The following is a 115,343-nucleotide window of genomic DNA, read 5'->3' on the forward strand; positions in this document are numbered from 1 at the left end:
GGATATTGCACCCGTATCCCAACGAGCGATTCTACGCCAAGCACCCGAAGTAGGAGCCGTATGCGGTAATTCCGCCTGTACGGATCTGTGCGGGGGCCCCGGGGCAACCCGGGGTCCTACCGCGACCGGTTTGTCAAGGGCGGCGGGGCGGACGTATCAGCTTACTGATTGGTATCGAGCGATGAAAGTATCCTTGCTGCAAATGTTGCTTTGTCGATAATACCTGCATGCCTGAGACTGCCCAACTGGCCGAAGCGATCCTCGCGATGAGCAAGAAGTCGTGGATCGAGGCGTCGAGCGAAACCGCCGAGATCACGGAATCCGAGTTCCTCGCGCTGGACTATCTGGCCGAAGTGGGGACGGCCACCGTGGGTGAGGCGCAGAAGCACATGAGGGTCGTCCCGGCGCAGATGTCCCGTTTGTTGCGACGGCTCCAGGCCGCCAAGCTCGTCACATCCGGCATCAACCGCGAGGATCGCCGTCGGGTGGACATGACCATCAGCGAATCCGGGCGGGCCGTACACGCGAAGTACCGCACGGCTAAGCTCGCCCCCATCGTCGCCGCGTTGGATCGCCTGAGCCGCGATGAGCGCGAAGCGTTCATGAAGCTCGTCAACAAGATGACGGAGCGCTGAGCCCGTTGGGGCCAGTCAGTTGTCCAGCGCCCCTTGGTCGATCCAGTCTCGGATCAGGCCAAGGTCGGTTGCGGAGAGCGGCGTCCCGAACAACGGCATCGTGCCGCCGCAAGGGGGTGTTCACGGACCAACAATCACCTTCGCCCGCCGCATCGCCTGCATGGTCTGGTGGGGAATGCAGAAATACTCGAACTCGCCCACCTCACCGAACTGGCGGACGAATGATTCACCCGGCGACAGGTTCCCCGAGTCCCAAAGATCACCCGCGTTGCCGTCGCTCGGATCACCGCTGGTCGAGGTATGAACGATGGGGAGCGATTCTCGGTTAGTCCAGCGGACCCTTTCGCCGACTTTGATCGTCACTTCCTTGGGGACAAAGGCGATTCCCTGCATGGAGACATCGGTCGTTCCTTCCACTGGTTCCGGCGCTGCCGGGGGAGCGCAGCCAAGATACAGGCCGATCGTCGCCGCCAGCATCAGGCGGGCGGGTTTGAATCGCACGTAGGCATAACCACAGCAATCCGTCGTTAGGTTCTTCATTGAGTTCTGTCCTTTTCAAAATCGGGGCACTCGCGGTGCCCAGTTCCATTAGGGAGCCAAAACGATCTTGTGGACCTCACCCGTGTCGCCGGTCGGTCCTACGTTGGCGGTTGTCAATACGTAGACCTCACCCGTTTCGTCCTGACCGAAGCCAAGAATGAACCTGCCGATCCGGCCTCCCGTCCTTCCCGCCACAACCAGTTCGTTCAGCGTCCAAGTCCCGTCGGAGTTCTCTTGTGCTGCGAACAGCGTTCCATCACTCGAAATGAAATCCGTGCTGAAATCACCGAAGACATACCAGCCAGACAGTTCGGGGATCGCAGCGCCGCGATACACGAAGCCACCGATGGCCGCGATCCCCGCGACATGGCCCGCTTCTGCGACGTGCGGGTATTCGATGATCGGGCCGATCAACGGGTTGCCGTTGCGATCGACCGTCGCGCAATCGTTTGGCGGCATGCCGGGGTTCAACGGATCAAAGCAGTGCATGCCTTCTCGAATGTGCCAACCGTAGTTGCCGCCCGGAACAATGATATCGACTTCCTCAAACAAGTTTTGCCCCGCATCGGCCACGAACAGCCGACGGTCACCGCCGATGTCAAATGAGAATCGCCACGGGTTTCGCAAGCCGAAGGCCCAGATTTCGGGCTGTGCTCCCGGCTCGTTAACAAACGGATTGTCCGCCGGAATGGCGTACGGATCGCCGCTATCGACGTCGATGCGCAGAATCTTGCCTAGCAGCGTCGTGAGGTCCTGCCCGTTTCCAAGGTCCGACGTGTGGCCTTCCTCATTGTCGTTGGCCCCGCCTCCGTCTCCAAAGCCCACGTAGAGGTAACCGTCCGGACCAAAGGCGATTTGTCCGCCGTTGTGGTTGAATTGCGGCTTGTCGACGGCCAGCAGAATGCGCTCCGACTCGGGATCGGCCATGTCCGGGTCTCCCGTGGAAACCCGATATTCCGCAAGCACTTCCGAGTGGCAGCCAACGACGAACCCCGCGGGGTCGTTACACCCCTCCTCTGGCTGCCCGTCGCGGGACGCGCTGTAGCGCACAAAAAACCGTCCGTTGCTCGCGTACTCCGGGTGAAACGCCAAACCGAGCAGGCCGCGTTCATCATACGCTCCGTTGAGCGCCACGAGATTCGTGCCAAAGTCAAGAAACGGCCGGGCGTTGCGATTACCACCGGCATCGATGATCCAGATTTTCCCGACCTGATCCACTACGAAAAGTCGGCCCGTGCCGTCCGAAGGAGAGGCCAAGGCGAGCGGTGACGTGAGCCCTTGTGCCACCGTCTCTAAGGCAATGGTGGTCGCCGGCTGCGAGTCGGGCGGCGGTTCCATTGTCATTGGGCATCCGCCAGTCAAAGCCAGCGTGGCGAGCAAACCTAGTCGGCTTGCGGTATGAGTTCCCGGTAGGCTTCGCATCTCGAACCTCCTCCGACTGACCCCGTGCATGAACGGACCGGTCCATCTTACTTCATTATGTCCCCAGCCTGGCGGAGCCTTGCAACGCGCGGGTGCGTGGGTTCAGGCCGGCCGCCCGTGCCGTTAAGGGTTTCACCGAATCGCTCGGGTTTTGCCGTACTGACCCCTGAAACCACCGATGCTGACATCCTTCACCTGCGGGAACCCGTAGATAGGAACCACCCGCCGACTTCCGTTCGCATCGGACACCGCAGACCCAGAAGATGGAGCGCCGGCCGCCCAGGCAATCCTCACGCGATCAAAAGACCGGGCGCGCACTCAGCACGCCCAGCCCAAGGAGACCGCAAGCGCAAGAAGGCCATGCAGCTTGCGTGTTGGAACGATTCCAGTCGAGGCGTTACCCGCCCGCCGGCGGCGCCTCACGTCGCGCTCACTGCGTGGCACCGCCCAGCAGTCCCGTCAAATCGAGGCCACCGAGCAAGTCCGGGAACAGAACGAGAACGGCCGCCACAGCGCCCACTACCCACCAAATCCAATTCATAACAAAGCTCCTTATGCTAAAACCAACGACCGCAATCACGCTCCGAACGCGAGAGCGCCTTTCTAGAGCAACTTTGCTCCAAGCGTAGCGGCCTGCATACGGAAATACCCACTCCCTCACGGTCGCGGCTCGGTTCAACACGCTACGCTTGGATTGAAACCGCTCTAGTCGCTGCAGCGTGGTGCGAAGCCGGGATGGCGCGTTGTCTACTGATCCCGGCCCCGCATCACCGCTGATCGACGGTAGCTACTCGGACTCGGTATCCATATGCGCGAAGCCGTCAAAGTTCTCGACCACCGTCATCGTGCCGCGGATGATGAGTTGTCCGCCGCCGGCTGTCGGACTCCGTGCCGAGTACTGCCGTGCGGCTACGGACCGAACAACCCCGCCACGAACTGGTTGACAAGAATCGGGACCGCTTGCGCGACAAAGTCTTGGAGCAAGGCGTTGAGGTCCACGGCACAACCGCCCGTTTGGAGCAGTACGCCCCCCGCGCCCAGGCTTGCCAAGCGCTTGCACCAGCCGATCCGTCTTGCCCAGCCCGATGTAGAATCTCGCATACCCGAATCTCCCCGAAGACAATCCGACCGCTCCGGCCCGCGCCGTGATGGAACGGACTGGTCCGTCCGCGCATTTTGCTTTACGGCTAGGTGTTCGTCAAGGCGGGTCAGGGCCTTCCAAGATTTCCCTTTTGAACGCCGTCGAGACGGTTTGCTTGCCCGAAACCAGCAGCCTCATGGAAACGACTCGCCCGATCCGTTAGGATTCGGGCATGAAGAGGAACACCAGCGGTGCTCCAACCACGCCAGCCCGCAGCAGCAAGCGGGAGGCCATCCTGCATGAAGCGGCCAAGCTCTTTGCCAAGCACGGCTATGCGGACACCGACGTGCAAGTCGTCGCTGACCGGGCCAAGGTGGGGAAGGGTACGGTCTACCGCTACTTTGACGACAAGAAGGGTCTGTTCCTCACCGTGTCGGAAATGGTCTGGCGCGAGTTGCACCAGTACATCCTGGAGAGGATTACCAAGGGCCGCACCGCGATCGAGCAGATCGGCCTGGGCGTCCGAGCCAATTTCGAGTTCTTCCAACGGCACCCGCATTACATCGAAATCGCCATGATCGAGCGAGCCACGTTTCAGGACACCATCGAGGCCACGCAGTACTCCTATCGCAAGTCGAACATCGAGGGGCTTCACCGGGTGCTGGAAGAGGCCGTGCGGGAGGGCAGACTTCGGCGGATCGACGTGCCCGCCGTGGCTGACCTCCTGTGCAATCTGACCTATGGTACGATCGTCGCGCACACGATGACGGGCCGACGCCGAGAACTCGTGCGTCAGACGAACCTCATCATGGACATGTTTCAGCGCGGGTTTGGCACGTAGGGTCGAAGCGATCCGCCTTCGGCATTCCGCTGCTTCGACCCGCAACCCGAACGCTTCAAAAGTCGACTCGCGGCTCGTAGCGGCCACACCCGGTTTCGTCGTAGAGTAGCTGCTCGAACACGTTGAGGTCATCGTATTCGCCGGCTGAGATCGTATCCTCACCAAAACACTCGTTGAGAAGGCCCGCGGCGGGGCAGCCCTGAAAGGCCATTCCGCCGAACACTAGCGCCGTCGCCGCCGCCCGGCGTGCGATTCGTCGGTTGTTCTTCATCGTACATGTCTCCTGTGGCCCAGAATCGGACTACTTGACGCAGGTCGCACAACCGATATGATAGGCTGGACGGACTGGTCCGTCAACTAATTTCACCGGGTGAAAACGATGGGAACTCTGGGCAAGAAAGCCAGCGCCAAGCTTCGCGGACGACCGAAGGACAAGGCCCTGATTACGCGCCGCCGCGAGGAAATCCTGGAGGCGGCTACCCGGCTGTTCGCGACCGACGGCTTTGCCCGCGCCGACGTGCAGGTCGTCGCCGACGAGTTGGGCGTCGGCAAGGGAACCGTGTATCGCTACTTCGAGACGAAGGAAGCATTGTTTCTGGCAGCGGCGGATCGGGCCATGCACAGGCTCCGCGAGGCCGTACACGCCGTCGTCGACGAACAGGCGGACCCGCTGGAGCAGATTGCCGCTGCGGTTCATGCGTACTTGGCATACTTCGACGCCCACCCCGAGTGCGTCGAGCTCCTGATCCTGGAGCGGGCCGCCTTCAAGGACCGCAAGAAGCCGACCTATTTCGAACACCGCGACGCCAACGTCGGGCGCTGGCTCGAGTTGTTCCGCGGATTGGTCGCTTCCGGGCGCGTGCGGGCCGCGCCGGCCGAGGAGTTTACAGAGACGATCAGTGACCTGCTCTACGGCACGATCTTCACGAACCACTTCGCGGGGCGCCGGGAACCGATGGAAGTCCAGGCGCAGCGCATTCTGAATACGCTGTTCCTCGGCATGCTAGGCGACGCGGAACGGGCGCGATACCCGGACCGGTGGGAGGTGCATTCATGAGCGGTCGTTTGCGTGTCCTGCGGGTTAGAGGTGCTGCGCGCTTCCCGTTACGCGGGGAGCTGGAATCACGGCAGTTCCGCGACAGCAGCGCGCCACCGTCATCGGCAACATTCTACGAGCGGGCCACGCCCCGGCCGCATCGGCGAACGCCGGCCGCGTACCGGGCCGCCGTCCTGGGTCTGGCATCGGCATTGCTCCTGCCCGGTTGCGCTGTCGGGCCGGACTATCGCTCGCCGCGGACGGATGTTCCCGTCCGCTGGCACCAATCGGCGAGCAACGGGCTGGCGCCCGGAGACGCGAGCGTCGAGTTATGGTGGCAGGTTTTCGACGATGACCTGCTCTCCGACCTCATTTACCGGGCGGCTGAGAACAACCTCGATCTTCGTCTCGCTATCTTGCGCATCCGCGAAGCCCGCGCGCTGCGCGGCATCGCCGCCGGGGAGCTGCTGCCGGCACTGTCTGGTCAGGGCAGCTATGAGCGCTCGAAAGCCAGCGCCAACAGCCTGGGCGGCGCCCTGTCGCGTCCGGGGGCGACAAGCCTTGGGGCACGGTTCAGGGACTCGGTTGCGCGAGGCGTCGCAGGCAACGCTCTCGGCCAAGGTCTAACTTCGGCGCTGCCGGGCGCGGCGGGGGTGAGCAACACGCTGGCCAGCAGCCTGATCGGCCTGATTCCGCAGCGGAGGGAGCTACCCGAGACCGACGAGCAGGATCTCTTCGCTACCGGCTTTGACGCCTCGTGGGAGATCGACGTCTTCGGCGGCATTCGTCGCAACGTGGAGTCTGCCGATGCCGCCCTGCACGCAACAGTCGAGGACTATCGCGGCGTGCTCGTCTCGCTGCTGGCCGAGGTCGCGTCGACGTTTATCGACGTGCGCAGGCTTCAGGCCCGCATCGAAGCGACGGCTCAGAACATCGATCTCCAAAGACAAACGCTCTCTCTTACACAGTCGCGCTTCAGGCTCGGTTTAACGTCTGAACTCGATGTTCGCCAGGCCGAGACCAATCTGGCCACCACGGAGGCGGAACTCCCCCTGCTCCAAACGGCGCTGGCCCTCGCCATCTACCGCATGGGCGTGCTGATTGGCCAGGAGCCGTCAGCGGTGTGGGACGAGTTGTCCGCGGAACGGGCGATTCCCAAGCCTCCCTCGGAAGTTCTGGTCGGCGTCCCCGTCGACATTCTCCGCCGGCGGCCGGACATCCGTGCCGCTGAACGGCGCCTTGCCTCTCAATTCGCCCAGATCGGTGTCGCCACGGCCGATCTCTATCCGCGCTTCACGTTGTCGGGGACGTTCGCTTTCGAGGCGACGGATTTCAATCATGCAATCGATACGCGCAGCATCGCCTATGGATTCGGGCCCACCGTGCGATGGAATATTTTCGACGGGCTGCGGAATCTGCACCGGATTGCCGCGGAAGAGGCCGCTGCGCAGCAAGCCTATGTTGCGTACGAACAAACGGTGTTGCTCGCGCTGGAAGAGGTCGAGGGGGCGCTGGTCGGCTACAAGCGCGAGCAGGATCGCTACGCCGCGCTTGACCGAGCGGTCGGGGCCGCCCGTCGCTCAACCCAGGTCGCCGAACGGCAGTACCGCGACGGCCTGACCGATTTCCAGCGCGTCCTGGATGCCCAGCGCTCGCTCGTTGTCCTGGAGGACGCCCTGGCGCAGAGCCGCGGTCAGATTGCCGTGGACCTCGTGGCCATCTACAAGGCCCTGGGAGGAGGCTGGACCCTGGACGCCATGCCCCAGGGCGAATACCTGGACGAGCCGTCCGGCGCTCTTGCGGACTCGGTTGGCTACTTCTTCTCAGGCGGCAGGGAATCCCCGCCATGGGAAGGAGCGCCGGAAGATGACCGGGAGGAACCGTCGGACGCCGAGAAACCGGACGCCCCTCCGGCCGGTGTCGAACCGACCACAGAAAGAGAACCTGGGAGTAACCCTGAATGAAGAACAAGAGAACTCGATGCACCTTGATTACCATCGTGGGACTGTCCGCCGTCGCGCTGAATCTGGGCGGCTGTGAACGAGGGCAGGCTACCGGTCCTCCGCAGAAGCCGGTGCCCGAGGTTGCCGTAGTCACCGTATCGTCGGAGCCGGTGACGCTGACCACTGAACTGCCCGGCCGCGTGGCTTCCTTTCTCGAAGCGGATGTACGGCCCCAGGTCAGCGGCATCATCCAGTCGCGCCTGTTCGAGGAGGGACAGGGTGTCGAGGCGGGCATGGTTCTCTACCAGATTGCCCCCGCCCGCTACCAGGCGACGTACGATCGCGCCAAGGCGGCGCTCGCCGTGGCGGAAGCGGAGCTGCCTGCAATCCAATCCCGCCTGGAACGCTACCGCAGCGCTCTGGCCGAGAACGCGGTGAGCCAGCAGGACTACGATGACACGGCCGCCGCTGTGCAGCAGGCTGAGGCGACGATCGCGCTGCGTCGGGCGGAAGTGGAAAGTGCCCATATCGACCTGTCCTATACGCGGATAACGGCTCCCATTTCGGGGCGCATTGGCAAGTCCAAGGTGACGGTCGGAAGCCTTGTGACGACCGACCAGCCTGCCGCGCTCGCGACGATCCACCAGTTCGACCCTGCTTACGTCGATGTGCCCCAGTCCTCCAAGCAGTTCCTCGAACTGCGCCGTGACTTGGAAACCGGGCGACTCAAGGCGGAGGGCGGCCGTGCCGTGCGGGTCGTCCTCGAAGAAGGGACGGCCTATCCCTTGGAGGGAACGCTCCAGTTCCGCGACGTACAGGTAGATCCCACCACCGGGTCGTTCGTCCTGCGCATCACCGTGCCGAATCCGGATCATGTTCTCTTGCCGGGCATGTTCGTGCGAGCCGTCGTCCAGGAGGGGGTCGTTCAGGAGGCGATCCTGGTTCCGCAGGAGGGCGTCAGCCGCAACCCCAAGGGAGAGGCGATCGCGCTGGTGGTCGACGACGGCGGCAAGGTCGAGCAGCGGACGCTCGTGCTGAATCGAGCTCTGGGCCGCAGGTGGCTGGTCGACTCGGGCCTGGCGGTGGGGGATCGGCTGATTGTTGAAGGCCTGCAGAATGTGCGGCCGGGCGCCGATGTCAAAGTCGTTTCGGCGGAAAGTCGGACGCCCGGCGCGCAGGGCGATCGGACGCAGGAAGTCGTGGCGACGTCGAATCAAGGAACGCCGTGATGATATCCAACTTCTTTCTAGAGCGCCCGGTCTTCGCCTGGGTGATCGCGATCGTCATCATGCTCGCCGGGGCCCTGGCGATCTACAGCCTGCCGATTTCGCAATACCCGCCGATTGCCCCGCCGTCGATCGCCGTCGATGCCTTCTACCCCGGCGCTTCCGCCGAGACCGTCGAAAACAGCGTGGTTCAGATCATCGAACAGAAGATGACGGGCCTGAACCGCCTCCTGTACATGTCGGCTACCAGCGACTCTTCCGGGGCCGGCCGGCTGGAACTCACGTTCGAGCCAGGCACCGATCCGGACTTGGCCTGGGCCGAGGTCCAGAACAAGCTTCAGCTTGCCACGGCGAGTCTACCCGACGTGGTGCAGCGCCAGGGCATCACGGTGAGCAAATCCACGCGGAACTACCTGATCATCGTCGGGCTGGTTTCGGAAGACGGAAGCATGGACGACATCGACCTGGCGGACTATGCCCAGGCCAATGTGGAGAACGTGCTCGCTCGGGTGCCGGGCGTAGGAGAGGTGCAGGTCTTCAGCACGCAATATGCCATGCGGATCTGGCTCGATCCAGACAAGCTGACGGCCTACGGCTTGGTGATCGAGGACGTGACCGCGGCGTTGCGGGATTACAACGTGGAAGTCTCCGCCGGCCAGTTAGGCGGAGCACCGGCCATGGAGGGTCAGAGGCTGAACGCCTCGATCGTCGTCCAGAACCTGCTTCAGACTCCGGAGGAGTTCGCGGCGATTCCGCTGCGCACCAATCCGGATGGTTCGATCGTGCGCGTCCAGGATGTGGGGCGAACCGAGTTGGGCACCGAGCGCTACGGCAGCCGGACGCGTTTCAACGGGCGTCCTTCAGCAGCCCTGGCGGTTCGGCAGGTGCCCGGAGCGAACTCCCTCGAGACCGCGGATGCGGTCAAGGCCAAGATGGGCGAGCTGGCCCGCTACTTTCCGCCGGGCATGAAGGAGATATATCCCTACGACACGACCCCATTTGTGAAGGTCGCCATCGAAGAGGTGGTCAAGACGCTGCTCGAAGCCATCGTGCTGGTCTTTCTGGTGATGTATCTTTTCCTCGGCAACATGCGGGCCACCCTGATTCCGACGATCGCCGTGCCGGTCGTCGTCCTGGGGACGTTCGCAGCCCTGGGGCTGTTCGGCTTCTCGATCAACATGCTGACCATGTTCGCGATGGTGTTGGCGATCGGCCTGCTCGTCGATGACGCCATCGTGGTCGTCGAAAACGTGGAACGGGTCATGAGCGAGGAAGGGCTTCCGCCCCGCGAGGCGACGCGGAAGTCCATGGCCGAGATCACCAGCGCGCTGATCGGAATCGGCGTGGTGTTGTCGGCGGTGTTCGGGCCGATGGCCTTCTTCAGCGGCTCGACCGGGGTTATCTACCGCCAGTTCTCCGTAACTCTCATCGCCGCCATGCTGCTGTCCGTCGTCGTGGCTCTTATCCTGACGCCGGTTCTTTGCGCCTCACTGCTCAAGCCCGTGCCCAAGGGGCACGAAGCGGCCGAGACAGGCGCGCGCTTCCTGCGGCCCTTTTTCCACTGGTTCGACCGGATCTTCAACTGGTGTAGAAGCGTGTACCTGAAGGTGGTGGGCTACGCGCTGTCTCGCAAGCTGCGTTTCGCCGTCGCCTATTTGCTGATCGTCGCGGCGATGGGCTATTTGTTCATGCGCATGCCCACGGCGTACCTCCCGGAAGAGGATCAGGGCATTATGTTCGTCCAGGCGCAGCTGCCCGAGGGAGCAACCCTGGAGCAGACCGACGAGGTCATGACCAAGGTCCGCGAGCATTTCCTGAAGGAAGAGGAAGAAGCGGTCGCTTCCTGCCTTACCATCTCCGGCCGCAGTTTTTCCGGCGTCGCGCAAAATGCCGGCATGGCCTTCGTCAAGCTCAAGGACTGGGAGATCCGGGATCGCCCGGAACTGAAGGTGAATGCGATTGTTGGTCGCGCCATGGCCGAGTTCTCGAGGATCCGCGAGGCGCGGGTGTTCGCGTTCCCGCCTCCAGCCGTTCTTGAGTTAGGGCAAGCCGGGGGATTCGACTTCCAGTTACAGGATCGCGGTGGGCTCGGGCACGGAGCGTTGATGGCGGCCCGCAACCAGTTGCTTCAACTGGCGGTTGCAGACCCTGGCCTGACCCGCGTCCGCCCGAACGGGCTGGAGGACGTATCCGAGTACCGCATCGACGTGGACTGGGAGAAGGCCGGGGCGCTGGGTGTGCCGATCGACGCCATCCACAACACCGTTTCAGCAGCATTCGGCAGCGCCTACGTGAACGACTTCATTCAGGGCGGACGAGTCAAGCGGGTATACGTCCAGCTCGACGCGCCCTACCGCATGCTGCCGGGCGATCTGGACCGGTTGTACGTGCGAAATGACCAGAGTCTCATGACCCCGTTTCACACGCTGGCGTCCGGGCGCTGGAGCTTCGGGTCTCCGCGACTGGAGCGGTACAACGCATTTCCATCGATCAATTTCTGGGGCGAACCCGCCCCCGGCCGCAGCTCCGGTGAAGCCATGGACACCATGGAAGCGTTTGTCGATCAACTGCCGCGCGGGATCGGTTTCGACTGGACCGGGATCTCCTACCAGGAGCGTCTGGCCACGGCCCAGGGACCGACCCTCTATGCTTTCTCGATCATTGTGATCTTTCTTTGTCTTGCGGCGCTATACGAGAGCTGGATCGTCCCCATCACGATTCTGCTGGCATTGCCGCTCGGCATCGTCGGCGGTGTCCTGGGTTCCTCGCTGCGGGGGATGCCCAACGACGTTTACTTTCAGATCGGACTGCTCACCGTTCTCGGGTTGACAACCAAAAACGCCATCCTGATCGTCCAGTTTGCCTTGGCCAAGGCGCGCGAGGGAATGGGCCTGATCGAAGCCACGCTCGAGGGTTCACGATTGCGACTACGTCCGATCGTCATGACTTCACTAGCGTTCGGTTTCGGCGTCCTGCCGCTGGCTACCGCCGCAGGCGCCGGCGCGGGCGCGCAGGTCGCCATCGGCACCGGAGTCCTGGGCGGTGTGGTCACAGCGACGTTTCTGGCAACCGTTTTCGTGCCGCTCTTCTTCGTAGCCGTGTATAGCACATTCGGCCGAAGACTGCGCCACGCTGCGGAGCCCCAATTCCCCGTGAGCGGAACTGCCTGACCGCAAGGAGGTCGGGACTATGGGCGGCGCATACACTGACTACCCGAGCGACGACCTTCGCTTCTGGTCGACGGAGGTCGTTGGGTCGGTTACCATCCTGCGATTTGCCCCCGGCTCAATTTCTGTCGGGGTGGACTTGCGCCGCATCGGGACGCTTTGGGAGCTGTTTGATGAGCTTGTCGTCGGTCCGCACCGGTTGCTCCTCACCAGCTTCCCGTCGAGCGGACTGAACCATGGAGCATTGGTTCAGCTCAACGAGTGCTTTCGCCGTGTGAACGTGGCTGATGAGTCAACATATGCCGGCGACTCCCGGGCGCGCACGGAGTTGGCCCGCGAAGAAGTCGCGATGCAGCGGTATATCACGTACCTCCGCGACCCTCGGCTCTTCGTGGTGGGGTCGTACCAAGGCGAGCTCGACATTCACTTCTTGGGTTTGCTACTTGCGTGTGACTTCCGGATCGCTTCAGAGGACACCGTGATCGTAAACCGCGGGCATCCGCTCGGCGTAAGCCCTGCTACGGCCGTGCCTTGGTTTCTCACGCGGATCGTAGGCCAGGATCACGCCCTGGAGATCTTGCTCGGATGCGAGGAGCTATCGGCACGCCGCGCGTACGAGCTGGGCTTCGTTCATCGCTTGACCAAGACAGGGTCGCACGAACGCGATTCAATTGCCTTTGTTGAGGCTGTAGCAGCAAAGGGAGTAAAGAATCTTCTCAGGCTAAAACGCGCGCTCGGCAGATCATCCGTTCCGCTCGACAAGTACCTTGAGGTCGAGGGAGTCGGTCTGGAACATCTACCAGTCACGACGCCGTTCTGTACCAACTGTGGTTACAACCTCACAGGCAACGTGAGCGGAACGTGCCCGGAGTGCGGCAGGGCCATCCATCAGGACGGTGGTGAATGACTGTGAATGGCAGTTGGAAAGCGCAGCGCCTTGGGCGGCCTGGCCGACCCCATGCAAGGGTCGTTCGGCTACCTGTTCCTCGCGCGCTACCCAGCGACCGTCATCGTCTACATGGTGCTGGCTTCTCAGTTCGAGAGCCTAGTCCATCCCTTCACAATCATGCTCGCGTTGCCACTTTCGGTTGTCGGTGCCTTCGGCTTGTTGATTCTGAGCGATATGACGGTGAGCATTTATACGATGATCGGCCTCATCCTCCTAATGGGGTTGGTTACGAAGAACGGCGTATTGCTGGTGGACTTCATCAACACGCTTCGCCACCGTGACGGGCTGGAGCGGGATGCGGCGATCCTCAAGGCCGGGCCTATTCGTCTCCGTCCGATCCTAATGACGACCCTCGCCCTGATCTTCGGCATGCTTCCCATCGCCCTGGGAACGGGAGCGGGTTCTGAATCACGCCAGCCGATGGCGATCGCCGTCATCGGCGGCTTGACGACTTCCACGCTGCTCACGCTGATCGTCGTGCCGGCGGTCTACACGATTGTCGATGATTTGGTGCATCCATCCACCTGGCGGGTGGCTCGCTGGCTAAGACGCAAGACGATACGCGCGACGCACGGCTGAGACGCCGCGGCCGCCCCGAGGCAGGCCACGATTCCGATCAGCCATCCCCAGCCCTCAGCGCCGCCTTTGTACTCTCGGATCTCCTTTGACCGCGCTTCAGGGGTTGGAAAAAACTCCAATTCCGGCAGGCCTTCCCGCCCGGTCGCTGGGCCGGGGACGGGGGTTTGCATCCCCCATCCTCCGACCCGCGAATTGCGGTCGGCGGCCTGCGGTACTTGAGCGAATCACTCGGATTCAAAAGGTCAACGCAACGCTCGGAAACCCATCCACGCAAGGAAGGCGCACCCGATTGGGCCGGGGCGCTCCCAGGCGAAGGATACGAGCAACACGGCAACGATAAGAAACCACACGGTAGCATGCATGAATCCGAGTCTGCCACAACCGGCCGACCCGTGCAATGCCCTTGGACGCGACGCCTCGACGGCCCGCTCGGGGGACGGATCGGCCCGGCACCGGGCGACCAGGGCGTCCGGCCGGTCCGTGTCCCTGATGCGGTTGTCAAATCCGGGGTACTTGGAGGTCCTGCTCCAGCGCTCTGGGGCGTGACCAGCGTGCGTACTTCGCAAGCTCTATATTGACTTCGTCAACGTCAAAGTGCCTCGGATCGAAATCTTCTCCCGCCCATTCCCGGAAGGCCTCGTGCTCGGGGTGTCGAGCATTCCTGATGGCCTGCAGAAACTCGGCAAAGCCGTCGATACCTCCGACATCTTCAGGCGGGCAGCTCTGCTTACCATCCAGGCAGGTGACGCGCAGACAATGACCCTTCGGAATATCGTCGATCCGCTCAACCTGAAGTTCGTGGCACCAGGCGTCGCCGAAGTCGTACTCATAGAAAAACTTCGCCTTCTCGGTGACGATCAGGTCGGAGAGGCGGATTTTCGCCTCCTGTTCCCCATCATCGCCTGCATCCTCAAGTTCCTCCGCATACCTGCGGCCTTCAATCTCGAAGCAGTGAAGATGCGTCTCCTGCCAACCCATGACGATTTGAATGATATCGTGTAGGCGGTCCAGGCTGATCTCGCCGGGGACGCAGAAGCGCCGCCAGATGGACGGCTTGGTTCCCACCAGCGTGATCTTGATCACGTAAGCTCTTGCTTGCGAATAAGTCGAAACCATTCGGCATCCATCCACGACGAAACCAAGGTACCTCGACGCAGGCGGCACGATCGAGAACGCCCAGGCGTTCGCGGCCCATGAGTCGCCGCGAACGACAAAGCTCTACGACCGAACAGAACGACGAGATTACACTTGACGAGATTGAACGCATCACGATTTGAGCGACCATGCCCTCTCGGAGGCGGAATCACAGGAATCGTTATCTTAACACTCTGCACTCATACAATAGCATGCGATTCTAGCTTCCTGAAATTCTCATCAAGTGTTCCACGAAGATCGCCCTGATCCATGCACCATAGAGTAGCCAGCTCGGTCGTCGTGATCTCAACATCCCACGGAAAGCACGACATGCCGTTGCGCCGGACGAAGGGGCCGTCCGTTTCGGTAAGCACTCTGTCTCGCGGCATCTTCTCGACGAGCGCTCGTCCCTTCGCTGTTTTCAGCATCGGTAGACCGACACTAAACCAACAGCCGTACTCAATCGCCTTCTTGAGCTCGGCTTGGGTACCTGCAAACCAGTGAAGGACTGCAAGTCCTGACTGTGGATACTCGTAGAGCGCTTCAAGCACCGGACTCACTGCACGCCTAGTGTGGATTGACATTACGCGGCCGCACTCGTGGCTTACCGTTTGTAATATGTGTCTAAACACTCGCACCTGCACTGGCCAATGGTCCCGCAGTTCGGGGCTACCGTCTAACCCGATTTCCCCGATCCACTTCGCTTTCTCTACAAGCGAATCGAACAGGTCTAACTCGACATGCCTCTCGTGAGCGATTTGCGGATGAAGCCCCAGGGCCGTATGAATGTGCTCTGAACCACCAGCCAGGCGTGAACTCTTCGTCCAAGCTGAGGGTGTCGTAGTTACAGACAGCACCCTCATCGCAAGCACCCTACATCGGTCCGCAACCTTCTCCGGGTGTTGGTACAGATCGATATGGCAGTGACAGTCAATCATCGCACACCCGCAGCAACCAAGAATGCCTTCAATTCCTCCAATCCACGCTCAACGACCCCTCGGTAATCTCGCACAACAGCACCGAGCGTCCACGGCAGCGACGTTGCCAAGAGACCGTCAAGTCCGTCTTCTTCCATTACGGCCAGAGCCATCGCCGCCGCACGAACGTCCTCAAACCCTGAGTGATCAGAGTCGTTCTTGCCCAAGTTCTTATACACGTAGCCAGTCCTGTCCGGGTGGCCCCACCGCTTAAAAGCAGCGCGGCGAATCTGGCATGGAACGCACCGTCCACAGTGCTGAAATCCATTTCGCCGGTAACGACCACAACTTATCGATCGACGAGCACGTTTCTTCAGGTAATCTTGGTCAAGACACTCCGCCAGCAGCTCGCCCTTTGTCTTAAAGCGATAATCATTCTTGACCTGCACCCTGATTTCCAGCGTGCCCAGAAGCTCTTGAAACAAGTGCAAGAACACAGGGTGCGTTGTCCGTGTGCTAAGGCTGCCAAGCCTCGCTTCAGTGAGCGGAGGGTTGATCGATATTAGACCATTCTCACTCACAAAGAGCTCTACACATTGACCGTCCTGATATGCCCGTGTCGATAACGCCGCAAGCACACCATACGCAAGAAAGATAAAGGACCGCGAGCGTTGGGAACGCTCACGCTCGCCCGGACACTCGGCGTTGTGGTTGGTTTGAAAATGTCTAAGGCCGCCGCCCAGCTCACCGGCAAAGAGCGATTGATTTTCCGCCTCGCCGGGAACGACTTGACTCACTGCAATCGGCCTCCGGCCCTTTGCTACTGAATCGATCAACCCAACAAGACTATCGAGCCCCCCTGATAGTAGGGAAATACAATCTTCACCGGGATACACCGGCCTCGCGGGCGGTTCGTAGCCATGCCCACCACGTACAAACGTCAGCGTCCAAATATCTGTCGTCAGAAATCGGAGCATTCGCTGAATCAGTTCAGCTTGTCGTGACCATTTCGAATCATCGGAGACAGGTATCGTTAACTCAATCTCACGAGTCCATCCGTCGGGACTTTTCCCCCGAATCACGGCTTGATCGGCAGTGACCACCCCCAATGCCAAAGAGAGCAGGTCCCACGCTTCCGCGGTTGGCACTAACTTCTGACGCCGTACGTGCTCCTGTACCGCAGCTCCAACCGAACCGCACAGGCGTTTGTCCGTGCGACCGTACAGAAGCACTGGTAGTACACTCCGCGATAGTCGCGGCAAGTCCCTAGCCGACGCTTGGCAAACAACTTTCATTCAGCGTACTCCGCAAACACTTCAAAGGCATCTCGAAGCGCCCGTTGTACGATTTGGGAAACTCGGCTGCCTCTGAGGCGTGTCCCAGACTCTCGAAGTTTTCGGAACGAGGCTGAGACAGTTTCACGAACGTATTCTCTAATCTCCTTCAGGCGAGACAACGCCGCGCTTGCCGAGGGAGCGCGGTCTTGAATGTGTTTCCCAACATCAAGCACAAGTCGGCGATATACGTCGCGGCTGACAAAGCGCACTATTACGAATTCCCGCTGCTCCTCGGAGAGAGATAAGATATCGGCGTCAGGGTATCGCTCAAGCAATTCCGAGAGGGCATCATTGATCGAATACTGACTGGCCTCCGCATCCTGGGTACCGTTGGTCTCGCACGCGGCGAGCACAGCAGCTTGGATTACCTCACGAGCAGAGCGTCCTGACAGAAGATCGCGATCAAGTTTGGTCGGCTCGTCCGCTCGATCGGATGTTCCGCCAAGAGCGTGATAGAGATTTCCGGCAGTGATGGCTGTTTTGCCAAAGCGGCGTGTTGCGGTTCCGCTTCCGCCCAATCCTGTCGCAACGTAGCGACCGACGCCTCGGCGTAGTGCGTCGCGACTTCCCGACTCGGCAAACTCGCCTAGAGCCCGACGCGTGCCACCGAAGCGTCCCTGTGGCGCAACGGGAATTGGCACTGTGCGCGGAGTCAGAGCGCCATCCGGCTCATTGTTCTCTGGGCTCTCGCCCTCGGGCGCATCCGGTGTGCCAATATCGGGAACCCACGGCGGTACCATCGGTACGCCTGACGGGGAGCCATCGCTCGATTTAGACGTTCCCATCCTCTCGCTGCTTTCTTATGGCAGTCTTCACCGGCTTCGACACGTCCGATTTTGACCAAGCCTCAAACACTTGTGCTACCCATGGCTCGCTGCTGATCTTTGGCACGAGAGCCGCCGTGATTTGCACAGGCGGTCGCTGCTCAAGGAAGCCAGCCAACCGGCGGCCTTGGCTTTGATCAGCTCGCGTGATCGCAAGACACGCATCGAGAATCGGAGGAACGCCCCACTCCTGCACTTGATTCGCTCGCTCCAGGACCCGGTCGAGTATGAGGGCTAGCTCGGGATGGCCCAACGCAGAAAGTCGGCCCGCCAGATCCGCCGCCATGTCAGGATGGTCGAGCAATGCTGCGAGTAGCTCCGCTCCTTCGGATGACAGCCGGTCCTCAGGAGAAATCAGCGGCGTGTGTTCTCTGCTGACGTAGATCGCTCCGCGTAGGTCGAGTTCTGCTAAGCGGGGTGGAACTGCTAACCATTCTCGGACAAATGGAGCGTCCCATGGATTCTCAAGTTCGAGCTCCTCCCCGGCAATAGCCTTTTGCTCCCAGGCACCGAGAAAACGTGCGTGTCCATGCTCATCAGCATTTATGGCATCCACGAGTTGCCGGTACGCTTCGTCTCCACCACATCGCTCGAACAGAAGTAGCTTTGCGAGGGCCGCCTCATCGACCCCAATGCCGTTCGCGCGAGCCATTGCCATTCGTATGGCCAGCGCGTTCAGAAACCGCTTAATTAAGCGAGGATTCCCGCGAATCTCTGTTGCGGTGGTCATAAGCGGCGCTAGTCGATCGGCCGTGTCGAACTGCGCGATCAACGAGTCAGAAAATTCCGCATCCAGCGTCTGCATGAACGCACGGTCTACGCGCTTCCCTTCCCAACTACGTCCCAGTTGCTCGCAAACTTGCGTACGCACGGCTTCCTTGGCTCCTGCATCGATGCTGCTACTGTCGGCAAAAAGGAGCATCATGTACGCTCGTACTTCCTGGGTCCCCAGTGGTGGTACTCGGATCGGGACTTGGATAAGCTTATCAAAGTAACTCGTCACATGCTTCTCGCCAACACCCTCAAAGTGACGCCTCACCGCATGCTTAATCATTTCGTCGTCCGCGGCGATCACAAAAGAAGTGCTTTTGAGAAACAAGAATAAGCGAATTGCCTCCAACGTCGAGATTGACGTCTCAGGCAAACAGCGATCAAGATCGTCGATGAGTACGACCAGAGTAACATTCAGTTCCCTTAGAGTTTCTTCAAAGCATGAGCGTATGGCGTGAATTTCCCTCGGCGGCGATGAATCCGCTTTGGGTTTCAGAAGTCCAGCCGCCTCGTCTGCCAATTGCGCACCTGCCTCCGACGCCTTCTCTACTCCTGAGGCGTCCGCCTTCCCACTCGCCACATTCTTTCCAAGCTGAAGAATCTCTCCGAGAAGTCCAACGGGCGGAAGACCAAGCGAGAGAGCAATGGCAGAGCCACCAGTCAACTTCGCGGCTCGCAACCAATTCACCCGTCCAAGAAGTTCCTTTGCCTTACCGACCGCAGTCTTCTTGCTCTCCGCGTCCTTCTTTAGGGCCTCAGCTATTACTTCAAGTAGCGCCGCCCGCACGTCATCGTAGCCCTGATACAGCCAAGCGTTGAACTCGACAAAGAGGAAGCGTTTCGCGTCCTCGTCTTGTTTTCTGAGGGAGGCCTGAATTAGCTTGATCATCGACGATTTCCCTACGCCCCAAGCGCCGGAAACGCCGATCGAGATGGGCCGCTGGTTGGCCTGCAAGATGATTTCGGCCACGGTATCGGCGACGCCCGAGAAATTCAGAAAGTCGATATCCGTTTCGTTATCAGGCCACATGTTACAGGTCCCCCTTGAACGCCTTGTCGAGGATGGACGGGAGCAAGGCGTCGAGTTCGGCGGCGGTCGCCTGCTGAAGGGCTTTGATCCGATCCACCTTGGCGAGCAAGCCGTCCAAGTCAGAAACGATGCGCCGCTGCTCGTTACGAGGCAACCCTTTGGGAAATGGAATCGCCATCACGGTGCCCTGCGATATCTTCTTCATCGTCGCGCTCGTTCCCTTGGCATTCGCAATAATGTACGCACGCACCTGAGGCGCTTGAAGCCACAACCATACGAACCGCTTGTCGGCCAATCGTTCGTCCACCGGTACACGCATCATCAGGTCTGGATAAATGCACTGTGGGGGCTGTCCGGCATAGAGCGCCGCATGCCCCACCAATTCCGGAGTGTTGCTTCTTGTAATGAGCAGGTCGCCGTCTTCAAGCCAATAGTGGGCGGCTGCGTCAGTTGGCAGTGAGGTCTGCTTTATGGCGGTCGGATCAAACTCGTAGCCAGTGACCGCACTCAGGGTTAGTACAGGCGTGCCGCCGTCAGCATTGTCACACCTCGCCGACCATCCGTTACGCGGCTTGCCATCCAGAACATCTTGGAGAGCGCCATCGTGGCCGAGCCTCACTGCAATCTCGCGCAGGCGAGAACGAACGAGAACACCGCATTCGAGGCGTGATATCTGTCGCAAATCCATAGCCTTTTCTATATGTGTGGCAACGCGTTCGACCTGCCCAGCAATCCGCCGCTGCTCTGCTAAGGGCGGAAGCGGGACGACGAGCTCTAAGAATCGTGGCGGGTTGAGCGTCAACTTCGACAGAGCGGCTGAGCCCGTCGACATTTGGCGGGCCTGTTCCCAGAGCGGCGGATATCGAAAATACCACTTCAAGTAACTGAGATCGATCAGGTCTGGATCGTGTGTATATGTCGGAAACTTGTCCGACACGAACATGCCATCCAGTTCGTCCGAAACGACACCGAAGGTTCCCTTCCATGCGAATAGCTTGTTGTAGATCACGTCTCCCGCTCTAATCACGAAGTGAGTCTTCTTGCGGATCTTCGTTGCGGTCTTCAATTCTCGATGAAACGGACCCTGTCCGTATAATCGCATACCGACGAGGTTGGCATCCTCCGTCGGCCCGAGAGTATAGGGCCGTCGGTTCGGCTTGAAGAGTTCAGAAAAAGGAACCACTGGCCACGGCTCATGCGCGGGCCGCATTGTTGACTCGAACGGGGCAGTCGCACTGGTGCTCAACACATACTCCCCTGTAGTTCCGCCTTGATGTCCTTCATGATCTCAATGATCTGCCGTTCTTTATCGATGATGTCACTGGCGAGCTGCTCAGGTGGAAGGTGTTCGAGTGCTTCCTGGCCGTTGGGATTCTTGATGTCAAGATTCACTGACACAAGAGCCCCGGCACTGTCGTATTGCAGAATGTCTTCGGCGGCCACTCTCCAGGCACAGTCGTTCTCCTCACGTTTCCTCTTGGCAAACCACTTGATGCAGTCAGCGAACTCCTCAAATTGCATCGGCTTGGTCTTCGTGTAGTTCTTTCGGCCATCGGGTAGCAGCATTTCGTAGTACCAGATCTGCTTGGTCGGTCCGGATCGGTCGAAAAAAAGCAGGTTCGTCGGGATAGGTGTATACGGAGCGAAGACTCCGTTGGGCAGGCGGACGAGTGTGTGCAGATTGAAGGACTTAAGAAGCTCCTCCTTGATACGCGACGCCACACCGGCGTTCGATAGGAATCCATCCGGAACAACCAAGCCTGCTCGCCCGGGCTTTCCATTATTCTTTTCCGGCCGCTTGAGCAGCCGCATGATGAGTTGAAGAAACAGGAGCGCCGTCTCAGACGTCTGCTTGTCCGCCGGGAAGTTGCTCTTGACGCCCGTCTCCTCCTCTCCTCCGAAAGGTGGATTCGTGAGGATTACGTCCACGCGATCTCTGTCGCCAATTTCGGTGACTTTGCGGGCAAGCGAGTTGCCGTATGTGATGTCCGGGTACTCAAGCCCGTGGAGCAGCAGATTCATCTGGGCGAGCATGTACGGAAGCGGCTTGGCCTCTTGGCCGAAGATGGTGGACTGTTGGAGCGTCTTGCGATCCTGGGTCTTCTTAACCTGCTTCGACAAGTGCTCGAACGCCTCGTTCAGGAATCCGCCGGTGCCGCACGCGGGGTCGAGCACGGTCTCACCGAGTTGCGGGTCGGTGACAGCCACCATGAACTGTACGACAGGCCGGGGGGTGTAGAACTCGCCTGAGTCCCCAGCCGCGTCGCGCATTTCCTTGAGCATCGACTCGTAGAGTCGGCTCAAGGTGTGAAGCTCTTCGGATGACGTGAAGTGGATGTCGTCAATTTTGTTGATGACATCGCGGAGCAGGTAGCCGCTCACCATGCGGTTGTAGACGCCGTCGAAAACGCGGGCGACAACCTCACGACGGCTGCGGCCATTGGATGACTGGAGTGACCGGAGATAGGCGATCAGCCCCGGCCCTTTCGTTCCATCGGGGCGGGTAGCGACTTCCTGGTTGACGAAGGCGATCAGTTCATCGCCCGTGATGCCATCGTCCTGGGCGGCCCAATCGCGCCAGCGATACGGAGGCTCGATGACCGGCTTGTACTTCTTGCTGCCGAGACCGGCCTCTTGCTCCCCAAGCTGCTCCATGTCGTCAAGAAACTTGAGGAACATGATCCACGTGAGCATCGGGAGGCGGTCGAGATCGCCATTCAGCCCCTTGTCCTTCCGCATGATGTCGCGGGCGGACTTGATGAGCGAACCGAGTTGCTGCGCTGTCGTCAACGGTTGCTCATCCTTCTTCGACTTCGCCCTTCGTGCTCGTGCCATGTTCCCTCTCTACTTGTTCAACCCACACCAGCCTACGCGGCGTAGAGTTCCTCCTGAAGCGTCGCGATCGCGGCCTGGAGTCGGTCCCTGCCCCCGAACAGCGTAATGATCTCCGCAACGTTTCCGTGCGAACTGATCGGCGGCACATGGAGTGCGTCCGGGAGCTTGAACTCGCCGGGGCCATGCTCCGCGTACTTCTCAAGCAGTTCTTCCAGGATGGATCGGGCCTCCGGGCCGTACTGATCGAAAAAATCTTGCCTACCGGTCCGTACCCGTTCCGCACGCTCGCGACGTGTGCGAAGCGGTGCGTTGAAAGCCACGTGGCAGAGGAGGTCAAACGGATCGGCATCGGGCGCATTGGTAAGTTCGGCCAGTTGCTCGAAGTCGATCCCCTTCTCCGCCAGCTTGCTTATCACGTCCATCCGGTCGGCTGGCGCTCGCCAGACAGCTCGCAATTCCTCGACCGATCGAAACAGCGTGCGAACCGCTTCAGCGCTGTAATCCGTGTATTGAATGACGCGAAGCTGATTCCCGCTCGCATCCATTTCGTACACGACTTGGTGCGCGACTTCAACGTGCCCGCCATCGACGTAGAATTTCCTGCGCTCGTGTGTTGGCGGATCGACGATGATTGCCCCATCACCGTCGATGATCACTTCGCCGTCGTCACCGTCAAAATCATCGCCGTCTATATCCCGTCCATTGTCGATGACCTCTTCATCGACCACGTTGCCGTCTTCGTCGATCACGGACTCTGTCACAAGCTCCGGTTCACCGTCAAAGTCCGGGTCCGCGAAGTGCCGGGTAGCGGAGCCCGTGTAGTCGAGAATGCTGAAGTAAAGCTTGCCGTAATCCTCCCGCACGCGCGTGCCGCGCCCGATGATCTGTTTGAACTCACTCATGGAGCCAACCACGCGGGCGAGTGCCACGTTTTTCACCATCGGAGCATCGACGCCGGTGGTAAGCAGCTGCGAGGTAGTCAGGATGACCGGCGTCTCCGTCTCTAGCTCCTGAAAGTCGCTCAGGTGCCGCTTCCCCACTCCGCCCTCATCGGCGGTCACACGACACACGTAGTTCGGATGGTTCTGCACCAAGTCAGCGTTCAGGTTGTTGAGAATCTGGCGCATCTCGTCCGCGTGTTCTTGATCAACACAGAAGACAAGCGTCTTGGCAAACCGGTCCGTCTGCCGCATGAATTCGGTAATGTGCCGGGCAATGGCCTCGGTCCGCATCCGCAGCGAGACTACTTTCTCAAAGTCTTTGGTCTGATACTCCTCGTCCGGTATCTCGCGCCCAAAGCGATCAAGTTCGCCACTGGTTGGACGCCACCCCGCGGCATCCGCCGTCGTAATGACACGATGGACGCGATACGGTGCCAAGAATCCGTCGGCGATTCCTTCTCTCAGCGAGTAGGTATAGACGGGGTTTCCGAAGTAATCGTACGTGTCTCGATTATCGTCTCGAAGCGGCGTTGCGGTCATGCCGAACTGCACTGCCGGAGCGAAGTATTCAAGAATCTCTCGCCAGCTGCTATCAGCACGAGCTGAGCCGCGGTGGCACTCGTCAACAATCACCATGTCGAAGAAGTCTGGTGCAAACTCCTTAAACAGACCGGGGCGGCGCTCATCGTGAGCGATCGCCTGATAGATCGCGAAGTACATTTCGCGACTCTTCACGACCTCGCCGTTCTCGATCTTGTATCGTGCGTCGCCAAATGGGACGAAGGTCTTGTCCTTCGGGTCGTCGATGAGGATGTTGCGGTCTGCAAGGTACAGAATCTTGGGGCGACGGTGCTCTCCGGTGCGATTCCAGCGGCTTGCCCAAAGCTTCCAGCAAACCTGAAAGGCCACCAGGGTCTTTCCGGTACCCGTTGCCATTGTGACGAGTATGCGACGCTTCCCCTGCACGACCGATTGAACGACTCGATTGATGGCGACTTCTTGATAGTAGCGAGGCGCTTTTTCGGGGAGCGAATGGAACGGTTGAAGAAGCTGTTCGCTCTGTTTCTCCGTCAGGCCCTCTGCTGTCGAAAGGCGCTGCCACAACTCAGCGGGGGAGGGAAAAGCGGCGATCTGTTGCTCCACTCCTGTCGTGAAGTCGAACTCGACGATTCCAGCCCCGTTCGTCGAGTAAGCGAATCGCAGACCGAGGATTTGCGCATACACCTTGGCTTGCCCGAGTCCTGCGCTCGGCGTCCTATACTCAGGCTTCGCCTCGACAACTGCTATCGGGAAATCGCGCGCATAGCGGAGCAGGTAGTCCGCACGCTTCTTGGTGCCGCGCCGAATCCGGTTTCCGGAGACGATAATTCGGCCATCGGTAAACGTGCGCTGCTCGGCGATTGAGCAGGGTTCAGTGTCCCACCCAGCTTCCGTAAGCCTGGGAACTACGTAAAGTCTGCATGTGTCGGCTTCGCTGTGCGCGCTCATGCAGACCCCCGTTCGCCACGATCAAGCCATCGGTCAATAGCGTCCTTGCGAAACCGCCAATGCCTTCCTACCTTCTGACCCGGTATCTTCCCCTCCTGAGCAAGCTTGTACGCCGTGGATCTCGCAAGGCGCAGATACTCCGCAAGCTCGTTGAGCGTCAGGATGAGATCAGCGGGGCGTTTCGCGCCTTCGGTCGAGCCTCCCACCTTCATCGCACCGCTACGTGTCTGCGCCTTGGCCATGCCAACCATTGGGCGCCATTTACCAGTCGTTGTCAATTGATGCTGCGTCCGTGCCCGCCTCCTATCGGCCGTACGCTTCGCTTCCACCCGCCACCCTGCAGTAGCCCAGGCATGCCCGTTCATTCTTCAAAGATGGGCCGGTGGTGCGCCAACCCATTTCTCGTACCTGCTTCCCGTGTGCTAGGCCACCAGGGCGAGCAGCCGGCTCGCCTTTTCGTCGGCCTCCGTCCGATCGCCGGCAAACTCCAGCTTCCCGGCGAGGCGGGTGAGCGCGTCCACAACGGCGAAGATCGTAAACGCCCCTTGCCGCTCGGCCATACGAAGTGCTTCCTTGGCCGCCGAACGACCGATTCCGCGATCAGTCAACACCTTGGCGACCTCCTCGGCGTCGTCGCCCAGCTTCGTCTCCATGGCCTTCTTGACTACCTTGGCGAATCCATCACGCCGCTCGTCGCGTTTGGTCACGAGGTTCTCGATGATCCGACGGATCTCCGTCAGAGACTCATGCACGTTGGCCGTGTGCTTACGCGAGAACTCGACAACCTCGACCGCGTCCCACACGATGTGATTCGCGCAGACCTTCTGAAACCAGAACGTCTGCACGCCGACCGATCGCTTGCCGACCTCCGAATTCCAGATGAAGAAGCCGGGAGCAAACGCTTCGCCGTTGATCTCCGCCCACCCGAGCGGGTCAATCAAGAAGCAGAACATGTCCTGTTCGCCGGCGTAAAGCCCGGTCGCTCCCTCCGCGGCCTCGCGTGGCTCCGGGTCAGGTTCGAACGGAATGTCGTCATCAAGCACCGGGTCGGTCGTCGGTCGATCGACAGCGCCGCCCGCAACAAAACCGGCTCGCTGCGGCGGCTGAAAGTCGGTCGCGAACTCCCGCACCACGTTGAGCAGATCCACGTCCCACAACCGCGTGTACGCTACGCCGTGGACCGAACGGATCCCGTTGCCAGACGTGAGTAGCTGCACCGGCTTATCAGAGCGCGGCAACGTCTCGGCGAGCGCCGTTCCCGCCGTTTCCGGCTTCAGCCGGTTCAGCGTATCCTTGCTCACTCTCGCCAACCGGCACACCTGCGAGAACGACCAGTCGTTCATCTGATACGGCTCAGCGCCGCCGAACGCGAGACCCAATCGCCCGTCACCCACATGCGGCCGCAAGTCTTGCGGCGGGTGCCAGTAATCGACGGACCGCTCGCGACGCTGCTGGCAGCGCTCGTAAAGCGAAACCAACGAATCGAAACACTCATCCGGCGAGCGACGAAACAGCTCCCTGCTCGCACGTGTCAAGTTCTGCATGCCTTTCTCCTTGTAAATTGGCGCCTATGCCTTCAAAACCGAACTACGCACCACCGGCCCTCTCGCCCACCCGCGCTGTCCGGAGCGCGGACCGGCGCAAGGCCTGATGTACACTTCTACCCATCCGTCGATTTGTAAGAGCGGCGACCGAAGTGACCCCGAGGTGTTCCTTGACTTGTGCGCAGCACAACTGTCCGAGGCGAGGGTGTCGGGCATGCTGTTTTCAACACCCTCGAAGAAAACCGTCCCTCAGACCTCGTCTTGGGACCGCTGGTGAATCCAGGTGTGGGCCATGTCCGCCACCTTGGCCACCAGGGGCAGGTCATCTCGCCCGAACGAGTCCGATTGCTTCCAGTCGTCGCCGTCCTTGTAGAGGCGTCGAATCTGGACGTTGTGGCGAAAGCCGCCACCCTCGGTCTCGTTTCCCCAGATGACCGCCTTGATCCGCCCAAGCCGGACCTCGTGCACCGGTCGATTCTTTTCGCTTTGATTGTCCTTTGCCATATCCATGGTTCCTTTCAATAGCATTCGGTTTCAATCGAGACCAGATCGAAAACACGGCGAAGGAATTCTCGTGTCCTCCGTCGCATCGGTTCCACTTGGCTCCGCAACAGCGCTACTCGACGTTCCTGGCACGGAGCCAACAATGCGAATCACCACCTCCTTTCGCCAACCTTACTCAGCATGCCCTCCCCTCGGGGCTGCACGAACGTGCCGGTCGCGCAGCCGCGGAAGGAGGCCGATTCAACTACCCCTTCGGTGTGTTAGAAACCGTGGACATGAACGAAGAATTGTCCAAGCAGTGACCGTAGCATGACTTCGCCGCACCCGTCATCCATGCCGTTGCCGCTGCTCAACTTCCGGCGCGACACTTCCGGCATGAGATACCCTTCCATCACGAACCCTTCTTCAGCCGACAACCACGTGTCTTTCGCGATGCAAAACGAGGCGACAATCACGTGTCGCTCGCGTTGCGATTCGGCCGCCTACACGTGTCCCTCGCGTTGCACTTTCTTCAAGCCCGCGAGTCCCATGCCCAGCCACAACTTGTCGAAATGACTCGATCAATCGACCTGAATCCCGCCGAACCGTGGACGTGCCAAAGTACTTGTACAAAGAAGTACCTGTACAACCAAAGGTGCCTTTAGAGAAGCTGCTTCTTTTCATCTCCTTGAAGGACGCTCCGCACACTGGTGAATCCATGCCGCTCGCTGACTTTCACGGCGTCCTTAGCCGGTCCGCCGAACACTTCGCTCTGAAGGCGGCTGAATACCGCCATCGCTTCCTTCGATTCATCCTGCCCACGCGATTCCTCACGACGCAGCTCGCGCCACCAATCCGGCGGAGTCCGGTTCCCCTTCGCCGCCTTGGTCACCGAATCCACCAGGTAGGCCATCGGGCTTTTTCGGAAGAACGACGGGCCGAAGCGCTCCAGCGCCGCCTGCGTAATGTCCACCCATTCCGCCAGCACCCGCCTCGGATATCGTCGCACCAACCTCGATGCCGCGTGCATGTCGAATCCAACGCCCACGAGTGAATCGCAGAGCGGGTCATCCCTCATCGCCGCGTGGACTGTGCCGCCGCGCACCTTGTCGAAATACGCTCCCCGCGTCAGGCAGATGCGGTATTCTCCCGGTCGTGTTTTCTGGATCATCCCCTCTTGAACCACTCCAATCTTCCTCAACCGCTCGATGCACCGTCCGACCTTGACCTTCATGTTTCGCACGGAAAGCGTCGGCGCGAACCCGAGCAGATTCGTGCCCAGTTCGATTAACTCCATCGGTGGCAGTTCCGTCCTTCGAGCGAATACTTTGCACGCGAACAAGAACAATCGCCGGCTTGCGGTATCGAGGCTGCGGTAACATTCAAGATCAAACCGAAACTGCCCGGCCGCGGCGTTTGCGGCCTCAAAGAACAGTGGATCCCAGGCGATGCGCCAGGCGCGACTCGAATTCGGGTCCTGCGGCAGGCTGAAACTCAGGAACCCGAAGCTTACCCGCCGGTGCTCCCGGCGAACCGGATCGTAGAAATTGTCGCACAGGTATTTGACCGCCGACAGCCGTCGCAGACTGGCTTCGAACTGTTTGTATTGGCGACCGCCGCGGCGCCCCTGCGTATCGATCAGGTTCAGGCGACGAAGACACCAATGCGGGGTCGCCCGAAGCTCCGCGTCGTCCACGCCGTGCGTCATCGTCAGCGCCAAAAGCCCCCACAGGTATAGTTCGTCACCGGCCGACAGGCCGAGCGGACAGAACACGCGGACCTTGGCTGAGCGACGCTTTCTGTTGGCATCGGTGAACCGGTAGCTCGTCGAATGCACGAGGTTCTCCAGCGCGCTTTGTCGGGCATCCAGCGGGCACAGGGCGTGCTCCACGAGTGTCAATTGCCCGATTCCCGACCGAGCCGGATGGCGTTTCCTCGCAGGCTCCATTTCTCTCCGTGCTTTAAGTTCCTTGAACCCAGGTAACACAGCGGCGCCCTTTAGGAAACCGCCGAATGCGCCGAGCGGCCCTTCGGTTCCTGCGAGTCGGCCAACCTGCCGATCGCGTCGATTTCGCTTGACGACCTTCCGCGAGATGTGCCAGGGTTTCTTGTGTGCTTTGGCGGGCTTACACGGAATTGCCACTGGCAATCTTCCGCGACGGGCTTGACCGCACAATCGGCAGCCAACGGCGCGACGCAATCGCGCCGACAGGACGTACAAGTGACAACGATCTGTCTTATCAATCAGAAGGGAGGTTGCGGCAAAACGTCCACCTGCCTGCACTTGGCCGGTGCGTTTGTCGCCCTGGGTCGTTCTGTGCTCCTGGTCGATGCCGACCCACAAGGCTCACTCAGCCAGGCCTTCCTCGGATCCAGCACCGTCGAACAACTCCCGGCCGACCACACCGTCGCGGCGTTGTTCGATGATAGCCGATTCGTTTCCGCTCCGCAAAGCCTCGTCGTCCCGACCGCCTTCGAGAACATTATGCTGGTGCCCGCGAATCAGCATCTGGGAACGTTCAACACACCCTGCCCGGAGAATAGTGGGATGCTCCAATTCGTCCTCAGGAATCTGCTCGACGAGTTCGTCGAGTTTGACCTCGCCCTTATCGACTGCCCGCCGAATCTGTATGCGTGTAGCTGGGCCGCGATGGTGGCCGCCGACTTCGTGGTGATTCCGGTTCCCCCTGAAGACTTCGGAACCCAGGGGCTTCGCGCCGTCCACCAGGCCATCGAGCAGGCCAGGGTCCTCAATCCGTCCCTGCGCCGAATGGGCCACCTGGTGACCCGCTGCGACCGCCGTCTGCTCATTCACTGCGCCTACGAGAAGCGACTCCGCGCCATCTACGATCACATGGTTCTTCAGACCGTCATTCCCGAGGCGTCGGCCTTCAAAGTCGCCGTCGCGGCGCGAAAACCCGTCGAGCAACACGATCCGCGTTCCGTCGCCGCCGGCCTCACCCGCCAGTTGGCCAGCGAGATCGAGGACCGGATCGCAGCCCACGACGCCAAACAACGAGCAGCATGACATGGCAAGCACCAGAGGCACCTTAGCGAAACTCACTCCGAACCTCGACGAGTCCATGGGCCGTCGCGATGCCGAGGTCCAACCAATGCTGTCGCCGGTTGCATCCCTGAAAGACGAGGGACGGCGTCCGTTGCGCAAAGTCGGTACCGTAGAGATCAACCGCGTCGTCCCCGATCCCGATCAGCCGCGGGCGGAATTCGCGGAGGATGCCATCGAACGCCTGGCCCAGAGCATCCGCGAGAAGGGACAGCTTCTGCCGATTCACGTGCGCTGGTCCGAAGCAGCCAAGAAATGGATCATCATTTCAGGCGAGCGCCGCTGGCGGGCGACACTCCAGGCAGGCCTGCCCACGATCGATTGCTACTTCCAGGAGAAGCCGCTGAACCCGTCCGAAATCCTTGAGCAGCAGTTGGTCGAAAACCTGCTCCGTGAAGACCTCAAACCCATCGAACAGGCCCGCGCCTTCGCAGGCCTGATGAAACTCAACGGCTGGAACGGCAAGCAGGTCGCCGAGGCGCTTCGCGTTCAGCCATCAACGGTGAGCCGTGCCTTGGCGCTCTTACGCCTGCCTGACGATATTCAGAAGCAGGTCGACGCCGGCGAGATTCCGGCGCGCTCAGCCTATGAGCTTTCCAAGGTGAAAGACGACCGCGCCCGCAGCCGGCTTGCCGCCGAAACAGCGGCCGGCCGTCTATCGCATCACCAGGCCGCCAAAGTCGCACGCCAGCGCCGCGGCAAACCGGCGCGCAAAGCAACCGGCATTCGTCTCACTTTTCCCACGGAGCACGGATTCAGGATCACCGTTACCGCGAACCGCACCGGTACCTATCACGACGTTGAAGCCGCTCTTCTCGAAGTCGTCGAGGAAGTCCGCCAGCGCCTCCGCAACAACGTGCAACTTTTTTGAGTCAGCGTCGGCTCTCGCTTCGCGTGATGTCTGCTGTCGTCGTAAGGCAACGCTTCCACAATTTGACTTCAATGTGACGGGCTTTCGCCAGTCCGACAGGAGATCAATCCGCGCTTGCACGGCCCCGTCGATCTCAGGCATGGGAGAAGCAGGAAACCGTCTGAGCGCGCGGGAGAACTTCCACGGGTCCCATTAAGTCCCGGTTGCCGTCGCCGAGCTTCTTGTCGTTGAGCGGGAACTTGGCCAGTTCATAGTAGATTCACGGCTGCACCCCTCACCTCACGCACTCAGGGCGTCCAGCGCGTAGGCACGATCGCCGACGGACCGTCGTAAACAAACGCTACGCTGTGCCTTGCTCGCGTGATTGCCACATGAAGCCGCTCCTTTCCGGACAGCTCATCCAAATCACCCGTCTTCAAGTACTCTTTAATCGCCCTGGTCGGCACGATTAGCACTCGGTCGCATTCCATTCCCTTGGCTATTCCGAAGTTCAGGCCTCCCCGTTCATAATCGGGGGCGTTTTTCCTCCTCCCATGCTTCAACACCTGAGGGCGGAAGTGTTCGAGATAGTCCGCCACTTTCTTCGCCTGCACCAAGAACACTCCATCGTGCCCGGTCTGCACGTCGCAACGAGGGATCATTCCCTCCATGCCCGGCCAGAGTAGATTGGCGAAATCGCATATTGCGCGGTTACACCGACGGGTTTCGTTCATTGTTTCGATTTTGCAAAGCCCGTCGTCCTCCCACTTTTCCATTAATTCCGTGATGCCGCTTTTGCGGAAGTGGTTGTTCTTCCGCGCAAGATTGGTGCTCAGAACGCTCTGGCGCGGATCCCCCACAAGAGTGATGCGGATATCGGATCGGAGTAGCAGTTCTACGAAATCCCAATCCCAAGCCGCCAAATCCTGACATTCATCGATGAATAGATCAGTGTACACTTGGCGCAATCGACGGATTACACTCCCCTGCGAGGCCGCATCGCACCGAACAGCAAATTTTGCGATCTTGTCCGTATAGATCAAATCGCCGCCACATAAGTAGTGGCGGGCGATGTCCGATTCGCCATGCCAATATGGAGATTGGCCCTGTACAAAGCAGATCGACTCAATCCGTTTATCGCGATAGACGACGTGCTGATACGGTCTTGCGCCCTCTCGCAACAAGAATCCGAACCACGTCATCACACCGACATGCCTTGGAATACCCCCATGCCGCTCGCCAAATCGGTCGATGATCCTCTCAGTGTTGTTGATCGTATACGTGACAAACGCAATCCGCCGATTAGTATTGGCGATCGCATCCAGCACAAGACGTGTGGTCTTTCCCGAACCTGCGCATGCAATAATGACCCTGTTCTTACTCGATGGCACGCTTGATGTACTCCGGCACTGTCCAGTTTTCCGTTGACTTGAACATTCGGAGAGCCCAATCCGTCTTGTGGTCCGGATTGCCCATGTACTTGAGCAAGGCCGCGTCGTCCTCGTACGTTTTCTCGAAAATCGCGTTCAGCCTTTCGCGGTTGTTCGCCTTCAGAAGTTGCGGTTCGAGCGTCGGGCAATGCTCGTCATCGTCGTAGAGAATCCTGATGGTCGAATGTGCTCCTTTCAGATAATTTGCGTACTTTTTTCGCAGCGCTTCTATCTTCCCATCGTTGTCTGTGACGACGCAAACATTCAGATTTAATAGTACCGCAATTTCCAAGAAGCGCTTGAACGCGAGCGAGCGAACGGAAATCACATCGACACCATCCTCAAGCGGCAGCTTTCCGTGCTTGTCCTTGTACCCACGCTGCACGATCAACTCATCCGACGGGCCTTCGACAAGGATGCTTCGCTTGGCAAGGATGAGCCGCAACGTGTCATATCCAGGAAGTTTCATAAAGTACTCGCTCGTTGAAGGATCCAGTCCTCCGAGGGCAGCGGTCTGGCCAGTTTGTGAAATCAGTCTGAGATTGTCGATTCCCAATTTATTCAACACATAAGCACTGTGCGTAGCCACAATAACCTGATGCTTGTCGTCGCATTGGGCAGCTATCTCCGCCATCAGCTTGCTCATGTTGGAATGGGAAAGGTGGTTTTCAGGCTCTTCAATGAGCAGAACGCGCGACTTCGCGGCACCTGCGATGGCAACCCGCATCTGGATGCGGCACTGCTCGCCCTTCCCTGCACAGTCGAATGGAAGGTCATCCAGGTGTGGCGTAATCGCACTTTCCCAAGACGATCGGGACGACTGGTCCATTTGAACCGTCAGTTTCTTGCCTGTATCGCTCTTGTGCCTCTGTTCAAGCTTCTTGTTCAAAGACTTCAGACCATCCCCTCTGGAGAACTCATGCCGTAGCTTTCGATATGCAAGCGAAAGGGCCTGGCGATCCTCGGGTTCGAGATCATCTTTCACGACCTGGGCTAGATACATGTTCGGACCGCGATAGGCGCGCCCAATGCTGGTATCGATCAGTTTGGCCCTGAGCGGGGCTGCTCTGGGCTTGATCGTCTCGCCCTTGAACGATTGCCACACAACGGTGTAGTACTCGACAGGGATGAGGTCGGGATTATTCGGATTTGTGACGTACTCCTTCAACTCTTCTGTATATTCGTTATTAGGTTTAATGTGCAACTGCAAACCTGGGCACGCAACGTGTTCATGACCATGAGTGCCGGTGAGTTCTCCAAGTTCGGGATCTTGGCAATCGTCGTTGAAGTAAGCTTCGATCAGAATTGTCGGAGCGCTAGTGAGCTTGCCGCTTCGAAGAGTTGCGAAGTATTCCGCCACCCGCTCAAGGTTGAAGAGGTACGGATCGACACCATAGAAGATGCTGCGTCCGTCATACTGGCACGTGAGCACGAGGTTAATCGCCTCCAGCACCGAGGTCTTTCCCGTCTCGTTGTCGCCAACTATGACGTTCAGCTTCTCGTTTAGTGAGAGGTCGAAATCGGTGAGGCGTTTGAATCCATCGATGTAAATCCGGGTAAGATGCATGACGGCCTATCAATCCTCCGTCGCTATTGTGCTGCTGCGGTCAAGCTCGGGATCTGATGATTCCTCACTTTATCAAGAATCGTGGCTGTTTGTCGCCGCGCCGAAACAACGTTCGCCCGGCCGCCACTCCGTTCGCTCCACCATTGTGGCGCGCATTCGACTTCGAAGGGCGCGCTCACAGTAGCTCGTTCAAAATCCGGACGGCCTTTTCGCGTTGCTCCTTGCTCGCACCATTCCACAGGTCGGCAAGCCGCTCGTCCAGCAGCCCCAGCCGCTTTCCGAGCGCCTTCGGTCGAAATAGGAACAGCTCCGCCGGCTCGCACGAGATTCCTCGCGCGAGCCTCTCGACGGTGTCAAGCGTGCAGTTGGCCTCTCCCCGCTCGACCTCGCCGATTCGCTGCATGACGAAGCCCCGCCCGCACCGCTTCGCGAGCTGCTCCTGGGTCAGCCCCGCGCGTTTTCGCAGCTCCCGGACCCGGGCGCCAAACTCTCGCTTTATGTCCATGATCGAGCACTCCGCCGCCTTCGCCACAACCTGCCCATGCTAGAGCGTTTATTTTGACCCATACACACGCCTTGAACTGTACGCGGCGAGCGATACAATATAGAGGGTGTAGTTGTCGGCTAAAGCGCCCTAACGCGTGTTTCGGGCGGGCCGGCGTGCGAGGTCTTCCGTCAGGAGGAGGTTTGCCATGTTGAATTGCAGGTTCGAGTCGGTCGAGGGGCTTTGCGGGCTTGAGGTCAACGAGTTTGCATGCCCGATGTCCTTCGTATTTGACGTCGGAAGAAAGGCCCTCCGCGAGGTTCGCTTGGAGCTGAACGCTTGCCGCGTTACGCAGCCGGTCGCGCTTCGCGCACGGCTGCTCAACTGCACGTTCGCTTCGCTTGCAGCCGGATTCGCTCGATATCCGATCGAGCTTCGCTCACCGTTCGAGGGCGCTTCATCGGTTGCCGGAGCGGTCTGGCCGGGGGCGGAGCTACGGAACGAGGATCGCGACGACGGGCTCGCCAAGCTCCGCTTCGACCGCGGCGCTTGCGAGCTTCCCATGCACGCCCACGAATACTCCGACCGGTTCATCGTCGTGCTCTCGGGTGCGGGCCTCTATCACTTCTCCGCCGAGTCCCTCAGCGACTTCACGGGTCGCGATGTCCGATCGGCTTCGGTGACAAAGGGCGACGTCGTTTGCTTTACCCGCGGACTCGTTCACACGTTCAGCGCTCCGGACCAGGAACTCGTGCTGCTTTCCTATCACGCGCCGTTGATCGCCTTCGATGATCCCCGCCAATACTCGCTACCGGCCGTGAGGTGGACCTACGAGGAGCACGCACAGGCCAGCAACGTCCTTCATTCTTGACGTCCATGGCACGAAGAAAATCACTTACCGGAGCACGTTGCGGATGCGGCGAATCACGTGGAGCGGTGGTGGATCGGACGGCTGCTTTCGATAGCGGTATCGAATGAACGAACGACCGTGGATGAACATGACGCATGCAGAAAAAGCAACGTACACCAGGTATACGCACCGCAACTCGTAACCGACCGACGGCAGCGCCGCGAAAACCGATTGACACGCAATCAGCATCACCAAGCTCGACGTTACTACGGCCAGCCCCGTCCCCAGCGCGGTGCGATCCAGCGTGCCGTGCGGGGTCTTCTTCGGGTGCCGCGACTGGAATGCCATCAACTCTTCTCCGGCAATCGCGTTGACCAGACGCTCGATTTCATCGATGCGCCGAAGATGGTCTTCTTTCGACTTTGCATGATTGGCCGTGGTGATGACAAGCCACATGAGCCCCAGCGGCAGCGTCAAGAGCAACCACAGGCGCGTTTCGCCGGAAAGCGAACTCATGCTGCCCAGCAGCAACGCAAACAGCCCGCCGGCCACGGGAAGCCGCCGGTCCATGGCCGTCATGCGGAACGTCAGCAGTGCGTTGAGTGCGCGATACTCTTCCAGAAGCACGTTGATGCGATCTCGATTCGATAAGGGCGGATCGATGCCGTCTTGTTGTCTCACCCGATCATGTTTAGCACGCTCCCCGATTCCCTGCCGAGCAGAATCGTCAACGCGCCGCTCTTGCTGGTGATCGGGATGGATGGCGGTCGCGTACAAACCCTTGAAAAACAAGGAGAAAACGGGAGCCGCTGGCGGGAGGACAAGGTGAGCGCGATTACGTCGTATCTGCCCGGCGACGGAACCACGGAGCATCCGCCGACGCCGCTGGCGACGACCTACGTGGCCACGATGGAGAAGACGGAGGTCTTCGGGAAGCTGGTTCACGTGGAAGCGGAACGGCGTGGCCTGCGACAGGCGGTCACGGTGTTGGTGATGGGCGACGGCGGAAACTGGATCGATCCGCTAAGTGAGCGGGAATGCCTGCACGACCGCCGGATCGTGGACTATTACCACGCGGCCGAACACCTGCACGAAGCGGCGCGGGCGGCGCTGGGCAAGGACATCGCTGAGACTCAGGCGTTGGCCGGGCAACTGAAGGACGCCTTGTGGAACGGTGAGTTGGCTACGGTGATCGCCACGTTGCGGACGCACGCGGAACGACTGGGAGCGCCCGGGCCGGGCGATGGACCGGATCATCCGCGTCGGGTGCTGGCGAACAACGTGAACTACTTCGAAACCCATCGCCGCCACATGGACTACCCGACGTTCCGGCGCAAGGGCTGGCCGATCGGATCGGGCGTCACGGAATCGGCGGTCAAGCAGTTCAACAAACGCGTAAAAGGGACCGAGCAGTTCTGGAGCCTGTCGGGCGTCGAGTCGATCCTGGCCCTCCGCGCCGTCTGGCTGTCCCAAGACGACCGGTGGACAAGGTACTGGAACGCCCGGCCAGCCTATGCCAAGGCCGCCTAAACTGTCACGGACCCTTCATCCACCGCCAAGAGGACGTTCGCGTGACGGATCTTGTACGCCGCCGCCCTGCCCACCCGAACCAACTGCTTCAACCCATCCCGCTCCTCGGCCTCCAGCCGAACGATCCACCTTTTCATGCCGATCCTCCTTGAGACAGGGCATCCATGCCCTTACAAGGATCGGCTATCCAACATCTTTACCCGCACATTCGAGTGAATCGGACCACTAGGTTCTGTCCGGCAAGCATCACACGTTTCGCAAACGCCGCCGTTCCCCTCCGCATTGACACGCCCTGTCTTGCTTTGCCCGCATTCGCTCCGAGCCGGTCGGCTACCCGCCTGCCCGCCGGACAGGCGGGCAAGCGGCCGGTCGAAACGGCATGCGTCGCGCCAGGCGGCGTGAAATCCCCGCGCGATGAATCCAACGAACTTGCATCTGTTCGCAGGGCCGCCTGTCACTCCTCCTGCTGATCGCTTCGACCTGTAGCCGTCCGTCTCTCCGCCCGTCCCCGCGAGGGGTGATCGGGTTTCCCCAGCGCCCGGCGAAGGAAACCCGATCACCCTTTTTTCGCGAGGACGGACCATGAGTGCAAAGCAAGTCATACAAGCCAAGCCGATGCGCAGAGAACAGCTCACCCTGTTCGCGCTGTTCGATGCGGCAGCGACAGAGAACCCTCGGACTCAGGCATTACCGGCAGCGGGGCTGGCGAACCATCGCCGTCTGCCGACGCCGCCGTCATCGCGTCCCGACCTGGGTGAGGACCCGACGACGACGGCTTTATACGGCAGACGGCAAGACGGCGGAGATTTATGGGCAGAGGGATCACCCGTTCAGACGCTTGCCCGAAGGATCGCGGCGGTGCTACACACCGAGCCGGCCACCCATATCGACAACCCACGCCTCGACGCGCTAACCCGCGAAATCTTCGGAACCGCCGTCGGCCACGCCCGTGACGCCTACGACGCCGCCGAAGGGGGCATGAATCTGCACATTGGCGAGTTTGCCATCGACTTCCGCGACGGGCGAGAAGCGATCGAGCGGCTACTTGAAGTCACGCAACGAATGCCTCGACAGTCCCGCCGAGACGAACGACAGGTTGAGTTGCAGCAGTTCAGCACGCCGCCGGCAGAAGCGTTCGTCGTCGTAGCAGCGGCGGCGATTCAACCGGGAATGTCCGTGCTTGAGCCGAGTGCCGGTACTGGCAATCTCGCGGTACTGGCACGATTGGCCGGGGCGGAAGTCGAGACCAACGAGATCGACCCCCGCCGGCGAGAACTTCTTACCATGCAGGGGTTCCCGGTGACGGCGGTCGATGCGGAACGCCTCCACAATCTGCTTGATCCCGACAAAACCTTCGACGCCATCGTGATGAACCCGCCGTTCTCGGCGACCGGCGGTCGGGTCACGGGGCACAACACCAAGTTCGGCGCCCGACACGTCGAGCAGGCCTTACTCCGACTGAAACCCGGCGGTCGACTCGTCGCCGTCGTCGGCCAGGGAATGGCCCTCGATCGCGTCGGCTTTCGCGAATGGTGGCAGATGATCGAGGAGCGTTTCCACGTCCGGGCCAACATCGGCATGGACGGCAACGGTTACGGGAAGTTCGGCACGTCGTTCGGCAATCAGATCGTCGTCATCGACAACGACGGACCCACGGCGAACGAAGAGGACGTGATCACCGGCTCGGAGCTTTCGCCGCAGGCCGCGTATGAACTGATTCGCGGCCTTGCCGACGAAGATATCCCGGCCCACATCGAACACGCCAGCCGGCGAACGGATCGCAACGGAAAGCCACGTAGCGAAACGCAACGCACCGCCGACCGAAACAGCATCGGCGAACTTGTCACCAACACGATGAGGCCCGCCGCCCAGATCGAAACGGGTACGGTGTTTTCACGCTACGAAGTGCGGAAGGCCACCGTTCGCGGATCGGAGCAGCACCCCGCGAACGTCGTCGAATCGACCACGATGGCCAGCGTCGAGCCGCCGGACATCATCTACAGGCACCACTTGCCCCCGGAGTTGATCGTCGAAGGCAGAGTGTCCGACCTGCAAATCGAGGATACGATCTACGCGGGACAGGCCACCGAGACGATGCTTCTCGACGGCAACCGCCGCGGGCACTGGAACGGCGACGGTACCGGGATCGGCAAGGGCCGCGAAATCTACGCCTTCATCTACGATCAATTCCAGCAGGGCCGGCGAAAGCACGTCCACGTATCCGCGTCCCACCAACTCGTTGTGGACGCCGAACGGGACCGCGACGCCGTCGGCTTGCCCTTGCCCATCATCCATCAGGCGAAACGCAAGCCCACGGACGTTGTGACCGCGTCGCAAGGCGTGTTCTTCACGACCTACACCATGTTGGCGGGAGACTTCAAACAGAATCGCCCCCGATTCAAGCAGCTTGCGGATTGGCTCGGTTCGGACTTCGACGGCGTGATCGCCTTCGACGAATCGCACTTGATGAAGAACGCCGCATCGACGCCCTACGGTGGAAAGGCCAGCACCGACGCCGGCACCCAGCGGGGAAACATGGGGATCGAACTTCAGCGGATGTTCCCCAACGCCCGCGTCCGCTACTTCAGTGCCACCGGGGCCACCGAGGTCCGGCATATGGCCGCGTACGAACGGCTCGGACTCTGGGGACCGGGAGCACCGTTCCCCGACTTCCCGTCGTTCGTGCTGGCGATGGAGCGGGGCGGCGTTGCGGCAATGGAGATGCTCTGCCGTGATCTCAAAGCCGTCGGATCGTACCTTGCCCGGACGATCAGCTACGGCCCCAGCCGAAACGACGACGGAACCATCGTTCCCGATTCCGCCGTCGAGTACGAACCGCTTCAACACAACATGACCCCCGACGAACGCGGGCAGTACGACCAGATCGCCGAGCTTTGGTCGGAATTGCTCGTTGCCTTTGAGGCGGCGGAGGAGACCGCTGGCCAGCAGCGGAACCCGAACCGCTACGCCCAGTTCTACGCAACGCAGCAGCGTTTCTTCCTGCAATTGATGATGGCCTACGAGCTTCCCGACGTGATCCCGGCCATCGAACGCGACCTGTCCGAGGGCCGGTCCGTCGTGGTCAGCCTGTTCAACACCAACGAGGCCCAGACCGACCGCAAGGTGAGTCGGGCGTTGGCTGACGGACTGGACCTGTCGGAACTCGACGCCACGCCCCGTGAGATGATCGTGCAACTCGTTGAGAAGCAATTCCCGATTCACCAGTACCAAGAGGTGACCGACCCCAAGACCGGCAAGGTCAAATCCGTCCGGGTGGAAGATGAAAACGGCAACCCGGAGATCAACCGCGAGAACGTAGCCAAGCAGGCGGAACTACTCGACAGGGTTGCGGACCTCGACTTCCCGCAGAACCCCATCGACACGCTTGTCGATCACTTCGGCCCGGAGAACGTCGCCGAGATCACCGGACGCTCGCATCGCTTCGAACGCGGCAAGTACGTTCGTCGCAAGATCAGTGGCGTCGGAACCAAGCGATTGAACGAACACGAGACGCGGCAGTTCCAGGACGGAACGAAACGCTTGGCCATCGTATCCGGTGCCGGAGCTACGGGAATCAGTTTGCACGCCGACGTGGATGCGAAGAACCACGAGCGGCGGGTGTTCTACGCGTTTCAGCTTTCGTGGTCGGCGGATCAGCAGATGCAGGTGTTCGGCAGGGTGCATCGCTCGCATCAGGTGTCGGCCCCGATCATCCGGCTGGTGTTACTCGATCTTGCCGGCCAGAAGCGGCAGGTAAACGCCGTATCGAAGCGACTGGCAGCGTTGGGAGCACTGACCAAAGGCGAGCGACAATCCCTTGGCGGAGTGTTGTTCCGCCCGGAAGATGTTACCGACCAGTACGGTGCCGCGGCACTGGCACGCCTTTACGGCGAGATCACCCACAACCGGCACAAGGACGCGGGACTCGGCGTGCGTGAGCTTGAGCGGATGGGCGTGCTCGACAAGGACAAGACGGCGGTACGCGAGAGCCTGATACGCAAGGTCAATCACTTTCTGAATCGCATCATGGTGCTTCCGGTTGAAAAGCAGAATGCGGTTTTCGAGCTTTTCTATGAGCGGTACGTCGAGGCCGTCGATGCCGCCAAACGTCGCGGAGCGTTCGACTTTGGGGTGTCGGAGATTAGGGCGAGGAACCTGCGAAGCGCCTGTCCCCCGCAGACCCTTCACACAGACGAGGCGTCGGGGGCACGGACGGTCCTGCACGAACTGCAAGGCGAGATCGACGTTGAGCGGCACGAGTTCGATACCGCCCGGTGCCGGTTCGCCGTCGAGGGCTTCTACCGCAACATCCGAGGCGGGACGGTCTACGCCGTGTCCGCCCATCACGACGATTCGCTACGACAGGCGGTGCTAATGGGCGTCAAGCGAACCACTCGGATTGTCGTTGAACGGCACGAGCTTGCCGCGAAGTACACCAAGGTCGGGAACGACGCCGCACGCGAATGGTGGGACGCGGCCTATGCCAGCACCCCCGCCACGGCCACGGAGAAGTTCTACGTCCTGAGCGGTGCCATCATCCCGATCTACGACAAGATCATGGGCGGGCAGGGCATCGACAACACCAAAGTCGCCCGGGCGATCCTTGAAAATGGCGAAGCCCTTGTCGGCTTCAACTTGAGTCCCAAGGATGTTGGGCCGGTCAAGCAGAGGCTCGGTATCGGCAATCCGCTGGCCGATTCGACCGCCGAGGAGATTCTGGAATTGGTCGACGCCGGTGGAGTGATCGAACTGGACAACGGATGGCGGATCACGCTTTCGGTCGTATCCAGCGAGAGCGTCGTCGAGCTTGTCCTGAACGGCGTCATCGGAAACAAGGACGAGATCCGCGGTTACGGATTCATCGACGAGACCATCCACTACAAACGCCGCTGGTTCGCCCGCATCGACGAGGCGGACGCGGTGCTGGCCCGATTGCTAGCCCGCCGGAAACCCGTACGGGACATCACGTTCGACCAGGCCGCGTAACGCAATTGGGATCCTCAAAAGCCGCCTGACGGTACAGCGCAACTTATCGATTCGCCCGGCGACGTGACTATCGTAGGCAAAAAAGGTTACCGCAATCACGCCCCATTTCGAATCCGTGGCCTCCCGGATCGAGTAGTGGCATCTGGTGAAACGTTTCACGCCAAGTGAGCCAATCGGCGTATTCGAACAAGGGACGGTTTTCGCCTCCGCCTGAGGGGGAACCAGAGTACGCAGGTTCCCCCTCAGACTCCCCCTCCTTCCTTCTTTCTCCTCCGGGGGGAAGAGGGCGGTCGGGTCGGGTAGCATGGCGTCGTCGCCGCCGGGAGGACCGTCATGAGCACGAACCGGAAACGTCGGAAGTGGACGCCGGAGCAGAAGCTCCGGATCGTGATCGAGAGTTTGCAATCGGAACGCAAGACGGCGGAGATCTGCCGCCGCGAAGGCCTCTCGCCCAACCAGATGTACGACTGGCGGAAGAAGCTGCTGGGCAGCGCCCAAGCGGTCTTCGCCGCCAAAGACCGCAACGACTCATCCCGTGGACCGAGGATCGACACCCTTATTCGACGAAGCGAGTTGTCTCACTTTGAGCGAAACAAATCACTGGCAAGCGTCGCTTGGTACTACTTTAATGAGGCGGCGCCTATCTGAGGTGTGGAAACTGCACGATAACGCCGAGCGCCCGGGTGAAGTGTTTGGGGGCGCCCAACCGGTCAACGGGCCAAACCGATGGACCCCTTCGATGGATCACCTGAGCGACGTCGCCACGTTCAGTAATCTGGCGCCGTCTTGATCGGGCTCTGGGGCAGCATTTTTCGCGATTGCGAGGCCCAACCGGGGTGAAGCGTGACGCCGGAGTGTTTCGGTGTACGATGGAGCAACTCCAGGGCTGTGGTTACGAACGATCAATGGTGGCCGGAGCGTGAACTGCACGGCGGTCGTCACGGAGGTGTCCGAACATGTCCCGAAGGTGATGTGCCACATCATGGCGCGCGGGCATGGGCAACAGGTGATCGTATGGCCGAAACCATCCTCATCGTCCTAATCGCCATCGTAGCGGTTGTACTCCTGGGTGTCCGTGACAAGCTTTCGGCTCTGCTTGGCGCCGGGGACCGAACCGCACAGCGTCGGACCGCTAGTCGAGCGGATCGCATCGACTCCGATTGGCGCGTTATGGCAGCGCCGTCACACAAGTCTAAACCGAAATGGCTCGGTTATGGTGACGTGCTTCAAGTAAAGGGCTTTGAGATTGCGCACCCCTTGACGTACCTGTCGAGCCCCGGCGGTTCGGCAATTGACCCTTCGGAGATCGATCGGTCCCTGCCCATCGCGAGAGATTCAGAGGCAGACGATCTGCCGTATTGGCCTTGGTACGCCCGGATGAACTCGGCCCAGCGGCACATCTACCTTGACTGGTTGTCATCCGACCGCGCCAAGCTGCCCAACACCGATGGTTACCTGTTCGTTTATTACTACGGCTTGGAGCGGCGCGCGCTGGTTGATGACGCGGATCACAAGACGGTGTTCGAGGAGGTGCAGCGGCTTCGCCAAGTCTACGAAGAATACGGCCCCAAGCGTGGTCGAAACAGTTTCATGAACTACAGCTCGGCGTTCCTGTGGTTTCTTGCGGCGTACAAACCTGACGAGATCAAGCAGAAGAGGGTCCAAAGGCTCGCGGAGTTGACGCGTGTATGGAACGAAGAGAAGCTCGCCGCGGCGCTGGCTTGGTGCGTTTCTCGAAAGCGACCCTTGCCTTCGTGGCTTGCGTTTGCCGTCGCTGAGCAATCACCGCAATCGCAGCGAAGCGTAGTCACCAAGCGAGTTGGCGACGAGTTCCGTGTGTTGTTCGCCAAACGGTACCAGGAGCAGTTCACCGAGGGACTGCCGCTACGGACCTCGAAGCGGGAGCGGCATATCTCCTACCGCCCCGCGAGCGCCGTGATCGATCACGCTTCGCTGGCGGTCCCGAATGCCCTTGGTATCCCCAGTCAATTCAAGCTGCTCTCTTCGATCTGGAACGGTTGCATCGATGATTTGCGAAAGCTGAGTGCCGTAACCCGTGAGAAGACTGATGCTCCGCTCACGGCCAAAGCGTGGGAAGCGATGCCGCCCGAACTCCGCCGTTCGCTCGAACATCCCCAGAACAACGCCGTCTGCGATCTGATCGCAGAAAGTGCGGATGAGGACGGACACGTGTTCGTCCGGGCTGGTGAACTTGCTCGTGCGATGCAAGTTGAGAAAGGCGATCGCCTTACGATTGGCCAAAGTCGAGCGATTGCCGCTACGGTCGAGCACATCGGGTTCGCGTTGGAGCCCGACCCGCGTCTGACCGGGAAGAGCTACAAAGCCGATTCGCTGATCGCCGCATTTCCACAGGCCTACGAGGGCGATCCCGACTACAAGCGTTACGGCGGGGCCGCTTGCATGATGCGACTCGGCCTGGCCGTGGCCGAAGCCGACGGGCATGTCGATGATGAGGAACTGCACCGCGTGCGGGATCAGATCGAGGACGGATTCGAACTCAACGACCATGAGCGCCGGCGATTGGAGGCCTTGCAGACGCTGCTCATCAAGACCGGTTCGGACATCGCCGGCCTGGGCAAACGGCTGCAGGAGGTCGTAGCCGAGAGCGGCCGGAGGTCGGTCGGGAAGCTGCTGATCGGTGTTGCTGCCTGCGATGGTGTCATCACCAAGGGCGAATTGCGGGCGCTTCGCAAGTGTTTCCGGTCTCTCGGGCTGACATCCGAGGGGCTCGACGCGATGCTCCAGGAACTCGCCTCTGACCTAGCCGAAGCTCCCGTCAGCGTGACACCGGGACGGCCGCGCGAGGCCGGGGAACCCATCCCACTCACCCGAGCAGCGGATGCGGAGATCCAACTGGATCGTGAGGCTATCGCAAGAATCATGCATGAGACCCGGGATGTGAGTGCGCTGCTGGCGAAAGCGATGGATATTCCCACTGAAGTGCAATCCGACCATCTTGTTGCGGTGATGGATCCTCGGGTCGATAACGACGATGCGCCACGCATACCGACAACAGCCATCGATTCTCCCAATCCCTCAGCCACGTCCGCACAACTACCGCCCGCGCGGTTCGCGGCTTTCTATACGGAGCTTGTCACCAAGAAGCGCTGGACCCGGGAGGATGCCGCACAACTCGCGCGGCGTCATGGCCACATGCTGAGCGGGGCGATCGAATCGATCAACGAGTGGGCCTTCGATGAATTCGGCGCCCAACTCGTGTACGATGGTGAGGATGACGTGGAACTGGAGCTTGATCTGCTGGAAGGAAGTGGCTAAGGCATGCGTGCACGAATCACGGGGCGCGAGCGGTCGGCGATTTTGAGTTCCCTTGCGGCAGGTGTCGTTCCCAGCATCGGGCTTCATCATATCCAGGTCGGTCGCAAGGACGAGGTGAACGCGCTGCTCAGCGATCTCGCAAAGGTGGAGAATGACGCGGCGTTTATCCGATTCGTGGTCGGCCGGTTCGGCTCAGGAAAGACGTTCTTCCTGAACCTCGTCCACACAGTCGCATTGGAACGGAAACTCGTCGTCGCGAGCGCCGACATCACAACGCAGCGTCGCCTTCATGGCACCGGTGGACAGGCGCGAACTCTCTATAGCGAGTTGATGCGGAACATCGCTTCGCGGAGCCGGCCCGAAGGCGGCGCGCTTCCCAACCTGATCGAACGGTGGGTATCCGATCTGGCTCACGAAGTATCCTCCTCCGGCGGAACGGCCGAGGACGTTGGACGCCGTCTTCACGATGCGTGCAAACCGCTGCAAGAGCTGGTGAGCGGACACGATTTCGCGAAGGTCATCGAGCAATACTACCGTGGATTCCTCGACCACAACGAAGCGCTGCAACAGGCCGCGATCCGCTGGCTCCGCGGAGAGTACACGACCAAGACCGAAGCCCGGCAGGATCTCGGTGTCCGAACGATCATTGACGACAGCTCCTTCTACGAATACCTGAAACTCATGGCGGGGTTCGTTCGCATCGCCGGATACGCCGGGCTGGTGGTTTGTATCGATGAACTCGTCGTGCTGTCCCATCGATTGAACAACAAGACGGCCCGGAACAACAACTACGAGGCGATTCTACGCATCCTAAACGACTGCCTGCAGGGATCGGTGCAGGGACTCGGTTTCATTTTCGCGGCAACCGACGACTGTTTGATGGACAAGCGGCGCGGGCTATTCAGCTACGAGGCACTCGCCACCCGGCTGGCACCCAACCGGTTCGCATCGGATGAGGTCGTTGATTTCTCCGGCCCCGTGCTGTCGCTTGCCAGCCTGACGCCCGAGGATTGCTACGTACTGTTGCACAACATCCGCCGGGTGCATGCGAAGGCGGACGACACCAACCATGCGCTGCCCGACGAGGCAATCGAGGCATTCCTCAAAGACTGCAACCAACGGATGGGAGCGGCTTACTTCCTGACCCCGCGCGAGACGGTGAAGGATTTCGTTGGCCTGCTCAACGTGCTTGAGCAGAATGAACAAGCGGATTGGCGTACGCTGCTCGGGGCTATCAAGACAACGGCGTCGGACGCGACCGATCCTTACGCGAGCGTCCCGGAGCAGGAGGATGGTCCGGACGACGAACCTGTTGCTACGCGAGGTGATGACGACCTTGCCAGCTTCAAGCTCTAAGCGATGACGGATACCAACGATTTTTCTCAACCGGCCTCACCTTCAAGCGACGTCTCCAGCGCGTTCGAACTGCTTGCTCGTGGCGTGCAGCGCCAGCTCTGGCGCATGGGCTGGACGGAGTTACGACCGATTCAGGTCCATGCGATTCGCGCGATAACGCAGTCCGATGCTGACGTGGTGATTGCAGCAGAAACCGCAAGTGGAAAAACCGAAGCGGCGTTCCTGCCGATCATTTCGAGGATATCCGACGAGCCGCCAAGCTCAGTCCGCGCACTGTATGTCGGCCCGCTTCGAGCGTTGATCAACGATCAGTTTCAGCGCATCGAGGATCTCTGTCAGTACGTGGACGTTCCGACCCATCGTTGGCACGGAGATGTCGGCGCCGCCGCCAAGTCCTCCCTACTCAAGAACCCGGCCGGCGTCCTTCTCATTACACCCGAGTCCATCGAATCGCTCTTCGTCAATCGGTCGTCCCATTTGCCGCGCCTGTTCGGCGGATTGCGGTACGTGGTGATCGACGAGCTGCACTCCTTCCTCGACAGTGAACGGGGCATCCACTTGCAGAGCCTGTTGTGCCGGTTGCGGCGTGTCGTGGGTGCATCCGATGGATCGTTTCGCACGGTGGGATTGTCCGCCACGCTCGGCGAAATGATCGCCGCTCAGCGATACGTGAACCGGGACAAACCGAAGACCGTTGCGGTCATCCGCGACGACGCTGGCGGGAAAGAGCTCCGATATCGTCTGCATGCCTATGTCTCGGAGCCGTCCACTGAGCTGGCTGTCGCTGAGGATGCACGCGAAGACTCGGGCGAACTCGACGTGATGCGGCAAATCGCGGAAGACCTCGTGGAACATTGTCGCGGCTCCAGCAACCTGGTATTCGCCAATGCCAAAGGCGACATCGAAGTTTACGCCGACCTCTGCAACGAAATCACACGGCGCGATGCCCTGCCGGAATCCTTCCTCGTGCATCATGGTTCGCTTTCCCGTGAAATCCGGGAAGATACCGAGGCCGGAATGAAGGACGGCCATCGGCAGACCGCAATCTGTTCGAGTACGCTTGAGATGGGTATCGACATCGGCAGCGTTCGGACGGTCGGTCAGATTGGGGCAACCTGGTCGGTCTCGTCGCTGAAACAACGCCTCGGAAGAAGTGGGCGCAAAGATGACGATCCCCGGATCATGCGCGTATACATCGCTTGTCGCGACCCCGGATCCGATGGAAGTCTTCTTGATCGGCTGCACCTCGAATTGATACAGGCGATTGCCGCCACGGAGCTGCTGCTGAGCGGATGGGTCGAACCGCCGACACCCGCCACATGCGACCTGAGCACGCTGACCCAACAAATCATCAGTGTCATCGCCGAGACCGGGGGGACGACCGCTTCCGAACTCCACGCCCGGCTCATCCGTCTCGGCGCCTTCCGGGACATCGAGTTGAGTTTGTTCAAGGCATTGTTGCAGTGTCTTGGCCGGGCTGACATCGCGGAGCAGATCGCAACCGGTGAGTTGATCCTCGGCCTGGAAGGGGAAAGAATCCGCGCCGGACGCGACTTCTATGCAGCGTTTCAAACGCCGGCGGAGTTCACCGTGACCACCGGACAGCGCTTGATCGGAACGGTGCCGATTCTCGGGTCACCGAGCGTGGATGACCACATTCTGCTGGGTGGCCGGCGCTGGAAGGTGGTGAGCGTCGACTATGACCGATCGGAGATTCTCGTTGAGCCGGCGCGCGGCAAGAAGCGCCCGTTGTTTATGGGCGGGGTCGGCGCGGTGCATGGCCGGATCCGTGAGACTATGCGAGATGTCTTGCACTCTGGCGATCGATACGTTTACCTCAACTCGACGGCATCCGACTTGCTGGCCCGCGCGCGCCGCACGGCGGAAGAAGCCGGCATGCTCACCGATCCCGTGGTCGCGATCGACGACCGAAAGTCACTTTGGTTCAATTGGGCTGGAACGAACACGCAGAGCACGATGGCGGCGTTGCTGGGTGCGATCGGGGTTGACGTGATCGACCGCGGTGTGGGTTTGGAGGTCGCCCTACCCAAATCCGAGGTCGGAACCGCCCTTGCGAAAGTACTCTCGGCCAAGCCCGATCCCGAATCTGTTGCTGAGCACGTCCTCCCTAAGCTCAGGAGGAAGTATGACGAGTTCCTGTCCGACAAGCTGCTCGATACCGCAATCATACGGGACGTCTTGAATCTCGACGAAGCCGTACGACTCTGCCGCAATCTGGCCAATCCGATCGAGCACCGCAGCGAAAAAAGCGCCACGAACATCAGCACCCGGCCGACCGGCGTTCGGGCTCCGCGCATCATATCCGGACGCCCCATGAAGGCCCTTCGCTCCTACCTGGTCTTCGACTTCGAGACTACCGGGTTGGACTGTCATCGCGATCGGATCATCCAGGTCGGGCTCTGCCGGGTAGCGGAAGGTAAAGTCGTGGATCGCACAGGTTGGCTCGTGCGCCAGGATGTCCCGATCCGCCCCGAGGCGCAGCGAAAGCATGGCATCACGGTTGAAGCTCTGCGGAAACACGGGACGACGCCCGAGGCGAGCCTGACCCGCCTTCTCGCCGCAATGCGGGAGGCGCCGGCGTGCATGGGACATAACATCCACATGTTCGACCTTCGATTCCTGCGAGCGGAATGCCGGCGCGCCGGCGTACGGGAGCCCAACTCATCCGCGTTCATCGACACCGCTGCGCTCTTCAAAGGATGGCGTTTGGGCGCTCCGTATGACCACCGGCACGAATCACCGCGTGACCATGCGATTCGAGTTCTGTCGACGAGAGTCAAGGACCTCAAGTACTCGATCGCCGCCTGCCTAGAGGCCCTTGGGGTCGAGGCTGACAAGTCGGGGATGCACGATGCAAGCGAGGATGCCTATCTGACTTACTTGATCTTCGAGGCACTGCAAGGTCGGCTGTAGCGGCGCGCCCTTGTGGGGAAACCGGTATTTTGCTACGAGGATATCGCTTGCCGATCTCGTTCGCGTTCCCGTGTATCGCTGAAAGAAACAAGTGACATTCGCGTCTGCGATCCCTTCGGGTAGCCTGACGAGGTGATGCCTGCGTACGCGATGAGCATCCACAAGAGACACCAGGGCAGCGAGTTCCCCGCCGTCGTGATCCCCGTCCACACGCAGCACTACATGATGGTGCAACGCGACCTGCTTTACACGGGCATCACGGGGGGCAAGCGGCTCGCCGTGGTGGTCACAGCCATGAAAGTGCGCGTTGTAGTTACGGCTGCTCCGCTTCTCGTGGCTGTGAATTAGGCGCCAACTTCCCGGCTCGTCGTGGCTATTTCTTCGGCGCTGACTTGTTCACTGAGACGATTCGGTCGTCCTTGTCGAACTCGATAACAAGGATCTCGTTTTCCCCTGTAGCAAGTTCAATCGGGGTTCCAATTGCTTCCCAGATTCCGAGCGTAAGGACATCCAAAGCGCCGTGAGCGACGGCTCGCCCTGGGCTTGGCTCATTGTCCGTCTCGAATTGGTAGATGCTGGTGCTTCCGTGTTGGTGCTGAATCGTCGAGTCGGGAGTACCCAGTGCTAACTCTGTTTCGGTCTTCGATACTCCAGGACGAATCGCCGAAAGGTCTGGGGGGCGCTCGCCCCTGGCCGCCATGACAACCGAACAACCTGAAAGCGTGATAAGGAGGACGATGATACGGACCGGTGATGTTTTCATTTCAACCTCTTCGATGATTATGCGTTACTTGGGTGGCATGTCAGATGGCGGAACCTCGAAGAGGCGCTGCCACATGATGCCGTTTGCGAACAAGTTGTCTCGTGCGACGTAATCGCCTTGTCGCGCGGCTTGTATCCACCAGCGCTGGCCGGCGTCCTTGTCAACGGCGTACCCGCCCAAACCGTAGTAATAGCAAGTTCCGACGTTGTTTTGTGCTTCGACGTTTCCACGCGTCGCCTCCTGTTCATAAATCGGGCATGCGGCTGCGTAATCCTCCCGGTACATCGCGGAGTCGGCCAACATAAGTCGCATGTCGCAACCGTTCGCGCTGACAAGAATGATCAGGACAATACAACCGCTTCGTGCAGTCTGCTGCATGTTGGAAGAATCGCATACTTACGGTCCGGAGATCAAGCGCCGACCCTCAGCCCTTCCCACCGGAGCCTCGCTTCCGCTGGTTGGCATTGCGGTGATTCGTCCCCCGACGCCAAGATGTCCCTATCCGCTGGCCGGCCGCATGCGCATTGATGAATAGGGCGCGGTGCCTGGGATTCCTGACGACGCCGAAGAGCCGCCGCACCTCGTCGGGACTCGGGCGGCGAAATGCGAAGCTCCTTCGACAAGGCTGATCAGACCCGACCGCCCGGCGCGGCCCGGCGCCGCAGCGCACGAGAACAACGACGCTCCGAATTCCAAGTCGATAAAGCCGACCGATGACGTGCGGGATTGGACCGGCCGCGGACCCCACTTGCGCCGAGACCGCGACTTATGATAACGGATTCTATCATCAGCCGCGGCGCGGGGCGGAAACGCGGAAACCGCAGGCACAACGGGCAATCTTTCTCCCGCCGAGAGTGCCGTCCCGGCGCCGACACCAACGTGCAAGGAGGCGCGACCCATGAGCGATGACAGGAGCGCGATCGTTGCGGATCACACCGCGCCGTGCAACGACGTGCGGCGGGGTCTTCCGCCGATGCTAATTGGACACGCGACGCCGGAGGTTCGTCGTCGGGTCGAGAAGTTCTACACGTCGGTGTCCGACCTCTTCGAAGCATGGGTGGCACGGCGACGGAGCCCGCACACGCAACGCGCCTATCGTCAGGACGTAACCTGCTTCATCAGCTTCATGGGGCTCGATTGGCCCGGAGAATCGTGGCGGATTTACACCGTCTCGGTAAAAGACGTTCAGGCTTTTCGCGAGGACCTGATCGCCCGCGGCGCGGCACCGAAGACGCTCAACCGGCGAATCTCGTCGGTATCGAGCTTCTACAAGTTCCTGGCGGCAACGGCCGCCGAGCTTCGACTGCCGATCACCGTGCCCAACCCCGCCCACGCGCAGTTCATCAGCCGGGAATCCAACGATCCGCTCCACGACACGAAGGCGCTGTCGGCCACGCGTGCACGGCAACTGATGAGCATGCCTGCCGGCAACACGCTGGTCGAGGCCCGCGATCGGGCGATTCTGAAGTTTTACCTGTACACAGCCGCCAGAATCAGCGCCGGGTGCCGACTCAGGGTCAGCGATTTCCACCGCGACGGCGAGGAAGCCACGATCCGCCTGAGCGAAAAAGGCCATCGCCATCGGACGATCGGCCTGCACTTCACCGCCGCCGAAGCGATCGCGGAGTACATCGAGAGAGCCGGGCTCACCGGCGGGCCGCTGTTTCGACCCCGCGTCTCGTCCAACTGCGATCGGCTCGCCGATCGGCCATTTCATCCAATGGGCATGTATCACTTGATCATGGGGTATCTGCGCCGCCTCCCGGGGGCGATCAAGCGAGAGGCGGCGCCTCATGAAGCGACGGCACCGCGGTGCATCTACACGCCGCATTCGCTACGCGCCACGACGGCGACGCTGCTGCTCGGCGCCGGCGTCGATATGCGGAAAGTCCAGGATCTGCTCGGCCATCAACACGTCACCACGACGCAGATCTACGACAAGCGGCGAATCGCCGTGTCCGAGAGTGCCTCGCACGACGTCCCGATTTGAGGAAACTCACATCCCCAGCCTGCCACCTGACGAAGAGTTGGTCGCACGGCACACTTCACGCATGATGAAAGGCCCCAAGCCGGATGACGGATACGTTGTACCGTTCCACGAGGGTTTCGCCGATATGGCTCGGGCCGACTGCCGTGCGGCAAGGCATCGCGAGGCAGCGTCGTCGCATCCGCTACCGCGGCCATAATGCTCCTGGTTGAAAGTCTGAAACTGGCCTTCGGCGGCTGACGCGGCTTAGCGATTTGCAGCCCACAACGATGTATGAACTCGGTTTGGCCAGCGGCAAGCCGCGGGCCTGTCCACGAGCTGATGACCGCCATCGGGCTTTGGCACCAAGAGAAAGGGTTCGATCTCAAGCAATTCCGAGTCCCACGTGTATTCAAAGCGGGCCGGGGTCCATCGGCCGTCATGCGTCCAGGCTTCGACAATGTCACCGGCATGAAGCGGCTCGCCTTCGAGATAGTAGCGGGGGCCGTCGCGTTCCCAATGAAGCTGTAGGTGTCCCATGACTTCAGCCTGCCACAGGACGTGTACCAAATGCAACCTTATTCGACTCGGGGTACACCGGGCCGAATCGTCGGTCGCCCGGGCCCGTTCACCACCTATTGCCAGCTTCCTTACGCGCCTTGGCCGAGCTTGGATGGCCGCAGTGCTTGCACGACACGCCGCCGTGAACGTACGCACTTCCAGTCGACCAGAGCAAGCCCTGCGGTCTTGCGCTGCTTGTTGACGGCCCGGACGATCGTGTACATCTGCCGACGTACGGGCGCATACGGCTCGTATGGCATGTGACGAATCTGGTGTTCGATCGCGCCCGCGTCGATTCGTGTCGACAATCGCAGCAACTCGCCGCGGATCTTGCGGTAGGTTTCCAGCGAAAGGCGTACAGAGGCCCGTCCGCTATAGAGTCCGATGGAATAGCCGGCGAAGTGAATCGGTTGGCCGCGGGCGGCGTTGCGAATAACCTTCGCTTCGTCCTCAAAGAGACGGTGTTGCCCTTCCGTTGCGAGCAACAGGAAAAACCGCTCAAATCGAAGGTACTGCACGCTGGCCTGTCCCAGTTTCTTACGACGATAGCGCGTCCATTTGGAAACGGCGATGTCGTATCGCTCCAGCAGCTTACGGTCGACGGCCATCGGATCCTTGTGTTCGGGAATCCGCCCCGGCACGTAGAAATGATAGCCGTTGACCAGATGACTCACCGCGAGTTGCTGGACAAAGCCAGCGATGCTCGCCGCCTCATATCGATATGCTTCCATGCAAATGCCCCTCCATCAAAGGGTGGAGACTGTTTGCGGCACAATCTCCTGAAGCCGTTGAATCAACCTCCTTTCGTACCGAAACAGAACTCGATCAACTCGACGAGCTCCTGGCGGGTCGGGTCACGCGAGAACGCCTCCTGATACTCGCGCCGAATGCGGCTCAGCATTTCGGCCGGAACCTCGTCCGGCGTGCCGAACCCGCTCTCGGTTTCTTCGAGTATGTTGGCCGGCGCATCGCCGATGACACCGCCCGATCCCGTACGCCACCAACCCATGACCTGCAAAACCTCCTCAGTAATCTTCCGGGAGCAGGATCGTCGTCGCCGATCGGTCCGCCTCGGTGATGATCCAGAACTTCGTGTCGCCAGCCCGGTAGACGGACAGCAACCGAAACCCGTTACGCAGCGACAGCTCGTTCTCCGCGACGTCCTCGGGGTCAACCTCACCCCAGTCGCCGGCGGCGTGCCGGGCCAGCGCCGTCTGTACGGCGCCGGCCGGCAGCACGTTTGCCGCGTTACGCGTAATCATCACGCGTCCCAGGTCGAACTTCGCGGCCATCGCCACTCTCCGGTTCGACACTCACCGACCACACAAAGCGGGCCGGCATCGCTTACAGCCACCTTCATCGCGAACCTCCTTTCGTTCACCGGCCACCTCCGGACGCGCAACGCCGCGGGCACGCAGTTGCAACTGCTTGCTTCCCGTCTTGCGGTTGCGCATTCCATGGAGGTAGCGCACGTTTTTGCTTACCACAATGCACAGCGGATCACTCCTCCCGGAGCAATCTGCTGTACCCAAGGGAAATGGCTCAAGAAAACCACGCCGGCGTTAGTCCACGCGTGGACCACGCCAGCCTCACCGTCGGGCGGTGACATGAAACCCGTCAACCCTTTCGTCGTCGCATCCGATCGCGGCACCACCCGCAATCGCGAACGAGCCGGCCACTGCCTTGCAGCCGCCTCGCCGACACGTCACAGACGCGTCGCTCCTACTTAGGTCACACTCCCCCACTGCGGCGTTTGAAGCACCCCGTCGATCAAACGAGGCACCGGGCACCACCCCGGTAGCCGCAGTGGTTCCCGGATTAGTGTTGACTATCGCTTTGACGGTCACGTCGCTAGAGAGATTCCTCTCAGGTCCGGCGCCGGATACGCGTACTCCCGTACGCGTACCGTTTGCACAACGCGGCACGATCATCGCGCTACGTTGCGATTTCAGCAGGCCGAAGCAAGAAGCGCCCGCTTACCCATCGACGCCGACTTTTCGCAGTTCGGCACCGTCTCCGTCAAAGCTTACCGGCAAGCCCTTGCGGGCCTTTCGTGGTTGAGCTCTTCGCCGCCGCAACTTTCGTTGCAGTCGCCGAACCCGATCATCAGGTCCGGGCGCGCGTGTCGCCACGTCGCGCACTCCCCACGCCGGCCGAGGTTGAACGAACCTTGCGGGACTTCCACCCGATTTGCGCGATGCAAGTCGCGCTGTGGTCCGGACCCCCTGGAGGGATTTGTTCCGATTCGTCGGAACGCACCACCTTCAGCCAACACGGCCCTTGACACAACGCATGCCGCGATGCGGCACTGGTCGCTAAGCGATGCCCGAGCTTCGCTCGGTCCGCTGTGTCATGGGTGTGTCTCCGTCGCCCCGCTTCAAGCGGCAAGGCATCGGATAGAACGTCGGGATTGACGATTCTCTTGGTGAGAGAACGCTTTACTCCGACGAGCCTCCGTCGATCCGGACAAGCCAGTCTCCTGGCATCCGGCTCTACGGGTCGCACGGCGCGGCGGTTGGTAATCCGCCACCTTTCGGCATGCTGGTGAGGCCGCCTACTCCGGTTGCCGGCGTGTCACACGCCAAACTTCGACGATGAGAGCCATCTCACACGGATCGGCGTATCGTACCGACCGGGGCGGTACAAGACCGAAAAGTTCATGTAGGTTGAACGACGTACGTGGTTGCCCGGACGCGGCGCGTTCGAGCGGGCCGCAAAGAACGGCAACTACGCGTTAGTTCGGGGCCCGGCTACCGTAATGCTCGGATTCCGATGATGGCGAGCAAGACGTAGAGCGCGTGCATCGGATACTGCCCGGCGTAGACGAACGCCAACGCGCCGATCAGGAGGAATAGAGGTGTTGCCTGCATGCGCCCCACGTTTGCACGACCCGCCGACCTGCGCAATCGGTTTCCTTCAGGCGTGGGGTGGCTAGCAAGCAAAGGCATCGCCGTCAGGCACTGTTTGGGCAGCTTGGTCCAGACCGTTCCAAACCGGTTGACGCGCAGTACCTTCGGTGGTACCTGAAAATCGACCTTAGTCCTGAAGAATCCGGAATTTCCGTATGACCGAGCCGACAATCCTTTGTCCAAACTGCAAGACCGAGATCAAGCTGACGGAATCGCTCGCGGCTCCGCTGCTTGAATCCACGCGCCGGGATTATGAGCAACGCCTTACCCAAAAGGAATCCGAGGTCAGCAAGCGGGAAACTGCCGTCAGGAAGCAGCAAGCGGCGATCGCGAAGGCCCAGGAATCCATCGACGAGCAGGTTGCCGCGCAGCTGAAAGTTGAGCGGGCCGGCATCAGCGCAGCCGAGGCCAAGAAAGCCCGCGAGGCGTTGGCCGACGAAATCGAAATGGCCCGCCAGGATAAGGCGGCGACCGAGGCCCTTCTCAAAGACCGGGACACAAAACTCGCCGAGGCCCGCAAGAACGAACTGGAACTTCGGCAGGATCGTCAACGCCTCCAGGAGGAAAAGGAGCAGTTCGAGCTTGAGATGCAGCGGGCCGTTGACGCCGAGCGCTCAAAGATTCGCGAGTCCGCGCAGAAGGACGCCGACGAGCAAGCCCGCCTCAAGCTGGCCGAAAAGGACAAGACCATCACCGACTTGCAGACCAAACTCCAGGACGCCCTTCGCAAGGCCGAGCAGGGGTCACAGCAGCTTCAGGGCGAAATTCAGGAACTCGAACTGGAAGCCGTCCTCCGCGAGAACTTCCCGCGCGACTCGATCGAGCCGGTTCCGAAAGGCGAATACGGCGGCGACGTGCTCCACCGAGTTCTCGGACCGTCCGGCCAGCCTTGCGGATCGATCCTATGGGAATCGAAACGGACAAGAAACTGGAGCGACGGTTGGCTTGCCAAGCTGCGCGAGGACATGCGCGCCGCCGGCGCCGAGATCGCCGTCGTCGTGTCGCAGGCCCTTCCCAAGGACACCGACACGTTCAATCTGATTGACGGCGTGTGGGTCACGTCGTTCAAATGCGCCGTTCCGCTCGGCGTGGCACTGCGTCACACGCTGATCGGCATCGCCGCAACGAGGACGGCTGGTGAAGGGCAGCAGACCAAAATGGAGATGGTATACCAGTACCTCACCGGCCCACGGTTCCGCCACCGAGTGCAGGCCATCGTCGAGAAGTTCACCGACATGCAGGAGGATCTTGAGAGGGAGCGCAAGACGATGACGCGGCTCTGGGCCAAGCGAGAGGAGCAGATTCGCGGCGTCATCGAGTCCACTGCCGGCATGTACGGCGACCTCCAGGGTATCGCCGGGAAAACGATGCAGGAAATCGAAGGGCTGGAAGTGATGCTACTTCCGCAAGAAACGGATATCGACGGCCCTAAGTGAGCACGCACCATGCACATAAGCCGAGTTGTTGTACGGAATTTCCGGAATCTCGCCACAATTGACGTTTCGCTGCGCAAGGGCGTTACCTGCATCATCGGCGAGAACAACATTGGAAAAACGAATCTACTGCACGCACTCCGGTTGGTATTGGATGGTGACTTGCCTGGCTACGCGCGGCAGTTGACACTAGCGGATGTGAACGAACCCGCCGCGGCCGAACATCCGTTTCACGTCGTAGTCGCAGTTGAGTTTAGCGACTTTGAAGATGATGTTGATGCGTCGGCGTTCGCAGCTTTTTTTAAGATACGGGAGAATTTGGCACGTCTCACGTACCGCTTTCGTCCGAATCCGACCGCCCGGGATGCACTTGAAGCTGAGGAGCGTGAGGCCGAAGACCTTACTATTGATGACTATCGCTGGGAGATCACAGGAGGCGGGAATGAGGACCCGTCAAACATCGATTGGCATGAGGACTTTGGCCGCACCATCCGTATCTCGGACTTGAACGACTACTTGGTAGTCTTCCTGCACGCGCTACGCGATGTCGTCGCCGATCTCAGGTCCTCTCGGCAGTCGCCACTTCGCCGAATCATTCGCTCGCTCAAGTTGCCGCGCGACGAACAGGCGCGTCTTGTCGAAGTCCTCTCGGACGCAAACACGGAGATTGCATCGACCGACACCATCAAGCGCATCGGCGAATTGCTTGACGAGCGTCTCTCAGCCACCGCCGGCGAGGCATTCAAGCTGTCGGTCGCCCTCGGTATGGGCAGTCCCACGTTTTCCGCCATCGAACGAGCACTTACACTATTGCTGTCGAGCGACAGCCACTCTCGATTCGAACCGGGGCAGAACGGGCTGGGGCTGAACAACGTTCTCTATGTCGCGCTCCTACTCCAATACTTCGAGAGCCGACTTGAGGCTGACGAATGCGCCGGCGCAGTGATTCTATTTGAAGAGCCGGAATCGCACCTTCACCCCCAGCTTCAGCGAGTCCTGTTGGAGACCCTTAAGGCGCATTCCGTCCAGGTAATCGTTACCACCCACAGCACGCACGTTACTGCTGCCACTGACATCGACGACTATGTAGTCCTTTCGCTAGGCCCGCATGGTGTTGTCAACGCCCACGTACCGCGCTTGGCCAATCACTTGAGCCGTGCAGATCGCGCCGACCTCAACCGATATCTGGACGCCACCAAATCGACGCTGCTCTTCGCCCGGCGAGTGATCTTGGTGGAGGGGCCAGCGGAGCTTTTCCTCGTCCCGACCATTGCGAAGCACGTATGCGGCATTGATCTCGATCGGCACGGTGTCGCAGTCGTGCCGATATTCGGGACCTACTTCGCCCCGTTCGCTAAGTTATTCGGCCCCGATGGCGTTCGTAAGCGCTGCGCGATCGTTACCGATCGCGATGATGACCCGGCAGAGGAGGGGGAGGCCCCTCGGAATCTGGGGAAATACGAGAACGAGTTCGTGAAGGTTTTCGCATGTGACACGACTCTCGAAAGAGAATTGGCAATCGCAGGAATATCTGAGCCGCTGCGCCTCACCGCGGCGGAGTTGCGTACCCGAAGGCTTAGGCAAGCTCTGGACACAGACCCAGTCGACTTTAACGCTCTCGGAAAGCGTATCCTGAAAGCGGCGGAGTTGAGATCCAAGGGACGGTTCGCCCAAGTGCTGTCTAAGCACATGCAAGCGGCAACCGATGCGCCGGAGTACCTGAAAGACGCCATCGCTTGGGTGACGGAATGAAGCTGACTGACGCGCAGCGCGCAGCCGTTGATGAAGAATCTCGACACGTCTTGGTTGTAGCTTGTCCGGGGAGTGGTAAAACGCGAACCATTGTAGCCCGCCTCCTGCGTGCGATCGAACACGTCCGCTGTACCCCTCGCCGCGTAGCGTGCATCACCTATACCAACGCTGCTGCCCACGAGATCGAGGCCAGACTCAAAAAGCTGATCAGTGCCGACGATGCCGACTACTGCGATGTCGGCACCATTCATTCGTTTTGCCTGCAAGCAGTGCTCCGGCATCACCACCGCCTGCTCGGCGGATACCAGTCCGGACTGGCGGTCGCGGCACCCGAGTCCCCCGAGTTTGCCGAAGCCGCGCAGCAGGCTCTCGCGGATACGATGCGCGGGCATGGCAACACTCAGGAGTTTGAGCGCGTTCGCCGCGATGCCGCAGGAGAGCCGCTGATCCCGACAGACGTGGGACTAACAGACGAATGTGTACGTCGCTTCTGGGAACTGCTGGCCGAGTGGCAATTCGTCGATTTTCCGAGCATTACCTACCTGACCTTTCGGCTGTTTGAACTGCATTCACACCTAGCCAAAAGCGTGTCCTCCCGCTACCGAGAAATCCTTATCGATGAAATGCAGGACACAGACGCGCTGCAAGTGCAGGTGCTGCGCCGCCTTGCCGACGTTCGTCGGAGCCGCTTCTTTCTGGTCGGCGATCACTTTCAGTCCATCCAGGGATTTGCCGGGGCCCAGCCCGAGCGCATGTTCGAGCTTGCCGCGCACCTGGACGCTCGTACCGACTTCCCGCTCCATGAAAACTGGCGCAGCAGTTCAAGTATCGTTGCACTCGGTGAAGCCCTTTGCCCGCGCGACCCAACAATGGTCGCCGTAGGCCCGGATGCAGATTACCACAGTCGGCCTCGCATCATGACTGCTGCTTCTGGTGTCGACGCCGTCGTTGGTGGGTTCATCCCGCTCCTAGCCCGCGAGGGTATTGCGGTGACGGATGCAGCCGTGCTTGCACCCGCATGGTATATGTTGTTTCCCATCGCCCGCGAACTCCGCCGTTTAGGGGTGCCTGTCTCCGGACCGGGCGCGCGCCCTTACCGGCGAGCGCGGCTCTTCACCGGTTTGATTGAGTACCTGTGTGCCTATATTGACACACCCGCACCGCAACTTTTGCACCGTGTTCAGGTTCAGCTATTCCACACGGTTCAGCAAACGGAAGGTCTAACCCGCTTTGACATTTGGGATCGCCTGGGCAGACTCTCCGTCATGCGTCTAGTCATTTGCGGTCGTGAATTGCGAAGCCGTAACGCCTCGGCAATTGCGTGGCTGGCGGCGGCGGCACCCGCCTTCACAGGGATCCTTCGGGAGCACGGCCTCATTAAGGAGGCGGGGGCAACCGCCATCGAGACATCGGCTTCTGAGATCATCGCGGACATCCGCCGCAACCGCGATTTCGACGCCGACGACTTGACCGTGGACGATATCGGCGATTTTGCCCATCCTGATGGGAGTTTGCGCCTGCTCACTCTCCATTCCGCCAAAGGACGTGAATTCGAAGCAGTGTGCATTATCGAGCTTCAGGACAGTCAGTTTCCCCATCCGCGCGGAGATATTGAAGAATCACGTCGCGTTCTTTACGTCGGAATTACACGCCCGCGTAAGGTGCTACTTCTGTGCCATCGGCGCGGCATAACGTTCACTCGGTATCTTTCAGAATCGCGCGTAGTTGCAGCTCTGAACGAATGAGTGTTGCGCGCATGGCCTACTCACGTCCCGGCTTCTCCGCTGTCTGTTCGCTCTCCGGGCAGTGAATCCCGTTGTTTTGCCACCGGCGACATCGCCGTCGCGCTTCCGTCCTTCGGCCGGACGGGTGGCCGGGCAACGCCCGCGCCCTCGCCGGTCGGCGAGTCGGCGACAAGTCGCCTGCACGGGCCTTGCAATCTCCGGCCACCCGACGCGCCGCCGGCTCGTCGCCTTGGTTCCTCCGAAAGGGTTTTTCGTTCGCCAACCGGCGGGCGAACGAACGAAAAACCCTTTCTTGAAGGAGGAACCAAAGATGGCACAACAAATCGAATCCACGAACCGAGCAGCGGAGAAACGGCGTCAGGCGAAGAGCCTCATCGACGGAGCGTTGAACGACCTTGCAGGCGCCCTCGAACAGGGCAAGAGTCAAACACTCGTCGCCTACCTCGCAACGATAGCCAGATTCCACCGCTACAGCTTCGGAAACATCATGCTCATCGCATCCCAACGACCGGACGCGACCCATGTGGCCGGCTACCGCAAATGGCAGCAACTCGGGCGACAGGTAAAGCACGGCGAAAAAGGCATCCTGATCTTCGCGCCGATGTTCCTCAAGAACCGTGCCGACGAGTCACCACCGGAGACTTCCACCCCTGACGAGCCCGACAAACTTCTCCGCTTTCGTGTCGTCCACGTCTTCGATGTGTCGCAGACCGAAGGCGAAGCGCTCCCCGAGCATGCCACCGTCAACGGCGACCCAGCCGGATTCACCGATAAACTGAAGAGATTCGCCGCCGATTCCGGTATCGTCGTCGAGTATTCCGCCCACATCGGTTCCGCACACGGCTATTCCTGTGGTGGTGGGATCGTCCTGCGCGACGACCTATCACCGGCCGAGACGTTCTCTACGTTGGCACATGAACTGGCCCACGAGTTCCTGCACCACGGCGAAGGCGCCGTTCGCGGCTCGAAAACGGTTCGCGAAACCGAAGCCGAAGCGGTAGCGTTTGTCGTGTCCCATGCCATCGGCCTGGACACCAACACCGCGTCATCCGATTACATCCAGCTCTACGCGGGTGACAAGGACACGCTGTCCCAGTCCCTCGACCGCATCCAGAAAACGGCCTCGAAAATCCTCGCCGCGATCTCCGACGACGAAGACGCCACGGCCGACGTGTAGACCGTTCCACCGACGACGGCTCACGCCGTCGTTAGTCTCATCGCGGGCGCATTGTCTCCTGGCTTCCTTCTCCTGTTACGCTTCCACGGGCACCCGGCCGCCCTGCACACCGGACTATTCGGCATTTCGCTGTTCGATGTCGTGTCCCCGCATACCGCTCGCTCCCGGCGCCAGTCCGTACCGGGTCCTGCTCGAAGTTCCCTCGTGCCGCAGTACGAGGCACGGAAACGTCTTCCACGTGCCTTTCTCACCTCCAATCGGCCCGCGGTATGCCCGATTCGCATGCTTCGCAGTTTGTACGGCCATGCACGCCCCGTCCGGCGAATTGAGTTGTGCCGCCGGCAACGCTCACGCCACGGACAAGCCCGTGTCATTCGCTCTGCACTCCGGCGGCAAGGCTCAATTTGATTCGCCGTGACGAGGCTTTGTTTCTCCGTTTCGGTTTCACGTTCACCAGAGCAAGCTTTGGCAAATGAACGTGAAACCTCAACAAAAGGAGAAACAAACATGGCCAACAACAAACCCGTACACGAAGCGCGAATCGGCAAAATCCGAGCAGCCGTTTGGGAAAACAAGGGCGAGAAAGGCGCGTGGTACAACGTCACCCTCACCCGCTCCTACCTCGATGGCAAGGAGTGGAAAGACACTTCGAGTTTCCGCCCCGACGACCTGCTGGCCGTCGCCAAGCTCGCGGACCTGGCCCACACGTGGTGCCTCGAACAACGAAACGCTGAATAGTCCGCCGGCCGCCGGGTTCGCCCGGCGGCCCCTTAACCAGGAGGAGAAACCATGAAACTACTGATCGACGAAATCCGTCATCGACTACCAACCATCTACGCCACGCAGAACGACCCGGATCCCATCATCCAGGCGAGGTTGTTCACCCCATGGACCAACTGGACCTGGTACGTCACCGAATTCGATGGGGATGACCTGCTCTTTGGTATAGTCGAGGGCTTCGAAACCGAGTGGGGCTACTCATCGCTCGCCGAGCTTGAAGGCATCCGAGGACCGTGCGGGCTTCGCATCGAACGCGACCAGGATTTTGACCCGACGCCGCTCAGCGCGGTGCCATCGATTCGCCGCCTCGTCACCGCATGAAGACCGCCCCAGTCGGCCCCAATACCGGGCGTCCTATCGCCATCTGTGCGCGACGGAAGCTTAAGCACGTTGCATAGGCGCAACGCCGCTGTTGATGATGGCTTCGTCTGGCAAGCCATTCTTCTTCCGACTGGCCCGTCGCGAATGGAGCCAACTGAAGCCGATAATGGCCAACATGCTCGTTGATTTGATCACTTGCCGTGCCGTCACTTCCGGTCCGACCACGGCGTTCCATGACTCCGCTTCTTGCTCCATTTCCCTGTATTGTTGCTCCATCAAGTAATGCACTGAACTGCGAATCCCGTTCTCGAACTGCACCGCATTGTAGCGATCCCATTCCGCGGAATAGAGAGCAGCGGCCTCCGACAAGCTGTCTCCACCAAATGCCAGATCCGGGGTGGGCTCAATCGGTTCAGGCATCATAGATACGCTGGGCGGCGCGCCAACATCGAGCCTCTCAGGTTGCGTCCAACAACATAACCAAAACACCACTACGATCCAGCCCAGTAACAACAGCTCGTCCGAACTCGCCACACGGCCGAACCTGCTTCTCCGTCGCGGAAGGGCTGGCACGGCCCCTTCGTCGCTCGGCGCCAACATGGGGACTTCCGGGGGTTCAATGATCATCCTGGCGATCAAAATGCAAGGGATTCCGAGCGTGAACAGCAAGGCCACCACCCAGCCGAACGGCCAGTCAGTAAAGAAAACGTGCACGAGTACCAGCGCGGCCACGCCGGCGCCGAGCCACCAAACGGCGCCCCCTGCGGGTTGCTCATCTTGACTGCGACTGATCCGCCATATGTAGCCCCACGTGACGGCGCTCATTGCCAGCAGCGGCCAAATACTCCCGAATTCTCCGAGGAGTGCGTAGCCTATCCCGATTCCGGCGAAGACCGCCACGAACCTGAGTTCCTGACTGGCCCGGGAGCGGGCAACAAAGAGGATCCAGCAACCTGCAAGCAGCACCACACACAGCGGCGCAACGACGAGAGCCCGCCACGCGATATTGCTCCAATTGATTACATTGAATACCAGCACCTGTGGCGAGACCGCCAGCAGTACCGTTCCTATCAGAATGACAGTTAGTCGCCGCCATGTGCGCCCCCAGAACGCCGCGTTGCAACGAGGCTCGGACGGACAACAGCACGCTATGGAAAATACGAACGTGAGGCCTCCCAGTACGCAGATGGCAGCGACCTGGGCTGTGCTGTTTCGCCGTTCAAATTCACTTGCCACGTACGTCCAGACAAAAACATGGGCCACCAACTCGGCAAGGACCAAACCGAGAATCACCAAGCCGAGATACGAAGCCCAGCTTCGATTTGACGTCTCCTGTTGTACGTCACTGAGCGCTTCCATATTTGGCCTCCCAGATGTCAAGGTCTTTTCGCGCGGCATTCCGACCAGCCGTGTCGCCAAGTTCCGATTGTACCTGGACCGTTCTCTGAAGACACACACGGCGCAGCTTGTAGTCCGGGGCCGTATGCATGTCGAGCACGCGCATCATTCGCGCTAACTCAACCTTTGCTGCGGCCCATTTCTTTTGACCAATCAAGTTGCTAGTGAGCTGATCCAACACTGCCAACGAAATATCGCTGAGAACGGGTTTTTCCGCCTCCGCTCGTTGGAGCACCTCTCGTTGGATCGCCTCCGCCTCTGCGAGGTATCCAGCTTCCATTAGAACTCTTGTTTGCCAGCCCCGTGCCTTCAAGGCCTCGTACCTGTTGCCCAATGCCAGGAAGCCTTGGAACACTGCATCGAGTTGCTCCATCGCGCCCTCGAGATCCCCGAGGCGCAGAAGCGCCACTGCGAGGTTGCCCCTGGTGACGAGAGCGCCGTTGGTATCGCCGGAGCGTTCGCGCAGCGGAATCAACGCCGTATAGATCGGTACCGCTTCGTCCGGCTGTCCATATTTGCTCAGTGCCATGCCCAGGTTGTTCTTGGCTCCAAGGGTACGCTTGTGCATTTCGCCATATTGCTGCTCGAAATACTCAGCGCCCTTTCGGTAGTGGCTGATCGCATCGGCGCCGCCAGAACCGTTCCGTATGAGCCACGAACCCAGCACAACGTGGATTCGTCCAGCAAAGTCCGGGTGCAATGCGGTGAGTTCATCCAATTCGCTACTGATGCTCGCAACCATCTTGTCGAGGGTGGCCGGCGTACCGTCGCTCGAAATCGGGTCAACCTCTTCGATCCCTCGCAACAGCAGGCTAAGCGCGTTCCGGGCGCCGGCGTTTTGGCGGTATGCGCTGAAGATCGCGGCGGCGATGGTGATGACTGCGATGAGGCTGGCCGAAGTGATGATGGGTCTTCGGCGAATCAGACACTGGGTTCGGTATACGAGCGTGTTTGGCCTCGCGATCACCGGTTTCTTCGTGATCGCGCGACGCAGATCGGCCCCCAGGTCACCCGCCGTCTGATAGCGCTGCTCGAGTACCTCCGCCATCGCCTTGGCCACGATGGCCTCGACATCCCGGCCCACCTTGGCGGCGTGTTCGGAAAGAGGCGTCGCCTCACGTTGCTTCAGAATGCGGACGTCCGTGCTCGTCTCGCCGGTGAGTCCCGCAAACGGGAGTGATCCCGCCAGAATCTGATACGCCACGACACCAATCGCATAAACGTCGCTTCGCAGGTCGATCCTGCCGGCATCGCCGCTGAGTTGCTCGGGGCTCATGTACGGCAACGTGCCCGCAAACGCCGCGGCGTCCAGGGCGTCGCCTCCCTCGCGTCCGGCGAGCATGGCAATTCCGAAGTCAATGACCTTCGGCTGTCCGAGATGGTCGACCAAGATGTTCGCCGGTTTCAGATCGCGATGGATGATGCCGCGCTTGTGGGCGTAGTCTACGGCGTCGCACACCTGCGCTACGATCTCAAGTCGGTCTCGAATCATCCAGGTTGGCGATTGCGACGCGTAGTCCAAGAGGTTTCGGCCGGCGGCAGCTGATTCCGCCGCCTGCGTATCGCCGGTGGAGGACACGAACTCCATCGCGAAAAAAGGCCTCGGACCTTCAGGCGTCGATGCGATGCCCGCTTCGTAAATCTGGGCTATACCGGGGTGCCGGAGTCGGGCGAGAGTCTCCACCTCCCGCTGCAGGATGTTTCGCCGCATCCCACGGCTGCGCAGGACCTTGAGGGCGACGAGGCGCCGCGGATTCGCCTGCTCAGCCAGGTAGACAACACCCATTCCACCCGCACCGAGGCGGCCGTGAATTCCGTAGTTGCCGAGTCGCTCCGGCAACACGTCATCGCCATCCGAGAGAGTCACCAACTCGAGAACATTAACGTTGTCATCCGTCGGTGAGAGGTTATCGCGCTCCCTGAGCAGGCTGCGCACGTATCCGGCAAGTTCATCGTCGTCACCGCAGGCTTCCGCAACGACTACGCTCTGCCTCTCGCGACTCAGCTCAAGAACGCGGTTGACCACGGGAATAGCCCGATGGTGCAGCTCGTGGCTGGTGCTCACGGCTTGATGCTCCTTCGGATCTCTCTTGCCAGAAACATCCGGGCCCGCTTGTGGGCGAGTTGGGCGGTGCGGACCGCGCACTGCATCATTTCGGCGACTTCCTGCCACTTAAGCGCTCCGAACACGCGCAACTCGAACGCTCGCGCCGCCTCCGCGTCGAACTCAGCAAGTCGCTCCACGGCATCAACGAAGACATCGGCGCTAACGGCTTCAGCACCGGGGGCAAAGGCGGAAAGGTCCAGTTGGATGTCGGGCTCGGCTAGTTCACGTTGATGGCCCTGTTCCGCCTTTAGTCGCGCTTTCCGCTGGCGCGCGCAATTAACGAGGAAGCTGCGGATCATGGCCCCGATGTACGCCTTGGTCGCCGGCGTGTTTTTGCACGCCAGGACCGGAGCCATGTCCATCTTCTCCAGCCTCATCCAGATCTCGTGGGCGATTGCGGTGGGCTGAAAGGTGTGCCCTTTGCGCTCTCGATTACCGTGGTACGAAGCGATCTCTCGGATCAAATCGTAGACCACGACGCGAAGCGAGTCCTCGGCCGCGGCGTCTCCTTGAAGAGCACGATCCACGAGGTTCGTGATGATGGCGGATCCTCCTTCAACAACCCCGCCTTGGCGATTCACTAAGTCATGCCGTACGCCGCTTGGCCGAACGGCTCACCGGCGATTGTAACTTAGTGCCTCACAAGACCTTATCTCCGCGACCCCGCCGCACCGGAAATCTTTGCGCTGTTTTCCCGGCCAAACGCTTCAACCGCGAAGACTCGGACGCGGGTCCGCGGCAAAGCCGTGGCCCCCGGTCAATCAGGAATGATCGAAACCACAGGCGGCCATGTCAACCAAAGCTTCTGAATGCGGAGAAACGAAACCATGATCCAAGTTGCCCACACCCAAAACAGCGGTGCCAATCGAGGTCGATCCAACGGCGGTTCCGTTGACGCAAGTACGCCCCAAAATGAGCGGTGGGAGCAGCCCGAGGCCAGCGCCTGCGGCCTCCTCGACCTTGCCGCCGAACTCCTACACCTGGCCAACCTCGTGGCCAAGGCGTTCGCGGCCGACACGAAAACCCAACGCCGTTTCTACGACATCAAAGATAGCCTGCTTTCGACTCTCCTTCTCGACGCAGTGCCCGGCGTCCGCCCGTCGTGGCAACCGAAGTCCGATGGGTTTCCTATGCTGACAATCTCGGTGGGGAACCGGCGCAGTCTGCACTGTCCATTCAAGCGACTCTCGTGGGCCGCCCAGGCGGCCGTCGTCCAGCGCATTGGCCCCTGTCCGACAAGTAAGAGGCAATAAGTGTCAACGGCGCACGCCCAAATCGTTCAGCAATGCAACGCCCGCGGCGCTGTCAAGAACGCAGGTGATTCCATGCACGAAAACCGATTCGTGGGCGTGCCGGCATCGCCTGAAGTTCGCGAGAGCGAGCAGCTCGCCAGCTTGCTCGTAGACCACCGTGGTGGAGACCGCCACGCGTTTCGTCGCCTCGACAACGAGTGCCGCCCGTGCCTCACCAAGTGGCTTCAAAGGCGGCTGTGCGGTTCGTCCCTTCGGGCGGAGTGCGACGACGCCATCCAGGAAGCGATGGCCCGTCTTGCCAGCGGGACGGAGCTTTTCGCAACCGACTGCAAGCTCTTCAAATGGCTGAAGGACACCGCCATGAGCCGGGCAATCAACGCCAACCGCAAAAGGCGCCCGATCGTGGTTTCGTCACTGGCAAGCGCAACTTGGGGAGACACGAATGAACCGTGGTCTTGACGGTCATGATCCCGACCTGGCGGCCTTGCGGCGCTGCTTCGTTGCGCTTCCCAAGGATGATCAGACCGTCCTCGCCATGCACTACTTCCTCGGGCTGAGGACCGCGGAAGTGGCGAGTCTTATGGATACCACCCGGGGGGCCGTTCTGGCGCGTTTGTGCCGCGCTCGGAAGCGCCTGCGGAAGTTGATGGAAGAATCATGAACATGCGTCGCAAGCTAGATCTCCCCTCGAAATTCGCACCGTCGGGCGACATGGTGAGGAACGGGCGATCGGCCGTCAGGACAGCCATCGTGACGGCCTCGTGCATGGCCTTAGTGCTCTGGTACGCGTCGCAGACGCGGTTCATCGTCCTGAACCTTTCACCGAGCGTGCCCCTGGGGCTGTACGTCGAGATTGACGACGAGCCATCGGCAGGGCGACTGGTGGAGTTTCAAATCCCTCCCCACATGATGGACGACGGCCGCCACGCACGTCATCGAATCATCCTCAAGCCGATTGCCGCCGAGCCAGGTGACCACATCGACACGACCGGCGATTGGCTCCTCATCAACGACCGGCGACTCGCACAGATCTTCACCGTTGACTCGGAGGGGCGACCGTTGCCGGTTTGGCGTGCCCGTCGCGTGTTGCAGCCCGGCGAGTTTTTCGTGTTCTCCGCGCGGGTGCCGAATTCATTCGACAGCCGCTACTACGGCCCGATTCGACGTGCGGACATCATCGCCGTGCGTAAGCCGTTGTGGACCTGGAACGCCGACGTCGAGGGGATTGCAGACGTCGTGGAGTCAACGCACGCCGGCGGAAATCCTTGATTAAGTGTTTTCGATGCAAATCAGTTTTATGAGGAAGAGGATGCAGGAAATTCGGAAGGCAAGATAAAAGCCGGGACTCCGCCCGGCCATAACTCCTTGTTGTTGCAGTGATTAAAGAGACTCCCGCGGAGTCGCCAGACTCTCTGCGCACATAACTCGCGCTGGATACAGAAGTTGGAGAGACTCATGCCGCGAAAACCGAACAATGACGAGGTACCCGAACGAATTGCCCGGCCGGGGCTTGGCGGCGGTCAGCGCCGCGACCGGTTTCATGGCCCGCATGGAAAAGGCGCCGGTTCTGCCGCCGGTGGGAGATCATCGGCATCTCGTGGTTCAACATCGTTCGAGCATTACGCACGTCCACAGCGCGTCGTGGTCAAGACGCACATCGTGCGTCACCAGTCCGCGCAAAAAGGGCGCGCATCCATCACCCGTCACGTGCGCTATCTCAGCCGCGAAGCGGTCACCCGCGACGTAGGCAGCGGCCGTTTCTACGACGCCAAGCGGGATGAACTCGATGCGAAAACGGAGACGAAGTCGTGGTCACCGGATCGGCACCATTTCCGAGTCATTCTCTCTCCCGAAAACGCACGTTCGTTGGCCGACCTGAAGGCCTACGCGCGTGAGGTCATGGTTCGCGTGGAAGGCGATCTGGGACCCTTGCAATGGCTGGCCGTCAACCACACCAACACCGACAACCCACACACCCATTTGCTTATTCGCGGCAAGGCGCAGGACGGAGCCGACCTGGTCATTTCGCGGCAGTACATCTCGCACGGTATCCGGCAGCGAGCCGCCGAGGTGGCCACCGAATGGCTAGGCGAACGGACCCGCGAAGAAGCCCAGATTGCCGTGGCCAACGAGGTCCGTGCCGAGCGCTGGACCAGCATCGACGGTGCGCTCGCCCGCGTCGCCCAACCAGTTGCAGATGGCCTCAAAATCGACATGAAAGAGGTGAAACTCAGTCGCTACGCACTGATCACCCGCGAGTTGCTGGCCGAACGCCTGAAGTTCCTTGGACAGGCCGGCTTAGCGCAAGAGCTCCCTCCCGAGAAACGCACTTTCTTGGGCCGTCCGCCCGTGTGGCGTCTGGTACCTGATTTCCAAAAGCAGCTCAACGAATTGGGCGCACGCCAGGACATCATTAAGAACCTTTACGCAGCCATGGGGCAGGCCGCGGCGCCGATCGCCCCGCAGGTGCGACGCGCCGTCAGCGACCAACAACTGTCCGACGAGGCGCAGCCCGCGATTCGCGGCGTAGTCATAGCCAAGGGTCCGACAAATGAACTCAACGACGAGCGCTTCGTCGTCCTCGAAGATCGCGCGGGCACGCCCCACTACGTACGCCTTTGGGCCAGCGATGCCCTGGAGGCGGCACGCGTAGGCGGAGTACTGGAAGTCGGTCGTAGTGCGCACCGACGCTGGCGTATCGCTCGCGAAGTTGTCCGCGTCGCCGAGTTCTCCGGCGACGGTCATTACTCCACCGGCCGTCATCGTAAGTGGCTGCAAGCGAAACACCCCCAGGCCGGCGAGCAACAAGTCGATCGACACCTCCGCGCATTCAGTTTCAACGTCACGAATCTGTCCAAACGGGCGGATTCCGGCGTCGTTCGTGCCTCCGAGAACGCCTTCGCCGTAGACCGGCACAAGCTGGAGAAGTTCACCGCCCGGCGCAATCGGTGGCCGGACGTGCGACTCGTCGCGGCGCACGCCTTGAATGAGCAGGTGGAGGCCCACGCCTGGACCTGGCTCGACCGCCAGATCTTCCGCATCCAGTCGTCCAAGGCCGTTCCCACCAACGACATCGTTCACAACGCCCAGGTCCAAAATGCTGTTGCCAGGCGCAGCGACTGGCTCGTTGAGCATGGGTACGCCAAGCGTGGTGGCGGTCGCGAGGCCAAGGCAATCGCCTACCTTCAGGCGGCCGTTTCCCGGCTTGTCGCCTTCGAGCACAAGGAATTCGCGCAGAACTGTAATCAGAAGCTCGGAAAAGGCGTTGAGTACGTGCGGGATGGGCAAGCCGTGACCGGAGTTTATCGCGGCATGATGTACCAGCATCGCGGCAGTTTCGCGTTGATCGAAACTGAGGGTTCGGTTTTCGCCGCGCCGGTCTCCCGGGCCCCGTGGGCGGAGAAAGGACAGCGCGTGATCGCCCGATCGGTCGCTCCCAAGTTCACCCGGATCGAGCTTGACCGCGGTGGACGGTCAACCAAGCCGTTCGGAATGGAACGATGAAGCGCATCCGGATCATGGCTATCTACGTGCTCACGCTGTCGGTCGGATTGACCCTGGCCACGCAGTGGACGGCCGTGCAACTTCGCGGCGTTCCTCTCGGCCCGCACGTCACCATCTTCGGGAGGAGGGTCTACGCGCCCTGGTCGCTGCTTGCGTGGTACAGGCATCTTGCCGACGCGGCGCCGACGGTGTTTCAACGCGCGCTCGGAATCGTGGTCCTTCACGCCCTGTTCGGAGCAGCCCTGGTTCTCGTGCTCCGAACGCGTCGACCGGCGGTTCGTCCGATGGGTGCGGACCACTGGGCCAATCTTCAAGACTTCCGTCGAGCGGGCTTGCTGAAACGCAGCGGCACCGTCGTGGGTCGATTCCGCGGCCGCCTGCTCACCTACGACGGCCCGGAACATCAACTGGTAGTCGGGGCCAGCCGATCCGGCAAGGGCGTCGGTCACGTCATCCCGACCCTGCTCACTTGGCCGGGAAGCGCTGTGGTATACGACATCAAGGGCGAACTGTGGGATGCCACGGCCGGATTCCGCTCCCGGTTCTCACACTGCCTCCGATTCAATCCCACCGATCCGGAAAGTGCCCGCTACAACCCGCTGCTGGAAATCCGCAAGGGGCCCAATGAAATCCGTGACGCGCAGAACATCGTCGAGATGCTAGTCAATCCGGACGGGTCAAAGGAGCAGCTCGACATCTGGGACCAGCACGCCGCCCAACTCCTCGTCGCGTTGGTCCTCCACGTCAACTACACCGAACCCGATCAGCGCAAGCACCTCGGCGTGGTTCGTGAATCGCTTCTCCGGTGGCCCAAGGCGTTCCGGGACATGATTGAATTGCCCCACCGTCTGAACCCGACAACACGTTTGCCCGAGCCGCACCCGGAAGTGGCCCGCGTCGCATCCGAACTTCTGGGGCAGGCGCCGCGGTTCGCGGCCGGTGTCCGGGCGACGGCCCTGGGCCACCTAGCCCTGTACGCCGACGAGATTATCTGCCGGAACGTCTCCGTTTCGGACTTTCTGCTGGGGGACCTGGTCTGCGCCGAGCACCCCGTCACTCTTTATCTCCAGCCGCCTCCCTCGGACCTTCCGCGCCTTCGACCCCTCATGCGCGTTCTATTGAATCAGACTTGTCGCGCCTTGATGGAGCACCTCGACACCGACAACCGCGGCAGGCCCAAGCGCCACCGCCTGCTTCTCGAACAGGATGAGTTCGCGTCGCTGGGCCGGATGGAGTTCTTCACCGCAAACCTGCGAAACATGGCCGGATACGGGCTCAAGGCGCACATCATCGTGCAGTCGTTCAACGACATCGTCGAAAAGTACGGTCCGTACCAGACGATCCTCGACAACTGCCACGTGATTTCGGTGTTCGCCTGCGCGGACACGCTCACGGCTGAAAGAGTGAGCAAGATGACCGGCGCCGCGGTGGAGTACCGCGAAAGCTACGGGCACAAGCGCTGGCTGCGTTTCATTCCCGAAACCGTCCAGCAGAGCGAACAGCTTCGGCCTCTCCTGCAACCCGGGGACGTGCGCAAGCTGCCCAGCCACGAGCAGCTTGTGTTCGTCACCGGGCATCCGCCGATGCGAGCGGCGAGGGTGCGGTACTACGCAGACCGTGAGTTCAAACGTCTTATCCTCCCGCCACCTGATTCATCCACCGTGGACGCCCCGCGAAACGCGGCCGCCGGCCCCGATGCGGGCGTTCCGCACGATTGGCTCAGCGAGCGGGCCAAGGGTCCGCGCATCGCCAGCGAGGAGACCTTCGACGCTGCGGCCGACGACGAATGGGTGCCGGCATCGGCGGTGATACCAGCGGAACGGGACGAGCCGCCTGCCATGGGCGAGGGAGACATATACGGCCTATGAACCGCCAAGCTGGAGACCAACGGCACGTGACAGGCAAGTATGAAAAGGTGCAGATGACGGTGCGTCTGCGGCCGGAAGTGGCCAGCGCGGCGAGGAAGGCCTCTCTCCGCAACGGCACGCCGGTGTCCGTGATCATCGCTGAAGCGGCCGGGCAGACCCTCTTGCCGCCGCCCGAAGAGTCCGTCGAAACCAAAGTTCACAACCTGTCAAACCGGTTGCTGTCGCGGATGGAAACGCTCGAACGTGCCTTGGGCCGGGAGTTGTTCCTTACGCGAGAGCTGGTTGCCCAGCTCGCCCGAGCGTACTTCAACCACACACCCGCGATTCCTGACCAGGAGCGCGCTGCGGCTTCGCTCAGCGGGCGCCTGCGGTTCGTGCGGCTGGTCGAACAAGTGAACGTCAACGCCGGCCAGGGCGTGTCCATCCTCAACGACACGGAGGTGCCCAGTGCCGGAAATCCGTGAGGAAAAACCCTCGATGCCCGTCGAAGCCCAATCGGCGAGTCAGGTCCGCCGGCACGCCAGCCTGATTCACGCCCACGGACCGATCATCGATCGGCTCCTGCAAGATCCGAAAGTCACGGACATCATGCTCAACGCCGACGGCACGCTCTGGTGCGAAGCGCACGGCAGGGGACGCAGCAGAGTCGGCGAGCTGTCAGTAGGCAGCGCCGAGTCTTTTATCCGACTCGTGGCGTCGCACATGGGTACGGAAGCCACACGAGAGCACCCAACGGTGTCCGGCGTGCTGCCCGGAACCAACGCCAGGTTTCAGGGCATGCTACCGCCGATCTCGCAGGGTCCCGTCTTCGCCATTCGTAAACCCGCGAGGTTCGTGCTCAGCTTCGACGACTTCGTTCACGATGAGATTCTCTCCCAACGGGCCGCACAGGCGCTTCGTGACGCCATCGAACGACGCGAAAACCTGCTCATTGCAGGCGCCACCGGGTCAGGAAAGACAACGTTCGCCAACGCCTGCCTGGCCGAGCCGTCCTTCTGTCGTGACCGCGTCGTGCTCATCGAAGACACGCGTGAGCTGCAATGCCCAGCACCTGATCGTGTTGAGCTGGTCGCGTCCACAGCACCCGCAGGCACGTCCATGGAGGAACTGCTCCGCGCTACCCTTCGGCTCTTTCCCGGCCGAATCGTGATCGGGGAGGTTCGCGGATCGGAGGCCCTGACCATGATCAAGGCGTGGGGCACGGGCCATCCCGGCGGCCTGTGCACGATCCACGCGAACGGGCCGCATCACGTACTTGAGCGGTTGGAGGAACTCATCGGCGAGGTCGCCGTCACGGTCCCGCGGCGCACCATCGCCCGGGCCATCGGCCTGATCGTTTTCATCCAGCGGGATGAACACCACCCCGCGGGGCGCCGCGTCACCGGCGTCACCCGCCCATCCCTTGGAACTAACGGCGAATACGAATTCGAAGACCTGGGAATGTAATCGCGCCGTGCCGTACTGGGTTTATATCAGACGAAAGGAGACCAATCTTGCCAACGGACAACACAATGCATCGACGAGTATCAGCCTCGCGGCGACTGAACGCCATCTTCACGGCGGCAATCACTCTGTTGTTCGTCACGGCGCCAGCCCATGCCAACACGAGCGGTGGTGGCAGCGGTCTGCCCTGGGAGAGCGCTCTCCAGAAGCTTGTGGTGAGCTTCACCGGGCCGGTGATGCAGGGCGTGCTCGTCTTGGCCATCGTGGCCCTCGGATTCGCCGTGATGTGGTCCGAAGGCCCGGTCCTGCGCCGCGCGTTCGGCCTGCTTCTCGGCGGGGCCATCGCCGCGGCTGCGGTGAGTATAGCGTTGACGTTGTTCGGAGTATCCGGAGCCACGTTCTGACATGACCGCCGACAAGCATATCGAGGGATACGAACTGCCATTGTACCTGGCCGCTACTCAGCCGCCCCTGTTTTTCGGGTTGCCACGCGAGTTGGGAATCCTGGCACTGGTCATCACGCTTGTGATTATCTTGGGACTTCGCATGTGGTGGCTGGGGATTGTTTCGGGCCTTGCGCTCTATTCTCTCTGCGCCGCGCTGACTCGCCGCGACGCGTATTGGCTGCCCGTGTTCCAAGCCCACTTGAAGCAACCCACGTTCCTCGATTGGTAAGGGTCTTGCAATGTTGAACCTTCGCGAATATCGGCGCCATCCGCAACGACTGTCCGACCATCTGCCGTGGGCGGCGCTCATCAACTCGGGCGTCATGCTCAACAAGGACGGGAGCCTCCAGACCACGATCCGGTTCCGTGGCCCGGACGTGGACAGCGTGACGCCCCACGAGCGCATGGCGTTGCGGGCGCGGATGAACAACGCGCTCCGCCGCCTCGGCTCCGGCTGGTGTGTACACATCGAAGCCGCGCGGCGACGTGCCCAGGACGCCGAACCCGGCTCGTTTCCACATCCGATCGCCCAGCGAATCGAAGACGAACGTCAATCGACACTGGCGGCTTCACCCGGATTCGAGTCGACGCACTTTCTTACCTTCACGTACCTGCCACCGGAAGACCGGGTCCGCCGTGCCACCGATGCTTTGATCACCTCACCCGGCGATCGCCAGGAACAAGGCGACTCGTTCTATCGCCGTCAAGCGGAGTTCTTTGAACGGCAGGTGACGCAGATCCTGAACATCCTGACCACGTTCATGCCCGAGGTCCACCGTCTCGACGACAACGAAACACTGAGCTACCTGCACGATTGTGTTTCAGAGCGTCGCGTGTCCGTGCGGTCTCCGGAGACGCCATCCTACCTCGATGAATTCCTGACCGACTCCGCGCTGACCGGCGGATTGAGTCCAAGTCTTGGCCGGCACTTCCTGAAGACCGTGTCCATCCGCGCTTTCGTGGACAAGACCATCCCGTGCCTGCTCGACGGTCTAAATCACCTGCCCATCGAGTACCGGTGGTGTGCCCGCTACCTGCCCATGAACAAGGACGCCGCCGAACGAGAACTCAAACGGCTCCGCCGCCATTGGTTCGCCCGTCGCAAGGACGTGGTCACGCTGCTCAAGGAATTCATCACCAAGACCGAGAGCGAACTGACCGACACCGACGCGCTCAACAAATCTCAGGAGCTTACCGAAGCCCTCGAAGCGCTCGGAGCCGACTGCTGCTCGTTCGGACACTTCACGCTGACTGTCACCACGTGGGACGAAGACGAGCGAGCGGCCGAGAGAAACGCTCAGGCGATTCAACGGGTGTGCGACGGCGTCGGGCTGGTGTCCAAGGTGGAGGATTTCAACGCGGTCCAGGCGTGGCTCGGCAGCCTGCCCGGCCATGCGTACGCGGATGTTCGCCGTCCAATCCTGTCGTCACTGAGTCTCTGCGACCTGATCCCGCTCTCCAGTGTCTGGTCGGGCGAGGCGCGCAACGAACATCTGGACGGCCCGCCGCTGGCCGTGGTGCACACCACCGGCTCGACGCCATTTCGGCTGAACCTGCACCAGGGTGACGTGGGTCATGCGATGGTGGTCGGACCGACAGGCAGCGGTAAGTCCACGCTGTTGTGCTTTCTGGCCGGTCAGTTTTTGCGTTATCCGGGTGCTCAAGTGTTCTTCTTCGACAAGGGAAGAAGCTGTCAGCCCATGACGCTGGCGATGGGCGGCCAATTCTATGACCTGTCCGCCGACGCCCCCACGATCAGCTTCCAACCGTTGGGGACCCTCGACGCCGATGGCGAACTGACCTGGGCCCACGGCTGGCTCATCGACGTGCTGACCGTCGAGGGCATGACGATGACGCCGGCACTCAAGGAGCAGCTCTGGTCGGCGCTGTCCAACATGGCCACGGCGATGACGGTCCCTCACCGCACGCTGACCACGCTGACGGCCCAGGTGCAAAGCGACGCCCTCCGCCAGGCGTTACGCAGTTACACACTCGAAGGCCCCTACGGCAACCTCCTCGACGCCGATCACGACTCTCTTAGCGACAGCACGTGGCAGTCGTTTGAGATGGAAGGCTTGATGCACAGTCCGGCCCTCGTGCCGGTGCTTACCAACATCTTTCACCGGCTCGAACGGCGTTTTGGAGCCATGTACCAGAGTACTCAAACGGGACAGGAAGCGCCTCGACCGACCTTGCTCATCCTCGACGAGGCATGGCTCTTCCTGGGCAACTCGACCTTCGCCGCCAAAATCCGCGAGTGGCTCAAGACACTGCGAAAGAAGAACGTCGCCGTCCTCTTCGCTACCCAGAGCCTTGCGGACATCGCCGGCTCGCCCATCGCCGCGGCCATCATGGAGAGCTGCCCCACGCGGATATTCCTCCCAAACGCCAGCGCCATGGAACCCAGCACGCGGGACCTCTACCGCTCCTTTGGGCTCAACGACCGCCAGATCGCCATTCTGGGAAGCGCGATACCCAAGCGTGATTACTACTACCAGAGCCCGGTGGGTAACCGGTTGTTCCAACTCGGGTTGGGCAAAGTAGCTCTGGCCTTCTGCGGGGGCGGCGCGCCCGGCGTACTGGCCGCCGTTCCCCGCCTGATTGAACAACACGGAGCGGAGGGTTTCGCCTCGGCCTACCTTGACGAGTTCGGCACCAAGCAACCCGCCGTCGGAGAACAAAGCAATGGCTGATCCTGCCGTTCGGAACTCATCGCGATCAGCAAGACGGCGCAAGGTGCTTGTTTTCCTTGTCGTCGGCTCGTTGGTCACCGCTACTCCGACCATGGTTGTCGGCTTCGGCGACATCATCTTCGACCCCGCCAACTTCGCCAAGAACGTGCAGCAAGTTGTGGCCTTGCTGCGACAGATCGAGCAGGCCAGCGAGCAAATCCGCCAGCACCGGTTGATGCTCGCCCATCTGCGAGCCAGCGTCGCCGAGGCCTTGACCCTCGCCGGGCAGACGTTTCACGATCATTTGAGCGAAGGCGCCGGCGGATCGATTGAACCGCGATACCCCATCGGTTTTCCGACCACCACGCCCGCCTGGCTCGATGTGAAACGTCCCGAATGGAACGCCTTGCAGCGACAACAACTACTTCACGAACGTGACGTGGTGCAGCACGTGCACGATCAGATGCAACCGACGCAGAATCGCGTTGCGGTGATCGTCGAGGCCTCCAACGGCATCGGCGCCCCGAGCGGCAAACCGCCCGGCCAGGTTGCCGTTGCCCAGGCCCACGAAGAACTGCTCGCTTTGTATTCCGGCGAGGTCGACAAGCTTCTCGCCATCCGCTCGCTTCGGGCCATGCGGCATGCGGACCGCCTCGCACAACGGCAATCAGAGGCCGCGTACCAACAGGCCAGACGTCGTGACTTGATGATCGACTGGATCGCCGACAGCGCCGAGCAGCCCAAGCCGGTGCGGAGCCCGTTTTGACGAGGGATCGTACAATGAACAGACATCGTTCTGCTTATCGACTACGTAAAATCGCGCTCCTGGCGACGGCCCTGGTCGCAGTGCTTGCGGCCCGCACGAGCAAGGCCGCGGATATCGTGTTCGACCCTACCAACTTCGGGGCCAACGTCGACCAGGTGCTGCACACCCTCGAAATCCTCACCCGGTTGGATCAGCAGATTCGCAATCAGTACCAAATGCTGAAAAACTGGCGGTTCTCGCGGCTCGAAGAACTTCTGGCATCCATGAGTGCCATCCGCGAGAACGTCGCCGCCGCTGTAGTCGATCTCGCCGGCCAGTATCCCATCGACGCGCCAGCCTACGCCGGGCTCGACGCCGAGGCCGTGGAAGCGCTCAGGCAACGTTGGCTGGAGTCGCAGCGGGCGGGAGTCCTTCAGACCCAGGCCCTTCACGCCCGCACCGTCTCGGAGATGCCCGGCACGCAGGCGCGTGTCAGCAAATACGTCGAGCGTTCCAACGCGGCGCCCGGTCAGACCGCCGTGCTCCAGGCCAGCAACGAGACCCTGGCGACGTTGACCGCTCAAATGCAGAACCTCCAAGCACTCGAAATCGCCCAGACGCGCACCGAGCTGGAAGCAGACGCGCATCGGCAGGCTCAGGCCGCGTTCCATCGCCAGCGCCGCGATGCCTTGATGCGTGACTGGCCGACCGGCCCGAGCGCACAACGTTCCAGTCTGACCGTGGGCACCTTGTTCAACCGTTCCGGGTCGAGGTAACGAGGACAACTTCAACCATGACCGCCATCAACGAAACGCTTCAACAGTATCTCGACGCCATCGACTCCGGCTTTGGGTTGATCGGCGACGACGTCTCCTGGCTGTTCAACACACTGTTGATTCTCAACATCGTGATCGCGGGCTTGTTCTGGGCGTTCAGCGATGATCAGGTCCTCGTCCCCATCATCCGCAAGGCGCTCTACGTCGGCATCTTCGCCTGGATTATCCAGAACTGGTCGCAGCTTGCCGACGCCTTTGCCCACACCTTCATACTCTTGGGAGCCAAAGCCGGTGGGGGCCGTGTACACGCCGACATTCTGCTCAACCCGGGTGCCATCGCCGACCGCGGCCTCGTAACCGCCACGCCGATGATGCAAGCCGTCAGCGACCTTTCCGGGCCGGTGGGTTTTTTTGAGAACTTTCCCGAGATCCTTCTTCTTACACTGGCCGCCCTGGTGGTTATTGTGGCGTTCTTCTTCATTGCCGTTCAAATGGTCATGGCCATCCTCACGTTCAAGCTCGGCACCTTGGTAGCCTTCGTACTTCTCCCTTTCAGCTTGATGACGCACACGACCTTCATCGCCGAACGGCCGCTCGGCTGGGTGGTCACCGCCGGGGTACGCTTCATGTTGCTCACCCTGGTCGTCGGCCTGGGCGAATCACTTTTCGGCCGACTGCAAATCGATCCCCAACAGGTCACCGTCCGCGTGGCGCTGGATATTGCCTTGGGAACCATTGTCCTGTTGGCCCTCGCTCTCACCGCCTCGCGGCTGGCGACCGATCTGGCCACGGGTACACCGCGGCTGGGAGCGCTGGACGCCGGCGTCGCCTTAAGCGGGACGGTGCTCGCCGGCGCCCTCGCCGCCAGACAGAGTTTCAATGTCGTGCGACACGCCGCTAGCGCCGCCAAGCTCGGCGCAGTGAAAGCCGCGTCGGCCATGCGATCACGCACCGAAGAAAAACCAACGGCGCAATCCGAGTCGCCGAAAATTGAACTTCCCGCCGTCAAGCCGGACAAGGAGACCCCATGAGCACCTTCAAACGCCAGACCAGCTACGGCGTCCGGCGCGACGAACCCGCGACGCTGTCTCCGTACGACCGGGCCCGCCGCGAATGGGACAACCGCATCGGAACGGCCCGCGTTCAGGCCTTGCACTGGCGCGTCGTGGCCATTCTCTCGCTCGTTGGTGTCATCGCTCTGGCCGCGGGACTGGTGCACGTCAGCGCCAACAAGGAAGTCAAAACCTACGTCATCGAACTCGACGGCCTCAAGCAGCCTGCCCGCATCACATTGCTGGACCAAAAGTACGAGCCTAGATCGGCCCAGGCCGGCTACTTCGTGGGTCAAGTGGTTACGCTCGTACGTACCAGACCACTCGATCCGGTCGTGGTGCGCGAGAACTGGAAGAAGGCCTACGGGTTCCTCGCTGCCGAGGCGATCAGCACCATGAACGCGTACGCGACGGCCGATCCGCCGATCGGCACCGTCGAGGGACGGCCGTTGGCCCGCACCGTGTCCATCAGCAATGTGCTTCAGAAGAGCCGTCGCACCTATCAGGTTCGGTGGCTGGAGACGAGCTACGTCGGCGGCGTCCCCCAACGGCCGCAGAGTTACACCGGCCTGTTTGAGATCGAGGTGATGCCACCGCGAGATGAGGCGGAGGTGTTCCGCAACCCGCTAGGCATCTACGTCGTCGCTTTCAGTTGGAGCAAGGAGTTCACCGACCCGGTGATCGCTGACGCCGGCCCCATCGCGCCACTGCCCGGCATCGAACATACGGAGATTGACGATGAATCGAACGACTAAGTTACTTGCCATCACAACCGTGCTTTGCGCGACGGCAGGCTGCGTGCTTTTTTCACCGCGGTCGCCATACGACAACGTGACCCCGTACCGAAGCCCCTATGCCATGGAACTTGAGAACGCCAACAGGCCGCGTCCGGCCGCTTTGCCTGCGGCCGCGCCCGTTCTCACCGATCAAACGTCAGGCGAAAAGCCGGAGATTCCCCTGCGCCGTCCGCTTCCCACGCCGGCGCCCTCGACCTCAGATCCCCAAGTCACGGCGCCTCCGGCGTCGGAGATCATCGAGGGCGCTCGCAACAGTGCCACGCAGCACCCATCCGAAAAGCACTTCATCAACGCTGTACAGGTGTACGACTTCGTTCCGGGCGCCGTCTACGAAGTCATCACCGCCCCCGGATTCGTCACCATGCTCTATCTTCGACCAGGCGAAGAGTTGAAACACCTCGCCGCAGGAGACACCAGCCGCTGGTTGATCGACACCGTCGCCGCCGGCGATGCCGATTCCCGCGTCAACGGACTGTCATCAGACGATCACGTATCCGTCGCCGGACGCGTATCGGTGTTGATCAAGCCCCGATTCCCGCTCCTGCAAACCAATCTGGTCATCGCCACAAACGAGCGAATCTATCTCATCGATCTGAGAAGCCAGGAACAAACGTACCACTCGGCGGTCGAGTGGACGTATCCCAGCTCTCCGACGGTCATTCACGCTGAAAGCGTGTCACGCGAACGGCAACCCACGGCCCGCAAGAACGGGGTACGCAACTACCTCTATTCTTTGAAAGCGCCGCGCGGCGGGCTTCCCCCGTGGGCTCCGCAGGCTGTCTACGACGATGGGCACCGTGTCTACGTGGAGTTCGACCCGTCCATCGACGATCACGAGCGGCCGCCCCTCTATCTACTCGACCCTGACGGAATGGCACGGATGGTCAACTACCGAACGGAATCGAACTACTACGTCGTCGATCGGCTCTTCGATCGTGCCGCTCTGCGCATCGGCAGCCAACGCGTGGTCATCGAGCGGGTTCGACCTCGACCCAACGCCTACAAGCAATATCCGCGAATCAACTACACGAGGAAGTAATCATTCATGGAAGAGCACTCAGACCCGACTCCAAAGCGCCCCGCTGATCAGGTTCTCCGGGCCTATTCGCCACGCCCCGGCGTGCGACGGCTGAACCGGACGGCCCTGGCCCTCATCTTCCTCGGCGTCGGCCTGCTCTTTGGCGGTCGGATGATCCTGGGCCTGTTCAGCCGCTACGCAGAGCAAATAAGGCAAGAGGAGCGCGAACGCGCCCGCCTGCGACTCCCGGACGACGCGCTCGAAAGAGGCGTCGTTGGCAAACTGCCCACTGACTACACTTTCACGATCGCGCCGCCCGCGCCGCCACCCGAACCCGAGCCTCCGAAGGAAGAGAAGGCGCCGGAGCCGCCTCCCATCGATCCTGAGCTACTCAAGCAGCTTGAAGCCCTTCGTCGCGAGCAGGAGGCGGCCCTCAATTCGCCGATTCAGTTTCCGAGCGTGAATCCCATGCGTCCCGATGCGGCATCGGGCAGCGGCTCGAATAGTAATCGAGACTTCGCCGACGTTCCCGCAGCACCCAACTGGGAGCATCAACGCGAGCTTCCGTACGACGCCCGCCAGCGAGAGTTTTTCGGCGATGCCACCCACGTCCAGCCGTATGTCCGATCACCCTTTCTACCACCCCGTTCGCCGTATGAAATCAAGGCCGGAACAATCATCCCCGCCGCCCTCGTCACGCCAATCAACAGCGACTTGCCCGGCGATGTCATCGGCCAGGTGACCGTCAACCTCTACGACACGGTGACCGGCAGGTATCTGCTCATCCCACAGGGCTCTCGACTCATCGGCCGCTACAACAGCGAGGTCCTCAATGGCCACGACCGCGCGCTCATCGCGTGGCAACGGCTCATCCTACCGAACGGATACTCCATCGTGTTGGAAGCCATGCCCGGAACCGACGCTGCCGGTGTCGCCGGCATGGCCGACCGCGTGGATTGGCACGCCGAGCAGCTGGTCGGCGCCACCATGCTCTCCACGCTCATCGCACTCGGCGGAAATCTTGCCGCCGGTGTCGATCGCAACAGCCGCGAACTCTCGGTTGTCGCCGAGACCGTTGCTCAGGACGCCTCGCGCGTCGGACAACGCGTGGTCGATCGCAAGCTCGATCGCCAGCCCACGATCATCGTCCGCGCGGGCACGCCATTCAACGTGCTCGTCAACAAAGATATCGAGCTCGCCCCGTACGAACCCGTAATCACTCGACGCTAGAGCGTGTTGATATGGTAGGAGGACAATAATGAAAACGAACATCGCTCTGCCGCCGTTTCACATCACCGAGGTCACACGCTTTACGGTCGAGGCCGACCACGAGCTGACCCAGAACCTGCGCCGCTACCAGGCGTTCTACAAGGAAGCCTACGGCGCCACCGTCACCGAAGCTAAACTGCTCCGGGAGATGGCTCGCCGCTTCATGGCCAATGACCCGGATTTCCAGGGGACAGGGCAGAAGCGACGGCGAACGAGACGCAAACCGGCCGTAGTGCCGTCCCAAGAACCGAGCAACAACGGAAAGCTGGACCTTCGTGGACCGGCGAAATGAGAGATGGCGAATCACCGCGTCACGAACGTGCTACGCGCTGCCACCGCTGTGTCCTGTGCCAACCACAAAGTCGACTTGGAAGACGTTGAAGCCCGTGCCCAAACGAACCGCGAAGAGCTTCTACTGCGCCTGCCGTTACTGCACCGCCAAGTGGTTTTGCGACCGGCGACCGCAGTGCTGTCCGCGTTGTGGAAGCACCGAGTTTTTGACGACCCGTGCGAGCAGGCCGTGGCAACGCCGGTTTCCAGCGAAGCCGAAGTTGAGTTAGTCGAGAGCCGAGTCGGAGGTACCAGAACATGAGCCAAGGGAAGCCACCCATCAAGGAGTTTCGAGCGGGGACGATCGTCGCCACGATTTGGACCGACGCTGCGCCGCCATCCGGCCGGCAATCTGCGTCGTACAGCATCCGAATCCAAAAGCGCTACCGCGACGATCGGGACGGACAGTGGAAGACCACGAGCTATCTTCGTCCGGACGAGCTGCCCAAGCTCGCCGTCGTCGTCTCCCGCGCCTATGAGTTCTTGATCCTCCGGGAATCGGAAGAGGCTGGGACGTGAACGGCGAACGACCACTCGGCCAAGCCACGCGACCGGAGCTCTGCCCGTGAACGACCGATCAACGGAGTCGGCCTCGATCAGACACCGGGCAGGCGGAACATCGCGTGTTGCGGATTCAAACGCGACGGATCTGGACGCCACCCGCGTCGAACTCGCCGACCTGATGGATCCTTGCTCCTCTGCAGAACTCGCCGCCGTCCTCGGCAAGTCGCCCAAGACCATCGTGGACTGGTGCCAGGAGCGAGACTACACTTTGATCCCGTGCTTCAGGCTCGGCAACCGGTGGTACCACCGGAAGGCCGAGTTGATGCGCTGGTTGAACGGGATCAAGAGTGGTCAGGTCGAGTTTCGCCGTAAGCCTCGCAACTCCGCGGAAAGGAGATGAGGCATGGCGAGAAAGGAGAAGAAACCACCAAGCAAAAGGCTCAAAACCGAGCGAGTGGGCAGCGTATCGCTGGTCCTCACGACACGGAGCCCGTACTGGTGGATGTACTGGACGGAGCGGACATTTAAGGACGAAGCCCATCCGAACGCGAACTCGTCCCGAGTCGAAAGGTGGGCGAGCACGCGCGAGACGGATGTTGCCCTTGCAAGGATCGTCGCCGCGAAGAAGAACGAACAGCTCTTTACGCGGAAGCGGTTCCCGGAACTCGCCAGCGAGGCCGAAGTCCGGTTTCCGTTGAAGCCGTTGATCGATGACTTCGTGGCTTACCTGGGCGAACTCGGGCGAACGCACGATCACCGCAAGAACATCCAAGGTCGTCTCGGGTTGCTGGCAACCTGGATGGCGCGCAAGGGACTGCTGAACGTGCAGGATATCACGCCGGGATTGCTTGCGAGGTTCCAGCGATACCTGCGTGACGAACGAGGGACAAGCCCGGCCACCGCCAATCACTACATCACGGCGGTGCATAACTTCTGGGGCTTTGCGGCGTTCAAGCGTGGCGCTGTCAAAGGTAAGAACCCAGCGGCCACGGGCAGACAGGCGGTGCTCGACAAGTTGCCGTCCCGGTCGGTTCCCCCGCCGACGATCTATCCGGATCAGGTCAACGCCATTGTCGAGAAGGCGGTAGCCAATGACGATCGGCAGATCGCGAACTTGGTAGTGTTCGTTTGCGAGGGAGGGTTCCGATTCCAGGAGCTTCAGTTCCTCCAGGTCGGCGACATCAACCTGGTCCGTCGCGAGATCCTGCTAGACATCAAGAAGCCGGATCTTAAGCGCGTGCGGAAGGAGCTTCGCAAGCGGTGCCTAACGGCCGAGGGCTTCTGGGTGCCGAAGACGCGAGCCAGCCGGCGGCCGGTGCATGTTACCGATCGCATGGCCAGGGTCATCGGGTCGATGGGATTGGGCGACGCTTCCGACTGGGTGTTCATGAACTCAGCCGGAAACCAGATCGCCCAGAACAAGACGCTTGATCGACTCAAGGCGTATGCGGTGGAAGCTGGAGTCCTGGTTGTTACCAAGCGCGAGCGTGACGTTAAGACGTCGGCCATCCGCTGGCACTGGCTTCGCCACTACCACCGGACGCGGGCGCACGTGAGCAAGATTCGCCGTGAGGTGTCCAAGCTTGCGATGGGACACGCCGCGGACGGCATCCACGACCACTATCGTGGCCTGGATCTTGATGCGTTCCACGACGAGTACGCCAAGTTCGACAGCGGCCTCGACGACCGCCTGCTCGAAGCGAAATGAGCCTGACGACAACCCCCGATTTGCGTGTACTCTGCGTGTACTCCCTATCTTGACACCTTAAGTCATTGTCAAATAAGGACTTACAAATGGAGGCGGGGGGAATCGAACCCCCGTCCCGCGACGGTTCCAGAAGCGCTTCTACGTGCGTAGTCGGTCGTTTGGTTCTCGGGTCCTCAGACGCCGATCGACAGGCTTCGTCGGACCCCAGCCTGATGTTGGTTCGCCGGCCGACGATCAGGCGGCACCGGTCGGCTAGCCCACTGGTTTTCGCTGCAGGCCCTAGCGGGCGTCAGACCTGCAACGCACCGCCTAATTAGGCGGCCATGGCATAGGTGTTGCCAGTTACAGTTTTGCCAGGTGTTTTACGAGGCCCCCTGACAACCTCGGCACGCCACGATTCCTTCTCACGCCCGGTCGAATCCGATCGCCCCCGAGCATTCCAACAGCAGCATTATAGTCGGCGCTTTGAACGGCGGACATCCGCTGTTCAGGGAAATCGCCGGCCGATCAGTCCATGCGGAGGACAGATGGCGGCGGGGGTCCTCGCCCGGCAGCCAACACGATGCCCTCCATAGATAATAACGCGCATGGGCGCGCGCTCCATTGCGCGCTAGAGAGTGAGCGCCCGACAATGAGGCGCTTTGTATTTAATCGAACGCTCAACTTAAAATATCAGTGAAAATGACATAATCGCGTTGTAGATTGATCGTCTTGCCGCCGGGAAATGAGCCGGGTGTGTAGCGATTTGCGGCGCAGGGTAGGTGGGATTAAGTCGGGTGGATCTCGACGGCGGCAAGAGCGGCAAGCAATCACGTGGAGCGGCCGGAGTGTCTCCAAGCGTCGCTTGTTTCGGGTACGTCCGCGCAGGCTGAAGCCTGCGGCTCGCTGCAACTGTCACCTTCTCCACGCGTGGTCATGTCGAAGGACTACCGCGCATGGGGGAGCGGTGAGGCCGTTTATCCCGCATTTGACCGGATGCTCAAGGCTCGGCCGTTGTCACGAGCCGAATGCGTTCTGGAATTCCGCGAGATCGTAAAGGTCCACGTCCCCGTCGATATCGAAATCGAAGATCTCGCATGTTTCTTCCAACGGGCTCCCGGCCGACCCGAAACATCCCTGCATGGGAAAATCCATACCGCCTGACGATGGTGCGCTGAAGTCGTCGAGGTCGAGATCGCAGTCGGCATCGTAGTCGCCCTTGTGGCCGGAACAGCCGGTGCATTGCCAGCGAGCCAGGTAGGCCGAGACCTGATCTCCGGCGGTGGTGAAACTACCACCGACATAAAGCGTGGGCCCCGAGCCGTCGTCAAATACAGTGAGTGCACTTACCGTTCCGTTCACTCCCGCTCCTAGGGCCGACCAGGTCGAGCCGTCCCATTTGGCGATTCCATTCGCGCTTATCCCTCCGGCCGTGTTGAAATCGCCCCCTGCGTAGAGCGCCGGACCGCTCCCATTATCGAAGACCGTGAGGGCGCGGACGCCATAGAAATTATTATCTATCCCCGTCCCCAGTGGCGACCATGTGGAGCCGTCCCACTTGGCGATGTTGTTGGCGCTGACTCCCCCGGCATAGGCGAACCGGCCCCCCGCATAGAGCGCCGGTCCGCTGCCGTCATCGAAAACAGTCAGGGCGTAGACATCGGCACTGGGGAAACCGCCAATTCCCAGCCCCAGGACCCGCCAGCTTGAACCATTCCATCGAAGGATGCCGAAGGGGTACATCGCGCCGGCCACGTAGAGCGCCGGCCCGCTTCCGTCATCGAAGACGGTCAGGGCGTAGATCAGGTGAGCATAGGGGGCTGGAATTTCCGCTTCCAGGGGCGACCAGTTCAAGCCGTTCCACCTGGCGATGTTTTCGGCGATGACTCCACCGGCGGTACCAAAGTACCCTCCTGCATACAATGCCGGGCCGCCGCCGTCGTCGAAGACAGCTAGCGTCCGGACCCATTCGTTCATCCCTGTCCCCAGGGTCGACCAGGTCGAGCCGTTCCACTTGGCGATACGGTTCGCGCTTACCTCTCCGGCGGTTGTGAAGTAGCCCCCCGCGTAAAGCGCCGGGCCACCGCCGTCGTCGAAGACGGCGAGCCTCAAGACCCAGTCGTTCAACCCGGTCCCCAGGGATGACCAAGTCGAGCCGTTCCATCTGGCGATCCGATTCGCGATAACTGCTCCGGCGCCAGTGAACTTTCCCCCCGCGTAGAGCGCCGGTCCGGTGCCATCATCGAATTCGGCCAGGGCCACGACCGAATCGTTCATTCCCGTCCCCAAGGCCGACCAAGTCGATCCGTCCCATTTGGCGATTCCTTTGGCGTTTGCTTCACCGGCGCTGGTGAACTGGCCTCCCGCAAACAACGCCGAACCGTTGCCGTCGTCGAAGACAGCGAGAGCGTAGACATAAGGGTAGGATTCCTCCGACACCCCTGCGTCGAGGGCCGACCACGTCGTGCCGTCCCACTTGGCGATGTACTGGGCGGTGACTCCACCGGCAGTACCAAAACCCCCTCCTGCGTACAATGCCGGTCCGCCGCCGTCGTCGAAGACGGCGAGTTCCCCGACACCGCCGTCTGTTCCCGTACCCAGGGTCGACCAGTTCGAGCCGTCCCACCTGGCGACGTTGTTGGCGCTCATCCCCCCGGCCGTGGTAAAGAAACCCCCCGTATACAGCGCAGGTCCTCCCCCGTCATCGAAGACGGTGAGAGTACTGATCGTGCCGTTCAACCCAGTCCCCAAGCCCGACCAGGTTGATCCGTCCCATTTGGCGATTCCATTGGCGCTTATCCCTCCGGCCGTGTTGAAATCGCCCCCTGCGTAGAGCGCCGGACCGCTCCCATCATCGAAGACCGTGAGGGCGCCGACGCCATAGAAATTATTGTCTATCCCCGTCCCCAGTGGCGACCATGTGGAGCCGTTCCACTTGGCGATGTTGTTGGCGCTGACCCCTCCGGCGGTTGTAAAAAGGCCCCCTGCGTATAATGCCGGCCCCGATCCGTCATCGAAGACGGTCAAGGTCGAGACATAGCCGTCGGTTCCCGTTCCGACGGGCGACCACGCCGAGCCGTCCCACTTGGCGATATGGTTGGCGCTCACCCCTCCGGCGGTCGTGAACGATCCCGCGGCATAGAGCGCCGGACCGCCGCCGTCATCGAATACGGCGAGGGCGCCGACGTAGTTGCCTATCCCCGTTCCCAGGGTTGACCACGTCGAGCCGTTCCAGGCGGCAATGTTGTTCGCCACCACATCGCCCGCGACCGTAATTTCCCCGCCGACAACGAGCAATTCCGGCTGTCCTCCGGGGCCGTCGGGATCGTAGGCGGTCATGGCGAGGATGGTGAAGTTAACTCCCGGTACGCCCTCTCCCGGGAGCCACTGGCACTCCGCGTGCGCCGGCGCGGATGCCGAAGCTGCAAAGATTATCAGCAATAAAGCCGATGCGAAACGCCGGCCGGCCGCTCGATCCATCCGGATGCCTCTTGTTAGCATCGCCTTGCCCCTCTTTGATGCCCGCGCGGTATTCGGATTGCAGGGCTTCCGTAGAATACCCGGAAAGCCATCGCCGGTACAAGCTAAAGTTCACTTAACTGATTGGGGCCGTGGGGCGGCACCATTCGAAGTGGTTGTCGTCGGCCTGGGACGGAACTCGGCGTTGATGCCGGTGGAACTCGACCGGCCGAAGGGATCGTGGTAAAGATCACCAGGCGGGGCGGTCTGTCTGCCGGCCGCGCGGAAGTAAAGGTCCTAGGGTCATTTCTGTGGGAGCGAAGTCATGAAGGGTGTATTCGGTCTGATGGCCGGGCTGGCGTTGTTGGCGTTCCTGGGTGCCTCGTGGCTTTCGCGGGAGAGTATGCGTGATCACGGTCGGGCGATCGCGGTGGCGTTCGGCGCGCCGCACGACGGGAAGATCGAGGTTCACCTGGGCGTGCCGCCGGGCGTGATCATCGTCGATCCGCCGGATAGAGACCAAGAGAAGCGGATGACGTGGAACGAGTGGATCGACGCGCACTACAAGCTCCAGAAGAAAGACGGGACGCCGGTGCGGCTGAAGAAAATGGGGACCAGCGGGCTGTTCGTGGGTGAGCCGGCGGGAGGCGCCCCGGAGTTCTGCGTTATGGGCGAGATCGAGCAGGGGCAGGACTACGCGTTCGACTTCAAACCCAAGATGCACGAGAAGAATGTGTATCGGTATGAGTTCACGGCTCCGACGGAGGAGGTGAAGGTGAGCCGGCCGAATTTCGAGTTGGTGACGGAGTAGGGAGGGGATCAAGAGACGAGGTCCCAGAGGAGCGACCGCTTGGGCCCCAAGCGACAACGCACCCACGAGGCGTGGGCGTGGGCTCCGAGGGAGAACATGGCCGCAAGCGCGGACATGGTGATCGACGGTGCAATAATGGTGCGTCAGGAGAGGCTGTTTGCGAAAGCTACGACGACTGAACAGATCGTTCCAATCGGAGCACCCATACGAGTGCGACGAGAGCAACTATCAGTCCGACAAGAATAAATCCCCAGATGATCAGGCGCACCCATTTGGGCCCCAGACGGAGCTTCCATGGCATTGCTGGGTACTGGGCAATCGTAATGGCTACCAAGATTGGAGCGACTGCAAGCACAAAGCCCAGGTTCTCGAGCTTCTTGGACTTGGAGTCGGAGTGGGTAAACGTTGCGTACACACTCAGGATGATACCGACCAATATGCACGCCAGCCATAGTGTGAAGCAGATCCAGAACATGGCCCGCTTGCGGGTGAGGACACGGTTCCTCCTTTGGGCGTACGGCAACTCCGCGCGGTTTTCTCGTTCATCAACAGCGCCTTCATTCTTGGCAGCAGGCGTGAGGGAGTTGTTGGCATTCTGATTCATTGAGAATTGGTCCGCACGGCGGACCCTACGAAGTCATCTCTTTACCCTTGTCCCCTCGTGCAGTTGCGTCACGGCCGCGATGAGCATTTGCGCAGCCGCTTCGATTTCGGAATCCGTGGTCGGGGAGCCCACGCTCAGGCGGACCATGCCGCAGGAGACGTCCGGCGGGACGTTCATGGCGGTGAGCACGTCGGAGTGGGATTGGGCGCCGGCGTGGCAGGCCGCACCGGTGCTGGCGCACAACTCCGGGCAGCGAGCGAGCACGTCCGCGCCGTAGCAATCGCGGAATCCGACGGCCAGCGTATTCGGCAGGCGGTGCTCGGGATGGCCGAGCAGGACGACGTCATCGCCCAAGGCGGCGCGAAGGAGATCGAACAGGTTGTCGCGCAGCGAGCGCAGGCGGTCGGCTTCGTCGAGGCGGTCGATGGCGAGATCGGCGGCGGTCCCGAGGGCGACAATGTTGGCCACGGGCTCGGTTCCGGCGCGCCGGCCGCCTTCGTGTCCGGCGCCGTGGTGGAGGGGTTCGATCTGGATGCCGCGGCGGATGTAGAGGGCGCCGATGCCGGGCGGGGCGTAGAGCTTGTGTCCGGCGACGGAGAGGAAGTCGACGCCGAGTTCGCTTACGTCGGTGGGAATCTTGCCGCAGGACTGGGCGGCGTCGGTGTGCATGAGGACCTCGCCTTCGCGGGCGATGGCGGCGATCTCGGCGATGTTCTGGATCGTGCCTACCTCGTTGTTGGCGTGCATGACGGAGATGAGAATGGTCGTGCCGCGGACCTCGCCGGCGATGGTCTGGGGATCGACGAGGCCGTGGGCGTCGACGGGGACGACGGTGATCTCGTAGCCGAGCTGCTCCAGATAGTGACACGGGTTTGACACCGCGGGGTGCTCGACGGCGGAGATGATGATGTGCTTGCCGCGGTCGCGGAGGGCGTGGGCGACGCCCTTGATGACGTGGTTGTTGGCCTCGGTGCCGCCGGAGGTGAAGACGATTTCGTCGGGCTCGGCGCCAAGCATGGCGGCGAGCTGGCGGCGGGCGTCGTCGACGGCGCGGCGGAGGGGTCGGCCGGCGGCGTGGGCGGAGGAGGGGTTGCCGTAGTGCTCACCGAGCCAGGGAAGCATGGCATCGCGGACCTGGGGGTCGAGCGGGGTGGAGGCGTTGTAGTCGAGGTAGATCATGGCGGAATCCTGCGAATTCTGGCAGCGGTACCCGGTTCCGGCGGACGTGGGCATTGTACGAGGATTTGGGAGAAACGTCCGCGCGGGCGCGCCGGGAGCTACCGCGCAGGCTTCAGGCCTGCGGCTCGCTGAAGTCCGGCGGCACGGTTCTTGCAAGAAGATGGTTGCGGCGTTGGTGCCTGTGGAGTTCGGCGGCGGACGTGGAACGATGCGGCGCGGCGGGGAGTCGCCCGCGCCCGTCTATTTGCGGCGGAGGATGCGACGATGAAGGTGCTCATTGCGGACAAGTTCGAGGCTCACGGCGTGGATGCGCTGAAGGCGGCGGGATGCGAGGTGCTGGTCGATTCCGAACTGAAGGACAAGGCGCTGGCGGAGGCGATCAAGAAGCACACCCCGCAGGTGCTGGTGGTCCGCAGCACGAAGGTCACGGGCGACATGTTCGATAACGGCTCGAGCCTGAAGATGGTGGTGCGGGCCGGGTCGGGATACGACACGATCGACGTGAACGCGGCGACGGAGCGGGGCGTCCGCGTGACGAACTGCCCGGGGATGAACTCGGTGGCGGTGGCGGAGTTGACGCTGGGGCTGATGATCGCCCTGGACCGGAAGATCGTGGACGAAACGGATGATCTGCGACGGGGGGTCTGGAACAAGAAGGAATACAGCAAGGCCCGGGGACTCAAGGACAGCACGCTGGGGATCGTGGGCCTGGGGCGCATCGGGTACGAGGTCGCACGGCGGGCGAAGGCGTTCGAGATGAAGCTGCTCTACTGCGACGTGATCGCCCGGCCGGAGGTCGAGAAAGAGCTGGGCATGCGGCGGGTAACGTTTGAGGACATCCTGCGGGAGTCCGATTTCGTAACGGTGCACGTGCCGGGCGGTGGTGATACGAAGCACCTGATCGGGGCGAAAGAGCTGGCGACGATGAAGCCGACGGCGTTCGTGCTGAATTGCAGCCGGGGCGGGGTGATCGACGAGACAGCACTGGGCGAGGCGCTGAAGTCGAACAAGCTGGCGGGCGCGGCGCTGGACGTGTACGAGATCGAGCCCGGGGCGAACGACAAGGAATTCAAAGACCCGGTGGCGAAGGTGCCGCATCTGTACGGGACGCACCACGTGGGGGCGTCGACGGAGCAAGCGCAGAAGGCGGTGGCCGACGAGGCGGTGCGGATCATCAAGACGTACAAGGACACCGGTCAGTTCTTGAACTGCGTGAACATGCCCAAGGCCGGGGGGTGATTTCGGCGCGGGCGAAAAGCCAAGCGGGCGAGCGGCGGCGCGACGTATTGAACGCGGTTGCCCGTTCGCGCGCAGGGCATCCCAAGTCCGACAATTTCTGTTTGTCCCAATCCTGCGATTCGCCGTTAAGATTTCCGCGGTGGCGCGTGCAGGGGGCGCCTGCGCGCGGAGTCTTGTGACACGGTGGATCCTTGAAGCTCGGCATTCTTACCAGCATTGATACGCGGCATCGGTACTCCGCGCGGGCGCTGTGCGAGCAATTGCCGGTCGTGGCCGTGGCGTACGAGGAGACCGGCTACAGCCCGGCCGACGTGCGTCTTGACGAGCTGACGGAGCGGGAGCGGGCCATCGTAAAGGAGCACTTTGCAGAGCGCGGGCGGCAGGAGGAGCGGTACTTCGGGCACAACGCTACTTTTCTTGAAGATGGTGGAGGATGCGCCGCGCGGCGGTTGTCGCCGGGGACGTTGAACTCGCCGGAGACGCTTCGGTTCCTGGAGGAGGCGGGGGTCGATACGGTCGTGGTGTACGGGACGAACCTGGTTCGGCCGCCGCTGCTGGGGCGCTGGCCGGGGCGAATGATCAACCTGCACCTGGGGCTCTCGCCCTACTACCGGGGTACGGCGACGAATTTCTATCCGCTATTGAACGAGGAGCCGGAGTACGTGGGAGCGACAGTGCACCTGCTGGACGCGGGGATCGACAGCGGGCCGATTCTGCGACACGCCCGGCCGGAGATCGTGGCGGGCGACCGGCCGCACACGATCGGGTGCAAGGCGATTCTGGCGGGGATTGAAGCGATGATCGGCGTGCTGCGTGAACTCGACGCCGGTCGCATCGAGCCGGTGACGCCCTGGGCGGTGGCGAATCCGCGGCTGTATCTGCGGAAGGACTACCATCCGCGGCAGGTGGTGGAACTGTATCGGAAGCTCGATGCGGGGTTGATCGAGCGATACGTGGAAAGGGCGGAGGAGGTGGCGCCGAGGGTTAAGTGGGTACCCTAGAATGCAAAGGGGGACGGAACGCTGCCATCAAAGGTCTTGAGCTTGCCAGCCGGGAACTTCATGATGCGTTGGTCCGCCAAGATGAAGGGTCCGAAACCTCAAACGGGTGAGAAGCCGGATGAGGGCATTCCGTCATTGTGCCCCGAGTGCCTTTACGACTTGACGGGTCTAGGAAGGGGTTTGGTCCGCTGCCCAGAGTGCGGGAAGAACGTTGAGCTCCCACTTCCTTCGGTATCGTCGAGGCAAATGGATAATGTTCTTCGGGTGCTGGAGTCGTCGCCTGTGCTTTGTGTCGCGTTATTCCTGGCGGCGATGCTTTTTCAATTAGACTATCCAGTTATGCAATTGGGTCCATTTGCCGGGAAGAACGAGATTCTATTGCTGGTAATCTGGGTGATCGCGGTAGTGCGTAACACGGTGGATGTTGGAGTTCCTCAGCAGAGGATTCGAACATTGGCATGGTATCACTTGGCCGGTGTTGCAGGCTTTCTTGGCGTCATCGCCCTTTGGATCGGGGCGGGAGCCTTTCTGGTGGTCCTTTGGGGACCACTGAATTCTAACGCGCCCAACGAACCTGTTGGTTCAATGTTGTTATTGGGATTGGCGGCTGCTGCTACTGCTACGGTTCTGTTGGCGGTCATTGTGCCCATTATTTATCGGAAGGCGAAGGCCGCGCAACGGGTGTCCGATTTGCCGAAGGCTCTGAAGTTGATCCGTCGAGAGCTGCTGCGGAAGCCGGGGAAAGCGCACCGAGACAAGGGCGAGTCTCCTATTTCTTCTTGAGCACCGCTCGCCAGCCGGTTGCCGTGGGGTGGATCGGCGCCGGTTGGGAAGCGAGGCGAATGTCGTCCACCATGTAGAAGCACCCCGGGTCGGCCTGGGCGGCTTCGCGGAGCAGGCGGGGGGTGAGGCGCCGGCGGGTCTCGATAAAGAGCAGGCTGACGTGACCCTCGCGGCCTTGGCCCTCGAAGGTGGTCACGAGGTGTCCGCGATCGCGCAGTAGCGCAGCCAATTCGGCGCCCCGGTGTGAGAAGACCCGGACGACTTGCCGGCCGAAGGCCACGTATCCTTCCAGCTTCACGCCGATGTAGTTTCCGCAGGCGAATCCAAAAGCGTAGGCCACGATGTAGAAGGGGGATTCGAGGTTGTTGAGCACCTTGGAGGCCGCCAGCACCCAGATGAGCACCTCGAAGAACCCGAGCATCCAGGCCAGGAACGCCCGTCCCTGGACGACACTGATGGTGCGCATGGTGCCGAGGCTGACGTCGCCGATTCGGGCGAGCACGATCAGGAAGCATGTCACAATGACTTCAGTATTCATGAATCACCTTGGGCATCTCGAACGCCAGGACATCCGGTCAGTGCAAGGCTGACAGGCAAGGCGGAGGCCGTCAATACGGCCGGGGCAATTCGCGCGAAGCGGGGAATCAAGCCGTCGACAAGCGCTGGGGCGTCAGCGTTCACGCGATTGATGGGGGACGCGCTCGATTTCGACGTGGCGGACTCCGATAAAGCGCGGGGGATGATTGCGCCCATGACAGAAGACGCGAACAGTGAGATGAAGGGGAATGGCGGCCAGTCGCCCGTTGGGGATAACCCGCGCCCGCCTGGGGCGCGCCCTCATGACGATGCTGGAAACAAGCCTGCTACCTCGGAGGAGCGTGCCGACCGGGACGAAACGCGACGCGAGATTGTCGCGGCGGGGATCAAGCTGGCGTTCGTGACGCCACTGGTATCGTCCTTCCTGGCCCGGGATGCCCAGGCCGCGGGGAGCAACCACAGCTGCTATCCGGCGGGGGCGGCGTGCGGCGGTGGGAAAGCCGAGCCTTGTTGCCCCGGCCTGTTCTGCATCGCTGATATCGATTCCGGTGAAGATATCTGCGGTTGATCGCCTCGATCGGGGGCGCCGCTTCTGCCCGGCTTACTCTGTTAATTTCACGTCCGAGAATCATCATCCGATAGGACCGGGGACGGAGGTATGCGCGCATGGCGCCCGAGGAGACCGACCAATCCATGAAGACCGCCGGGCACAGCTCGGGTGCGGAGGGTGCACCTTCGCCGTCGGATTCATCGGCGAATTCTGCGCCGGCTTCGGTTTCCGGTGAGGCGATGTCGCGCTGGGGGGAAGCGCGGCGGGAGATTGTCGCCACGGGCGTCAAGTTGGCGTTCGTGACCCCGCTGATCACGACCTTTCTGGCGCGGGACGCGCAAGCGGCGGGGAGCAACCACAGTTGCTATCCGGCGGGAACGGAATGCGGCGGAGGGACGGCCGAGCCTTGTTGTCCGGGCACGACTTGCAACCCGGATGGTACGTCGAGCACCGGATCCCGATGTTCGTAGTCGGCTCCGGGGCAATGGATGAGCGAAAGCAGGACGCAGCAGGGAAAGTGAATCAGGGTAATGAAACGAGCGGGCGTTGAATGGGATGACACGCGCGTTCACGGAGGAAGCGTTGATGGTCAAGGAGGAGTTTGGCGCAGGCCGTGCACTCGAGCCGACCTGGTGGTCCACGAGCTTGACGGGGAAGCGTTGGTATATGACCCGCGCACGGCGGACACGCACCGGCTGAACTCGACGGCGTTCCAGGTCTTTCGATTATTGGACGGGACGCGTTCGACGACGGACGTTGCGCGGGTTCTGACCACGCTGTATGACGTGGCGTACCGCGATGCGCTGGAGCATACGCGGCGCGTGCTCACGGAAATGGAGCGTCTGGCGCTTCTGGATGGTGCTCCATCGAAGCAGATGGCATGACACACCTGCGAGATCATTCCCGGGGCACGCGGCAATTCCAGGTGGGCGTTGTACCCATTTCGGTGAGCAGCGATCAGAGCACAGTGCTTGCCGATTACGCGGCGCTTTATGCGCCGTTTCGCGTTGAACGCGTGGGCGAGGCGCCGATTCGGGTGCGTGTGGATTACGCTCGGCGGGGGCTGCTGCACCGCGCTCGCTACGTGGTGACGGTCAATGAGCGTCGGCAGTTCGAGCCGGCGCGACTGGCGGAAGTGATTCCCTATCTGGATTGGGCAATCAACTGGGAGGTGCCACGGGCGTTTCCGAATTGCCTGCATCTGCACGCGGCGTCGATGGCGTGGGATGGAGCGGGACTGATCCTTCCGGCACTCTCGGGCAGCGGGAAATCGACGCTGGCGGCCGGTTTGCTGAAACGCGGCTGGCAGTACTTATCCGACGAGTTCGCCATCATCGATGCCGAGACGCAGGCACTGCAACCGTATCCGCGGGCGATCTGCATCAAGAAGCCTTCCATCCCGGCCGTTGAGCAACTCGGGCTGCCGATCTTCGAGCGACGGTACTACCTCAAGGGGGCCAAGGGATACGTGGGTTACATCCGCCCCGGAGACGTGCGTGGAGGTGCCGTCGGCGGTTCCTGCCCGGTGCGGTACATCGTCTTTCCGCGCTACGTGGAGGGGGCGGAACCGACGCTGGTACCGATCGGCCGGGCGGAGGCGGCATTCGCCCTGCACGAGGTGTGCTTCAACCTGTTGACCTGCCGCACACTGGCGCTGGACGTAATTGCCGGGCTGGTACGCGGTGCATTCTGCTATCGGCTGATCGCCGGTGATCTGGGCCGAACGTGCGATGTCCTGCGGCGGCTCGTGGAAACCGATGCGGCGGCCCATGCCGTGAGCGCTTGAAATGTGGAACGGGAAACAAGCTACAGGACTTCGATCGACGCTTGCGGCCGTGATTCGCGGTGAGCAGATCGCGGCGCGGGCATGCGAGGACTCCGGCTGCGACGTGTCGGAACTGGTGCAACATGCCATTCGCGAGGGTTGTGCGGGGCTCTTGCTGCGAGCGGTCGAGGCAGGAGGCGAGGAATTCGACAAGGCGGCAATGCGATCGTTGCGGCGCGCGGCGTCGCTGGACGGAGCCAATGCCCTGCGCGTCCTGCATGCGAGCCAGCGTGTGATTGCGGTGTTGAACGGCGCGGGCGTGCCGGCGCTGGTTCTCAAGGGCGTTTCCCTGCATGCGATGGTGTATGACCGGCCTGACCTTCGCCCCGTGAGCGATCTTGATCTGCTGGTTCGCCCGGAGAAGGCGGAGCGAGCGGCGGCGACCCTGGTGGCGCTGGGGTGCCATCGCGGAATGGATCTGATCCATCCGGAGTTCTTCCCGCGCTATTACTACGAGGCGGAGTTTCTTTCGCCACCGCCGGAGAATCTGCGTATCGATCTGCACGTGCGTCCTTTCCGTCCGCCACGGTATGCCAGGTTGATGCCCGACGATGCGATGTGGAAGGGCGCGGATTCTGTCGGCAGGGGAGACGGACGAATGCTGGCGCCCTCGCCGGAGCGAATGCTGATTCACCTGGCGGCGCACGCGGCGTTTCACGGATGTTCCCGGCTGATCTGGTTGTACGATCTGAAGGCGTTCCTGGCGGTCCACGGCGACCGGATGGATTGGGAGCTTTTCCTGCGGCTGGCGGGCGAATGGAAGCTGGCCGGCGCGGTTCGATCGGGCATTGATGAGGCTGAGTCGCTGTTTGGCGGGCTGGTTCCGGCGCGGGTGCGTGCGGCGCTGAACGAGGTGAGCGTCTCGTGGGCGGACCGGCTCGTTCTGCGAAGCGCCCCATGCGAGGCGGGTTCGCCTCTGCGGTCCGTGCTTGTTCACCTTCTGACCACGCCGGGAACGCGATGGAAGCTGGGGTACGCCCTCGTCCACGTCGTGCCGTCGCGAGAACATCTGCGTGAAGCCTACAGTGGGCGGCACTTCGGGTGGACGTTCGTGGCACAGCTTCTTCGGCTTATGCGCCACCTGCGGCGTCTGGTTCAATCGCTGGCCACGCTGCCGCGCCGATGGGCGGTTCCAGCTCTCGCGAAGCAAGGCGGCGGCGTCCGGCAGGCAGACCGATAACGTACTGGATTGCGCCTTCGAGAATGCCGATAGGCCCAGCGCGGCTGCACTGATTTCGCCGATGGCGTATCGGGCAAGGCGAGCCGCTGGAAGACTCGGCATGAACGTTACCGTTCTCATCACGGTTCGCAACGATCCCCAGGGCATCGCGACGACACTCAGTTCGCTGGCGGAGCAGACACGGCGTCCGGATGAGATCATCGTCGTCGATGGAGGATCGACGGACGAGACGCTGCGTGTTCTTCGGCAGTATGAGGCGTCGCTCACGCAGTTGCGCGTGATCCACGCTCCGGGGGCGAATATCGCACGGGGACGCAACGTTGGGGCGGCGGCGGCGCGGGGAGAGATTATCGCGACGACGGACGCGGGCTGCCGGGCCGCTCCAAACTGGCTCGCCAAGCTGACCGAGCCGTTGGAGCGCGGTGACGACGTGGAGTTCGTGGCGGGGTTCTATCGTATCGACCCGCGCGGGCTGCTCGAGGCCGTCGCGGGTCTGGCCACGATGCGCGGGCAGTTGGAATCCGTCGATCCCGCAACGTTCAACCCCTCGGCGCGATCGCTTGCCCTGCGGAAGTCGCTCTGGATTCGCAGCGGAGGATGGCCGGAGTGGATCCGCTTCTCCGAAGATACGCTGTTCGATCACAAGGTGCGGAGCCTGGGCGTCAGGTGGCACTTCGCCGCGGACGCGATCGTCCACTGGCGGCCGCGGACAGGCTTGTTTTCGATCGCTCGACAATTCTATCGCTACGGCACGGGGCGGGGACATACGCAAATCGACGCACCGGCGTTTCGATACAACCTGCGTAATGCAGGCGCGATACTCGTGGCAGCGATGCTCGGTGTCGTTTCGCCGTGGCTTTTCCTCGTGGCGGTTCTGCTGGTTGCGTACTTCTATGGATGGTGTCAGCACGGGCGTGCGATGAGCATCGCACGAAAACTCGAGCGTCGAGCGGCATATCCGCTGTGCCTGCTGACGATGGCGGTTGTACTCGCTGCCAACACGGCCGGGTACGTTGTGGGTTCGTGGCAGCGCTGGCGCGATCGGGCCGCGTACAAGTTGAGGGCGGAGACGTACCTGACGCCGACCGGGCTGAGACCGGCCGGCTCGAAGCCCGTTTCAAGCGCCTAACCGCGCTTGGGCAAAGTCGAACACCATGTCCGATTGCCACCGATGGCTGTGCATTGCCTATGCGTTTCCGCCGATCAATCGCAGCGGGACGCACCGTACGTTGGCCTTCGCGCGGCACCTGGCGGAATGGAACTGGCCGGCGACGGTGATCACCGCGGACGCACATGGCGAGCCGACAGATTCAGATTTGCTGGACCGCGTGCCGCCGCAGATCGTGGCGCACCGTGTTCGCTGCGAAGATCGAATTCTGCGCTGGAAAGCACGGCTGGGGTGTGCGGAGCCGTCCGTCATCACAAGTGGCGACGGGCAAGCAGCAAACGGGACGGCGTTTGAGACTGGTGGCGGCAGCCCCGCAAGCCTGAACGGGTCGAGGATTCGGCACATATTCCGAAGGCCGATTGATTTCGTCACGCGGGCGATGCTCGTTCCCGACGACAAAGCGGGTTGGATTCGACCCGCGGTGCGAGCCGGGATCGATGCGGTGCGCCATGAGCCACCTGTGCTCATTTACTCGACATCACCCTGTGCAAGTGCCCATCTCGTGGCGCTTGCTCTGCATCGTCGAACGGGCCTGCCGTGGGTAGCGGACTTTCGCGATCCATGGCGCGACAACCCCTTCCGAGACATGGGTTTCTCGCTGTTGGAGTGGTGGGATTCGCGCCTGGAGCGCCGCGTGCTTCGCGCCGCGACGCAGGTAATCTGCAATACGCCGACGGCGCGCCAGCGGTTGGTTCGACGGTTTCCGTCTTTGGTCGATCGCACGACGACGATCCTCAACGGATTTGATGCGGAAATGGCAATCGGGATCGAACCCGTTCGCATCGGCTCGGAGGAGGAGGTCGTTCTTACACACTGCGGGCAATTCTACGGGTCGCGGAGCCCGGCCGTGTGGTTCGAGGCTCTTCGCCGCGCCGCGCCAGCTTGTGCGGAAGGACGGCGGTTGCGGCTCCAGTTCATTGGCGAACGCGCGTATCAGGGAAAGGACTTGCAGGCGATGGCGTCGGCGGCCGGCGTATCGGATCAGGTGACTGTCGTCGGTTGTGTCTCTCATGCCGAGTCGATGGCGCGCGCCTCGGGCAGCGACGCGGTGGCGCTGGCGGGTTCGAGCGGGGAGGGAGCGGCGCTGCAAGTACCGAACAAGTTGTTTGAGTATCTTGCGCTGCGCCGGCCGATATTGGCGACGCTGTGCGAAGATCATCCGGGCCGAGACATTCTCCGCGAGGCGCGAGTGCCGTCGCTGGTGTGCCGCCCGGATGACACCGACGCCCTGGCCGCGGCGATGATTCGCCTGGCGCGACGGCTGCCGTTCCCGGTTCCGAACGACTGGGGCGGTGTGGAGAAATTCACGCGGGAGCACCGCGCGGAGGAATTGCTGCGGATTTTCCAGCGTGCGACGGAGAGGGCGAATCCCGAAAGGGAAGGGGCGGGCAAGCGCGTCGCGTATTCCACCGCTTGAATGGATCGCCGGGCACGCGAAAGGGCGAACGAGTGGGATCGACAGACACGGAAGTCCGCATCAACGCCGCCGAGACTTCAAGCGTTCCGCCGCAAGCGCTCGACGCGGGGAGTGGCGAAACGACGACCGCTGAAGGCTCCTCACGCGCCGGTGATCCGGGTCTGGAGTTACGCCGGCGCATCTCCGCTGAAATGCAAGCCGAGCGCGTCGATTTCCCACGCCCCAATTCCAGAACTCTGCCTGCTTGGCCCGTCGCGCTGGCGGCGGGAGCGCTGATCGCGATGGGCGTTGTGATGCGATGCTCGCTGGCTGCGGGTCTTACGTGGCAAATTGACGAGCTGCCACTCATTCAGCGGTTGACCGGGTTGGCGGGCAAGGTCGGCAACGAAGCGGAAGCGGCGGCGTTCGTACCCTCGCTGTACACGCTACGACATGGGGCGGTGCGGAGCATGCGCGCGCCGCGACATCCCCTCAGTCCGCATCCCACGTCGGCCTTCTGGTCCAATATCACGATGCATCTGTTCGGCGTTACGCCATTGGCCGCGCGACTGATGCCGCTGGTGTTCTCACTCGCGACCGCGGCGATTGCGGCCTGGCTGGTCCTGCTGGCACGGGGAGGACGCGTCGCGGCCTGGCTGGCAGCCGGAGTCACCGCGTTGTCGCCATTGCTTACGATCTATGGTGCGCAGGTGCGGGGCTACGCGGAGACGGCGGCGCTGGCGGGACTTCTGCTTGTCAGCCTGGAACACTACCGTCACCGGCCGGCATCGATCGCGCGGGGTCTATGTGTATTCATTGTCGGACTGGGCGCAGCCGTCAGCGTCTATACGACGTGGATGTATTGGGTACTGCCGGTGCTCCTTGTTGCCGTTATGGTCCTTCCGCGTGCGGCGGCAAGCCCGGAGGATCGCCGGAGACTCCGCCGAGGAGCAATCTCCATTGCCGCGGCATTGGTCGCAGTCATGGCCATCTACACGTACCAGCGCCGGACGACGTGGGCGTTGCAGATGACGGTCGGCGCGCGGGATATCCAGGATGCCGAGCGGGTCTTCGCATTCCTGATTCAGACTGCAGCCGGCTTGTTTGCATGGTCCGGCGCCATCCTGCTCGCGGCGGGTATCGGCGCGTTCGTCCTCTATCGTCGGCAGGAACGTTGGTGGCTCGCGGCGATCGGGCTCGGCCTCCTGGTTCCTTTCGCGTTTGGAGTGCTATCGGGGAATGTCGGATTCGTGCGCACATTCATGTACCTGCCGGTGCCAATCGCAGCGCTGGCGGGGATGGGATTTGAATGGGCACTTCGCGCGCTGGCCCTTCGCGTTCGACCCCTTGTGATCTCGGTCTCGGCGGCGCTGGTCCTGGCTACATCCGCGCTCGCCGCGCACTCCACCATCGAGAGACGTGCCAGGCAACTGATTGAGCCGGACTGGGGCGCCATGCTGGCGGAGATCGACGCACAGCCGCCTGGGGCCGGGCCGCGCTGGGTGTGTCCGTCGGTGACTTATCATTGGGTGCTCACCTGGTATCGAACGCCGTCCGCCTTCTCCGCTGTGCTGGAGCTTGACCCTGGTGAGACCGCGGAAATCGTGCTGGGCTCTCGCGTTCGAGCTGACGGTCGCGAAACGGTCTACCGCGAAGATCATGCGCGGGATTGCGTTGCAGAAGCGCCGCTTCCTCGAATGCTGAACGGTGTCCCGCCCTGGCGAACGATCGCCGGGATTGCCGTGCGGCGCTTCCAGGGACGGCGGGTTCTGCAAGCGGAGATTGGCGCTGCGGGGGGAGATGGGCCGGTCTGGGTCCTGGTTCCGGCGGAGTGCACTCCGAGCGCGGCCGAATGGGCGGACTACGTGCGCGAAGCCTGGAATGCGAAGCGGGAGCTGATGACATTCAAGCCGGTGATCAGTTCGCGTGGCGTACTTCGCTCCTTGCTCGTTCCCGCGATGGAAGTCCATCGTCTTGATGAAAGGCTGAAGGGATGGGGTTCGGAATGTGCCGAACAGGCAAGATGGTTCGAGCTGGAGCCGCTGGCGTTGGAAGGGAAATAGCCTTCACTTCATACCACACAGTAGAGAATGGGTGCATCGACGGGCATCCGGCGTTGCGGGGTGGTCAATTCTCCGCTGGTCGGCGCGGTGCAACGTCGTTAGAATGCAGTCTCGCTGCCGGGGGCGAGGGTCGGACGCCGGGGTAGGCAGAACGTCCGTCCGAGGCAAATCGTCCTTTCGTCGTTCATCGGAGGAGAAAGTCATGAAAGCTGTCGAGATCCGCGCGTTGCTGATGTCGTTGATCTTCCTGGGGGCATGTGGGCCGGTGTCGCGCGGCGCCACGCCGCTGACGACCGAGCAGGTGGCCTTCGGTCTGACGAGTCCGGTATATGTGACCCATGCGCCGGGGGACTTCGACCGCGTATTCATCGTGGAGCAGAGCGGGCGGATTCGCATTCTGGACATTTCCCAGGATCCGCCGGTGCTGCAGGTTGCACCGTTCCTGGATATCAGTTCGCGGGTGAGCTTCAGCGGCGAGCGCGGCTTGCTGGGGCTTGCCTTCCACCCCGACTACGCCAGCAACGGCTATTTCTACGTGAACTACACGCGCTCGGCGGCAACCGTGGGTGATACGGTTATCGCCCGATTCGAGACCCCGGTAGCGACGCCGAATCAGGCGGATGCGGGGAGTGAGTCGATCCTGCTGGTTATCAGTCAGCCACAGTCCAACCATAACGGCGGTTGGCTGGCGTTCGGCCCCAACGACGGTTACCTGTACATCGCCACCGGTGACGGCGGTGGTGCGGGGGATGACGACGCCGGACACACGGCATTGATCGGCAATTCCCAGGATATTACCGACAACCTTCTCGGCAAGCTGTTGCGCATCGACGTGGACGGCGGCGTACCCTACGGTATTCCGCCGGATAATCCCTTCGTGGGCATTACCGGGGATGACGAGATCTGGGCCTACGGCCTGCGAAATCCCTGGCGGAACGCGTTCGATCCCATTACCGGTGATCTGTACATCGCCGATGTGGGTCAAAGCAACTGGGAAGAGATCGATTTCGATGCGAGTGCGCTCACCGGCGGACTCAACTACGGCTGGCGATGTCGTGAAGGCATGCACGTTTATGATCCGACCGATCCCGGTGGAAACTGCGCTGTCTCCGTCTTCCGTGAGCCGATCTACGAATATTCGCACGGGGGTAGTCCGTTCCGATGCTCCATCACAGGAGGGGAGGTCTACCGGGGTTGTGCTGTGACCGATCTCTGGGGCACGTATTTCTTTGCGGACTATTGCAGCAACCAGATCTGGAGCTTCCGCAACGGTCCGGCGGTGGCGGACTTCATGGAGCGCACGGCAGAGCTCGCTCCGGCCAGCGGCAGCATCACGAGCATTGTCTCTTTCGGCCGGGATGCCTTTGGCGAGATTTACATCTGCGAGCAGGGCGGCGAGGTGTACAAGATCGTGCCGGACGGTGTGCCCAGCCAATGCGGGTTGCCGGTGCCGGCCGCCACGGAGTGGGGCGTGGCCGCACTGACGTTGGTGCTGCTCAGCGCGGGGACGCTGGTGATTCGGCGGCAGGGTGGTCGCTTGCGGGCTTCGTGACCGCGAGGATCATCTCCTGCGGATCGACCACGGTGACGTTGTAGCCCATTGTGCGCAAGGACTGCAGAAGCAGGTTGTTGATCGGCCCGCGCGGCCCGGTTCCGGACGGGTCGAGTGAATCGGCGAGCAGCCACACGTTGTGGCCGGCTCGCAGGGTCTGCTCGATTCGTTCGAGCTGCGTGGCCAGATCCTTGCGGACGTCGCTTCGGGCGAGGCGCTGCAAATCAGCCTCGGTGTCCACCCATCCGACCTGCGTTTCCAGCCACGAGGGGAAGCTCACCAGCTTTCCGCAAGCCCCGGCGCGATCCATGTAATATTGCAGATAGTCGCGGTCGTAGGAAAGGGAAACGATCAAATCGCCCGTGTCGGTGATCTGAGCCAATCGCTCGGCGCGATTTCGAGCAAAGGACGGGGGTGGCGAAAGGGCGAGCATGCGTGCCACGGGGAGGGCGGAGCACGCCATCAGCAGTATTACGATGCTTGTCGCGGCGGCAGCGCGCCCTCGCATGGGCGCTATTCGCGCCGCGTCGTGAATCAGCACGGCAAACCAGATCGAAAAGACCGGCCAGGCGACGAGATCGTAACGCCCAACGAGGTAGTTGGGCCGGACGATCAGTGAATAGACCGCGGCCAGCAGCAGGGGAGCGACGGCCATGATCAGCAGCGGTGCATGGACGGCGCGTGAATCACCGCCGGTCGACGGCATTTGTTTCGGGGCGCGCGTGCGAAGAGCGGCCCATCCCATCAGCGCGACGAGAACGATGGGTAGCACTGCCGCAGCCTGGGCGAGCCATGCGGGAGCCAGGAGAAGCGTGTCGGGCGAATGGCGCGATAGCCCGCGAAGATGGGCCGGGTAGTCGGCGGACGGGAGCATTACCCAGAGTGACTGGAGAATCGCGAGGAGCGACGTGTCGCGATCGGCAATCCATCGATTGCCACCGCCTCCTGCGGCGGGAAGCACCGCAATCCACGCGTACGGAAGGAACAGTACTGCCACGGCCGCGACACTGACGAACCATCTCCGCAGGAAGCGACGCCGGTCCTGCGCCCAGAATATCGCACCGAGCGTTGCAGGAACGAAATAGGCCGTGAAGTAGTGCGTGACCAGCGTGAGCCAGAGTGCCGCGGCAAACGCCATCCACCAGCGCGCCCGCGCGCTCCACGACGCCCTCAGGAGAAAGTAGATCGAAATCGAAAGCAGAAAAAACCAGAGGGCGTAGGCCCGGGCCTCTCGGGCGTAGTGAATGTGCAGCGGATGGAAGGCGACGACGGCGGCACAAATCACGGCGGCCCGCCGTCCGCGGAGTATTCCCGCAACATGGGCGAGGATCGGAATCGTCAGTGTTGCGAGGAGCGCGGACAGGGAACGATAGGCGGCTTCGCTGTGGCCGAAGATCAGACTCCAGCCCTTGAGCAGCACGTAATAGGGGAGATTGGTGCTTTCGACAAAGAGGTTGGAATCTTCTGGCCAGTGCAGAAGATCGCGGACATAGATGAACGTGCAGCTTTCGTCGAACCAGAAGTCGCGTCGTCCAAGTCCGTAAAAGCGAAGCAACGCACCGAGTAGCGTGATGGTGACGATTCCAAGCGTCGCCGCCGTCGTGGCGGAATCTTCGCGTCCAACGTGCTTTCGTTGTTCCGCCGGGGACATGCTGGGAGTATTCCGGACCACCGGGGGCGTTCCCTAAATCCACTTCCGCCGACGAAAATAGATCAGGATCGCGGTTGCGACGACGGCCATCCCGCCGAGCACCAGCCAGAAGCTGCGTGGTTCTTGAGGCGGAGGCCAGAGCGGCAGGTTCATGCCATAGATGCTCGCAATCAATGTCGTGGGCAGCAGCAGCGTGGCGAACAGGGTAAGCGTCTTCATCACCTGGTTCGTGCGGTTGGCAATGGCGGTGTGATAATTGTCGCGAACGGTGTGAAGGCGCTCGCGGAGAGCGTCCGCTTCCTCGATGACCTGCGTTAAATGCTGGCGAACGTGGCGGAAATGGTGCTCGAGCTGTTCGGCGATGTCCTCGAACTCGCCGTCGGCGAACGGCGTGAGGAGCTCGCGCTGGGAAACGGCGAGCCGCCGGAGTTCGAGCAACTCGCGCCGCAGGCCGGCCGTCTCTGCGAGGATGGAGGCATCCACGTCCGGCTCAAGAGATTGGTCCTCGTATTCCTCGAGCCGCTCCTCGATCCGGTCTACGATCAGGATATAGCGGTCGACCATGCCGTCGATGAGGCGGAACAGGAGCGTGTCGGTTCCGTTGGCGAGAACCGGCCGCGGGTCGCGATTGGTCTTCTCGAGCAAGGCGCGGACCGTTGCCAGCGGTTCCTGGTGAACGGTGACGAGATAGCGGTCGGAGAAGAACGCCGCCAGCTTGCGATGCTCGAACACCTTTCCGTTTTCCGACGCGAGGACCCCGTAGACGACGAGAAAGATGTGGTCCTGATAGGCATCGACCCGGGGACGCTGCTCGCCGTGGAGGCAGTCTTCCACGGCCTCCGAATCGAATCCGAATAACCGTTGGAGCCCATGCAGGTCTTCCTCGGCCGGCGCTTCGAGATTGATCCAGCCGATCGCCTCGCTGGTGGTCCAGCATTCGACCAGTTCGTTGACGTCGCTGAATCGCTGGACCGATCCATCGCGATGCCGCACGAGGGCATTGATCATCACACGTCCTTTAATCAGCGGTGACCCGCTCGGGCACGAATACGTAAACCTTGCGCAGGGAAACCAGGTCGACGGCCGGCACCACCGTTACATTCACCAGAAGGGGATTCTCGCGATCGGGTTCGATACTCTCCACCGTGCCGATGGTCAGCGGAACGGGCAGGTTGAATGCGCCGCGATCGGACAGCACGACGTCGCCGATCTGCACGATTCCCTCCGCGGTGTCGCGCTGCTGCACGTCGTCAATGTGCATCCGCCCGTCGCCACGTCCCGACATCCAGAACACGCGGTCCGAGGCGGCGAAACCATCCGCGGTGAAGCGTCCGATGCGGACGCGCGTACCCGCGGCCGGGTCGCTGAACAGGCGAACGCGCGACGCCTGCGTGCCGACGTCTTCCGCCGTGCCGATGAGGACTTCGCCCAGCAGAACACCGAATCCGGTTTGCAGGCCGCCGTCGGATCCCTGATCGATGCTCAGCGTCTGCGATGTCACCGCGTCGCCTCGCCGAACGCCCTGGAGCCCGCCAGTGCTGATCACCCGGGCGTCGCGCCACGAGACCAGGTCTTTGGCGACGACACGGGCCGGTACAAGTTGCCCCTGGGTTCCGATGTGTTCGCCGTCGACTTCCCAGAGCCTGGTCTTGGCCAGGACCCGCACCTCATCCTCGAGTTCGCCCAGTCGCATGGAAAGGGAGGCGACCTGGTTTCGCAGGGCTTCCCTTTCGCGCTGGAGCTGTTCATAGGCGGAGCGCGTCACGGGATTGGAAGACTCGAGGAGCTCCGCCGCGGCATCGGCCGAGGTGTTTGCCGCATCCTGGAGTGGGAGCAGCACCTGAACAAGATTGATAAGGCGAGAGGTCCATGCCCGCGGCAGGAAGATGGCGATCAGCGATACCACGAGGAGGCTCGTGAAAATCAGTCGAACGGCGGACTGCCTGTATCGCTGCCGGGCCATGGGCAAGTTTCGCCCGCGGAGCGGGGCTCGTCATGTGGTTTCTGAAAATCCATCGACCAGCCGTCAATCTTACGGGCCTGGATGGGGACCGTCTACGATGAGTGTGATATTCCCGTTATCTTTCGAGGAGACGGTTGGCGTTACCGGGACGGACGTCGCCGACCGGAGATTCGCATCAGTATTCGTCGGCGTCGGATTCGAGCGTGTCCTTCCAGGCGCCGAGGTTCTCGAGATAGACGCTTGTGCCGCGAGCGACGCAGCTCAGTGGGTCGTCCACGACGCGGACCTCGAGCCCGGTGGCTTGCGTGATGATGCGATCCAGTCCGCGAAGAAGTGCTCCGCCGCCGGCCAGGTGGATGCCGTTCTCGACAAGATCGGCGGCGAGCTCGGGCTCGGCGGACTCGAGGGTGCGCTTCACGCAGTCGACGATTTGATTGACCGGCTCCGTCAGGGCTTCGCGAACTTCGCCGGATGTCACCGTCGTCTTGCGCGGCAGGCCACAGACCACGTCCCGCCCGCGAACTTCCATGTTCATCTCGCCGTTGACTTCCCCCACGCAGCCGATCTGGATCTTGATGGCTTCCGCCGTCTGCTGCCCGATCATCAGATCGTGCTGGCGCCGCAGGTAGGAGATGATGGCGCCGTCCATCTCGTCGCCGGCCGTGCGGATGCTGTTGCACACGGCGATGTCGGCCAGGGACATGATCGCGACTTCGGTGGTGCCGCCGCCGATGTCCACGATCATGGAAGCGGTGGCTTCGGCGATGGGCAGTCCCGCGCCGATCCCGGCGGCCATTGGCTCCTCGACAAGATACACCCGGCGGGCGCCGGCGCGCTCGGCGGAGTTGTAGACGGCCCGCTTTTCCACGGCGGTAATCCCCGAAGGGACGGCGATGACCACGCGCGGCTTGACGAAACGGCTGCGCCCGTGAACCTTGCGGATGAAGTAGCCGAGCATGGCCTCGGTGATGTCGAAGTCGGCAATCACGCCGTCCTTGAGCGGGCGAATGGCAGCAATGGAGCCCGGCGTCTTGCCCAGCATCTCCTTGGCGACGAGACCGACGGCGTTTCCGTCTCGGAGTACCTGGTTCGTTCCCCGGCGCACGGCCACCACCGAAGGCTCGTTCAGCACCACGCCCTCGCCGCGCACGCATACCAGCGTGTTGCATGTGCCCAGGTCGATCCCCATGTCGACGCTGAAGATGCCGAGAACGGAGTCGAAGATCACAGGTAGCCGCCCCTATCGCACCGACCGAATGACGTTTGTCGCTTTCGACGTGCCCGCACCGCGATCGCCGACGGCCGGCGCGTCGGACGTGAGTCGGCGCCCGCAGGTACAGACGTGCCGGGCGCGTCGTTGCATGTAGCTACGCTCCGAGGGAGCTGAACGGATTCCAGCTTCCAAAGAGCTGATTGCTGCGCACCGCCAGGTAAATCGTGGCGGCGAAGACCATCACCGTCGCGACGATCAGCAGAACGGTATAGACGTCGTTTCCGGGTTGCTGTCCGCCGGGTTCGTCGCTCATGATGGCAATCTCTCCATTGGATCGTCAGCAATTCACGGTTCAGTGCGTTTAGCCGCGCAGCGAGGTCATTGAATCCGCGTCGGTGGCCAGATCGCCCACGCGGGCGATTCCGCCGCCGGCCAGGGTGCGACCCGCACAGCGCTCGGGATCGACGAGGTCGATGCGCAGATCTCCCACGTACTCATCCCCCCGATGGACGACGAACACCATGCCCGGCTGAACGCCGTCCGACGAGCCAACGCTGAGCGTGACCACGTCGCCCGCGATATCGACCACCTTGCCGCGGATGGCGGTCTGGGCGGGCGGCGCAACCGCCGACACGCCCGTCAGCGCCGCGCCCTGCGGTTCCTCCATGGAACGTCCGATCGGCGTCGCGCCGGTGGACCGTGCCAGCGCCTCGTTTTGCTGCTTGAGGAGGTTGATCTGCTGCTCGAACTGACGACGCTGCTCGGCCAGAACGGCGATTCGCGCGGTCAACTCGTTAACACGCTCGTTCAGATCGACATTGCGGCGGTTGAGCTCGATGGTCTGCTCCTCGAGCTCGTCGCGCTGCTTGCGGTACTCGCTTCGAGTCGTCTCCGCGGCCTGAAGCTGGGCGACCAATCCGCGATTGAGTGCTTCGGCACTGCTCTTTTCCGCGGCGACGCGATCCACGTCCAGTTGGAGCTGCGCCAGGGCAATCTCCTTCTCGCGAACGCTTTTCTCGAGATCGGCGACGCGCTGAAGCTGGCGCTGAAGTGCATCGTTGGCCGCGGCCAGTTGCGCGGCGCCCGCGGCAATCTGATGCCGGAGGTTGGAATCCGCCAGGTCGCGCTCCTGCTGGAACTTCAGGGCCGTATCCCGCCAGTTGGCGGAGTTGGCCGCGAAGGACACCGTCATGACGGTGAAAGCGATGGAGAAGATGACCAGAAGTACCGTGAAGACTTTGGACAGCGTGCTCAACGCAATTCTCCTGCCTGCTGGCGAGGGCGTCTTTAGGTCGGAAGCGCGGGGCTCCGATGAACGTCGTCGGGCAAGTCTCGTTCCGCGACGGCGCAACTACACGTTGGTTGGACCGGTCGCTGCCGGCCGGCGAGCGGCTTGGCGCCGGCGTAGCCCCGGCAGGACACCGCCGCTGTTGTACCGGTTCTTGCTCGCCTCCGCCCGGTACGGAGAAATCAGGAATCGTATAACGTACCGGCGCCTTGCTGGCAAGTCCGCCCGACGCTTTCGGGGGACGTCTCCTCGCCCTTTCGGGATCGCCGAGGGCGGAGTACAAACCCCGCGGTAGTCGCCTCCAATCGGGTGTTATCGTGTACACGTCGACCATCATCGCCTTCGCCGTTTTGCTTATCTACGCCGAGGATCCCGGCGCCTGGCGAGCCGTACCCCAAGGCGACGTCGTCATAACTTTGTCCGCCGCCATCGGATTGCCCGTCCTGTACGGCCTGCTTAGCTGGTGGGGGGCCACCCGGGCGTTTCGGGAACTGTCGGCGGCAAGCGGAACAGAATCTCCTGCGGTCCACGCCCGTTACCTCCGCTGGAATTCGGCGTTGCGCGCCGCCATGCCCGTTACATTCGCAGCGACCGTATTCCTGACCCGCTGGCCGGAGTGGTTTCGAATTGCAGAATTTTCACCCTGGCTGCAAGTCCTGGGCGACTTGGGGGTGCTTCTGCCATTCGTCGCCGGCCTGATCGCGCATTGGATTGGAACGTTCTCCTTCGAGGGGGCGGTGCCAATGCTGGAAACACATGTGGCGGGGACGCCGCCCTCGCCCATCGCGGATGAAAAGGCCGAGCCCGGTCCCTGGCGCGTTGTCGAGGTCGATTCGGCCGGTGCGGATGAACCCGACTGGACGCTTTGGTCTTTCCTGGTTTTCCACCTGCGGCACGATCTCCTCGCGGCCGCCGCCCCGCTGACGCTGGTGCTGCTGGCTGCGGACGTTACCCGCGGATACGAGTCCGAATTGACCCGGTGGATCGGAGCGGATTGGGGGGCGGATCTGATCCTCGGCATAGCTGCGGCCGCGATCTTCCTGATTTCGCCGGTGCTCATCGTACGCATATGGCGAACGCGTCCGCTGGATCGCGGGCCACTTCGCGATCGTCTGGAGGCGTTGTGCGGGCGAATAGGCCTGCGGGTGCGCGACATTCTGGTCTGGCACAGTGAGGGGACAATCATCAACGCGGCGGTGATGGGCATTTCCGCCCGGGCACGTTACGTCCTATTGTCGGATGCGCTCCTCGAATCGATGACGCCGCGCCAAACGGAGTCGGTGTTCGGCCACGAGGCGGGGCACGTGCGTCATCACCATATTCTGGCGTTTCTGGCGTTCGCCCTGATCGGCTGGCTGACCCTCTCCGCCGTGATGGAGGTCTTCACGCTGGCGCTCGGCGGGGTCTGGAGCCCGGAAACGCCGACGGGCGTCATCGCCGTGGCGGTTTCCGCCGTTATTGCCATCCTCTGGATCCTCGGGTTCGGTTCATTGTCACGGCAGTTCGAAAGGCAGGCGGACGTCTTCGGCGCCGTTTGCGCCACGCCTCCCGCGGAGCAGTGCCGGGTGTCTTGTGCCGTGCACAACGAAGGCGATCGGGAGCATTCGGACGACGGCCGGATCTGCATGTCGGGCGCGAGGATTTTCGCTTCGGCGCTGGATCGGGTGGCGGTGCTCAACGGCATACCGCACGAGGAGCGGAGTTGGCGACATGCATCCATTCGGCGCCGCATCGAGGCGCTCATCGCCCTGGCGGGCGATCCCGGGGCCGCGCGGCGTTTTGATGCGGTCATGGTGCGGATCAAGTGGGCGCTGGTTGTCGGGGCGACGATCGGCCCGCTGCTGTGGCTGGTGTACTGGCTTGCATACGGCGAGCCGGCCATTCTATCGGCGCGACTGGGCGGATGAATCGTTAAGCACGTGGGACACTGAGGTGGGCCGGGAATGAGTACAGCGCGAATCATCGACGGGACGCGGGTGGCCCGGCAGATTAAAGCGGACGCGGAGCGCCTGGTCAGCGAGTTGGCGGCGCAGGGCGTCCGCGTCGTTCTGGATACGATACTCGTCGGCGATCCCGATGCTGGCGGCATCTACGTGCGCTCCCAGCGCAAGCGATGCCAGGACGTGGGTATTGAGCACCGGCTGCACACGCTTCCGGAGTCTGCCTCGGAGTCCCTAATTCGCGATCTCATCTGCCGGCTCAACGACGACCCGGAAGTCACCGGGATTCTCCTCAACCTTCCGCTGCCGGATGGTATTGATACTCCGGCGATGCAATACTGGATCGATCCTTACAAAGACGTCGAGGGAGTCAATCCCGCAAACATAGGGTTGCTCTTTTATGATAATCCCATCATTGCACCGTGCACTGCACTGGCGGTTATGGAAATTCTGAAAGAAGCCGGCGTCAGACCATATGGAATGAATGCCTGCGTCGTGGGGCAGGGGGCCATTGCCGGGAAACCCATTTCACTTTTTCTGTTGCATGAATCCGCCACGGTGACCTGTTGCCATGTTGCCACGCACGATCTGGCCGAACATACGCGCCGGGCAGATCTCCTCGTCGTGGCCGTGGGCAAGGCCGGCCTCATACGCCGGGAGCACGTCAAGCCGGGCGCTGTCGTGATCGATGTGGGAATCAATACGATTGAAACGCCTGACGGCCAGCGCGTCGTGGCCGGTGACGTTGCCTTCGATGAAGTGGTGGGGCTTGCCAGTGTGGTAACGCCCGTTCCCGGAGGAGTGGGCCCGGTGACAGTCGCCATCCTCCTTCGCAGCGCGGCCGAGGCGGCGCGAAAGCAACGAATGAGCCCTCGCCGGCTGGAATCCCCTTCCTGATGCTACCGGGCTTTTCCGGTCCACTACGCGTGCGGCGCAAGAAAATGGCCCCAAGGGCTGGTGTCCCGGCAGCCGTTGGAGCCTCCCTCCACCGCGGAAGGTTGCAGCATGATATTGGGGTGTGGAGCGACGACAAGTCTGAATTGCACGAATCTTGCATATACGCCGCGCTAAGTCTGTGAAATCAAGAACGCAGCCAAGAGCGGCCGCAGTTCGTTAGCCTTCGCCTTGCGCGAATCATGCGCGAACTTAGCGCGAGGCTGTGGCCATTCCTATAGATACCCTCATCAGATCCTAATACTGGCGCGCTACCCTTCCCACGAAACCAGTAATGGCGCAAGCGGACCTCGTCCCGAAACAGACTACCCCATGAACAACACACCCGTTACCGGAAGATAGACGTTCATTGAACCGGAAAGGAGGGGAGGGAGCAGGCCACGCCGACTCGACTCGCTCGTGACGTATGGAGGTAAAGGAGTTGTGGCCTAAGCCGGATCGCGGCGAATCTGCCGGGATGGCGGGGGTCACGTCAATATCGTGAGGGCGAAATCAACCAAAGGAGCAAAGTGATCATGAGAGTATCCAGGAGTATTGCGGGCTGCCTGGCGGTTATCGCCGTGGCAGCCTCGACGCCGTTCGCCATGGCGATCGGCAACAACATCTGCACGAATCCGAATTACACGATTCCGTCTCCCGGCGCGACCAACGCCAATGGAGACGCGATTATCGTGAACGTCGGGCAGGTGGCCGGTGCAGGTGCTACCCTGTTCGTGGACTTCTTCCTGACGCCCGCCTCGACCAACGACTGGATCGACGTGGACGGCGACATGTGCTCGGGCTTCAACGACACGACTCCCCCGACCTGTCCCACGACGGCGGGCATCGTCGACCAGTTGACCGAGCCCTATTTCGACGGCATCGGCACGCTCGACACCGAGCTGCTCTTCAATTACCGCTCGGTCGGCTCGGTTCGCGGATTCGACGAGTTCGTGGACAGCCAGGTCTGCGGTGCCATTCCGCTGAACCGCGCGTCCGAGGCCGGTATCTTCAACCGTCTTCAGTACTCGAATGCCAGTACCATCCTGTTCACCGGTACGCCGGACAACCCCAGCGGCACGCCGCTGACCCAGTGCGAGATCGAGTTCTCGTTTCTGGACGTGTTCGCCTCGTGGGGCGTCATCGTTCCCGGCTCGGCCAACTGGTTCATCGATCCGACGCGCCCGGGTTACGGCGATTGCCCGATTCCCAATACGGCCGGTGGATTGAGCGCCCTGCAGTCGCTCTCTCGTGATTGCTATCTGTGCACGGACGGCGTCACGCCCTGCGTGACGGACCGCAACTGCCTCCCGCCGGATACCTGCGACACGGGTACGGTCATCACCTCCGGCAGCTTGAATCAGAATACGACCACGCCGCTGGCCAACAGCGACTCCATTTACTCCGAAGTGGGCGCCTGGGTTGCCGTCGGCATCATCGGCAACCGTGGCACGGGCAAGGAAAACGTGAAGTTCAGTGAGCTCCAGAACCACTTCGTCACCGGCCGCTTCCCCAATGGTGAGAACTTGGTGGGTGCGACCCGTGACGTTGGTTCCGGTACGCGCAATGCGGCCATGAACTCTCTGGGCATCGATACCAGCTGGGGCCGCGGCGACAACATCGGCAACCGCGTGGACACCGAGAACGAAGTTCGCCTCGGA

The 115,343-nt window shown here is 61.5% G+C and carries 99 protein-coding genes, 1 other RNA gene and 1 pseudogene (1 of these 101 running past the window's edge); 62 read left to right on the top strand and 39 right to left on the bottom strand.

Going from position 1 to position 115,343, the window contains the following annotated elements; translation table 11 throughout:
- Nucleotides 1–227 precede the first annotated feature (227 nt).
- A complete protein-coding gene (locus J5J06_19775; protein MCO6439335.1) occupies nt 228–635 on the top strand; it encodes a MarR family transcriptional regulator in 408 nt (135 codons plus the stop codon).
- Between the two features lie 120 nt (nt 636–755).
- Here J5J06_19775 and J5J06_19780 read toward each other — a convergent pair whose 3' ends face one another.
- The 3 genes from J5J06_19780 to J5J06_19790 all read right to left on the bottom strand — a co-directional run bounded on the left by J5J06_19780 (nt 756) and on the right by J5J06_19790 (nt 3,698).
- Nucleotides 756–1,175 carry a hypothetical protein gene (locus tag J5J06_19780; GenBank protein ID MCO6439336.1) on the bottom strand — a complete coding sequence of 140 codons (420 nt, stop codon included), beginning with the start codon at nt 1,173–1,175 and terminating at the stop codon, nt 756–758.
- 48 nt (nt 1,176–1,223) lie between these two features.
- Entirely contained in the window at nt 1,224–2,513 is a 1,290-nt protein-coding gene (locus J5J06_19785; protein MCO6439337.1) for a PQQ-dependent sugar dehydrogenase, read from the bottom strand.
- 993 nt (nt 2,514–3,506) lie between these two features.
- Nucleotides 3,507–3,698, bottom strand: coding sequence for a hypothetical protein (locus J5J06_19790; protein MCO6439338.1), 192 nt, complete (start codon nt 3,696–3,698; stop codon nt 3,507–3,509).
- A 212-nt stretch (nt 3,699–3,910) separates the two neighbouring features.
- Here J5J06_19790 and J5J06_19795 point away from each other — a divergent pair, with 212 nt between their 5' ends.
- A complete protein-coding gene (locus J5J06_19795; protein MCO6439339.1) occupies nt 3,911–4,519 on the top strand; it encodes a TetR/AcrR family transcriptional regulator in 609 nt (202 codons plus the stop codon).
- 55 nt (nt 4,520–4,574) lie between these two features.
- On the opposite strand, the gene J5J06_19800 is transcribed toward J5J06_19795, so the two are convergent.
- Entirely contained in the window at nt 4,575–4,790 is a 216-nt protein-coding gene (locus J5J06_19800; GenBank protein ID MCO6439340.1) for a hypothetical protein, read from the bottom strand.
- An 89-nt stretch (nt 4,791–4,879) separates the two neighbouring features.
- Between J5J06_19800 and J5J06_19805 the strand changes: the two are divergent.
- The 6 genes and pseudogenes from J5J06_19805 to J5J06_19830 all read left to right on the top strand — a co-directional run bounded on the left by J5J06_19805 (nt 4,880) and on the right by J5J06_19830 (nt 13,419).
- Nucleotides 4,880–5,576, top strand: a pseudogene (locus J5J06_19805) (TetR/AcrR family transcriptional regulator).
- Entirely contained in the window at nt 5,573–7,519 is a 1,947-nt protein-coding gene (locus J5J06_19810) for an efflux transporter outer membrane subunit (GenBank protein MCO6439341.1), read from the top strand. Before J5J06_19805 ends, J5J06_19810 begins: the two are co-directional and overlap by 4 nt.
- The gene (locus tag J5J06_19815) at nt 7,516–8,727 is read left to right on the top strand and encodes an efflux RND transporter periplasmic adaptor subunit (protein MCO6439342.1); all 1,212 of its coding nucleotides are present in this window, start codon (nt 7,516–7,518) and stop codon (nt 8,725–8,727) included. Before J5J06_19810 ends, J5J06_19815 begins: the two co-directional genes overlap by 4 nt.
- Nucleotides 8,728–8,729: 2 nt before the next feature.
- Nucleotides 8,730–11,894 carry an efflux RND transporter permease subunit gene (locus J5J06_19820; protein MCO6439343.1) on the top strand — a complete coding sequence of 1,055 codons (3,165 nt, stop codon included), beginning with the start codon at nt 8,730–8,732 and terminating at the stop codon, nt 11,892–11,894.
- Between the two features lie 19 nt (nt 11,895–11,913).
- On the top strand, nt 11,914–12,798 hold the full coding sequence (locus J5J06_19825) for an enoyl-CoA hydratase/isomerase family protein (GenBank protein MCO6439344.1): 885 nt from the start codon (nt 11,914–11,916) through the stop codon (nt 12,796–12,798).
- Between the two features lie 6 nt (nt 12,799–12,804).
- Nucleotides 12,805–13,419 carry an efflux RND transporter permease subunit gene (locus J5J06_19830; protein ID MCO6439345.1) on the top strand — a complete coding sequence of 205 codons (615 nt, stop codon included), beginning with the start codon at nt 12,805–12,807 and terminating at the stop codon, nt 13,417–13,419.
- Between the two features lie 498 nt (nt 13,420–13,917).
- Here the strand turns inward: J5J06_19830 and J5J06_19835 are convergent, their stop codons facing one another.
- From J5J06_19835 to J5J06_19885, 11 genes are all read right to left on the bottom strand, one after another.
- Nucleotides 13,918–14,535 carry a plasmid pRiA4b ORF-3 family protein gene (locus tag J5J06_19835; GenBank protein ID MCO6439346.1) on the bottom strand — a complete coding sequence of 206 codons (618 nt, stop codon included), beginning with the start codon at nt 14,533–14,535 and terminating at the stop codon, nt 13,918–13,920.
- Between the two features lie 218 nt (nt 14,536–14,753).
- Nucleotides 14,754–15,491: a TatD family hydrolase gene (locus J5J06_19840; protein MCO6439347.1), complete on the bottom strand. Its 738-nt coding sequence runs from the start codon at nt 15,489–15,491 to the stop codon at nt 14,754–14,756.
- Nucleotides 15,488–16,765 carry a hypothetical protein gene (locus J5J06_19845; GenBank protein ID MCO6439348.1) on the bottom strand — a complete coding sequence of 426 codons (1,278 nt, stop codon included), beginning with the start codon at nt 16,763–16,765 and terminating at the stop codon, nt 15,488–15,490. The genes J5J06_19840 and J5J06_19845 overlap by 4 nt, the downstream gene beginning before the upstream one ends.
- An 813-nt stretch (nt 16,766–17,578) precedes the next feature.
- The gene (locus J5J06_19850; protein ID MCO6439349.1) at nt 17,579–19,432 is read right to left on the bottom strand and encodes an ATPase; all 1,854 of its coding nucleotides are present in this window, start codon (nt 19,430–19,432) and stop codon (nt 17,579–17,581) included.
- 1 nt (nt 19,433) lies between these two features.
- Complete coding sequence (locus J5J06_19855) at nt 19,434–20,441, bottom strand: hypothetical protein (protein ID MCO6439350.1); 1,008 nt, start codon at nt 20,439–20,441, stop codon at nt 19,434–19,436.
- A 233-nt stretch (nt 20,442–20,674) separates the two neighbouring features.
- Complete coding sequence (locus J5J06_19860; protein ID MCO6439351.1) at nt 20,675–22,267, bottom strand: SAM-dependent DNA methyltransferase; 1,593 nt, start codon at nt 22,265–22,267, stop codon at nt 20,675–20,677.
- Nucleotides 22,268–22,299: 32 nt separating this feature from the next.
- The gene (locus J5J06_19865) at nt 22,300–24,696 is read right to left on the bottom strand and encodes a DEAD/DEAH box helicase family protein (GenBank protein MCO6439352.1); all 2,397 of its coding nucleotides are present in this window, start codon (nt 24,694–24,696) and stop codon (nt 22,300–22,302) included.
- The gene (locus J5J06_19870; protein MCO6439353.1) at nt 24,693–24,908 is read right to left on the bottom strand and encodes a helix-turn-helix domain-containing protein; all 216 of its coding nucleotides are present in this window, start codon (nt 24,906–24,908) and stop codon (nt 24,693–24,695) included. The genes J5J06_19865 and J5J06_19870 overlap by 4 nt, the downstream gene beginning before the upstream one ends.
- A 210-nt stretch (nt 24,909–25,118) precedes the next feature.
- Nucleotides 25,119–26,240 carry a DUF932 domain-containing protein gene (locus J5J06_19875; GenBank protein ID MCO6439354.1) on the bottom strand — a complete coding sequence of 374 codons (1,122 nt, stop codon included), beginning with the start codon at nt 26,238–26,240 and terminating at the stop codon, nt 25,119–25,121.
- Between the two features lie 249 nt (nt 26,241–26,489).
- The gene (locus tag J5J06_19880) at nt 26,490–26,750 is read right to left on the bottom strand and encodes a hypothetical protein (GenBank protein MCO6439355.1); all 261 of its coding nucleotides are present in this window, start codon (nt 26,748–26,750) and stop codon (nt 26,490–26,492) included.
- Nucleotides 26,751–27,384: 634 nt separating this feature from the next.
- A complete protein-coding gene (locus tag J5J06_19885; protein MCO6439356.1) occupies nt 27,385–28,671 on the bottom strand; it encodes a hypothetical protein in 1,287 nt (428 codons plus the stop codon).
- A 273-nt stretch (nt 28,672–28,944) separates the two neighbouring features.
- On the opposite strand from J5J06_19885, the gene J5J06_19890 reads away from it, so the two are divergent.
- Nucleotides 28,945–29,751, top strand: a complete 807-nt coding sequence (locus J5J06_19890; GenBank protein MCO6439357.1) for a ParA family protein — start codon at nt 28,945–28,947, stop codon at nt 29,749–29,751.
- A gap of 1 nt (nt 29,752) precedes the next feature.
- Nucleotides 29,753–30,658, top strand: a complete 906-nt coding sequence (locus J5J06_19895) for a ParB/RepB/Spo0J family partition protein (GenBank protein MCO6439358.1) — start codon at nt 29,753–29,755, stop codon at nt 30,656–30,658.
- Between the two features lie 287 nt (nt 30,659–30,945).
- Here J5J06_19895 and J5J06_19900 read toward each other — a convergent pair whose 3' ends face one another.
- The 3 genes from J5J06_19900 to J5J06_19910 form a co-directional block, all read right to left on the bottom strand.
- On the bottom strand, nt 30,946–32,028 hold the full coding sequence (locus J5J06_19900; GenBank protein ID MCO6439359.1) for a UvrD-helicase domain-containing protein: 1,083 nt from the start codon (nt 32,026–32,028) through the stop codon (nt 30,946–30,948).
- Nucleotides 32,015–33,634, bottom strand: a complete 1,620-nt coding sequence (locus J5J06_19905; GenBank protein MCO6439360.1) for an AAA family ATPase — start codon at nt 33,632–33,634, stop codon at nt 32,015–32,017. The genes J5J06_19900 and J5J06_19905 overlap by 14 nt, the downstream gene beginning before the upstream one ends.
- Before the next feature lie 175 nt (nt 33,635–33,809).
- A complete protein-coding gene (locus J5J06_19910) occupies nt 33,810–34,139 on the bottom strand; it encodes a helix-turn-helix transcriptional regulator (GenBank protein ID MCO6439361.1) in 330 nt (109 codons plus the stop codon).
- 187 nt (nt 34,140–34,326) lie between these two features.
- Between J5J06_19910 and J5J06_19915 the strand changes: the two genes are divergently transcribed.
- On the top strand, nt 34,327–34,989 hold the full coding sequence (locus J5J06_19915; GenBank protein ID MCO6439362.1) for a cupin domain-containing protein: 663 nt from the start codon (nt 34,327–34,329) through the stop codon (nt 34,987–34,989).
- Between the two features lie 24 nt (nt 34,990–35,013).
- Here J5J06_19915 and J5J06_19920 read toward each other — a convergent pair whose 3' ends face one another.
- Nucleotides 35,014–35,649 carry a hypothetical protein gene (locus J5J06_19920; GenBank protein MCO6439363.1) on the bottom strand — a complete coding sequence of 212 codons (636 nt, stop codon included), beginning with the start codon at nt 35,647–35,649 and terminating at the stop codon, nt 35,014–35,016.
- Here J5J06_19920 and J5J06_19925 point away from each other — a divergent pair.
- The gene (locus J5J06_19925) at nt 35,638–36,498 is read left to right on the top strand and encodes a hypothetical protein (GenBank protein ID MCO6439364.1); all 861 of its coding nucleotides are present in this window, start codon (nt 35,638–35,640) and stop codon (nt 36,496–36,498) included. The genes J5J06_19920 and J5J06_19925 overlap by 12 nt on opposite strands.
- Here the strand turns inward: J5J06_19925 and J5J06_19930 are convergent.
- Entirely contained in the window at nt 36,495–36,635 is a 141-nt protein-coding gene (locus J5J06_19930) for a hypothetical protein (protein ID MCO6439365.1), read from the bottom strand. The genes J5J06_19925 and J5J06_19930 overlap by 4 nt on opposite strands.
- Before the next feature lie 445 nt (nt 36,636–37,080).
- Between J5J06_19930 and J5J06_19935 the strand changes: the two genes are divergently transcribed.
- From J5J06_19935 to J5J06_19960, 6 genes are all read left to right on the top strand, one after another.
- A complete protein-coding gene (locus J5J06_19935) occupies nt 37,081–41,484 on the top strand; it encodes a strawberry notch family protein (GenBank protein MCO6439366.1) in 4,404 nt (1,467 codons plus the stop codon).
- Nucleotides 41,485–41,817: 333 nt separating this feature from the next.
- On the top strand, nt 41,818–42,132 hold the full coding sequence (locus tag J5J06_19940; protein ID MCO6439367.1) for a transposase: 315 nt from the start codon (nt 41,818–41,820) through the stop codon (nt 42,130–42,132).
- A 366-nt stretch (nt 42,133–42,498) separates the two neighbouring features.
- Nucleotides 42,499–44,781 carry a TerB N-terminal domain-containing protein gene (locus J5J06_19945; protein ID MCO6439368.1) on the top strand — a complete coding sequence of 761 codons (2,283 nt, stop codon included), beginning with the start codon at nt 42,499–42,501 and terminating at the stop codon, nt 44,779–44,781.
- A 3-nt stretch (nt 44,782–44,784) separates the two neighbouring features.
- Nucleotides 44,785–46,137 (top strand): ATP-binding protein, encoded by a 1,353-nt coding sequence (locus tag J5J06_19950; GenBank protein ID MCO6439369.1) that lies wholly within the window; start codon nt 44,785–44,787, stop codon nt 46,135–46,137.
- 3 nt (nt 46,138–46,140) lie between these two features.
- Nucleotides 46,141–49,071 (top strand): DEAD/DEAH box helicase, encoded by a 2,931-nt coding sequence (locus J5J06_19955; protein MCO6439370.1) that lies wholly within the window; start codon nt 46,141–46,143, stop codon nt 49,069–49,071.
- A 135-nt stretch (nt 49,072–49,206) separates the two neighbouring features.
- Complete coding sequence (locus J5J06_19960) at nt 49,207–49,419, top strand: ATP-binding domain-containing protein (GenBank protein ID MCO6439371.1); 213 nt, start codon at nt 49,207–49,209, stop codon at nt 49,417–49,419.
- Nucleotides 49,420–49,444: 25 nt separating this feature from the next.
- Here the strand turns inward: J5J06_19960 and J5J06_19965 are convergent, their stop codons facing one another.
- Together J5J06_19965 and J5J06_19970 are read right to left on the bottom strand one after the other, a co-directional pair.
- Nucleotides 49,445–49,834, bottom strand: a complete 390-nt coding sequence (locus J5J06_19965; GenBank protein ID MCO6439372.1) for a hypothetical protein — start codon at nt 49,832–49,834, stop codon at nt 49,445–49,447.
- Nucleotides 49,835–49,858: 24 nt separating this feature from the next.
- Nucleotides 49,859–50,212, bottom strand: coding sequence for a sel1 repeat family protein (locus J5J06_19970; protein MCO6439373.1), 354 nt, complete (start codon nt 50,210–50,212; stop codon nt 49,859–49,861).
- 520 nt (nt 50,213–50,732) lie between these two features.
- Here J5J06_19970 and J5J06_19975 point away from each other — a divergent pair.
- Nucleotides 50,733–51,824: a tyrosine-type recombinase/integrase gene (locus tag J5J06_19975; GenBank protein ID MCO6439374.1), complete on the top strand. Its 1,092-nt coding sequence runs from the start codon at nt 50,733–50,735 to the stop codon at nt 51,822–51,824.
- A 626-nt stretch (nt 51,825–52,450) separates the two neighbouring features.
- On the opposite strand, the gene J5J06_19980 is transcribed toward J5J06_19975, so the two are convergent.
- The 3 genes from J5J06_19980 to J5J06_19990 form a co-directional block, all read right to left on the bottom strand.
- On the bottom strand, nt 52,451–53,092 hold the full coding sequence (locus tag J5J06_19980; protein ID MCO6439375.1) for a hypothetical protein: 642 nt from the start codon (nt 53,090–53,092) through the stop codon (nt 52,451–52,453).
- Between the two features lie 62 nt (nt 53,093–53,154).
- Entirely contained in the window at nt 53,155–53,370 is a 216-nt protein-coding gene (locus J5J06_19985; GenBank protein ID MCO6439376.1) for a hypothetical protein, read from the bottom strand.
- Between the two features lie 16 nt (nt 53,371–53,386).
- The gene (locus J5J06_19990) at nt 53,387–53,653 is read right to left on the bottom strand and encodes a hypothetical protein (GenBank protein MCO6439377.1); all 267 of its coding nucleotides are present in this window, start codon (nt 53,651–53,653) and stop codon (nt 53,387–53,389) included.
- Between the two features lie 1,772 nt (nt 53,654–55,425).
- On the opposite strand from J5J06_19990, the gene J5J06_19995 reads away from it, so the two are divergent.
- From J5J06_19995 to J5J06_20020, 6 genes are all read left to right on the top strand, one after another.
- A complete protein-coding gene (locus tag J5J06_19995; protein ID MCO6439378.1) occupies nt 55,426–56,706 on the top strand; it encodes a DUF2130 domain-containing protein in 1,281 nt (426 codons plus the stop codon).
- 9 nt (nt 56,707–56,715) lie between these two features.
- A complete protein-coding gene (locus J5J06_20000; protein MCO6439379.1) occupies nt 56,716–58,455 on the top strand; it encodes an AAA family ATPase in 1,740 nt (579 codons plus the stop codon).
- Nucleotides 58,452–60,200, top strand: coding sequence for an ATP-dependent helicase (locus J5J06_20005; protein ID MCO6439380.1), 1,749 nt, complete (start codon nt 58,452–58,454; stop codon nt 60,198–60,200). The genes J5J06_20000 and J5J06_20005 overlap by 4 nt, the downstream gene beginning before the upstream one ends.
- A 310-nt stretch (nt 60,201–60,510) precedes the next feature.
- Entirely contained in the window at nt 60,511–61,377 is an 867-nt protein-coding gene (locus tag J5J06_20010) for an ImmA/IrrE family metallo-endopeptidase (GenBank protein MCO6439381.1), read from the top strand.
- A gap of 507 nt (nt 61,378–61,884) precedes the next feature.
- Entirely contained in the window at nt 61,885–62,115 is a 231-nt protein-coding gene (locus J5J06_20015; GenBank protein ID MCO6439382.1) for a hypothetical protein, read from the top strand.
- Between the two features lie 51 nt (nt 62,116–62,166).
- On the top strand, nt 62,167–62,478 hold the full coding sequence (locus tag J5J06_20020) for a DUF2958 domain-containing protein (protein MCO6439383.1): 312 nt from the start codon (nt 62,167–62,169) through the stop codon (nt 62,476–62,478).
- A 60-nt stretch (nt 62,479–62,538) separates the two neighbouring features.
- Here J5J06_20020 and J5J06_20025 read toward each other — a convergent pair whose 3' ends face one another.
- Genes J5J06_20025 through J5J06_20035 form a run of 3 tightly spaced genes read right to left on the bottom strand, consistent with a single transcriptional unit; the run spans nt 62,539 to nt 66,564 of the window.
- Nucleotides 62,539–63,837: a hypothetical protein gene (locus tag J5J06_20025; protein MCO6439384.1), complete on the bottom strand. Its 1,299-nt coding sequence runs from the start codon at nt 63,835–63,837 to the stop codon at nt 62,539–62,541.
- Nucleotides 63,821–65,941, bottom strand: coding sequence for a serine/threonine protein kinase (locus J5J06_20030; GenBank protein MCO6439385.1), 2,121 nt, complete (start codon nt 65,939–65,941; stop codon nt 63,821–63,823). The genes J5J06_20025 and J5J06_20030 overlap by 17 nt, the downstream gene beginning before the upstream one ends.
- Nucleotides 65,938–66,564, bottom strand: coding sequence for a hypothetical protein (locus J5J06_20035; protein ID MCO6439386.1), 627 nt, complete (start codon nt 66,562–66,564; stop codon nt 65,938–65,940). Before J5J06_20035 ends, J5J06_20030 begins: the two co-directional genes overlap by 4 nt.
- Nucleotides 66,565–66,810: 246 nt before the next feature.
- Here J5J06_20035 and J5J06_20040 point away from each other — a divergent pair, with 246 nt between their 5' ends.
- From J5J06_20040 to J5J06_20140, 21 genes are all read left to right on the top strand, one after another.
- The gene (locus J5J06_20040; protein ID MCO6439387.1) at nt 66,811–67,236 is read left to right on the top strand and encodes a hypothetical protein; all 426 of its coding nucleotides are present in this window, start codon (nt 66,811–66,813) and stop codon (nt 67,234–67,236) included.
- Nucleotides 67,237–67,308: 72 nt separating this feature from the next.
- Nucleotides 67,309–67,695 (top strand): sigma-70 family RNA polymerase sigma factor, encoded by a 387-nt coding sequence (locus tag J5J06_20045; GenBank protein ID MCO6439388.1) that lies wholly within the window; start codon nt 67,309–67,311, stop codon nt 67,693–67,695.
- Complete coding sequence (locus J5J06_20050; GenBank protein MCO6439389.1) at nt 67,679–67,897, top strand: sigma-70 family RNA polymerase sigma factor; 219 nt, start codon at nt 67,679–67,681, stop codon at nt 67,895–67,897. Before J5J06_20045 ends, J5J06_20050 begins: the two co-directional genes overlap by 17 nt.
- 2 nt (nt 67,898–67,899) lie before the next feature.
- Nucleotides 67,900–68,505 carry a S26 family signal peptidase gene (locus tag J5J06_20055; protein ID MCO6439390.1) on the top strand — a complete coding sequence of 202 codons (606 nt, stop codon included), beginning with the start codon at nt 67,900–67,902 and terminating at the stop codon, nt 68,503–68,505.
- Between the two features lie 186 nt (nt 68,506–68,691).
- Nucleotides 68,692–70,740: a DUF3363 domain-containing protein gene (locus J5J06_20060; GenBank protein MCO6439391.1), complete on the top strand. Its 2,049-nt coding sequence runs from the start codon at nt 68,692–68,694 to the stop codon at nt 70,738–70,740.
- A complete protein-coding gene (locus J5J06_20065) occupies nt 70,737–72,608 on the top strand; it encodes a type IV secretory system conjugative DNA transfer family protein (GenBank protein ID MCO6439392.1) in 1,872 nt (623 codons plus the stop codon). Before J5J06_20060 ends, J5J06_20065 begins: the two co-directional genes overlap by 4 nt.
- Nucleotides 72,609–72,634: 26 nt before the next feature.
- Nucleotides 72,635–73,072, top strand: coding sequence for a hypothetical protein (locus J5J06_20070; protein ID MCO6439393.1), 438 nt, complete (start codon nt 72,635–72,637; stop codon nt 73,070–73,072).
- A gap of 13 nt (nt 73,073–73,085) precedes the next feature.
- Complete coding sequence (gene trbB, locus J5J06_20075; protein MCO6439394.1) at nt 73,086–74,054, top strand: P-type conjugative transfer ATPase TrbB; 969 nt, start codon at nt 73,086–73,088, stop codon at nt 74,052–74,054.
- A 65-nt stretch (nt 74,055–74,119) separates the two neighbouring features.
- Nucleotides 74,120–74,455: a TrbC/VirB2 family protein gene (locus J5J06_20080; GenBank protein MCO6439395.1), complete on the top strand. Its 336-nt coding sequence runs from the start codon at nt 74,120–74,122 to the stop codon at nt 74,453–74,455.
- 1 nt (nt 74,456) lies between these two features.
- Nucleotides 74,457–74,726 carry a VirB3 family type IV secretion system protein gene (locus J5J06_20085; GenBank protein MCO6439396.1) on the top strand — a complete coding sequence of 90 codons (270 nt, stop codon included), beginning with the start codon at nt 74,457–74,459 and terminating at the stop codon, nt 74,724–74,726.
- Nucleotides 74,727–74,736: 10 nt separating this feature from the next.
- Nucleotides 74,737–77,190: a conjugal transfer protein TrbE gene (locus J5J06_20090; protein ID MCO6439397.1), complete on the top strand. Its 2,454-nt coding sequence runs from the start codon at nt 74,737–74,739 to the stop codon at nt 77,188–77,190.
- A complete protein-coding gene (locus J5J06_20095) occupies nt 77,183–77,935 on the top strand; it encodes a hypothetical protein (protein MCO6439398.1) in 753 nt (250 codons plus the stop codon). The genes J5J06_20090 and J5J06_20095 overlap by 8 nt, the downstream gene beginning before the upstream one ends.
- 80 nt (nt 77,936–78,015) lie before the next feature.
- Entirely contained in the window at nt 78,016–78,690 is a 675-nt protein-coding gene (locus J5J06_20100; protein ID MCO6439399.1) for a hypothetical protein, read from the top strand.
- A 17-nt stretch (nt 78,691–78,707) separates the two neighbouring features.
- Complete coding sequence (gene trbL / locus J5J06_20105; GenBank protein ID MCO6439400.1) at nt 78,708–79,721, top strand: P-type conjugative transfer protein TrbL; 1,014 nt, start codon at nt 78,708–78,710, stop codon at nt 79,719–79,721.
- Complete coding sequence (locus tag J5J06_20110) at nt 79,718–80,497, top strand: conjugal transfer protein TrbF (GenBank protein ID MCO6439401.1); 780 nt, start codon at nt 79,718–79,720, stop codon at nt 80,495–80,497. The genes trbL and J5J06_20110 overlap by 4 nt, the downstream gene beginning before the upstream one ends.
- Nucleotides 80,481–81,578: a TrbG/VirB9 family P-type conjugative transfer protein gene (locus tag J5J06_20115; protein MCO6439402.1), complete on the top strand. Its 1,098-nt coding sequence runs from the start codon at nt 80,481–80,483 to the stop codon at nt 81,576–81,578. The genes J5J06_20110 and J5J06_20115 overlap by 17 nt, the downstream gene beginning before the upstream one ends.
- A gap of 6 nt (nt 81,579–81,584) precedes the next feature.
- Nucleotides 81,585–82,787 (top strand): hypothetical protein, encoded by a 1,203-nt coding sequence (locus tag J5J06_20120; protein MCO6439403.1) that lies wholly within the window; start codon nt 81,585–81,587, stop codon nt 82,785–82,787.
- A 28-nt stretch (nt 82,788–82,815) separates the two neighbouring features.
- Nucleotides 82,816–83,118, top strand: a complete 303-nt coding sequence (locus J5J06_20125; GenBank protein MCO6439404.1) for a DUF2274 domain-containing protein — start codon at nt 82,816–82,818, stop codon at nt 83,116–83,118.
- 296 nt (nt 83,119–83,414) lie between these two features.
- The gene (locus J5J06_20130; protein MCO6439405.1) at nt 83,415–83,675 is read left to right on the top strand and encodes a hypothetical protein; all 261 of its coding nucleotides are present in this window, start codon (nt 83,415–83,417) and stop codon (nt 83,673–83,675) included.
- Nucleotides 83,676–83,721: 46 nt separating this feature from the next.
- Nucleotides 83,722–84,060: a helix-turn-helix domain-containing protein gene (locus tag J5J06_20135; GenBank protein MCO6439406.1), complete on the top strand. Its 339-nt coding sequence runs from the start codon at nt 83,722–83,724 to the stop codon at nt 84,058–84,060.
- 3 nt (nt 84,061–84,063) lie between these two features.
- The gene (locus tag J5J06_20140; protein MCO6439407.1) at nt 84,064–85,368 is read left to right on the top strand and encodes a tyrosine-type recombinase/integrase; all 1,305 of its coding nucleotides are present in this window, start codon (nt 84,064–84,066) and stop codon (nt 85,366–85,368) included.
- Nucleotides 85,369–85,452: 84 nt separating this feature from the next.
- Here J5J06_20140 and ssrA read toward each other — a convergent pair.
- Together ssrA and J5J06_20150 are read right to left on the bottom strand one after the other, a co-directional pair.
- Nucleotides 85,453–85,800, bottom strand: a transfer-messenger RNA (tmRNA) gene (gene ssrA / locus J5J06_20145).
- Nucleotides 85,801–86,364: 564 nt separating this feature from the next.
- Nucleotides 86,365–88,827: a hypothetical protein gene (locus tag J5J06_20150; protein MCO6439408.1), complete on the bottom strand. Its 2,463-nt coding sequence runs from the start codon at nt 88,825–88,827 to the stop codon at nt 86,365–86,367.
- A 304-nt stretch (nt 88,828–89,131) separates the two neighbouring features.
- Here J5J06_20150 and J5J06_20155 point away from each other — a divergent pair, with 304 nt between their 5' ends.
- On the top strand, nt 89,132–89,617 hold the full coding sequence (locus J5J06_20155; GenBank protein ID MCO6439409.1) for a hypothetical protein: 486 nt from the start codon (nt 89,132–89,134) through the stop codon (nt 89,615–89,617).
- Nucleotides 89,618–89,783: 166 nt separating this feature from the next.
- On the opposite strand, the gene J5J06_20160 is transcribed toward J5J06_20155, so the two are convergent.
- Together J5J06_20160 and J5J06_20165 are read right to left on the bottom strand one after the other, a co-directional pair.
- Nucleotides 89,784–90,221, bottom strand: coding sequence for a hypothetical protein (locus J5J06_20160; protein ID MCO6439410.1), 438 nt, complete (start codon nt 90,219–90,221; stop codon nt 89,784–89,786).
- A gap of 33 nt (nt 90,222–90,254) precedes the next feature.
- Nucleotides 90,255–91,400, bottom strand: a complete 1,146-nt coding sequence (locus J5J06_20165) for a cysteine desulfurase (GenBank protein ID MCO6439411.1) — start codon at nt 91,398–91,400, stop codon at nt 90,255–90,257.
- Between the two features lie 264 nt (nt 91,401–91,664).
- Between J5J06_20165 and J5J06_20170 the strand changes: the two genes are divergently transcribed.
- The 3 genes from J5J06_20170 (at nt 91,665) to J5J06_20180 (ending at nt 94,423) form a co-directional block, all read left to right on the top strand.
- Complete coding sequence (locus J5J06_20170) at nt 91,665–92,639, top strand: hydroxyacid dehydrogenase (GenBank protein MCO6439412.1); 975 nt, start codon at nt 91,665–91,667, stop codon at nt 92,637–92,639.
- Nucleotides 92,640–92,830: 191 nt separating this feature from the next.
- A complete protein-coding gene (locus tag J5J06_20175; GenBank protein MCO6439413.1) occupies nt 92,831–93,640 on the top strand; it encodes a hypothetical protein in 810 nt (269 codons plus the stop codon).
- A 246-nt stretch (nt 93,641–93,886) separates the two neighbouring features.
- Nucleotides 93,887–94,423, top strand: coding sequence for a hypothetical protein (locus J5J06_20180; protein MCO6439414.1), 537 nt, complete (start codon nt 93,887–93,889; stop codon nt 94,421–94,423).
- Here the strand turns inward: J5J06_20180 and J5J06_20185 are convergent.
- Nucleotides 94,410–94,961: a DUF2179 domain-containing protein gene (locus tag J5J06_20185; GenBank protein MCO6439415.1), complete on the bottom strand. Its 552-nt coding sequence runs from the start codon at nt 94,959–94,961 to the stop codon at nt 94,410–94,412. The genes J5J06_20180 and J5J06_20185 overlap by 14 nt on opposite strands.
- A 213-nt stretch (nt 94,962–95,174) precedes the next feature.
- Here J5J06_20185 and J5J06_20190 point away from each other — a divergent pair, with 213 nt between their 5' ends.
- From J5J06_20190 to J5J06_20230, 9 genes are all read left to right on the top strand, one after another.
- A complete protein-coding gene (locus J5J06_20190; protein MCO6439416.1) occupies nt 95,175–95,528 on the top strand; it encodes a hypothetical protein in 354 nt (117 codons plus the stop codon).
- A gap of 98 nt (nt 95,529–95,626) precedes the next feature.
- Nucleotides 95,627–95,980, top strand: a complete 354-nt coding sequence (locus J5J06_20195; GenBank protein ID MCO6439417.1) for a hypothetical protein — start codon at nt 95,627–95,629, stop codon at nt 95,978–95,980.
- 60 nt (nt 95,981–96,040) lie between these two features.
- Nucleotides 96,041–96,394 (top strand): HPr-rel-A system PqqD family peptide chaperone, encoded by a 354-nt coding sequence (locus tag J5J06_20200; GenBank protein MCO6439418.1) that lies wholly within the window; start codon nt 96,041–96,043, stop codon nt 96,392–96,394.
- Nucleotides 96,391–97,296 carry a hypothetical protein gene (locus J5J06_20205; GenBank protein MCO6439419.1) on the top strand — a complete coding sequence of 302 codons (906 nt, stop codon included), beginning with the start codon at nt 96,391–96,393 and terminating at the stop codon, nt 97,294–97,296. Before J5J06_20200 ends, J5J06_20205 begins: the two co-directional genes overlap by 4 nt.
- Before the next feature lies 1 nt (nt 97,297).
- Nucleotides 97,298–98,515 (top strand): nucleotidyltransferase family protein, encoded by a 1,218-nt coding sequence (locus J5J06_20210; protein ID MCO6439420.1) that lies wholly within the window; start codon nt 97,298–97,300, stop codon nt 98,513–98,515.
- A gap of 100 nt (nt 98,516–98,615) precedes the next feature.
- A complete protein-coding gene (locus J5J06_20215) occupies nt 98,616–99,644 on the top strand; it encodes a glycosyltransferase (protein ID MCO6439421.1) in 1,029 nt (342 codons plus the stop codon).
- Between the two features lie 25 nt (nt 99,645–99,669).
- Nucleotides 99,670–101,100, top strand: a complete 1,431-nt coding sequence (locus J5J06_20220) for a glycosyltransferase (GenBank protein MCO6439422.1) — start codon at nt 99,670–99,672, stop codon at nt 101,098–101,100.
- 32 nt (nt 101,101–101,132) lie between these two features.
- The gene (locus J5J06_20225; protein ID MCO6439423.1) at nt 101,133–103,142 is read left to right on the top strand and encodes a hypothetical protein; all 2,010 of its coding nucleotides are present in this window, start codon (nt 101,133–101,135) and stop codon (nt 103,140–103,142) included.
- 202 nt (nt 103,143–103,344) lie between these two features.
- Nucleotides 103,345–104,694 (top strand): PQQ-dependent sugar dehydrogenase, encoded by a 1,350-nt coding sequence (locus J5J06_20230; GenBank protein MCO6439424.1) that lies wholly within the window; start codon nt 103,345–103,347, stop codon nt 104,692–104,694.
- Here the strand turns inward: J5J06_20230 and J5J06_20235 are convergent.
- The 6 genes from J5J06_20235 to J5J06_20260 form a co-directional block, all read right to left on the bottom strand.
- On the bottom strand, nt 104,639–106,345 hold the full coding sequence (locus J5J06_20235) for a glycosyltransferase family 39 protein (GenBank protein ID MCO6439425.1): 1,707 nt from the start codon (nt 106,343–106,345) through the stop codon (nt 104,639–104,641). The genes J5J06_20230 and J5J06_20235 overlap by 56 nt on opposite strands.
- Before the next feature lie 33 nt (nt 106,346–106,378).
- Nucleotides 106,379–107,353, bottom strand: a complete 975-nt coding sequence (locus J5J06_20240; GenBank protein ID MCO6439426.1) for a magnesium transporter CorA family protein — start codon at nt 107,351–107,353, stop codon at nt 106,379–106,381.
- Between the two features lie 10 nt (nt 107,354–107,363).
- A complete protein-coding gene (locus J5J06_20245) occupies nt 107,364–108,308 on the bottom strand; it encodes a hypothetical protein (GenBank protein ID MCO6439427.1) in 945 nt (314 codons plus the stop codon).
- Between the two features lie 175 nt (nt 108,309–108,483).
- Nucleotides 108,484–109,533 (bottom strand): rod shape-determining protein, encoded by a 1,050-nt coding sequence (locus J5J06_20250; protein MCO6439428.1) that lies wholly within the window; start codon nt 109,531–109,533, stop codon nt 108,484–108,486.
- Nucleotides 109,534–109,675: 142 nt separating this feature from the next.
- Nucleotides 109,676–109,834: a hypothetical protein gene (locus J5J06_20255; GenBank protein MCO6439429.1), complete on the bottom strand. Its 159-nt coding sequence runs from the start codon at nt 109,832–109,834 to the stop codon at nt 109,676–109,678.
- 48 nt (nt 109,835–109,882) lie between these two features.
- Nucleotides 109,883–110,776 carry a hypothetical protein gene (locus J5J06_20260; protein ID MCO6439430.1) on the bottom strand — a complete coding sequence of 298 codons (894 nt, stop codon included), beginning with the start codon at nt 110,774–110,776 and terminating at the stop codon, nt 109,883–109,885.
- Between the two features lie 350 nt (nt 110,777–111,126).
- Here J5J06_20260 and J5J06_20265 point away from each other — a divergent pair, with 350 nt between their 5' ends.
- From J5J06_20265 to J5J06_20275, 3 genes are all read left to right on the top strand, one after another.
- Complete coding sequence (locus tag J5J06_20265) at nt 111,127–112,716, top strand: M48 family metalloprotease (GenBank protein ID MCO6439431.1); 1,590 nt, start codon at nt 111,127–111,129, stop codon at nt 112,714–112,716.
- A 36-nt stretch (nt 112,717–112,752) separates the two neighbouring features.
- Complete coding sequence (locus J5J06_20270) at nt 112,753–113,646, top strand: bifunctional 5,10-methylenetetrahydrofolate dehydrogenase/5,10-methenyltetrahydrofolate cyclohydrolase (GenBank protein ID MCO6439432.1); 894 nt, start codon at nt 112,753–112,755, stop codon at nt 113,644–113,646.
- A gap of 572 nt (nt 113,647–114,218) precedes the next feature.
- Nucleotides 114,219–115,343, top strand: the beginning of a protein-coding gene (locus J5J06_20275) for a hypothetical protein (GenBank protein MCO6439433.1). The gene runs 2,880 nt beyond the window's last position; only the first 1,125 of its 4,005 coding nucleotides appear in the window; it begins with the start codon at nt 114,219–114,221; its stop codon lies off the right edge, out of view.

The organism is Phycisphaerae bacterium (assembly GCA_024102815.1).
GTDB lineage: Bacteria > Planctomycetota > Phycisphaerae > UBA1845 > UBA1845 > JAGFJJ01.

Bases quoted from the DNA above. Each gene is read 5' to 3' on its own strand.
- J5J06_19775 (MCO6439335.1), top strand. From the start codon at position 228: ATGCCTGAGACTGCCCAACTGGCCGAAGCGATCCTCGCGATGAGCAAG.
- J5J06_19780 (MCO6439336.1), bottom strand. From the start codon at position 1,175: ATGAAGAACCTAACGACGGATTGCTGTGGTTATGCCTACGTGCGATTC.
- J5J06_19785 (MCO6439337.1), bottom strand. From the start codon at position 2,513: ATGGAACCGCCGCCCGACTCGCAGCCGGCGACCACCATTGCCTTAGAG.
- J5J06_19790 (MCO6439338.1), bottom strand. From the start codon at position 3,698: ATGCGAGATTCTACATCGGGCTGGGCAAGACGGATCGGCTGGTGCAAG.
- J5J06_19795 (MCO6439339.1), top strand. From the start codon at position 3,911: ATGAAGAGGAACACCAGCGGTGCTCCAACCACGCCAGCCCGCAGCAGC.
- J5J06_19800 (MCO6439340.1), bottom strand. From the start codon at position 4,790: ATGAAGAACAACCGACGAATCGCACGCCGGGCGGCGGCGACGGCGCTA.
- J5J06_19810 (MCO6439341.1), top strand. From the start codon at position 5,573: ATGAGCGGTCGTTTGCGTGTCCTGCGGGTTAGAGGTGCTGCGCGCTTC.
- J5J06_19815 (MCO6439342.1), top strand. From the start codon at position 7,516: ATGAAGAACAAGAGAACTCGATGCACCTTGATTACCATCGTGGGACTG.
- J5J06_19825 (MCO6439344.1), top strand. From the start codon at position 11,914: ATGGGCGGCGCATACACTGACTACCCGAGCGACGACCTTCGCTTCTGG.
- J5J06_19830 (MCO6439345.1), top strand. From the start codon at position 12,805: ATGGCAGTTGGAAAGCGCAGCGCCTTGGGCGGCCTGGCCGACCCCATG.
- J5J06_19835 (MCO6439346.1), bottom strand. From the start codon at position 14,535: ATGGTTTCGACTTATTCGCAAGCAAGAGCTTACGTGATCAAGATCACG.
- J5J06_19840 (MCO6439347.1), bottom strand. From the start codon at position 15,491: ATGATTGACTGTCACTGCCATATCGATCTGTACCAACACCCGGAGAAG.
- J5J06_19845 (MCO6439348.1), bottom strand. From the start codon at position 16,765: ATGAAAGTTGTTTGCCAAGCGTCGGCTAGGGACTTGCCGCGACTATCG.
- J5J06_19850 (MCO6439349.1), bottom strand. From the start codon at position 19,432: ATGTGGCCTGATAACGAAACGGATATCGACTTTCTGAATTTCTCGGGC.
- J5J06_19860 (MCO6439351.1), bottom strand. From the start codon at position 22,267: ATGGCACGAGCACGAAGGGCGAAGTCGAAGAAGGATGAGCAACCGTTG.
- J5J06_19865 (MCO6439352.1), bottom strand. From the start codon at position 24,696: ATGAGCGCGCACAGCGAAGCCGACACATGCAGACTTTACGTAGTTCCC.
- J5J06_19870 (MCO6439353.1), bottom strand. From the start codon at position 24,908: ATGAAGGTGGGAGGCTCGACCGAAGGCGCGAAACGCCCCGCTGATCTC.
- J5J06_19875 (MCO6439354.1), bottom strand. From the start codon at position 26,240: ATGCAGAACTTGACACGTGCGAGCAGGGAGCTGTTTCGTCGCTCGCCG.
- J5J06_19880 (MCO6439355.1), bottom strand. From the start codon at position 26,750: ATGGATATGGCAAAGGACAATCAAAGCGAAAAGAATCGACCGGTGCAC.
- J5J06_19885 (MCO6439356.1), bottom strand. From the start codon at position 28,671: ATGGAGCCTGCGAGGAAACGCCATCCGGCTCGGTCGGGAATCGGGCAA.
- J5J06_19895 (MCO6439358.1), top strand. From the start codon at position 29,753: ATGGCAAGCACCAGAGGCACCTTAGCGAAACTCACTCCGAACCTCGAC.
- J5J06_19905 (MCO6439360.1), bottom strand. From the start codon at position 33,634: ATGCATCTTACCCGGATTTACATCGATGGATTCAAACGCCTCACCGAT.
- J5J06_19910 (MCO6439361.1), bottom strand. From the start codon at position 34,139: ATGGACATAAAGCGAGAGTTTGGCGCCCGGGTCCGGGAGCTGCGAAAA.
- J5J06_19915 (MCO6439362.1), top strand. From the start codon at position 34,327: ATGTTGAATTGCAGGTTCGAGTCGGTCGAGGGGCTTTGCGGGCTTGAG.
- J5J06_19930 (MCO6439365.1), bottom strand. From the start codon at position 36,635: ATGAAAAGGTGGATCGTTCGGCTGGAGGCCGAGGAGCGGGATGGGTTG.
- J5J06_19935 (MCO6439366.1), top strand. From the start codon at position 37,081: ATGAGTGCAAAGCAAGTCATACAAGCCAAGCCGATGCGCAGAGAACAG.
- J5J06_19940 (MCO6439367.1), top strand. From the start codon at position 41,818: ATGAGCACGAACCGGAAACGTCGGAAGTGGACGCCGGAGCAGAAGCTC.
- J5J06_19945 (MCO6439368.1), top strand. From the start codon at position 42,499: ATGGCCGAAACCATCCTCATCGTCCTAATCGCCATCGTAGCGGTTGTA.
- J5J06_19950 (MCO6439369.1), top strand. From the start codon at position 44,785: ATGCGTGCACGAATCACGGGGCGCGAGCGGTCGGCGATTTTGAGTTCC.
- J5J06_19955 (MCO6439370.1), top strand. From the start codon at position 46,141: ATGACGGATACCAACGATTTTTCTCAACCGGCCTCACCTTCAAGCGAC.
- J5J06_19960 (MCO6439371.1), top strand. From the start codon at position 49,207: ATGCCTGCGTACGCGATGAGCATCCACAAGAGACACCAGGGCAGCGAG.
- J5J06_19965 (MCO6439372.1), bottom strand. From the start codon at position 49,834: ATGAAAACATCACCGGTCCGTATCATCGTCCTCCTTATCACGCTTTCA.
- J5J06_19970 (MCO6439373.1), bottom strand. From the start codon at position 50,212: ATGCAGCAGACTGCACGAAGCGGTTGTATTGTCCTGATCATTCTTGTC.
- J5J06_19975 (MCO6439374.1), top strand. From the start codon at position 50,733: ATGAGCGATGACAGGAGCGCGATCGTTGCGGATCACACCGCGCCGTGC.
- J5J06_19980 (MCO6439375.1), bottom strand. From the start codon at position 53,092: ATGGAAGCATATCGATATGAGGCGGCGAGCATCGCTGGCTTTGTCCAG.
- J5J06_19985 (MCO6439376.1), bottom strand. From the start codon at position 53,370: ATGGGTTGGTGGCGTACGGGATCGGGCGGTGTCATCGGCGATGCGCCG.
- J5J06_19990 (MCO6439377.1), bottom strand. From the start codon at position 53,653: ATGGCCGCGAAGTTCGACCTGGGACGCGTGATGATTACGCGTAACGCG.
- J5J06_19995 (MCO6439378.1), top strand. From the start codon at position 55,426: ATGACCGAGCCGACAATCCTTTGTCCAAACTGCAAGACCGAGATCAAG.
- J5J06_20000 (MCO6439379.1), top strand. From the start codon at position 56,716: ATGCACATAAGCCGAGTTGTTGTACGGAATTTCCGGAATCTCGCCACA.
- J5J06_20005 (MCO6439380.1), top strand. From the start codon at position 58,452: ATGAAGCTGACTGACGCGCAGCGCGCAGCCGTTGATGAAGAATCTCGA.
- J5J06_20010 (MCO6439381.1), top strand. From the start codon at position 60,511: ATGGCACAACAAATCGAATCCACGAACCGAGCAGCGGAGAAACGGCGT.
- J5J06_20015 (MCO6439382.1), top strand. From the start codon at position 61,885: ATGGCCAACAACAAACCCGTACACGAAGCGCGAATCGGCAAAATCCGA.
- J5J06_20020 (MCO6439383.1), top strand. From the start codon at position 62,167: ATGAAACTACTGATCGACGAAATCCGTCATCGACTACCAACCATCTAC.
- J5J06_20025 (MCO6439384.1), bottom strand. From the start codon at position 63,837: ATGGAAGCGCTCAGTGACGTACAACAGGAGACGTCAAATCGAAGCTGG.
- J5J06_20040 (MCO6439387.1), top strand. From the start codon at position 66,811: ATGATCCAAGTTGCCCACACCCAAAACAGCGGTGCCAATCGAGGTCGA.
- J5J06_20045 (MCO6439388.1), top strand. From the start codon at position 67,309: ATGCACGAAAACCGATTCGTGGGCGTGCCGGCATCGCCTGAAGTTCGC.
- J5J06_20050 (MCO6439389.1), top strand. From the start codon at position 67,679: ATGAACCGTGGTCTTGACGGTCATGATCCCGACCTGGCGGCCTTGCGG.
- J5J06_20055 (MCO6439390.1), top strand. From the start codon at position 67,900: ATGCGTCGCAAGCTAGATCTCCCCTCGAAATTCGCACCGTCGGGCGAC.
- J5J06_20060 (MCO6439391.1), top strand. From the start codon at position 68,692: ATGCCGCGAAAACCGAACAATGACGAGGTACCCGAACGAATTGCCCGG.
- J5J06_20065 (MCO6439392.1), top strand. From the start codon at position 70,737: ATGAAGCGCATCCGGATCATGGCTATCTACGTGCTCACGCTGTCGGTC.
- trbB (MCO6439394.1), top strand. From the start codon at position 73,086: ATGCCCGTCGAAGCCCAATCGGCGAGTCAGGTCCGCCGGCACGCCAGC.
- J5J06_20080 (MCO6439395.1), top strand. From the start codon at position 74,120: ATGCATCGACGAGTATCAGCCTCGCGGCGACTGAACGCCATCTTCACG.
- J5J06_20085 (MCO6439396.1), top strand. From the start codon at position 74,457: ATGACCGCCGACAAGCATATCGAGGGATACGAACTGCCATTGTACCTG.
- J5J06_20090 (MCO6439397.1), top strand. From the start codon at position 74,737: ATGTTGAACCTTCGCGAATATCGGCGCCATCCGCAACGACTGTCCGAC.
- J5J06_20095 (MCO6439398.1), top strand. From the start codon at position 77,183: ATGGCTGATCCTGCCGTTCGGAACTCATCGCGATCAGCAAGACGGCGC.
- trbL (MCO6439400.1), top strand. From the start codon at position 78,708: ATGACCGCCATCAACGAAACGCTTCAACAGTATCTCGACGCCATCGAC.
- J5J06_20110 (MCO6439401.1), top strand. From the start codon at position 79,718: ATGAGCACCTTCAAACGCCAGACCAGCTACGGCGTCCGGCGCGACGAA.
- J5J06_20115 (MCO6439402.1), top strand. From the start codon at position 80,481: ATGAATCGAACGACTAAGTTACTTGCCATCACAACCGTGCTTTGCGCG.
- J5J06_20120 (MCO6439403.1), top strand. From the start codon at position 81,585: ATGGAAGAGCACTCAGACCCGACTCCAAAGCGCCCCGCTGATCAGGTT.
- J5J06_20125 (MCO6439404.1), top strand. From the start codon at position 82,816: ATGAAAACGAACATCGCTCTGCCGCCGTTTCACATCACCGAGGTCACA.
- J5J06_20130 (MCO6439405.1), top strand. From the start codon at position 83,415: ATGAGCCAAGGGAAGCCACCCATCAAGGAGTTTCGAGCGGGGACGATC.
- J5J06_20140 (MCO6439407.1), top strand. From the start codon at position 84,064: ATGGCGAGAAAGGAGAAGAAACCACCAAGCAAAAGGCTCAAAACCGAG.
- J5J06_20150 (MCO6439408.1), bottom strand. From the start codon at position 88,827: ATGGATCGAGCGGCCGGCCGGCGTTTCGCATCGGCTTTATTGCTGATA.
- J5J06_20155 (MCO6439409.1), top strand. From the start codon at position 89,132: ATGAAGGGTGTATTCGGTCTGATGGCCGGGCTGGCGTTGTTGGCGTTC.
- J5J06_20160 (MCO6439410.1), bottom strand. From the start codon at position 90,221: ATGAATCAGAATGCCAACAACTCCCTCACGCCTGCTGCCAAGAATGAA.
- J5J06_20165 (MCO6439411.1), bottom strand. From the start codon at position 91,400: ATGATCTACCTCGACTACAACGCCTCCACCCCGCTCGACCCCCAGGTC.
- J5J06_20170 (MCO6439412.1), top strand. From the start codon at position 91,665: ATGAAGGTGCTCATTGCGGACAAGTTCGAGGCTCACGGCGTGGATGCG.
- J5J06_20180 (MCO6439414.1), top strand. From the start codon at position 93,887: ATGGATAATGTTCTTCGGGTGCTGGAGTCGTCGCCTGTGCTTTGTGTC.
- J5J06_20185 (MCO6439415.1), bottom strand. From the start codon at position 94,961: ATGAATACTGAAGTCATTGTGACATGCTTCCTGATCGTGCTCGCCCGA.
- J5J06_20190 (MCO6439416.1), top strand. From the start codon at position 95,175: ATGACAGAAGACGCGAACAGTGAGATGAAGGGGAATGGCGGCCAGTCG.
- J5J06_20195 (MCO6439417.1), top strand. From the start codon at position 95,627: ATGGCGCCCGAGGAGACCGACCAATCCATGAAGACCGCCGGGCACAGC.
- J5J06_20200 (MCO6439418.1), top strand. From the start codon at position 96,041: ATGAAACGAGCGGGCGTTGAATGGGATGACACGCGCGTTCACGGAGGA.
- J5J06_20205 (MCO6439419.1), top strand. From the start codon at position 96,391: ATGACACACCTGCGAGATCATTCCCGGGGCACGCGGCAATTCCAGGTG.
- J5J06_20210 (MCO6439420.1), top strand. From the start codon at position 97,298: ATGTGGAACGGGAAACAAGCTACAGGACTTCGATCGACGCTTGCGGCC.
- J5J06_20215 (MCO6439421.1), top strand. From the start codon at position 98,616: ATGAACGTTACCGTTCTCATCACGGTTCGCAACGATCCCCAGGGCATC.
- J5J06_20220 (MCO6439422.1), top strand. From the start codon at position 99,670: ATGTCCGATTGCCACCGATGGCTGTGCATTGCCTATGCGTTTCCGCCG.
- J5J06_20230 (MCO6439424.1), top strand. From the start codon at position 103,345: ATGAAAGCTGTCGAGATCCGCGCGTTGCTGATGTCGTTGATCTTCCTG.
- J5J06_20235 (MCO6439425.1), bottom strand. From the start codon at position 106,345: ATGTCCCCGGCGGAACAACGAAAGCACGTTGGACGCGAAGATTCCGCC.
- J5J06_20240 (MCO6439426.1), bottom strand. From the start codon at position 107,353: ATGATCAATGCCCTCGTGCGGCATCGCGATGGATCGGTCCAGCGATTC.
- J5J06_20245 (MCO6439427.1), bottom strand. From the start codon at position 108,308: ATGGCCCGGCAGCGATACAGGCAGTCCGCCGTTCGACTGATTTTCACG.
- J5J06_20255 (MCO6439429.1), bottom strand. From the start codon at position 109,834: ATGAGCGACGAACCCGGCGGACAGCAACCCGGAAACGACGTCTATACC.
- J5J06_20270 (MCO6439432.1), top strand. From the start codon at position 112,753: ATGAGTACAGCGCGAATCATCGACGGGACGCGGGTGGCCCGGCAGATT.